This is a genomic window from Thiococcus pfennigii (assembly GCF_016583835.1).
Lineage (GTDB): Bacteria > Pseudomonadota > Gammaproteobacteria > Chromatiales > Chromatiaceae > Thiococcus > Thiococcus pfennigii.
In genome coordinates this window covers 1-105,731 of the sequence record NZ_NRRW01000006.1, presented here as the reverse complement: position 1 = coordinate 105,731, position 105,731 = coordinate 1, and the positions used below count along the sequence as shown (strand labels likewise).

Below are 105,731 nucleotides of genomic sequence, written 5' to 3'. Positions count from 1 at the left end.
GCCGGGGCGGCCCTCGGGCCGCCCCGGCCGTCGCCGCGTGCGGCGGCCGTCCCTCACCGCCCCCGTCAGCAGGCCGGCCCCCCGGACGACGCCGCACGCAGCCGTCGCGCACGGGCATCGGCACCCGCAACGACGGCCCGCCTTCGCCTTCCCAACGGCACGCGCTCGACCGCACGATCGTCGTCGGTCCCGAGGACCGAATCCGGCCGAATACATAAGGGATGATTATGAACATAATAAAATATTAAGATTGTATTTATATAATAATTCCTTCTAAACTGCCTGGAAATCGATGGCGCCACGGCCCGCCCCCGGGCCGACATCGCCGGCTCTACCAAATCCGGGGGCCTACCGCCCCAGCAACCTTCGAGGAAAATCGGATGGCTCTCGACCAGTCTGCACGTTACGCCGACCTGACCCTGAAAGAGATCGACCTGATCGACGGAGGCAAGCACATCCTGTGCGCCTACCGGATGAAGCCCAAGGCCGGCTACGGCTATCTGGAGGCCGCCGCCCACTTCGCCGCCGAGTCCTCGACCGGCACCAACGTCGAGGTCTGCACCACCGACGACTTCACGAAGGGCGTCGACGCGCTCGTCTACTACGTCGACGAGGCGCGCGAGGAGATGCGCATCGCCTACCCGCTGGATCTCTTCGATCGCAACATGATCGATGGGCGGATGATGATGGTGTCCTTCCTGACCCTGACCATCGGCAACAACCAGGGCATGGGCGACATCGAATATGCCAAGATGGTCGACTTCTGGGTGCCGCCGCGCGCGATCCAGCTCTTCGACGGCCCGTCGAAAGGCATCGCCGACCTGTGGCGCATCCTCGGCCGCCCGGTCCAGGACGGCGGCTACATCGCCGGCACCATCATCAAGCCGAAGCTCGGCCTGCGCCCCGAGCCCTTCGCCGAGGCCGCCTACCAGTTCTGGCTGGGTGGCGACTTCATCAAGAACGACGAACCGCAGGGCAACCAGGTCTTCGCCCCGGTGAAGCAGGTCATGCCGCTGGTCTACGACGCGATGAAGCGCGCGATGGACGAGACCGGCGAGGCCAAGCTCTTCTCGATGAACATCACCGCCGACGACCACTTCGAGATGTGCGCGCGCGCCGACTTCGCGCTGGAGACCTTCGGTCCCGATGCCGACAAGCTCGCGTTCCTCGTCGACGGCTATGTCGGCGGCCCGGGCATGGTCACGACCGCCCGCCGCCAGTATCCGGATCAGTACCTGCACTACCACCGCGCCGGTCACGGCGCCGTGACCTCGCCGAGCTCCAAGCGCGGCTACACGGCCTTCGTGCTGGCCAAGATGGCCCGGCTCCAGGGCGCCTCGGGCATCCACGTCGGCACCATGGGCTACGGCAAGATGGAGGGCGACGCCGACGACCGCGTCATCGCCTACATGATGGAGCGCGACGCCTGCGAAGGCCCGATCTACTATCAGGAGTGGTACGGCATGAAGCCGACGACGCCGATCATCTCGGGTGGTATGAACGCGTTGCGCCTGCCGGGCTTCTTCAAGAACCTCGGCCACGGCAACGTGATCAACACCGCCGGCGGCGGCTCCTACGGCCACTTGGACTCGCCAGCGGCCGGCGCCCGGTCGCTGCGTCAGGCCTACGAGTGCTGGAAGAGCGGCGCCGACCCGATCGAGTTCGCCAAGGAGCACAAGGAGTTCGCCCGCGCCTTCGCCTCCTTCCCGAACGATGCCGATCAGCTCTTCCCGGGCTGGCGCGAGCGCCTGGGCAAGTTCGCCCTGGAGGCGTAAGGCGGCAGGCAAGAGTGGGGCACCGACAGTGCCCCCGCGGTTTGCACGAGGAGGACAACGTCGGCCGACCCAGGCGACGGATCGTCGCGGCGGATCGACGCTCGTGCTTTCGTATCTGACCCGTCCTCAGATCGAAAGCCCCCAGCCATCGCAGAATGGCCCGATTGGGGCCGCCGCGCGCAGGCGCGGCGGCCATCCCGCGAGCAGGGACGCTCCGCCCTTTCTCCCGTTTCTCCAATCCCTTCCTCGACCGCCGCCCGTGCCTCGCCAGACGGCCCCGAACGGCGTCCCGGTCGCCGACGGCACGGCCCCCACACTGACACCTTGACCTTCAGGTCACCCGGATGTCGATCGACTCGCCGGTGTGCGGATCGCTCAGGTGGACGGCGCAGGCGATGCAGGGGTCGAACGAGTGGATCGTGCGCAGGATCTCCAGCGGCTGCTGCGCATCGACGAGCTGCGTGTTGTCCTGCAAGGCCGCCTCGTACGCACCGGGCACCCCGTCAGGATCGCGCGGCCCGGCGTTCCAGGTCGAGGGGACCACGGCCTGGTAGTTGGCGATGCGCCCATCCTCGATGACGATCCAGTGACCGAGCGCCCCGCGCGGCGCCTCCATGAAGCCGGCCCCGCGGGCCTCGCGTGGCCAGGTCGCCGGCTCCCAGAGCCGGTCGTTGAAGGTCGCGAGTTCGCCGGCGCGGACGTTGCCGATCAGGGCGTCGTACCAGCCGTCCAGGGCATCGGCGATGACCTTGGTCTCCAGCGTGCGCGCCGCCGTGCGCCCAAGGGTCGAGAACAGGGCCTCGACCGGCAGGTCGAGCCGCGCGAGCGCCGAGTCCACCAACCCGCGCGTCTGCTCGTGGCCGCTCGCGTAGAGCATCAGGACGCGGGCCAGCGGCCCGACCTCGACCGAGCGGCCCTTCCAGCGCGGCGACTTGAGCCATGAATACCCCTGCGCGACGTCGAGCTGACGATACGGGGGCGCGACGCCGCCACGGGCGTCGTAGCTCAGGTTGGTCTCGCCGTCGTAGGGGTGCAGCCCCTGGTCGTTGCCGGCGCTGTAGTCGTACCAGGAATGGGCGATGAACTCCTGGATCTCGTCGTCGGCGTGCAGATCGACGTCGTGAAGCCGCGACAGGTCCCGATCGAGGATGACGCCGCGCGGAAACAGGAAGGTCGCCGGGTCGAGCGCCGCCCCGGCGGGCAGGTCGCCGTAGCAGAGGAAGTTGCCGAGCCCCTCGCCGCGCTCGGCCCAGTCCTTGTAGAAGCCGGCGATCGCGAGCGTATCGGGCAGATAGACCTGGTCGACGAAGGTCTGCATCCCGTCGATGATGGTGCGCACCTGGGCGAGGCGCTTGGCGTTGAGCGCAGAGTCCGAGTCGAGGTCGATCGGCGAGGTCACGCCGCCGACGACGAAGTTCGGGTGCGGGTTCTTGCCGCCGAAGATGGTCAGCAGTCGCGCCGCGTCGCGCTGCCAGGCGAGCGCCTCCAGGTAGTGGGCGACCGCCATCAGGTTGGCCTCGGCCGGCAGCCGGTAGGCCGGATGGCCCCAATAGCCGTTGGCGAAGATCCCGAGCTGCCCGCCCTCGACGAAGCCCTTGAGGCGCCGCTGCACGTCGGCGAAATACCCGGGCGAGCTCTTCGGATAGTCGCTGATCGACTGGGCCAGCGCCGAGGTCTGCTTGGGGTCCGCCTGCAAGGCCGAGACGATGTCGACCCAGTCGAGGGCATGCAGGTGATAGAAGTGCATCACGTGATCGTGCACGAACTGGGCGCCGATCATCAGGTTGCGGATCAGCTGCGCGTTGGCCGGGATCTCGTAGCCGAGCGCATCCTCGACGGCGCGCACCGCCGCGATGCCGTGCACCAGCGTACAGACCCCACAGATGCGCTGCGTGAAGGCCCAGGCGTCGCGCGGGTCGCGCCCGCGCAGGATGGTCTCGATGCCGCGCACCATGGTGCCCGAGGAGTAGGCCCCGATGATGGTATCGCCCGAGAGCTCGGCCTCGATGCGCAGGTGGCCCTCGATGCGGGTGATGGGGTCGACGACGACGCGTTCGGTCATGGCGATGGCTCTCCGGCGCGGGACCGCGCCCGGCGGCGCGGCCCCCGGCTTTCTCTGGGGCTGTCTCTCGGGCTGTCGCTCGCGGCCGCGGCTACTTCTCGACCAGGTGCTCGGCCAGCATCTCGGTCAGGCCGACGACCGGGATGTCCATGTTGAACTCCTCCAGGCCCTCCTCGAGCTGGGTCCGGCAGGTCGCGCACATGGTCACCATCCGCTCCGGCTCGACGGCCTCGATCTGGGCCTTCTTGCGCTTGAAGGCGGCCCGCCGCAGCGCATCGGCGCGCTCGTTGGAACTGACCCCGCCGCCGGCGCCGCAGCACCATTGGTAGCGGCCGTGCTCCTCCAAGTCGACGAAGTTCTCGGCCACCAGGTCCATCAGGTTGCGCTGCTCCTGGATGACGCCGCTCTTGCGCGCCAGGTTGCAGGGGTCGTGCAGCGACAGGCGATCGGTCTCCTTGCCCTCGGTACGGAGGCGCCCGGCGGCGCGCAGCGCATCGAGCACCTCGATGATGTGATAGACGTGGAACGGATAGGGCCGCCCGATCAGGTTCGGCCCCTCCCAGCGCACCGCCGTGTAGGCATGGCCGCACTCGGGGCTGATGACGTTCTTCACGCGCAGCTTCACGGCGGCATCGACGATGCGTTGCACCAGGGTCGCGGCGATGTCCTTCGAGCCGATCTGGACGCCGGCATTGGTCGCCTCGAAGCAGTCGGTGCTCAGGGTCCAGCCGACCCCGGCGTGGTCGAAGATCCGCGCGATCGCCTCCAGGTACTCGGGGAAGTTGATGATCTCCATCGACGAGAGGAGCACCAGGTACTCGACATCGGGCACGTCGACCGGCACCGTGAGGCCGGTGCTCGACTCGACATGCCGGATCTGGACCTCGAGGGTCTTCCACTGGAGCCCCATCGGGCTACCCGTCTGCACGGCCCGCACCGCGGCGCCGATCAGACCCTCCGGGGCGTGGCCCGAGGCGACCATGCCCTCGCGCGCCTTGCGGATCATGTACTGGAGGTCGTTGCCGACCGGACAGACCAGCGAGCAGCGCCCGCACATGGTGCAGGAGTCGTAGAGGAGCTCCTCCCACTCGGCGAGCAGCGCATCCGTGACCTTCGGCGACAGCCCGAGCCCCGCCTTGATACGGCCCCACAGCGTGAACTCCCGCTCCCAGACGCGGCGCAACGGCTCGAGCTTCAGGACCGGTGTGTACTTCGGATCGCCGGTCTCCAGATAGAAGGGACAGGCCTGGGCGCAGAGGCCGCAGTGCACGCAGCTCGAGAAGAAGGCGGCGACCGGGGCGTCGATCTCGGCGCGCAATGCCTGGAGGCCGCGCTCGATGGACGGCTCGCTCATGACTGGACCCCCTTGCGACCGAAGATGGCGCCGTTGTACCAGCGGGCGATGAAGGCCGTGAAGATGTGCGTGAGCTTGGTGAAGGGCAGCACGATCAGAAAGATCTCGGCGGCGAGGATGTGCAGCCCGAGCGCCAGCGGATAGGGCCCGATCAGCCGGTGATAGGCGAGATAACCGGTGATCAGCGGCAGGAAGGTCACGGTCCAGATCAGGTAGTCCTCGGCCGTGCTCAGGTGCCGCTTGACCGGGTGGCGCAGCCGGTGGATCAGGGTCGCGACCAGCGCGACCAGGGTCACCGCCGTCGCCGCGTCGACGACCGGGTTCGGCAGCCCAGGCCAGCCGAGGCCGATCAGGGCCTGGATCAACTCGATGTGCGGGATGAACAGGAGCAGCGCGATCAGGAAGCCCACGTGCCAAATCCAGCCGACGAGGACGTCGAACGGCGCCCGTTGGAAGGTCCCCGGATCGGCCACCGAGCGGGTCAGGACCGTGCGCAGCCCCGGCCCCCACTCGCCACCGCGCGGCTCGGCGTAGTTCGGCCGACGCCCGAGCAGAAAGATCTCCAGGAGCCGCGCGAGGGTCCCGAGCGCGAAGATCGCCAGCGCCCAATTGAACATGGGTCCCTTCACCCACAGCAGGAATGCCATCGGATCGCTCATTGCCGCTGCTCCAGCTCGTCGACCGTGACCGGCTCGCGCGCCTGCTCCCCGGCGCGCACCCGCCGCCGCGTCAGGGCGACCGCGGCACCACCGACGACGGCACCGACCGCCCCGGCGGCCAGGATCCGCGCCCCGTCGATCTCGGCCGGCACCGAGAGCGCCCGGTAGAAGCCGCCGGCATCCCAGAAACTCGCCTCGGAACAGCCGAGGCAAGGGGCGCCGGCCTCGACCGGCCAGCTCGTACCGCCGTTCCAGCGCATGGTCGCGCAGGCGTTGTAGGTGCTCGGCCCCTTGCAGCCGAGCCGGTAGAGGCACCAGCCGGCGCGCGCGCCTTCGTCGTCGAAGGTCTCGGCGAAGAGCCCCTTGTCGTAGAACGGCCGGCGGTAGCAGCGGTCGTGGATCGCCTGGCCGTAGAAGGCCCGCGGGCGGCGGTACTCATCGAGCTCCGGCAACTGGCCGAAGACCAGGTACTGGGCGAGCACGCCCGTGATGACCATCGGCACCGGCGGGCAGCCGGGGACATTGATGACCGGCTTGTCGGTGACGATGTCGGAGACCGAGACGGCGCCGGTCGGGTTGGGCCGGGCCTGCGGCAGGCCACCGAAGGCGGCACAGGTGCCGATCGCGATCACGGCCGCGGCCCCGGCGAGGGCCTCCTCGAGCATCTGGAGATTGGAGATGCCGGCGATCGTCGAGTAGCCCGGGTTGGCCCGCGGCCCCGGCAACGACCCGTCGACGACCAGCAGGTACTCGCCCCAGTGCGCGCGCATCGCCTCCTCGCGCGCCCGCTCGGCGGCCTCGCCCGAGGCGGCCTGGAGGGTGTGGTGGTAGTCGAGCGAGACGACGTCGAGGATCAGATCCTCGATCGTCGGCGAGAAGCTGCGCGTCAGCGATTCGGTGCAGCCGGTGCACTCCTGGAACGACAGCCAGATCACCGACGGGCGCCGCGCCCGCTCCAGCGCCGCGGCGATGGCCGGCGCCATGCTCGGCGGCAGGGCCATCAGCGAGGCCGTCGCCGCACAGTACTTCAGGAAGCCGCGGCGCGACACGCCCCGCTCGCGCAGCCTCTCGCCGAGGGTCTTCGATGCCGCCATGGTCCCTCCTCGCACTGGCTCTGTGAGGGTCAAGGGCCGCCGTCCGCCGCGGCACCCAGGCGGGCGTCGAGGATGGCGACGGCCTGTTCGATGTCCTGCGCCGGCGAGCGCAGGATCTCCGGAAACTCAGCGACCTCGATCTGCAGGGTCAACCGCTGGTCGTCGCCGTCACGGTGGTCGACGAGCCAAACGCCGGGGACCGCACTCTCCCAGACCCGCGTCGGCCCGAGGGCCTCGACGCGCGCCTCGACCTCGCCGCGCCCGAGCCAGGCGAGGAGCCGCTCCAGGTCGCCCGGGGCGAACGGTTGGGCGCGCAGGTCGATCAGGGTCGACTCGCCCGTCGCCACGAAGTGCCGCAGCGCGTGGCGCACCTCGTTCAGGATGGCCTTCGCGGCGTCCCAGTCGGGGCCGCCGGCCGCGGGCATGGTGGCTGGATCGGACACGGATCCCCCCGTCATCGATATATCGATTCTAGGCGATCTACTAATGTAGACCCTTGACGCAGCGCATTGAAGGTGAACGCGGCGCCGCCGACCGCGCGGGCGGTCAGTCGCGCGGCCGGCCGCAGCGCCAGCAGAGCTCGAAGCTGTCTTCGAGCCGTTCGCCGCAGCCGGGGCAGACCCAGTCCGGCCCCGGCGGGCGGTCCGCGGCGGCGAGAAACTGCGCGAGCAGGGCGCGGGCCCGCCCCAGGTCGGCCTCATCGAGGACCCAGACCGTCGGCCAAATGCCGGCCGGCAGCTCGCCGGCGGCCCCGGCCAGGTAGTCGCCGAAGATGGCGGCGCCGATGCGGTGGCGACCGAGGAGGTCGACGAGGAGCTGGGCCTCGATCCGGTCGCGGGCCTCGTAGAGACGCTGCACGGGGACCCCCGGGGCGAGCGCGCGCCCGCCGTCAGCCGAGGCCGCGCCCGACGGCAAAGCCGCCCTCGTCGGGCGACGGGCCGGCGCTGAAGCTGGCCTGTCGGCCGCACCAGGGACAGACGGCCTCGCCAGGACCGCCGACGCATAGGAGCCGACCGCAGCCGCAGAGGGCGAAGGCCGTCGCGTTGCCGCAGTGCGGACAGCCGGGCACGCCGAGGAGCTCGGAGGTGCTGACCTCCAGGCCGCCGGTGCGCGGATCCGACCAGTCGAAATAGGCCTCCTCGAGCGGGTAGCAGCCGGCCAGCCGGTAGAGCGAGACGTCGACGCGCAGCGCACCGGTCGCGACCTCGCGGCGCTCGCGTTCGTACTTGATGAGGTAGGCGCGGCGCGTGTTCTGGCAGCGCCCGACCAAGGTCACGCAGGCGGCATCGGGGCGCACCGGCGGAGACTCCTTGACGAGGCGCAGGACCGACGTATCGAGGACCGCCTCGGCGCGCCCGTCGCGCGCCGCGCCGAGCGGCTGGCTCCTGGCCAGGATCGAGGCGCTGACCCAGTCGACGAGCCGCGCGAAGTCGCCGGCCTCGCCCTCGTCGAAGAGGAGGACCTGATCGGTCAGCCGCTTGAGGACGGCGAAATCCACATCCGCGCCGATCCCGACTGCGATCAGCGCGGCCCCCTCGGCGTAACGCGCCCGCCAGCGCTCGATCGCCGGCCCCGGGTCGTCGGTCGGACGCCCGTCGGTGAAGAGGTAGACGACCGGGCGCCAGTCGCCCTTGCGCTCGGCCGTGGTGCGCTGCACCGAGGCGTCGATCTCGCCCATCAGCGCCTCGAGCGCACCGCCGAGGCTGGTGCCGCCGCCGAGCGGCAGCTTCGGGGGATAGAAGGAGAAGAGCTCGACCAGCGGGACGATGGTCTTCGCCAGGCCGGCGAAGGCGATCACCGAGATGTGCACCGTCTCGAGCGCGTGCGGATTGGCGCGCAGCGAACGGACAATCCCCTGGAGACCATCCTCCATCTTCCGCAGGCCCTCGCCCGCCATGGACTCCGAGCAGTCGAGGACGAAGAACACCGGCAACCTGCGCATCGGCTCACTCCAGGGTGCGCGCCCGGCTCGCGGCGGGCCGGGACGGTTCCTGATCAGTGTAGCGGATCGCTCGGGGCCGTATCGTCGTACTTCTTGGCGACGCCCAGCGCCGAGGGCGCAGGGTGCCCGCCTCGATCGGGCATCGGGCCACCTCCACGGCCTGGTCCCTGGGCTGGGGCTCGCTGAGGTTGACGAGGATCCGATCATGCCGGCCAGGCTCGGCGGCGGCCTTCGCCGCCAGTGCCCCGGCCTCTTGGGCCACCGGGAATCGATGGGGTTCGGCCTCGAAATGATGTCGAAACCCGTTGCGATGCGGCAAAAGAAGGCTCGCGCAGAAGGACAATAAGAAAAAGCTCGCGCAAAGACGCAGAGGCGCAAAGGAAGAAAGCGCATTGTTCGATGTCCCCAGTGCGCAACTCTTCTCCTTGTCTTCTTCTCTGCGCCTTTGCGTCTCTGCGCGAGATATCTTTTTCTTGTGTCGTCTGCGCGACATGGCACCATCTGATTCACATTATGTGGAGGTCGCACCCAATCGATGCGGAATGAAGCACGCATTGTCATGACAATGTCGGACAGATACCATGGGAACCTGTCAACCGGAGACGCGCATGCCAAACCCTCAAACCCGAAGCACGAAGCTCGATCTGCGGCTCACGCCCGAAGCGAAGGCGCGGCTCATTGCCGCGGCCCAGGAGCGCCACCAGTCGGTGAGCCAGTTCGTATTGAGCAGTGCACTGGAGCGCGCCGACGAAACCCTAGCCGATCGGCGACACTTTCGGCTCGATGCCGAGCGCTGGAGCGCCTTCATCGCAGCACTCGATAGGCCGCCCCGCGCACTGCCGCGCCTCGAGCGTCTCTTGCGTGAACCGACGCCCTTCGATCCGCCCGACTCGGCATGACGACCGGCTTCCGGATCGAGAAGCTGCGACGCGACCATCCGCTCGACGGGTTCTCCAGCGGCCATGAGGCGCTCGATCGCTTCCTCCTGCGCTATGCCTTCACCAATCAGCAGGCCAACGCCTCGCGGACCTATCTCGGTCTGCACGATGATGAGGTGATCGGCTTCTACACCCTCGTGGTGGGTGAGGCGGCGTATGACGATGCCCCACAGCGACTGACCAAGGGGCTCGCTCGCCATCCCGTGCCGATCATGCTGCTTGCCCGACTCGCCGTCGCGGTCCCCTGGCAGCGTCGCGGGATCGGCGCGGGTCTGCTCAAAGACGCCATGCGCCGCACGCTCCAGGCCGCCGAGATTGGCGGTATTCGCGCCTTCGCGGTCCACGCCAAGGACGACGCCGCCCGACGCTTCTACGCCCACTTCGGTCTCGTGCCCTCCCCGACCGATCCGCTTCATCTGTTCCTTCTCGTCAAAGACCTGCGCCCGCTACTCCCGATCGCGCGCCTTTGATGGCATCCGCGCCCGCGGGCAGCGCGGCGTCGGCGGATGCGCTGGCCGGAACAGCCCTGAATCGCGCTATCCCGGGTCCGTTTCGGAGCGTAGATCAATGAGCAGTCGCTCGGCTGCGGCGATGGACGATCGGCCGCATTGTGCAAAAAACGGGCTTGTGCTAGGTTCCAGAGAACCCACGCGAAGCACAAGGTCTTTGCCAGCCTCGGCTGGCCGCGCCGAGCACGGAGGACGAACTAGGCAGAATCTGCCTATCTCAGTAGGCCGATGTTCTGGCTACTCAACTGTTCGATGACAACAGGAGGACAAAGTTGAACGACATTGCGAAATCGACAGGCACCGATCTTGTCGATCCACAAGCCCAGCGAATCGTTGACTTCCTCGAACACATTGGTCTGCCGAACGACAACATCATTGCAGAACAATCTGAGCGCCAGATTATTGGGCAAAATCTCCCTGCCTATATTGCCTCTCTGCCAGATGAAGTTAAGAGAGATGCCCGGTATCTTTCGAAATTTGTTGTGGGGGCAGGATTTGGGCTGTTCGATTACTCACTTAACGCTATTTGGAACGAAGTTGTTCTTGATCTGAGAAAGAAAGCTATCGGTTACGGGCTGGATATCTTCTTTGATTCAGCGGTGGGTGGAAAGGCGCGGGATTTTTATCAAACCGAAGATGACTTAGCATCGCTTAAAGATTCAGTCTTACTCGATACATGCAGAAAACTTGAGCTTATTTCAGATACAACTTATAAAAAGCTCAAGCACATTCTGGAAATGCGCAATGATATTGGCATCTCTCACCCAACGAATTATACGATTAATGCCTTTGAGTTGCTGGGTTGGCTTCAGACCTGCATCCAAGATGTGCTAAATGATAGACCGACTGAAGCCGCGCTTCAGGTGCAAGCTTTTATACAGAACCTTAAAACCTATACAGCACCAATTGATTCCACTACACGCCAGACGATCGAAGCGCGGATCGCAGAGCTTGCTACGCATCATGTGGCAAGCATCTTGAGAACAACTTTTGGTATCTATGTGGGAGTCGATACCGATCCGCAGGTGAGAAAGAACATTTCCCTGATCGCTCCGTCAATTTGGAGAAACTGTGCCGACGAACCAAAGTACAAGCTTGGAATAGTCTTAGAGGGTTACAATACAAACCTGCACAAGGAAAAGTATGAACTCGGGAGCCAGTTCTTCAGTGTTGTTGGTGGCAACCCGTTTCGGTCACCTAATGAACGGACCATCATTGTTGATGGCTTGATCGATCAGCTTCTGGAAAAACACAATGGCTGGGACAACTTTCATCACGAAGCCCCTGTAGCAGACAGTTTAGCATCATACATTCAAGAGCAAAAAGACATTATTCCAAACAATGTTGACAAGCTTGCGAAAGTCATATTGATGTGTCGCATTGGTCGAGGAGTTACTTACTGCCGAGGCGTCTCGCCACGAGGCAAGGGCTACTACGAACACATCCTAGGCAAGCTGGGGGATAAGTACGCACCTCATGCAATGGCGGCGCTCGCGCACTACGAAATCCAAAGGAAGCTAGAGATGCCCGTCTGTCGAGAGCAGGCCAAGCTAGCCCTAGAAACCATTAGGCAGGGTGTCGTAAATGCACGCCTGCTGGAATGTCTCAGTTACCTAATTGAGCGGATTGAAGCCACAGGGAAATGTGTTCTGGATACTCATTTTAAGAAACTCTCCAGTGAATACATTGCGTGGAAGTAACGAAATGTCATCGCAAAACGGGGTCACAAAACGGGGTCACAAAACGGGGTCAGGTCTTGCAATCCAGCACCGCCCGACTACACTTGCTTGGGCCATGGCCAGACCCCTTCGTATCGAGCTAGCCGGCGGGCTCTACCACGTTACCTCGCGCGGCGATCGGCGTGAGGCCATCTATCGTGACGATGCGGACCGCGGCGCTTGGCTGGAGCTCTTAGGCGATGTCTGTGAGCGGTTCAACTGGCGGTGCCACGCCTACTGCCAGATGACGAACCATTACCACGTCGTCGTCGAGACACCTGAGGCCAACCTGTCCAAGGGCATGCGCCAGCTGAACGGTGTCTACACCCAAAGGACCAACCGACGCCACGGGCTGGTCGGACACCTGTTCCAGGGACGCTTCAAAGCCATCTTGGTGGAACGCGATGCGTACCTGTTGGAACTCGCACGCTACGTCGTGCTGAATCCCGTGCGCGCGGGCATGGTCCCGGCGGCGGAAGGGTGGGCATGGAGCAGCTACCGGGCGATGGTCGGGCGGGCGTCGGCGCCGGCGTGGTTGGAGACGGATTGGCTGCTCGGGCAGTTCGGCGAGGAACGCGGCGTCGCGCAGGCAGGATATGCGGATTTCGTTCGCCAAGGGGTCGGCGGTGCGAGCATCTGGGAGGGTCTGCGTCATCCGGTCTTTCTCGGCAGTGAGGGTTTCGCCGAGCGCCATCGCGCGACGACCAAGCCCTTGGAAGGGCTGCGCGAGGTCCCGCGCGCGCAGCGCCGGCCGTTGGCGGAGCCGCTCGCCGGCTTCGCGCGCCGGTATCCCAACCGTGACGAGGCCATGGCTCGGGCCTTCGCCACCGGCGTCTACACGATGCAAGAGATTGCCGCGTTCTTCGGCGTGCATTACTCGACGGTGAGCCGCGCCGTACGACGCCTCACGGCCGCACCAGACTGCAACGCGCCGGCAACCTCGAGCAAGCAGGGTGCTTGAATGAAAGACCTGCCCCGTCGGACCCATCAGGTGCCAACTTTTGCTATAAGAGATTTTTGAAAAGGAATGATGATGAGCAATTTGCCATGCTGTCCGAAGTGCAATTCAGCCTACACATATGAAGATGGTGGCCAGTATGTTTGCCCGGAATGCAGCCACGAATGGAGTACTGCTTCAGAAGAGGCTGTTGAAGACCGGCGCGTGTGGAAAGACGCCTTCGGCAACGAACTCAAAGACGGAGATTCGGTAACCGTTATCAAAGACCTCCAAGTTAAGGGTTCATCTTCAGTTGTCAAAGTCGGAACGAAGGTCAAGAACATTCGCCTCGTTGATGGCGACCACGACATCGACTGCAAGATTGAAGGATTCGGATCCATGCAATTGAAGTCCCAGTACATCAAGAAAGTCTGATCGGCGCCGTTCTATCGCGCCGCTAACAATTATCCGGACATTTTCATGCTTGCGCGTATTGAGTATCCGGAAGCATGCGAGTGGACGGGGTCACCATTTAGCTGACCCCGTCGGGGCGCGTCGGGGCGTGGGCAAGGTCAGAAATGCCGCAGCCCCGTCGCCTCGGGCGGTGACCGCGGAATTCGACGGTTGCGCTAGGCGGCCTTGCTCATAACTGCGGCCACCAAGCAAGCCGCCTGCCGAGAGCCTGAGATAAGACGCTGCTCTTGCAAGACTGTAGCGCCAAACTCCTATCATGAAGATGAGCCTTGATCGGAATTATGAACAAGGCCCTCTAGGCTGCCGTCAGCGCAGCATGTAGCAGCATGTAAAATAAAGGTAATCTGGCTTTATAATCGCAGGAGGGACGATGAACGAGGAAAGGGCAATAAAATTGTTCGAGGATGCGAAACATTACTGCGAGGAAAATCACCCGGAAGAGATTGATTGGGCGAAATCAATCAGCCCAGAAAAATTCAAGCACATGAAATCAAAAAGTTTTTTGATGGAATACTGCTGGGTCGTATATGTGAGCGGCTTTAGGGTGGCGACTATTGAAGAACGCTTTTCAGATCTTCGTTCTGCGTTCAAGGAATTCGAACTCGTCGATCTAGCGAGAATGAGGTCCATCAAGCCGGTACTTGCGGTCTTCAACAACGAACGCAAGGCGAATTCTTTTCTCGAGGGCAGCAAGATGATTGCTAAAGAGGGGTTTTCGGCTTTCAAGAAGCGCCTAAAAGAACAGGGGATTGATGCGCTCGAGGGGCTGCCTGGAATCGGGCCAATAACCAAGTATCACCTCGCAAAGAACATCGGACTTGTAGATGAAGCCAAGCCTGATATTTGGCTTGCCCGTGCCGCACAAGAATGTTCATCAACGGTACAGGATCTTGCGGTACAGGATCTTGTGGCATTTCTCAGCGAAAAATATAGCATGTCGCGCCATGCTGTAGACGTAATTCTATGGCGCTACGGTGTTGATAAAAAGCTTGGGTTGTAAAAGTGGGTGCGCGGGCACGGTTAACGAGAAAGAGATGGGGACATCTCTCGCATGATGCGCATTTCTTGGGGTCGTGGTGTGCTAATGTGTCTGGAGACGTTGCGGGACCAGCCGAGGTCCATCTCGGACGAGGCAATTGGAGGGCACCCGCTCGGGGGCCGCGGTGGGGCGGCCGGGGTCCTGGCCTGCTTGGCAATCCGGACGAGCCTGATCCATGGGGCAGGCCCCTGAGGTCAATCAGGCGAAAGGGGGTCCGAGGTGCCGGTGTCGATCGCGTTCAGATACGACTCGATCGCGGATAGATCGAACCTGAGTATTTCATCGGTGTTCCGGCCGAAGTTGAAGTAGATCGCTGTCCCTTCAGGCTTCTCGTCTTCCCCCGCCAAATCGATCTCCATCAAATACTTGAAGATCAGATAGAACTCGCGCACGAGATCATCCTTGTTCACGAGCGCCTTTCGGTAGAGACCTGTCCCATCGAAGAGAAACCTGGCGTACTCGAATAGCAAGCCGTCCCTGGCCGTCGTCTTGGAGACAGCGAAGAAATGATCCCGGAACTCGTCATCCACCCACACCGGGTCAGGGTCCTGGTCTTCGGCGATCCTTGTTATCCAATCGACAAGGTCCAGGAACGGCGGATACACGTCCGAAAAGGTGATGGGAAACACATCTTGGCCAATGCGCAACCGGGCGTCGATCCAGCCAAATTCCGGGCAGCAGATCGTCCAGGAGAGGGGTTCGACCGTGGTCGGGTGAATCGTCGCGTCGGCCTCGGTCGCTTCGCAGGCGACGAGTCGTTCGCGGCACGCCTTGAATTTCAACTTCGTGTCGAGCATCTCGCCCACCTCGGGCCGCGGGCGAGCGCAGCCCCGGGTTCGACAAGTGAGGGTTGGTCCAACCGTAGCGGCGGGACAGCGAGCCACGTCCGCGACGCGGACGTAAGCCTTTGACGTGAAATGGTGCGCAGGGGGGGACTCGAACCCCCACGGGTTGCCCCACTGGAACCTAAATCCAGGGCGTCTACCAATTCCGCCACCTGCGCGGGGAGGCGAATTCTAGCCGGTTCTCGCCGCGCTGAGAATGGCCGTGCGCCGATCGGGCCGCGGCCGGCGCCGCGCGGCGATTGATTCCGGCCGGCCCCGCCACGCATACTCACGGGCCGGCCAGGTGGCGCGGCCCGAGGCCGCACGCGCCGGCGATCCCGAGCCCGACCGATGCAGACACACATCCGCTCCATCCTCACGACCCACCTCGAGGTGATCCGGCGCCTCGACGCCCTGGTGCCCGACATCGAGCGCTTCGCGCGCCGGGCCGCCGACTGCCTCGCCGCGGGCGGGCGCATCTTCTGGATCGGCAACGGCGGCAGCGCCGCCGATTGCCAGCACCTGGCCGCCGAGCTGGTCGGGCGCTATCAGCGCGCGCGCGACGGCCTGGCCTCGATCGCCCTGACGACGGACAGCTCGATCCTGACCTCGCTCGGCAATGACTTCGGTTTCGAGGCGATCTTCGCCCGCCAGGTCCAGGCGCTCTGCCGCCCCGGCGACCTGCTGGTCGCCCTCTCGACCTCCGGCAACAGCGCCAACGTGCTCGCCGCGCTCGGGCCGGCCGCGGCCCTCGGGGTCTACCGGGTCGGCCTGACCGGCGGCAGCGGCGGGCGCCTGAAGGACGAGACCGACCTGTGCCTGGTCGTGCCGAGCGACAACACCGCGCGCATCCAGGAGGCCCACATCCTGATCGGCCACCTGGTCTGCGATCTGGTCGAAACGACCTTGGCCGAGCGCGAGTCGACCGGAGAGGCGCGATGAGCCGGGCGACGGGCGCGCGGGGGCGGCGCTGATGTTCGCCGCGCCGGGCGAGGTCAGCGAGGTCGTGCGCCGCGGCTTCGACGGCCGGCGCGTGCTGGTCGTCGGCGACCTGATGCTCGATCGCTACATCTGGGGTCGGGTGCGGCGCATCTCGCCGGAGGCACCGGTGCCGATCGTCGCGCTCGCGCGCGAGACCGAGGTGCCGGGCGGCGCCGCCAACGTGGCCCGCAACCTCGCCGGGCTCGGGCTCGCCGTCGAGCTGGCCGGCGTGACCGGCGCCGATGCGGCACGCGACGCCCTGCTCGCGGCCCTCGCCGCCGAGGGCATCGAGGCCGGCGCGGTGCTCGTCGCGAGCGACCGCGGGACGACGACCAAGACCCGTATCGTTGGCGATCACCAGCAGATGCTGCGCATCGACAGCGAGCGCGCGGCGCCGCTCGCCGAGGCCGACGCCGCCCGGCTGCTCGCGGCGCTGAGCGAGCGCCTGCCGGGCCTCGGCGCCCTAGTCCTCTCCGACTACGCCAAGGGCGTGCTCGCCGGCCCGCTCTGCGCCGAGCTGATCGGGCGCGCCCGGGCGCTGGGCATCCCGGTCCTCGTCGACCCGAAGGGGCGCGACTTCGACCGCTATGCCGGCGCGACCCTGATCACCCCGAACCGCGCCGAGCTGGCGCTGGCGACCGATGTCCCGGGCGACGACCAGCCGGGGCTCCTTCGGGCCGGCGAGCGGCTGCGCGCCCGACTCGGCCTCGCGACCCTGGTCGTGACGCTGAGCGAACAGGGCCTGGCCCTGATCGACGCGACCGGCAGCGACCTGATCCCCGCCGTCGCCAAGGAGGTCTTCGACGTCTCCGGGGCCGGCGACACCGTCATCGCGACCTTCGCCGCCGGCCTCGCCGCCGGCCTCGGGGTGCGGGACACCGCCCATCTGGCCAACCTCGCCGCCGGGGTCGTCGTCGGCAAGGTCGGGACCGCCGCGATCGACCGTGCCGAGTTGCTCGCGGCGCTCGCCGACGAGGCGGCCCTCGGGCAGGCCGCCAAGGTCTGCACGCTGCCGGCCGCGATCGAGCAGGTCCACCGCTGGCAGGCGGCCGGCGAGCGGGTCGTCTTCACCAACGGCTGCTTCGACCTGCTCCACGTCGGCCATGTCACCTATCTAGAGCAGGCCCGCCGCTACGGCCGGCGCCTCGTCGTCGGTCTCAACACGGACCGCTCGGTGCGCGCGCTGAAGGGTCCCGAGCGGCCGCTGATCGGCGAGGCGGACCGCGCCCGAGTCCTCGCCGCGCTGGCCGCCGTCGATGCGGTCGTCCTCTTCGACGAGCCGACCCCGCTCGCGCTGATCGAGGCCCTGCGCCCAGACGTCCTCGCCAAGGGCGCCGACTACCGCGAGGAGGACGTCGTCGGCGCCCGCGAAGTGAAGACCTGGGGCGGGCAGGTGGTCCTGGTGCCGCTCGTCGCCGGGCGCAGCACGAGCGGCATCGTCGACCGCCTGCGAGGCGACGACACCGCCGGGGACTGAGCGCCCCGCCCCGTCCACCCATCAACGCAACCGGAGCACAGAAAGGCGATGGCGATCGATCCGCAACTCCTATGGGCCGCTGGCCTCGGCCTCTATGTCCTGGCCGTCCTGCTGCTGACCAAGCTGCCCTACGACTGGATGGTCGCCCGCGGCATGGAGCCGATCCGCGCGGTCTACTACAACCGCAAGATCGTCCACATGCTGGCCGGCGGGGTCGGCTCGCTGATGGTGCCGCTGGTCTTCACCGACCTCTGGTATCCGCTGATCGCCGGCGTCCTGCTGAGCCTGGTGACCTACGGCGCCCACGCCTCGGGGCTGCGGATGTTCTGGTTCCAGACCCCGGAGAACCGCAACGATGTGAAGTTCGCGCTGAGCTGGCTGGCCTCCGTGTCGCTCCTCTGGTGGCTCCTCGGCAATCCGTGGCTCGCGATCCTGCCGGGGCTCTTCATGGCCTTCGGCGACGGCGTCACCGGCATCGTGCGCAACGCCGTGATCCGCAAGCGCTCGAAGAGCCCGATCGGCAACCTCTTCATGCTCATCGTCTGTGCGCCGATGGGCTGGATCGTCGGCGGCCTGGCCGACCCGGCGATCCCCGAGTGGGGCCTGATCGCCGCCATCATCGCGACCGTCGTCGAGCGCTACGAGTTCGGCGTCATCGACGACAACATCCTGATCACGGCCGCCGCCTCCGCGACGCTATTGCTCGGCACGGCGATCGGGCCGCTGTTCTGACGGTCGCTCGACGCCCTCGCCACGCCCGGCCGGGGATGCGCCGACGCCGTCGACACAGGGCGGCAGCCGGCGCAGGACCAGGCCGGCGGCATCCGCCTTGGCCTGGTGCTTCATCTCGGCGATGATCCGCGCCAGGTCCTCGACACCGCCGCAACCGTGCCCGGGGTGGACCTCGAGCAGGGCCGCGCTGCAACGCATCAGCGGCATGTCCCGTTCCTGACCGTAGCGGTCGTGCGCGCGGATGTAACCGCGCTCGCGGTCCTGCGGGTCGTAGAGGCTCTGCACGTCGCAGCGAAACGTCTCCAGTAGGGCACCGAGCCGCTCGACGACGGCACCACGGGACAGATCGCAGATGCCGACGAAGAAGTCGTCGCCGCCGATGTGGCCGACGAACCAGGGGCCGCCGATCGGCAGGTGCTTGCGCAGCAGTTCGGCGAACATCAGGATCGCGCGGTCGCCGCGGCGGAAACCGTAGTGGTCGTTGAAGGCCTTGAAATTGTCGAAATCCAGATAGACCAGGCAACGGGTGCCGGCCTCCTCCTCGAGCGCCCGCGAGACGTACTCGTGGATCGGGTTGTTGCCGGGCAGCTTGGTCAGGGGGTTCTGATCACGCGCCGCGGCCAGGTTCTTCTGCTCGATCAGCTGGAGCAGCGACATCGCCGAGATGAAGCCGAGATAGCGGCCGTCGAGGGTGACGAGCAGGCCGGCCGGGTTGACGTTGGCCGAGTAGGCCTCGACCAGGCGCTCGGCCGAATCGTGGATGTCGACCACCGGACAGGAACGCACGAAGTCGCGCAGGCTGCGCGCATAGGCGCGATTGAGGATCAGGTCGCGCCCGTAGATCGAATAGATGAACTCCCGGATATCGGCCTCGAGGATCAGGCCGAGCGGCCGATCGGCCTGATCCAACACGGGCACGACATGGTGGCCCTGATCCTGGCGGAAGGCCTCGAACATCGCCTTGACGCCGTCGGCCTCGTGCAACGGCGCGATCTGCTGAAGGCAGGCCTCGATCAGCGCGCGGTCCCCCTGCGTCTCGCGCCTGTCCTGGTCGTTGATCTCGGCGATCCGCTGATAGCCCGACCGCAAGGCCTCGATCGCTAGCTGCGGTCGCGCGATCAGGTAGCCCTGGACCAGGTCGCAACCGGCCTCCTTGCAGGCCAAGAGTTCACGCTCGGTCTCGACCCCCTCGGCGATCACCGAGATCCCCATCACATGGGCGAGCTGCACCGTATTGGCGACAAACAACCGTTTCTTGTGGTCGTCCGCGATGCCCGAGATGAAGAAGCGGTCGATCTTGAGCAGATCCGGCGGGTGCTCGTAGAGCAGGCGCAACCCGGCATAGCCGGTACCGAAGTCGTCGATCGCGATCTGGAAGCGGTGCCGGCGGTAATCGGCGACGAGCCCGGCCATCTCCGGCGTCGCGGCCAGGTCGGCGCGCTCGGAGAGCTCGAAGCACAGGGCGTCGGCGGCGAGCCCCTGACTCGCCAGCAGCGCCCGCGTCTCCTCGGGCCGATCCTGGGTCAGGAGCCGCGGATCCAGGTTGAAGAAGAGCCGGTAGCGCGCAGCGTTCGGCAGCCGCGCGAACTGGGCGACCGCCAGCGCCCGCAGGTGCCGATCGAGGTCGCGGGTCAACCCGAGCTGCGCGGCCCGCACGAAGAGGGCGTCGATGTCGTCGAAGCCGAGCTCGGCGGCACCGCGCAGCAGCGCCTCGAAGCCGTAGACGCCGCCGGTGTGGATGTTGACGATCGGCTGGAGCGCATAGCGCAGCGTCTCCCGGGCCCGCTCGATGAGCGGCACCCGAGCGACCGGTTCCACACCCCGCTCGGCGACGGTGGGCACGGATCGGTGCGGCGATCGGTTCATGCCGAAACTGACCTTCTCGTCCAAGACTCAGGGCCTCGCGCGGACTGCGGCCGGTGCGGAGCACCGCCTAGGCGATTGTCGGAAACAAACCGACCGGATGACGCCGGACTTTCGTTTGTCTTCAAGGAGCGAGCGTAGGAGCATAGCCCAGCTATGTGAGTGCGCTCGCGACACAGAAGACGGGCGAAAAGACAAGTCAGACGGTAGGTTTGTTGACAGAAATCGCCTTACTTAACCACGCTTGCGAGTCAGTCGCATGACCGTTGCCTGGGCGTGCCCGGCCGGGCATGCTGATGACCCGTTCGCTTCCGCATACAACGACCCCATGTTGGCGGTGTTGCAGCCGTCGGCGGATGTCGCCGGCCTCGCGCCACTATCGACCACGGACCCGAAGCCCATGCTCCCGAACCTGCGGCGGCACCTCGCCATCGCCGTGCTCGCGATCTTCGTCGCCCTGGCACTGGCCGGCTGCACCCGCGTGCGGCTCGCCTACAACACCGCCGATCTCTTCATCACCCACTATGTCGAGAGCAACATCGGGCTGACGAGCGCCCAGCTCGCGAACTGGCGGCCGACCCTCGATGAGGCCCTGGCCCGCCATCGTCGCGACGAGCTGCCCTATCTCGCGGCCTTCTTCGACACCGCCTGGCGCGAGGCGCGCCGCGGCCTCGACGAGCGCGCGGTGGACTGCCTGCTCGGGCAGTTCCAGACCATCTACCGCCAGCACGCCACCCTGACCGCGGCCGTGCTGGCCCCGCTGCTGGCGGAGGCGGGGCCGCAGCAGATCGACCGACTGGAGCGGCAGTTCCGAGAAGACCTGGAAGAGGACGCGGCGCACCACGCGCGACCGCAGCGCACCGAGCGCTCCGCACGCAATCGCGCCAAGCGCTACGGGGAGTCGGCCGAGTGGTGGATCGGTCCGCTCAACGACGCGCAGCGCGCGATCATCGCCGAGATCACGGCCGAGATCCCCGACACGGCCGAGCGCTGGACCATCTACCGCTACAGAAAGCAGAGCGAGCTGATCGGGCTGCTGCGACGCGGCGCCGACGCGGCGACCATCGAGACCTTCCTGACCGATTGGATGGTCGAGCACCGCGACCTGCCGCCAGACCTGCGCCGCATCCGCGAGGAGGTCCGCACCGGGATCGGCGAGCTCCTGGTGCGCCTCGATGCGACCTTCAGCGCCGAGCAGCGAACGCACTTCACGCAGCGCCTGAAGGCGCTGCGCGATGATTTCATGACGCTCCAGCGGCAGCCGCGGCTGGCCCCGGTGCACTGCGCCGACGCCTGAACCTGGCCGTCGGGTCGGCTGTGCGGACGATCGACCGATCCGAACGGCCTCGGTTGCCCGAGCGCACGACGGTCGGCCCTCAGCGCAGCGGGGGCATCCCGCCGGGCGGGAAGCCCCCGGGGAGGCCGCCGGGCAGCTTCCCGCCCATCGCGCGCATCATCCGGCCCATGCCGCCGCCCTTCATCTTCTTCATCATCTTCTGCATCCCGGTGAACTGCTTGAGGAGGCGGTTGACATCCTGGACCTGGGTGCCGGAACCGGCGGCGATGCGCCGCCGCCGCGAGCCCTTGATGATGGCCGGGAAGGCCCGCTCCTGCGGGGTCATCGAGTCGATGATCGCGATCAGCCGAGTCACCTCCTTGTCGTTGATCTGATCCTTCATCTGCGGGGGCAGTTGGCCGGCGCCCGGCAGCTTCTCCATCAGGCCGGCGACGCCGCCGAGCTTGGTCATCTGCTCCAGCTGCTCCTTGAAGTCGGCCAGGTCGAAACCCTTGCCCTTGTTGAGCTTCTTGACCAGCTGCGCGGCCTTGTCCTGATCGACCTTGGCCTGCACCTCCTCGACCAGCGAGACCACATCGCCCATCCCGAGGATCCGCGAGGCGACCCGGTCGGGGAAGAAGGGCTCGAGCGCCGTATTCTTCTCGCCGGTGCCGAGGAACTTGATCGGCTTGCCGGTGACCTGGCGGATCGAGAGGGCCGCGCCGCCGCGGGCATCGCCGTCGGTCTTGGTCAGGATGACGCCGGTCAGCGGCAGGGCGTCACCGAAGGCCTTGGCGGTGTTGACGGCATCCTGGCCGGTCATCGAGTCGACGACGAACAGGGTCTCGGCCGGCTTGATGGCCGCGTGCAGGGCCTGGATCTCCTCCATCATGGCCGCATCGACATGCAGGCGACCGGCCGTGTCGACGATCAGCACGTCCTTGAAGCGCTTGCGCGCGGCCTCCAGCGCCTCGCGGGCGATCGCGACCGGCGCCTGGTCGGGGCGGCTCGGGTGGAAGTCGACGCCGACCTCGCCGGCCACGGTGCGCAACTGGTCGATCGCCGCCGGGCGGTAGACGTCGCAGCTCACGACCATCACCGACTTCTTCTGCCGCTCCTTGAGCCAGCGGGCGAGCTTGCCGACGCTGGTCGTCTTGCCCGAGCCCTGGAGGCCGGCCATCAGGACGACGGCCGGCGGCTGGGCGGCCAGGTCGAGTGCGGCATTGGCCTCGCCCATCAGCTTGACGAGTTCGTCGTTGACGATCTTGATCAGGACCTGACCAGGCGTGAGGCTCTTCGCGACCTCCTCGCCGAGGGCCTTCTCGCGGATGTCGTCGATGAACTGGCGCACGACCGGCAGCGCGACGTCGGCCTCCAGCAAGGCCATGCGGACCTCGCGCAGCGCGTCCTTGATGTTGTCCTCGGTCAGCCGGCCCTGGCCGCGCAGGTTCTGCAAGACCTTGCCGAAGCGCTCCTGGAGATTCTCGAACATGCGGTTACCTCGACGGTGGCGCGACGGTTGACGGGGACCAGGCCCGCCGCCGCGCGAAATGGACGCAGTATAAGCAAAGACCGGCCCCAGCCGAAGGGATCGCCAAGGCCGTTTTCTGCACGCCGCCTTTGTGCCATCATTCCCGGCCATGATGCAGAACTATTTCGCCGTCACGGTCGTCTTCTTCTACCTCGCCAGCGCGATCCTCATCGCGTTGCGGCTGTTCTGGCGCGAGCGGGACACGCTGCCGAGCCGCAACCTGGCCCTGGCGCTGGGCTTCGCCGGCCTGCTGCTGCACGCCTGGCTCCTGTTCGACCAGATCTTCCGCGGCCCCGGGCTCAACCTGGCCTTCTTCAACGCGCTGTCGCTGACCTCCTGGACGGTCGCGACCCTGCTGCTGGTCTCAAGCCTGACCAAGCCGGTCGAGAACCTCGGCATCGTCCTGCTGCCGGTCGCGGCCCTGACCCTGATCCTGGAGACCCTCTACCCCGGCCTGAACTTCATGCGCCAGGCGGCCAGCTGGTCGCTGAAGATCCATGTGCTCTTCTCGATGCTGGCCTACAGCCTGCTGACGCTCGCGAGCGTCCAGGCGATCCTCCTCGCGGTGCAGGACCACCACCTGCGCACCCGCCACCCGGGCGGCTTCGTGCGCGCCCTGCCACCGCTGCAGACGATGGAGAGCCTGCTCTTCGAGATGATCGGCGCCGGCTTCGCGCTGCTGACCCTCGCGCTGCTGAGCGGCTTCGCGTTCCTCGAGAACATGTTCGCTCAGCACCTGGTGCACAAGACGGTCCTGTCCTCGATCGCCTGGCTCATCTTCGGCGGGCTGCTGCTCGGGCGGATGCGCTACGGCTGGCGCGGCCGCACCGCGATCATCTGGACCCTGAGCGGCTTCGTCATGCTGATCCTCGCCTACTTCGGCAGCAAGGCCGTGCTGGAGCTGATCCTCCACCAGGGGCCTTGAGACCCCGCCCGCCGGACGGCGACCGCGTGGGCCACCCGCCGCGCTCCGCCACGCCAGGCCCGCGCGCCCGCGCCGCGGCGCCACCTCCCGAGCCCGAGGCGGCGGCGATCGCCAAGGGCTTCGCCCTCGCCGCCCCGCTCCTCGCCATCGAGCCCCTCGGCTCGGGTCTCATCAACCGCACCTATCTGGTCACGACGGCCGGCCCGGCCTATGTCTTGCAGCGGCTCAACGGCCAGGTCTTCCCCCAACCGGCAACGATCCTCGCGAACCTCGACCGCCTGACCCGGCATCTCGCCGGCCAGTCGGGGGAGGACACCGCCGGGCTGCGACTGCCAGCGCTGATCCCGACCCGCCGCGGGGAGCTCGGCCTGCGCGACGCGGCCGGCGACCTCTGGCGAATGCTCGAGCACGTCCCGGCCTCGCGAACCCTCCCGCACCTGGAGACGCCCGCGCAGGCCGGCGCGGTCGGCGCCATCCTGGCCCGCTTCCACCGGGTGTGCGCGGGCCTCGACCCGGCGCAGGTCGCGATGACGCTACCCGGTTTCCACGTCACGCCCGCGTACCGGCGACGCCTCGATGAGGTCCTCGGCGGCCCAGGACCGATCGAGCGATCGGCGGAGGTCGACGCCGCGCAGCGCTTCATCGACGCGCGCGCCGACCTGATCGAGGTCCTGGAGAGCGCCCGCGCCGCCGGCCGCCTGCCGTTGCGCGTCGTCCACGGCGACCCGAAGCTCGACAACATCCTCTTCGACGCGGCGGGCGAACGGGCGATCGCGCTGATCGACCTCGACACGGTCCAGCCCGGACTCGTCCACCACGACATCGGCGACTGCCTGCGCTCCTGCTGCAACCGCCGCGGCGAGGCCGGCAGCGGCGCCGCCTTCGACCTGGCCCTGTGCCAGGCGCTGCTCTCCGCCTACGCCGAGGAGGCGGCCGGCCTGCTCGCCGAGGCCGAGGTCGCGCTCCTCTACGATGCGCTGCGCCTGATCCCGCTCGAACTCGGCCTGCGCTTCCTGACCGACCACTTGGAGGGCGACCGTTACTTCCGCGTCCGCACGCGCGGCGAGAACCTGCGCAAGGCCCAGATCCAGCTCGCGCTGGTCGCCGACATCGAGCGCCAGGCCGGCGCGATCTGCCGGGGCATCGCCAAGGCGTTCGGCGGCGGCTGAGCCAGAGCGCATGCCGCCGCTCGTCCGCCCCCCGTCCCTCGTCCTCGCCGGTCTCGACCCGCTGGCCGGCGAACTCGCCGCGCACCTGCACCTGGGCGGCCGATCCTTCACCCGACTCGCGAGCGACGCGCCGGCGGCGCGCCGCGCGCTGAGTCGGGCCGAGACCGCGATCGTCGCGGCCGGGCCGGACACCCCCGCCGAGATCGACCGAATCGCCACCGCCTGCGCCCAGCGCCGGGCACGCCAGCCGCTCCGCCTGATCCTGGTCTCCGACCGCGAGCCGGCCTCGGCACCGCCTGCGCCTCCGGCCCAGGCCAGGCTGCGCATCGAGACCCATGGCATCGAAGAGGCCGCCGCGCGCGCCCTCCTCACCCGCTGGCCGCTACACGCGGGCCTGGACCCGCTGTTCGGCCAGGCCGCCCACCTGCTGGTCGCCGGCTGGGCGCCGCCGGCCCGGGCGCTGATCCTCCAGGCGCTGCGGCTGATGCACTACGGCGGCCCGACCCCGGTCCTGACCATCGCCAGCGACGCCCCCGAACGCGATCGGGCCAACTTCCTCGCCGCCCACCCGCAGGCCGAGGCGATCGCCCGGCTGCGCTTCGTCACCCCCGAGGACCCGGTCGCCGCCGACACCCCGCCGGTGACCACGGCCCACGTCTGCCTCGAGGACGCCGCGGCTGGGCTGGCCCTGGCCGAACGGCTCGCCGCCACGATCGCCGAGCGTCAGCGGGTCGCGCCGCCGATCCACCTGGAGGTCGGCGCCTTGGAGCCGCGCGGCGGGCTCGACGCATGGGATGGCCAGCTGCATCCGTACTCCTACCGCCGCGTGGCCTGCCACCCCGAGGTCCTGCTCGACGGGCGCGGCGACGAACTGGCACGGACGATCCACGCCCACTATCGCGACAGCATCGCCGCCCAGGGCCGCGACCCGGACCTGGCCCCGGCCGGGCGGACCTGGGAGGCGCTCGACGACGCCTACCGCCGGGCCTCGCGCCACCAGGCCGATCACCTCTGGGCCAAGCTGGCCCTGAGCGACTGCCGGGCGCTGCCCGAGGAGCTGGTCGAGACCTTCACCTTCTCGCCGCTGGAGGTCGAACGCCTCGCCGAGATCGAACACGACCGCTGGGCCGCCGACCGCCGACTGGCCGGCTGGACCCATGGCCCACAGCGCGACGATCGGCGCCGCCATCACCCCCAACTCGTCCCGTACGCCGAGCTGAGCGAGCCGATGAAGGACCTCGACCGCTTCGCCGTGCGCCTGGCGCCGGTCCTGCTCGCCCGCTACGGGCGCGGCCTGGTGCGGATGCTGATCGTCGGCCTCCCGGAGCCCGAGCCGCCGGTGCCGCCGACCCGCGCCCTCGCGCGGCTCGCCGAGGAGGTCCTCGAACGACTGGTCGCGCGCTACCCGGACCGCAGCCTGGTCCTCGCCACGACCCTCGCCGGGGCCGCGAGCCGCGCCATCGTGCGCCGGGGCATCGAGGCCTTCGGCGCCGGCCTGTTCCTGCTCGCCGAGCGGCCCCTGGGCGAGACGCTCGCGGCCCAACCGGACGCCGCGGCGCGGCGCGACCTCCTCGGGCTCGTCGCCCAGGCCGAGCGGCGCATCGCGCTGCCAGACCCCGACGCGCTCGCCGCCTGGTTCGCCGAGCGCGCCGAGATCGAACTGCGGATCGGCGCGCCCGCGCCCAACCCGGCCGCCAAGGGCGTGCGGATCGACCTCGCCCGCGGGTGCGTCGCCTGGGGCTTCGAGTACTGACCTGGCCCGCACCCCGAGGGCCTACCCCGTGAAGCCGGGCGGGCGACTGTTATATCCTCGCCGTCCGAGCACCCCTCGGACCCGGCCGCCCGACCGCGCGGACGGATCGTGGAGACACCGCCGATGCGCATCCTGATTGCCGACGACGCGAACGACCAACGCGAGCTCCTCGGACGCCTGCTCGAGCGCTGGGGCCACGAGGTCGTGGCGGCATGCGACGGCCGCGAGGCCTGGGAGATCCTGCGTCGCGAGCGGGTGCGGCTGGTGCTCAGCGATTGGATGATGCCGGGGCTCGATGGCCCCGAGCTGTGCCGGCGGATCCGCGCCGAGGCGGCCGAGCGCGGCGCCTACGTGATCCTTCTCACCGGTCGCGACAGCGAGCAGGACCTGATCGCCGGCCTCGAGGCCGGGGCCGACGACGTCCTGATCAAGCCGTACCGGATCGAGGAGCTCGAGGCACGCCTGGACACCGCGCAGCGCGTCCTGGCGCGCGTAGCGCCCGCGGCGCAGCCGGCGCACGGCGCACCGACCCCCGGCCCCGCCACGGCCGATCACTGAACGACGAGTAGCCACGCCATGACCGAGACAGACCGCATCCTCGAGGAGCGGACCCTCGCCGAGATCCGCGACCTGATGGCGGAGGACTTCCCGTCCTTCATCGAGCACTTCCTCGACGATGCCGCGGACCTGCTCGATGACGTCGGCCGCGCGCTGGCCGCCGACGAGGCACGGGGCATCGAGATCGCCGCCCACACGCTCAAGTCGAGCGCCGCGAGCCTCGGCGCGCGGGCGCTCTGCGAGGCGGCACGCGACCTCGAGGTCAAGGGGCGCGCCCGAGACCTGGCCGACGTCGATGCCCTGCTGGCGCGGGCGCGCACGGAGTTCCAGCGGCTCCAGGACGTCCTCGCTGCGATGAACGACCGCCCCCGCCCCAACTGAAGCGAAGCGGAGATCGCATTTTCGCTTCGCGTCGACGGCCGGAACCACTGGGGTCATCGACGCGACACGGGCGCACCTTGCGCTGGTATCATCGCGATGCCAATGGGCCGTCGCGCGACCCGATCCGATGAGGTCGCGGCCCAATCCCCTGCCCCTATCCGTGAGCAGCCGCCGATGCGCATCGTCGAAGTGGTCGCCGACGCCAAGCACGCGAAGACCCTCGCCGGGATGGCGCGCTTCTATGGCGCCGTGGACTACTGGTGGGGCAACACGAGCGCTGACGGGCGCTGCACCATCCGGATGCTGGTGCCGGACGAGAAGCGCCAGGCCCTGATCGATTCGCTCCAGGACCTGTTCATCGCCACCGACCGGGCGCGGATCGTCGTCCAACCCATCGACGCGACCCTCACCCACGAGGGCCCGGCCCAGCGCGACGCGAACGACAACAAGGAGAAGACGGTCTCCTCGACCCGCGAGGAGCTCTACACCCAGATCGCCAAGGGCGCCCAACTCGACAGCAACTACCTGATCCTGACGGTGCTCTCGACCCTCGTCGCGGCGATCGGGCTGATCGAGGACAATATCGCCGTCGTCGTCGGCGCCATGGTCATCGCCCCCCTGCTCGGGCCCAACATCGCGCTCGCCTTCGCCACCTCGCTCGGCGACCGCGACCTCACCTGGCGCGCGCTCCGGACCAACATCGTCGGCGTCTCGATCGCGGTGGCGATCTCGATCGCCATCGGCCTGTTCCTGCCCGTCGGCCTCGACAACGCGTCGATCGCGCTGCGCACCGACGTCGACCTGGCCAGCGTCGTCCTCGGCCTCGCCTCCGGCGCTGCGGCCGTCCTCTCGCTGACGACCGGCCTGTCCTCGACCCTCGTCGGGGTCATGGTCGCCGTCGCCCTGCTGCCCCCGGCCGCGACCATGGGGATGATGATCGGCGCCGAACGCTGGCCGGACGCCTTCGGCGCCTTCCTGCTGCTGACGACCAACATCGTCTGCGTGCTGCTCGCGGCCAAGCTCGTCTTCCTGCTCAAGGGGGTGCGCCCGCGCTCCTGGATCGAGCGCAACCGCGCCAAGCAGTCGATCCTCATCTACTTCTCGCTCTGGGTCGTCCTCTTCCTCATCCTGGTCGCCGTGATCCTGATCCGCACGACCGGCTGGGACATTCCCTGGTAGCCGGGCCGCTGCGGGGAGCCATTTCGGTCGCATTACGGCCGGCCCTTGCCGACCGGGTCTCGATAGCCAGGCGGCGCGTATTGGAATGGCCGACCCGAGGTGATCGCGAGCACGCCATCGAATCCCTGGTCACGACCCGCCCCATTGCCTTGATCGAATCGTGGGATTTCGATAGCCGACCCCTCGAAGGGCGGGCACCTCGAATTCTTCAACCTAAAAGCGGCAGTTGGACGGTGCCCGAGGTGCGCCGCGCGGGGGTTTCCGACAAGGCACAAGGAGGCGCAATAGCCCGGCTATTGCAACGACTTGTAACACCGCCGGGCGCCGCGTGCGACGTGCATCGGGTGCCGTAGCGGCCTTCACCGAGCGGGTGAGCAGGACTCACGTAGAGCCTCCGCGCGATTTCAACCACTTGAATCCATGATGAAGCGGTCAACTGCCGTTTTTAGGTTCAAGGTGCCCTGGAAAGGACACGTCTGCCCATGGCCCGAAACCCGAACACCCATGCCGAAAGGGGACGGGCATACCCGACCTCCGAAGAGGTCGTACTCCGGCCGTCACGCGGGCATGGCCGGAATTCTCCCTGAATGGCAAATTCCATACTTTCTTAGCTGGAACAGGGTCTTCCATGACCCAGCCCCATCTGACGCCCTGATCCGGACGATCCCTATTCGCCGCCGACATCGCCATTGCGCGATCGGTTTTCGCCGTCTATTGTTTAGGGGACCTTGGAACATTGCCATCCGGGCAGTTTTTCAAGACGCGAAGCGAAAATGCGATGTCCGCTTCGCTTCATTTCAGTCGCTTAGGCGACTGGAAATCGCGGGGTATCCTGGCCCCGCGCGGGCGCCTCGAATCTTTCAAGGTGGCCTTTATCGGCAGGCCGCCGCGAGGCGCCACCCGGTAGCCATTGGCTCCGCCGCCTGGCGACGAACCGACCGCCAGGTACCAGCCGTCGCATTGCGCAGAGGTCAACGGTGCTCGTCACGGCGAATCAACGTCTTGAGACCTGGATCAGAACGGTGCTCACGGGCCCCGCCGTATCCTTTGAGCCGCCCCGCGACACGGCCGACGAAGGGGCGATTTGGATCCACTTGCTCGATCTGCTCCCGTCCCCTGCCACCAGTCCTTCTCCGCGCCCCTCATTGTGCCTATCCGTCCGTTATCTACTGACGGCTTGGGGTCAGTCACCCGAGGCCGAGCACCAATTGCTCGGCGAGTTGGTCGTCGCCGCCATGCAGTGCACGGAGTTCGACGTCGAGTTCCAGCCTGTCGACATGGCCTTTTGGCAGGCCTTCGCACTCCCCCCGCGACCCGGCTTCACAGTCCGGTTACGCATCGAGATCGAACGTCCAAGACCGGCGATCCCCCTGATCCGCACGCGGGCCAGGGTTCGGGAGACCGGCGTTACCAGCCTGTCCGGCCAGGTCCTGGGAACCGGCTCGGTTCCGCTCAGCGGCGCCGAGGTCTCGGTGCCATCGCTGCGGCTCACGACCCGCACCGACCACCGGGGTGGGTTTCGGTTCACCTCCGTTCCCACTGGTCTCGCGTCGGGATCGCTCAGGGTCCGCGCCCGCGGGTTAGAGCGGACCGTGCCACTCGCAGGATCGGCAGGTCGCGCGGCACCGCTAGTCATCCACTTCGACATCAAGGAGGGCTGATATGGTCAACGTCCCCAGCACACCGGGCGTCTATGTCATCGAGGTGCCCGGAGGACCCCGGCCGATCGGGGGGGTCGGCACCAGCACCGCCGCCTTTCTCGGGGTGGCGAGCCGTACGCGGAATCTCAACGAACCCGTCGCCTGCAACAACTGGTTGCAATTCGTGCGGGCCTTCGTCGAGGAGGGAGACCGGGCGACCGACCTGGCCCGGGCCGTCTTCGGTTTCTTCGCGAATGGCGGCACGCGTTGCTATGTCGTCAATGTCGGCGAAGGCAATGGCATCGCCGGCGACGCCAAGCGCCGCACCGGCCTGGCCTGCCTGGAGCCGATCGACGAGATCTCGATCGTCGCGGCACCGGGCTATACCGACAGCGGTTCCTACGACCATCTGCTCAGCCACTGCGAGGCCCTCGGAGATCGCGTGGCCGTACTCGACGCGCCGCTGAAGGTCGACGACACGGATCGGCTCAAGGAGATGTCCCAGAACCAGGCCCCGGCCAGCACGGAGGCCGACGGCGAGCCATCGACCAGGTCACGCGCACGATCCGGACTGCGTCCGCGCGATTCGGACTCCGGCTACGGCGCCTTCTACTTCCCCTGGTTACGGATGCACGAACCGGCCGAGTTCGGCCGCGGCATCGTCGCGGTGCCACCCTCGGGCCATGTCGCCGGGATCTACGCCCGCGTCGACGCGACGCGGGGCGTGCACAAGGCGCCCGCCAACGAGGTGATCCGCGGGGCAATCGGCCTCGAATACGCGGTCACGCACGCTGAGCAGGCCGAGCTCAATCGCAAGGGGGTCAACTGCATTCGCACCATCACGAACGGGATCCGGGTTTGGGGTGCGCGCACCCTGGCCCCCGAGGCCAGCGAGTCGCGCTACATCAACGTCCGTCGGCTGTTGAACTTCATCAAGGAGTCGATCCGCGAAGGCACGAACTGGACCGTGTTCGAACCAAACGATGAGATGCTCCGCCAGTCGGTCGTTCGCGATGTCAGCAACTTCCTACGCATGCAATGGCGTACCGGGGCCCTGGTCGGCAGCCGCGCCGAAGAGGCCTTCTTCGTCAAGTGCGACGCCGAGAACAATCCGCCGGAGGCAGTGGACAACGGACAACTGATCATCGACATCGGGTTATGTCCGTCGAAACCGGCCGAGTTCGTCGTCTTCCAGGTGACCCAGTGGTCCGGCGGGGCCCAGGTCGAAGAGGCCTAAGCGAGAGGAGCTGAACCATGGCTGACGAACGCAATCTGTTGCGCGTCTACAACTTCGTCTTCGAGCTCCAGGGGGTGCGGGTCGCTTACTTCACGGAGATCAGCGCACTGGGCGTCGACATCGATGTGATCGAATACCGCGAGGGCGGCGATGCGGCGAGTGTCCGAACCCTCCCGGGCCTGGTCCGCTATCCTCGGATCACGCTGAGCTGGGGCGTCACGACGTCGGGCGAGATGTGGCAGTGGCTGATGACGGCGGTCAATGGCCGGGTCGAGAAGCGCAATGGCGCCGTGATCTCGCTGAGCCCCGACGGCAACCGCGAGGTGGTCCGTTACAACCTCACGCAGGTCTGGCCCTGCACCTGGAACAGCGCCCGTTTCGATGCACTGGGCAACGAGGCGGCGATCGAACGGGTGACGCTGGTCGCCGAAACGCTGGAGCGTGTCGCCAATGCTGGCGCAGCTTAAGCTCTGGGTCGTCGCGCTGTTGCAGGGCTGGGTCGAGCGGCTGTCCGATTCGACCAGGGAGCAAGGCGCATCGAACGCCCCGGTCATCGCCTGGTCGCAGCCCCCGACCAGCGGCGAAAGCGACGAGGATCCGGCGGATAGCGCCAGGCCCGCCGACGGCCCCCCGCGGCACTGGCTCGAGCTGGTGCAGCGCCGGGCACCGCAGTGGCTCGCCAGTCTGCCCGAGTCCCCGCCGAAACCGGCACCGCCGACCGCACCAGCCGCGCCGGAAACGCCGTCCAGGCCGGCTCCCGCTGCGACCCCATCGGCGGCTGCGAAGGAGCGAACTGGCGGCTCACCGAGCGTCGCACCGGCGCGGGCTCGACAGGGGATGCGACAACCGGGCGTGCGGGCCCGGACGGCGACACCGGCACGACCACCAGCCCCATCCGCCGGATCTCGGCCGTCATCGCGCTCGACGACCACACCGGTGGAACCACGGCGCGACGCCACCGCGCATCAGGCCCCGATCGCGACCGGGCCGACCCGGAGCCGTGATCGGCATCCGCCCATACCACCGCCAATCGCTTCCCGGCCGCCGGCGCCGGCCGACCCGAGCGACCACGCGACGAAGACCGGGGGCGTGCCGGCGCATCCGTACGCCACCCCCTCGTCCTCGCAGGCGAAGCGGCTCACCGCGGATGCGCCAGGAGACAGGCCCGTGCCACGGCCAGGGGACGAGAAGACCCGAACGTCCGGTGTCGCTTCCGCGGCTCATACGACACCGCGCGGCCGAGGCGCGGCTTCTTCGCGGGCCGAGTCAGGTCACCGGCGCAAAGACCGCGTCATGCCCGCCTCCGCGGCGCGTGCGGCCGACGCCCCGAACCCCTCTCAGCGCACGGCGAGGGACTCGCCACCCCCCTCGCTCGGGACGGTCGCGACCGCGACTCCAGTCGTCGACCGATCCGCTGGCACCGCCGCCCCGGATGTCGCGCCCGCTGCACCACGCGCGCCCACCTCGCCGCGCGGCCGAGGGCCGGCCCAGAGCTCCGTCGGCACCACGCGCCCGGTAGCCCCGGTAGCCCCGGTAGCCCCGGTAGCCGAAGCGGAGTCGACCAACGGGTCGCCGTCGCCAGATCGCCCCGGCCGCGGCCAGCCCGTGCGCCGAACTCCCGGTCCGCCCGGGTCGCGGCCGCTCGAGACCCGGCCCCAAGCCTTCACCAGGGTTCGCCCGGAGGCCAACCCCGAACCCAGCGGGTCGAGCCCGGTGCCCATCAACCGCTGGCCCAGACTCCCGGATGAGCGAGTGGACGACGATGCGGACTGGCCTGATCGCTGGCCGGCGCTGCCCATGGAGGAACGTCGCGAGAGACCAGATGCCAAGTCCCCATGGGGGCCGATCGACGCCTCGGCGGCGGATGTCGGCCGACACCAGGCGCACCTGGATCGCGAACAACGGGGGGAACGGTGGAACGCGTAGCCTTCGTCATCGAGCGGACCGCCGAGCGGATCGGCTGCATGCTCAATCCGGAAAGTCTCGAGCTTCGCCGGCGCGCGGGCTTGGTTCCGGCCGAGACGAGCGGTGGATTGCTCGACGGCCTGGACCTCGCCGATGACCCGCCATTGTTCACGGGCGGCGGAACCACCGAGTTGACCTTGAACCTGCTGTTCGATGTCTCGCTGGCTGGCTCGACACTGGTGTCGGAGGACGTCCGGGATCTGACCGGCCCCCTGTGGCAATTGGCCGAGAATAGCCACGGCCAGCCTGGGGGAAAACGCCCGCCTATCGTGCGCTTCGTCTGGGGCAAGGCATGGAATTGGCCGGCGGTCGTGACCGCGGTCGCCGAACGCCTGGAGGACTTCACTGCCGAGGGGATACCTCGCCGATCCTGGCTCCGCCTGCGCCTGTTACGCGTGGCCGAACCCCTGGTCGATGATGTTCACGAACCGGCGATCACCCCGCCGATCCCGCCCGCCGACTGGCTCGTCGACACGCCGCCGACCCTAGCGGACACGACGGCGATCCATGAAGTCCTGGGCTGGGACGGCACCGTCGACCAAATCACGACGGCGGGCGGAGAACGCGTAGACCAGCTCGCCTATCGCTACTATGGCGACCCATCCCAGTGGCGTTTGCTGGCCTGGGCGAACGGCCTGTTGGATCCACTCCGGTTGACCGGCGGCGAGGTGTTGTCGATCCCGGCGGCGCAGGACCTCGAGGACGGGTTGTGAGCGGGCTCCGAGGCATCCCGCGGCTGCGGCTGCTGGTCGATGATCAGCCGCTCCCGCATGGCGCGGCCGCGACCCTGGCCGAGGTACGGATCCAGCAACGCAGCTCGCTGCCGACGCTCTGCGAATTGATCTTCCACGATCCGCCGGCATCGCTCGCCGATGGTAGCCAGCTGATGCCGGGGGCTTGGCTGCGAATCGCCGTCGAGCAGCGACCGCAACCGGTCCTCTTCGCCGGCGAGGTCACGGCCGTCCAGTACGGATACGGACCCTCCCAAACGCGCGCGCTGACCGTGCGAGCCTACGACCAGCTGCATCGGCTACGCAAGCGTCAGCCGGTGCGAACCTATTCGAACGCCACGCCACTCGAGTTGGCCCGCGAGCTGACCGCCGACCTCGACCTCGCGGTCGAGGCCGAGACCGAGGATGACGGTCCAAGGACACCGCTACGTGTCCAGTGGCGCCAATCCAACCTGGAACTCCTGTCCGAGGCAACGGCCGCGGCCGGTCTCTATTTCGTCGTCTACGACCAGGTCTTGCACCTGTTCAGCTTGCAAGGATTCGGCGAGCCGATCGGGCTGACCTACGGCGAGGGGCTGATCGAGGCCGAGGTCGAGATCAACGCGGATCCCGCCTGCCGCGCGGTCCAGACGCTGGCCTGGGATCCCGCTCTGGCGGAGGCCCGCGACGGCAGCGCCGACACGCCGCGCAGTGGGCGTGAGGTCCCATTCGATTTGGATCTCGCGGCCCTGGGCGTCACCGCGCCGCGCGTCCTCGCCGATCGGGTCTTGCCAAGCCACGCCGACGCCGCCGCCCTGGCGCAAGCCGAGCTGGATCGACGCGTCTCCGGCGAGGTCGAGCTGCGTGCGACCGCGACCGGCGATCCGCGACTCAGGCCGGGCGCCAGGGTCCAGATCCAGGGACTCGCCCCCCATGTGTGCGGCCACTATGTGTTGACCGCCGTGACCCACACCCTCGATCGGCGACGGGGATTTCTCACGCGCATCGATACGGCGCCGCCGGTCGGCCGTCGGCCGGAATCGGGCACGCTGACGACGATCGGAGTCGTCACGACGGTCGAGGATCCGGATGGGCTCGGGCGCGTCCGCGTCACCCTACCAAGCTATGCCGGCATCGAGACCGGTTGGCTTCAGGTGCTCAGCCCGGGCGCGGGCAGCGCCAAGGGACTCGTGCTGCTACCGGATCGCGACGATCTGGTGCTGGTATTGCTCCCCGGAGCGGATCCTGCGCAGGGAATCGTCCTGGGTGGCCTCTTTGGCGCCGAAGGTCCACCGGACGCCGGGATCGCCGACGGGAAGCGTCGCCGCTTCACGTTGCTCACCCCGGACGGGCAGCGGATTCAGCTCGATGAGGAGAAACGGACCCTGCGACTGGAGTCGGGACGCGGCGACTTCCTGCAACTGTCACCGGGGCGGGCGCGACTCGGAAACAACAGCGGAAGCTACGTGGAACTGGGCCGCGATACGCTCAAGATCCAGGCAACGGGCGACCTCGACATCGCCGCACCGGGGCACGCCGTAACCATCCGGGGCGCCTCGATCGACTTCGAGCCAGCCTGATGGACAGGCAACCCCTCGTCGCCGAGAACGCGTTGATCACCTGCCCGCACCTGACCGGACGGGTCGGGCTCGTGACCTCGCAGGGTCTGGTACGCAGCGAGGGCTTGCGACTGCTGGTGCGGCCCGATCCGGAGGCCCGACCGATCGCCGGATGCAGCAATTTCAATCCGGTCCAGGGCATCAAGCCCTGCACCCTGACGCTCGCTGTCACGAGCGGTTACTCGGACTTGGTCCGCATCCAGGGTCGGCCCGTGTGTCTCGCCAACTTGACCGGCTACACCGATGGCACCCCGCCTGGGACGCACCGCTACGGGGTCCGGCAACCCGGCCAGCATCTGGTCTCGGTGAGCCGATGAGCGACACGCGGCCTTTTCGCGCACTGCGCTTCGGACACCCGGACTTCGCGATCCGGGGGGGACGACCAGGTCTTCAAGTCGGGCCGACCGGGGCACCGGCCATGATCGAGGGCGACGATTCGATTCGCCAGTCGATCCTGCTGCTGCTCACGACTCGCCCGGGCGAGCGCGTCATGCGGCCCGATTACGGCTGCGAGCTCTATCGCCTGGCCTTCAGTCCGAACGATGCGACGACCGCGGGTCTGGCGATCCACTACGTGCGCCGCGCCTTGACCCGCTGGGAGCCACGCATCGACCTGCTCCATCTCGATGCTGGCCCTGGTCACGACGGACCGGACCGGCTGGAGATCGACCTGACCTATCGCGTCCGCCGAACCGGCCGGGATGGACGACTGGTCTTTCCGGTGGATCTGAACGAGGCCTAGGCAGAAATGTCGCTTCCTCCCCTCAATCTCGACGATCGGACCTTCGACGACCTGATGGCCCAGGCCCTGGCGCACATCGAGCATGCCTGCCCGCACTGGACCGATCGAACGCCCGGCGACCCAGGTATCGTACTGATCGAGACCTTCGCCTTTCTGACCGAAACCCTGCTTTACCGGCTGAATCGACTGCCTGACAAGGTCTATATCGAATTGTTGCGACTCCTCGGCGTCAAGCTGGGACCACCAGCGGCGGCCGTTGCAACCCTGCGCTTTTCGTTGAAGGCGCCGAGAACGGATACGGTGGAGGTCCCGCGCGGCACCCGCGTCAGCGGCGAACCCGGCGCGCCGACCGACAGCGCCCCGGTATTCGCGACAGCCGAGAGCCTGCGCATTCCGGCCGGGCAGACGATGGGTGAGGTCCGCGCCTATCACTGCGACTGGGTCGACGGGGAAGGTCCGGATGTCGTCGCCGGGCGCCCCGGACGACCTGGTCTCGTATTGCGCACCCGCCGACACCCGATCGTCGCCACCGGCGATGATCTCGATCTGGTGGTCGGCATCGAAACGGACCCGGCGTCGCTCGACGTGGGCGCACCGATGCGCCGTCATCAGGGTCGAACCTATCGGCTGTGGCGCGAGGTCGAGAGTTTCGCCCATCCGGGCCCGGACGCGTTCGTATACACCGCCGACCGGGCCGCCGGGCTGATCTTCTTCGCGCCCGCGTTGCGCCCGGGGTCCGACCCATCCGGCGCCGGGGCACCCACCGCCCTGGCCGCGGTCCCGCCAAGCGAGCGCGACATCCGGATCTGGTACCGAAGTGGCGGCGGCCCTGCCGGCAATGTGAACCGGGGTGTGTTGACATCATTGAAGGATCCAATCGCCGGGGTCCACCTGGACGTCGTCAATCCGGAACCGGCGAGCGGTGGGCGCGCGGGCGAGACGCTGGACAACGCCTTGCTGCGGGGTCCCCAAGAGATCCATTCGTTGCATCGGGTGGTGACCGCCCGTGACTTCGAGGCCGTGGCGCTGAAGAGTCCCGGCAACCTGAACCGGGCCCATGCCTATGCGCAGGCGGAGTTCTGGACCTTCGCCCAACCCGGGACCGTCGAGGTCGTCTGCGTCCCGCAACTCCCGTCCGGGTCGAACCCGAGCCATCCGATCACCGCCGACCAGATCCACCAACACGAGACCGCAGAGGCCCTGGACCGGGTCCAGGCGGAACTCGAACAGCGTCGCCCGCTGGGGATCGGCTGCCGTGTCGTCTGGGCACACTACAAGGAGGTCAAGGTGCGAACCCGGGTCGTCGTCCATCGCGGAGAGGACCCCGGGGCCGTCAGACGGCGTCTGCTCGAGCGGCTCTACGCGACCATCACCCCCTTTGCCGGCTCCGAGGATCGGGCTGCGTGGCCGTTTGGGCAACCGCTCAGCACCTTTCATGTGAACCGCATGCTAGGGTCGGAGCCCGGCGTGAAGGACGTGGATCCCGTATGCCTGCTGGTCGCGGGCACGCCGAACCGCAACGTCCAGACGCTTGCCATCGACGCCTTCCAGCCGGCCACCTGGTATGCCGCGGCCGGCTCCACGCTCTACCGGTCACTGAACGATGGAGACGGGTGGGAACCGATCGCCGACTTTCCCGGCGAGACGATCGACTCGATCCGGCCCTATCCTCGCGAGATCGCGGTCGGCCCAGGGCGTCCCGGTCTGCTGGCCGCCGTCACGCGGGTCGACGATCAGAAGGGTTCGCGGATCCACATCTCGCATGATTGTGGTGAACACTGGTCGCCAGCCCACGGGACCCAGTTCCGCATCGAGGACATGGCCTGGCTCGAGCGCGACGGACACCTGCGCCTGATCCTCGCGACCGAGATCGGCCTGCTCGACCTGCGACTGAATGAAGGCGAGACGCCGACTCAGATCCTGGTGGATCCAGCGGAGCAGCAACTCGGTTTCTATGGGGTCGCCGCCTCGATCGACGCGCTCGGGCAGCGCACCAGCGTTGCCGTCGCGGCGCGCGGTCGCGGCGGCATCTACCTCTCGGAGGAAGACGGCCTGCCTGGGACCTACCGCTTCGTCGGTCTCAAGGATGAGAAGATCCGCCGCCTCCTCGTCCAGCATGCCGGTCCGCGACGGTACCTCTGGGCCTGTCATACCGCAGTCGGAGACGATCCCGGCGAGGGTTGCTCACGCCTCGACCTGTCCGGAAACACGGGCGGGTCGGGCGATTGGTTGAGGCTGCGGGATGGCTGGGCCGCGGGCGGCTGCGAGGACCTGGCCTTCGTCGACACGCGGGTGCTGGCCGCCTCGACGCGTCGCGGGGTCTTGACCATCGACCCGCAGGCCCCTCAGCCGCGCTGGCAGGAGCCGAATCTCGGTTGCGGCCTACCACTGCGTGCGAACGGCCCCCACCTGGAACGACTAGAGGCGGTCGCGGTCGAGCGCGTCAGACCCGACGCCGAGTCGACCATGTTGATGGCCGCTGGTCCCAAGGGGGTCTATCGCAGCCGCCTCGGTCAGGGTGACCCGGAGCTGAGCTTCGAACCATCCTCCCGCGATCGGTATCTCGACCGGGTCACGATCCCAATGACCTGGCTGTTCTGCTCCGGTGAGCACGAGATCGACGTCGAGCACGACGATGAATCGGATCGAAATTGAACAACTGCTCCCCGAGGTCTTCCGACGCGCCACGGTCCCCGGCGAACCACTGGCCGAGTTGCTGGAGATCATGGTCCAGTTCCAGGCCCCGGCCGAGGCCACCATCGAACGGATCGAGAGCTATTTCAATCCGCGGATCGCACCGGAGGCATTCCTGCCGATGCTCGCCGCCTGGGTGGACCTGTCTCGCCTCGTCGGCGGCGCCGCGACGCGAGACCCGGGACGTGACTGGCAACTCGATCCTGGGCGGTTGCGCGAACTGATCCTGGCCGCCGCCGAGCTCTCGCAATGGCGCGGCACTCGGTACGGCCTCAAGAGGTTCCTCGAGATCGCGACGGGCAGATCGGGCTTTTCATTCGACGAGTCCGGAGCCGGTGACGACGGGAGGCCACGGCCGTTCCATCTGCGGGTGCGGGCACCCGGTTCAGCGCGCGCCCAACGGCGCCTGATCGAGCGGATCCTCGTTCAGGAGAAGCCGGCCCATCTGACCTACGAGTTGGTCTTCATCGAAGAGGCGACGTCACCCGAAGGAGCACCGCCGGCCTGGATCGCCGGCGAACAGGCATCCGGTCGCCCGGACGTCGAACCGACGGCTGGCCTGAGTGACGACTCGAGAACAATCGGTACATCTTCTCGGAACTGAGAAACACGCGAAAGGGCTGAACATACACAGGGGGAACGGCTGGTTTCTCGCGCCTTGCGGCATTTCGTCGTTTCTTTTTCCTCCGCGCGCTTGTCTCGGTTGCGTCCGAGCCGTTCCTCAGACGACTGGCGAGCGTCCTGGACCCAAGAAGCGATGCCGAGCGAGCACGGCCTACCCACAACGAGAGGACATGACCATGGCCATTGCGACCCTCACCCATGTCGCCGGGACGGAGACGCTGACCGGCACGCCCGGGCAGACCGTCGACTATGGTTTTCTGTTGACCAACACGAGCGGCGGCCGCCTGCGAATGAGCATCGAGGCGCGCCCCCAGGCCCCGGCCGAGCCCGGCTGGTTCGCGATCCAGGGCGCCGTGGAACGGGATCTCGAGACGGGCCAGACCGAGAACCTGACGGTCAAGGTCACGATTCCACCGGCAACGCCGCCTGGGCGCTACGCGTTTCGGCTCCGCGGCTACCTGACGGATGACCGCGAACGCACGATCGAGAGTCCGGAACTCGTCCTTCAGGTCCCTGAGCCGAACGGCCCCCTGCCCAAGCCGAACGGCGATCGCAAGGTGCCCTGGTGGGCCATCGCCGGCGGCGTCGGTGCCATCCTGGTCATCGGCGGGCTCATCGCCGGGCTGCTGTTCATCGACGGCACGCCGACGATGCCGCAACTGGAGGGCAAATCGGTCAAGGAGGCCATCGCGCTGCTGAAGGAGGAGAAGATCGGCTTTCAAATCTACGAGGAATTCACCGGCGCGGTCGATAGCGGCCAGGTCATCCGCCAAGAACCCGCACCGGGCACCGAGATGGAGTCCGAGGACTTCGCGAGCCTGGTTGTCGAGACCCTCTCGGTCGCCACACCGAACCTCGTCGATCTCTCGATCGCCCAGGCCGAGGAGCGACTCGTCGCCGAAGGACTCGCGCTCGGCCCGGTCAGCGACGAAGAGAGCGCCACGGCCCAGGGCGGCGTCGTGTTGCGACAGACACCGGCGGCCAACGAGCGGGTCCTGCCCGGCACCTCGATCGCCGTCGTGGTCGCCAAGGAGATGGTCACCGTCAACAGCCTGGTCGGTCAAACGGTGTCCGAGGCCAGCCAGAGCCTCGTCGCCCAGGGTCTGCGGCAAGGCCGGATCACCCAGCGGCGCACCGGCGGCACCCCAGGGGTGGTCTTGAGTCACAACCCGGCAGCCGGGGCACGCGTCTCGGCCGGCACGGCCGTCGCGCTGGTCGTCGAAGATCAGATGGTACAGGTACCCAATGTCATCGGCACCCCGCACACCGATGCGTCGGCCACCTTGGCGCAGCTCGGGTTGAGGGTCGGCACCATCACCCACCTGTCGCAAGGAAAGCCAGCGGGCTCCGTCCTGGCCCAGCGGCCGGGGCCGCGGTCGCGGGTCGCGGTCGGTTCGAGCGTCGACCTCGACGTCGAACGACGGCGCGTCATCGGGCAGGTAGACCCCGTCATCATGCAGCCAAACAGCGTGCTGCTCCAACAGCTTCAGAATCCGCAAACTCAGGTCATCGGCAATACCTTGCGGGTGGTTCCGCCGGACGACGGCCAATGAAGAGGAGGCTGACGAGTCAGCCAGCGCAGGCACGCACTCGAAGCCAGGGCCAAGACCATGGATAGGCGCGCGGCCCTGGTCGTGTTCGGGTTGGCGGTCATCGCCGCCCTCTATCTGGTCGGCTTGGGACTCGGCCTGCGGGTCAATGCCAACGGTGGGTCGATCGACCTGAACGAGGCGACCGCCGGTTGGCTCGCGAAGGGGATGGGATGGCTCCAACGCCTGGCCCCGAGGCTCGACCTGGAGGGTCTCGTCTGTGACGACGAAGGGGCGCAGCAACCGGTGACCGATGGCGTTCGACTCGCGGTCACGGGTCCCGGCGCAGCGAGCTGCGACATCCGGATCCCGACCGGATTCGCCGATGAGATGCGCCGCGCCGAGCTCCGCGCGGAGGGGGGACAACCGACCCTCTACGTCCTGGCAAACCTGCCGAAGGAGCATTTCCCCTCCGATCCGCGCCGCGCCGCGTCCGGACAAGCCCCTTGCTACGCGCCGGAGGCCGGAGGCCACCCCGCACCGCCGGACCTGCTCCGGGTCGAGGTGCGTTTCCGGCCGGCCAGCGCCCCGAGCGGTGACACCTGGCCGCCTTGTCTGCGCCGGCTCGAGCCCGGCGAGGCCCTCCCCATCACGGTGCAGAGCAGCGAGAAACGAGACGACTACGCGACCCTCACGCTGAGGCTGCGCTGCCAACCCTGCCCGCCCAACGTCGCCTGTGCGTGCCGCGAGGGTCGGCGCAATGCGGCGCACCTGCGGATGGAGTGACGCGGCGCCGCAACGGCGCCTAGGCCAGGCGCACCTTCAGCGCCTTGACCACCGCCATCAGGCTGCCGAACAAGCCCAGCAAGGCCCAGATCGCCGCGACCAGACCCACCAGGATCGCCGCCGCCGCATCGAGGATCGAGACGAGTAGGCTGGGGACCAGGGCGTGCAGGAAGACCACGAGAAGGTTCAACAATAGCGAGATCGCGATGAGGATCACCAGACCCTTGTTCTCCAGGAAGCGTTGATGGGCGAGCAGCAGGCTCACGACCATCGCGAGTTTGAGCGTCATCAGGATACCGAGCGTCGCCCGTGCCACACCGACCGGGAAATCCGCGTAGGCCGCCAGATAGGCGATCGTCCCGAACGGCACCGCGAGGAACAACGAGACCATCAGTATCAACTTGGCCAACGCGACCAACACCAGGAGTACGCCAGCCACCAACAGCACGAGGAAGAAGACCAGGCTTACAATCCCCTGGAGCCGTCCCTGGAGTCGCGCCGGCGCGACCAAGGCCAAGGCCATGAGAACGAGCGAGTAGAGCAGGATCGCATCATAGAGGGCCAGGTACGGGATCCCGAGTCCGGGCGTATCGCGCGCCAGAAACGCCGGGAGCGCCGCGGCGCCGAGTTGGATCATCAAGATCGACGCAGCCAGCGCCAACGCGAGGATCAGAAAGGGGGTGCGGAGTTGCTCCATCAGCCGGGCCTCTCGAGCGCAGAGTGGCGGTCGGTGCGCACTAGAACCAACTCCGCAGCAGCTCCGGGGGTCTTTCGTCATCCGGGGCCAGACGCTGCTCAACGGGTGCGACCTCCTGGGTCTTCATCATGCCCACGGCGGTCTCGTTGATTCCGACCGCGACCGAGAAGATGGTGACCGAGTTGATCAGGTAGAGGACGACACGCTGCACGCGCGACAGACTGCGGTCGCCAAAGGCGAGGGTCCCGAACAGGAAGGCGAAGGCCAGGGCCGTCAGGGCCGGAGGCAGGCCGAACTGCACGACCAGCGTGCTGGTCATGGTCATCGTGGCCATGCCGGCGACGGCAGGTGTCACCATCGGTTTCGCGCGAAAATACTCTTCCATCGGCAACGGCCTCATGCGGACCATGGCAACGAGTGTAGCACCGCCAAGGAATTCGACATCGAAAAGACCTACCGTGGCGATCAACTAGACTAAAGGGTACCTTGAAAAATTCAAAATGCCCCCTTAAGAAGCCGCCCGCTCCTCCGTTCGGACGGCATGGATCGCGAACACCTGAACCTGGGCTGATAGCCCCAATCGCGCTTGGAGGTCTGGATGCGATCGCCGTACACCCAAGCCGGATGGCCGGCGGCCCTTCTCTCAGTGGTGGCCTTGGTGACCGGCTGCAATACGATGCCGACGACGCCAGTCCCCGATGGGGGAATCGCCGACGGCGACGAGAATACCGATCCGCGCTTCGTGCGCACCGACAAGCGCGCGACGATCGGCCGGGTCCGCATCGTCGGGCGGAACGTCTTCGTCGACGATCGGCGCGTGCAACAGGATCAGCGACTGGCGAACAATGCCGACGTTCGCACCGGGCCACGGAGTTGGGTGCGCGTCGAATTCGATCCGGCCCTGGAGGCAGGCTGCCGAACCCTGATCCAAGGGTTTCGTCGAGGCAACCTGTACGGCGAGAGCGAGGGCTGTCCCCACGAGGTCACGGCGGAGCCTGGCACGATTCGGGCCGAACCCGTACCGACCCGCTACCACCTGGGTGCGCGGGGGGGCTCGGTGGTGGTCACGGTGATCGAGGGCGCCGCGGTGGTCTGGGCGAAATGGAGTCCATCACAACCGATTCGGGTCGGCCCCATGCAAGAGGCAAGGGTCGCTCCTGGGAACGTCATCGGACCAACGCCCGTCACGCGACGCCAGGTGGAGGCGCGTACCGCTTGGCGGGCATCCCTCGAGAGGGGCCTCGAAAACCGGACGGGCATCGATCCGGCCCTGTGCGAGGGTTACGCCGCCGAAGCGGTCCGGCAATCTGGACAGAACCTACAGTACCGATGCGGCTTCGACGGGCCCCTTTGGGCGCCGGACTTCGAGACCCACCTGAATTGGTGTCTAGCCCAGGGCGAGCCAGCGTCGCTCGAACGCCAGACGGCCGCGCGCGCCCGGGCCTTGCGCGATTGCCAAGCGAAGAACCAGGGCTCCACGCAATCGCAGGGGACCGCAAGGCCGCTCCTTCTAGGGATCTTCTCGGACCTGCTGAGACGACGCGCCGAGCCTTCGCCCGACAACCAGTAGCCAGAGACGGACAGCGACGCCACGGGGCAAGGATGCCCGGCCATTTTCAGTCGCCTAAACGACTGAAAATGAAGCGAAGCGGAAATCGCATTTTCGCTTCCTGTCTTGAGAAATTGCCCGGATGGCAATTTCTCGAGGTCCCCGCAAGAGGGGGGACCAAGCCCAACCGCCCGTATCGCGGTTCCACAGACCCCGACGTCCCGGAGACCCAGGTGCCGTCGACGCAGGACCCCGAACCGGTCTTACGTTGAGCGAACCGACTACAGCCAATTACCCATCAGGAGGAAGGGCGCCCAGTAATACGGATGGGCATACCCGCTGGTTGTCGATGGACAGCGCTCATCCTGCACGTGGGCAACTCCGCGGGCCGCCGAGCTCAGCGCTCCGTGCTCGTCGGGTCTGATAAAGGCCAGTTGCGTTCGGCGCAAGGCCTCCGCCTTGGTCAAACCGGCGCGCCGATTCAGATGAAACCGTTCCATGAACGTGGCCGTGCTGCGGTCTGGCACCTTCCAGAGCGTCGCGATGACCGCCTTCGCGCCCTTGTCCTGCGCGATCGCCCCGAAACTCTCGATCTCGCGGCCGTCGCCGGCGGCTGCGCCCAACCCCGTCTCGCAAGCCGACAGCGCCAACAACTCCAGGCCCGTGAAGGGATAACGCCCGAGCTTCATGCGCTGCAGGTCCAATCGTTCCCCATCCCCGGTGAGCAGATAGGACTCCGCGGCGGTACCAGGCGCGAAATGGAAGTGGCTGGCCAGATGGACGACCTGGTAGTCGCCGTTCAGGACCCGTTGCAGCCGCTGCGCCGTGAAGGCCTGGTCCACGAAGACCACCCCCGGCCATACCCCGCGCAGGTCCGCCGGATCCAGCTTCACGATCGCATCGAGTTCATCGCGCACCGCTGGCAATGGCGAGAAGCCCCCGACGGCAGCGCTGGTGCCGAGACCGGCCACACGCCAGTCGGGCACAGGTGGAGCCAGCAAATTGACCTTTCCGGCCGCTGTATAGATCACGACCGCATAGTCATCGACGAGGAAGCCGTCACCATCCTGAAGCGCCGCCAGCGGCAGATAGCGCAGCGACTGATCGAGGTAGACCATCAGGGTCTTGGCCCCGTACGCGTGCAGATCCTCGGCAACGGGCTCGATCAGGTGGCGATGGAGCGCCCGTGCCTCGGGCGCCGGATCCTGGCACGGATCGACGAGCTTGGCACGGTAACTCCAAATCAGCTGGTTCAGTTCCGCACGGGCAACGGGACTCTCCCGGTGCAGGACGGGCGTATTGGGATCGGGTCCGGTCAAGAGCAGACGCAATCGATCGTCGGTCACGAAGTAATGCAGCAGAACGGCCCCGTGCCCCAGTTGGGCCAGCGTCCCGGAGAACCCCGGCAGGGCGCGCCATTCGGCGTCGCCGAATTCGCCGCGGCCTTCGGCAGCCAACGTGGCCCTGAGATCCTCGACGAGGGCGCGATAGCCCTGCTCCACCAGATCCAGATCCCTTTCGAGCCCCTCCAAGCGGACCTCTTCGGCTGGGGTCAGCGGTTCCTTGCGCACCAACTCGCTGTACTGAGCGCCGATCGCGACCGCCTGCGCCTGAATCTCCTGGTAACGCTCCCACCAGGGGGCCTCGACGCGGGTCAGACTGGCGCGCGTCGAACGCGGATCCGCGTCCGGTACACCGCGCAGGAACTCGAAGTACTCGTCCTCCTTGAGCATCGCCAACACCTGCTGGGCCTCCGCGAAGCGCCCCTCGTCGATCAGAAGCCCGGCCAGCCGACGGTAAACCCCCTCCTTGTCGGACAGGAACCCGCCCTGCAGAGAGGGATCGAGTGCGCGGAGGTCGCGGCGAATACCCTGCAGGCGATTCACGGCCAGCTTGCCGAAGAAGACCGCGGTCGGCACGGCACCGGTCGCGGCATGGACCTGGGCCAGGCCGTCGAAGGCGCGCCAGACCGCTTCGGCACGGCCATCGCTCCCGGCAAGGGTCAAGACACGCAGGAAATGGTCGCGGGCCTCATCGTAGTGCGCGAGTTGCAACGACAAGACCCCGAGATTCTGATGGCTGGTGATCTGCCCAGGGCGATCCGCGATCTCCTCTCTGATGAGCAGCGCGCGCTCGTGGGCCGCGAGGGCGCGTTCGGTTCGCCCGAGCCGCCGCTCGAGGTCGCCGATGTTGTTGAGGGTCCGAGCCGCACCCGCGGGATCGGGGAGACCCTCCTTGATGCGCAGCGAGCGACGGTAGGCGGCCAAGGCCCGCCGATACTCGCCGCGGGCCTGATAGATGATGCCGAGATTGTTATGGGCATTGGCCTCGACCGACCGGCTGCCGGCCGCACGCGCGAGGGCCAGGGAACGCTCGCAATGGCCGATCGCCGTCGTCCGATCCTGGAGATTCTGATACAGGAGACACAGGTTGCCGTGGACCAGCGCCTGGCCGGCCCGATCGCCGAGATCCTCGCGCCGTGCCAGCGACTCCCGATAACGCGTCAGCGCGTCGGCATACTCCGCACGCAGACGATGAAGCCCGCCGAGGGCATTGAGGGCGCGTGCCTCGCCCCACCGATCGCCTGCCTCGCGCGACAACGCGAGCGCCTCGATGTAGAGCCGTTCGGCCTCGGCGTCCTCACCGAGATCCTGATGAACGAGGGCCAGATAACGGACCGTTTCGCCTTCCTCGTCGAGGCGACCGAGCCGCTGTGCCAGCTGCCGCGATCGCCGCAGATAGTCCAAGGCGACCGATGGCTCGCCGAGGCGCCGCGCGACCAGGCCCAGGACGCGGAGAGCCGCCGCCTCCAGAACCGGATCCTCGATCACACGCGCCTGCTCCAGCGCCTTCGCCGCATGGCGGCGCGCCTCGCCATAGCGGCCCATGCCCTCGTCGACGCGCGCGAGTTTCACGAGCAGGCGCGTCTCGGGCCCCGCCTCGCCTCGCGCGAGATCCAGACCGGACCGCCAGAATCGCTCGGCCTCCCGGTAGCGGCCCGCGTCGAAGGCGATCTGGCCGGCCTCCTCGTCCTGCGCCCAGGAGTCCCCCGGCAACGACGCTGGACCATGGGCACAACCGGCCACCAACCAGACCAGGGAGACGATCATCGCCCAGCCGCGGGGCGACGACCGGGATGGCGCAAACCGGGTCGCGTCGCCATCCCGCCCCGCGATCCGGCTGCCCATCGGGACGACCGAGGACCTATGTATCAGGGCTTGGCTGCTGGGTCTCGGCCCCATGGATCCGGACCGCGACTCAGGGGTTTCCGCAGCGACGGTTCGGGTCGCACGCAGAGATCAGGGCGTCGCTGCCGGGCATCCCGCGTCCAGTACGGTGTTCCTCGGCAAAGGTCCGGTAACGCCAGCAGGCGGCGAGTTCCATGGTCGCACGATCCCAACGCCGCCAATCCGGCTTGTATTTGATCTTCTGGTACTCGACCCCGGTGTCCGGTTCGACCGGAAGGTCGCGCGGCGTCCCGTCCCAGCCGTGGGAGCCCCAGGCGATACGCTTGTCGGGATCGATGACCATGACCACGTGGCCATCGCCCCGCCCGGGGTCGCGGTAGACGAGGAGATCGCCGATACGAAGCGCCGGGTCCCCCAGGCAACTGTCGAAGCGGTCTGCCATCGGGCTGCCGTCCCCGACCATCTGGGCCGTCGTCAGATACCGGTCGTCGCGATTGTAGGGCCAACCGGCTCGGGTGAAGGCAAACCAGATCGCGCGGGAACAGTCGATCCCGAGTTGGAGGTTCTCGCGATCGCTGCCTTTGTTCCACGCATGCTGCTTGTAGGAAAAGCCGTCCTCGGCGGACGAGCGAGCGAGCCAGTCGGCCACCGCGAGGACTTGGTGAAGGGCACTGTCGCGCGCATCCGGCAGGTAGGGCCGCAAATCGAAGTCCGCAATCGTGTATTCGCGCCGATCGATCGCCGCGGCACCCCGGCTTTGCGATGCGAGGAAACGGTAGTTGGCCTCGACGCGCATCGCAACACTGCTGAGCGTCCAGGTCGTGTCTTCGATCGGCCCGTCCGCCAGCGGCGCCGCGCCGCGCGTGCCAGGCGTCAGATAACGATCGAGCGCCCGGTACAGGCCTGCCGACGCAACCCCCTGCCGCACCGCAGCCTCCTCGGCGAAGAGATGCCAAGGGACCGGGTTCGTCTCCTGCGTCCCGAAGACCAGGATTCGCTCCACCACATCGATCGGCGGCACACCCTGGAAGGTCTCGCCGCGCGCCGCGAACAGGTGACGCTCACCCGGTCCCAGACGGATGGTCTGGCGATCCACCGGCAGCGCGAACAGGCCGCCATCGCTCGACAGGACCAGCGCCCCGATCAACAGGGGCACCGGAGCCGACGCGTCCAGGGTCACCTCGAGGTTCCATGCGTGGCACAGCGGCACGACCTGCTCCTGATTGGGCTCGGCCTGAACCCAGACGCCCCGGGCACAGGCGACCTGCCGGGCGGCTGGGGCCGGCACCAGCCGCGCCTGGAGCGTTTCCTGATTGACGAAGTCCGCGCCGCCCTCGCCGCGCAGGTGGGTCAGGGCGCGAATGCGCGCGTGTTGCCACAGGTTGCGCGGGACGGCTTGGTCTCGCTCATAGCGGGTCCGGATCCGATTCTCGGGACCGCGCAACAGGAGCCGGCCGCTCGCATCCAGGCTGAGCTCGAAGTCGCCCGCCCCATCGGTCGGCTCGACCAGCAATCGCGCATCCGGATCGGCCTGGATCGAACGCCTCAAGGCATCTGCCCGTTCGGCCGGCAAGCCCCCGGGTTCGTCGGCCGGGCGCAATCGGACCCGCACTTGGGTGTAGCCGTCCTGCGGACGCACCAGCACCGCCAAGTCCCCGGGCGCCATGGGTCCACGCGCGGCATCCACCGCCGTGACCCGGGCCCAGGCATTCACGCCTTGCATCTCGACGACGACCGCTGTGCCCTTCGCCCGTCCTGGGTCGTGGGCCTCGGCCCCTGCAACCCCGCCGCCATAGATCCGAAATTCGGCACCGGGCCCGACCCCGGGGAGCGGCGGTCCAGCGAGTTCCAGCCGATCACCCACCGTGCGAACCTCCCAGCCGATCGGCCGCTCGCGCGTCGCCTTTCCGAACACGGCGCGCCGGAGATCGCCCTGGAAGTAGGGGATCTGCGGACTCTCCGCCGCCAGCAGTGGCGGCACCTGACGCGCGACCTGCGCATAGGTGAGCGGGCGGTCGCCGACCTGCGCGAGGACCTGCGCCAAGGCGGCCGTGAAGAGGCCCCGGCCATCCTTCTCCAAGGCCGGATTGCCGTCGCTCGCCGCCGTCAGGGCCACGAGTCCCGGTAACGAGGCCGGCACCCAGGACGGGCTGGCGTCTCCGCCTTCGGAGACCGCCCCGATCGGGCCGTCGGTCTCGTCCATGGGCGTGAAGAAGCGGGCCATCGTCGTGCCCGCCTCGGGCGCGCGCGTCACGGTCCCCGAATTGCAGGCATCGACGATCGCGGTCAGATTGCGCGTCTTCGCATGGAGCCTGGCCAGCATCGCATTGAGTTCGTCGTCGACCAGATCGCGAACTGTCCCGACCCTCGAATCGTGGAACAACAGGGTCTCATCCCACCCGTCCGGTTCATCGTCACCGAGGCTACGGGTCTGCGAACCATGCCCGGCGAAGAAGAGCACCGCGACGTCCTGCGCGCGCGCCCGTTCGACCAACAGTCGCTCGAAGGCCTCGCGGAAGGCATCGGTGGTCGCCGCCCCATCGATCAATACACAGACATTCTCCTTCGGGAAACCATAGCCGTTCGGGCCGGTGAGCAGGTCATAGATCAGACGAGCGTCGTTGGGCGGTCCCTTCAGATCCGGGATCAGTTCGTTGCGATACTGGCCGACGCCGACGAGCAGTGCGACGCGGCGCTGACCATCGGTCTCGACGAACCGATCGGGGTCGCAACCGATCGCCGGCAACGAAGACGCAGGCCCACCTTCATCCTGACAGCCGGCCGTTAGGAGCCAAAGCACACCGCACGCGATCGCCAGACCGTACCGAACGAATGACCGTGACATGATGGCCCCCTTCACGCAGAGAGACGAATTTCGGTGGCAGTATCGACGTCGACTGGCCCTGCGGACTTCTCATCTATCGAAAAACTAGCACAAAGGCGTATTGGCCGCACCCGGGCAGCCGGCCCATTTCTGTTGCAATTTGCATGGAATAACCGTTCGGCAAACGCATCGCGCGCCCGGGCTCGATGACCTGCATCGCGACCCTGCATCCAGCCTAGAGGATCGAGGAGATCAGGGCCGACCCAACGCCATCACGGGTCTTCATCCCGAGGCATCGAAAGCATTCTTGGGGAACCCTTGCACGCCTTCCAAACCGCCGCCCGGCTGCTATGCTTGCGGTACCCCTATTCACGAACGGGAGAGTGCGATGAGCTGGACGAAGATGCAGCGCTTGACCATCGCCGCGGTCCTGGCCGGCGGCCTGCTGGCCGGCTGCGACAGACCTGCGCAGGAGCGTTTTCCCACCACTGACCGCCTGACCCCGGGGATCTTCCTGGACGACGAAGCAGAACGGGCCGTGTTACCAGCCGGCGTCGAATTGCGGCCCGTCTACCAAAAAGGGATCGATTTAACCAAGCTATCCGAGGGTTTTCGCAGCCGCCTTTACAATGACGCGGCGGGCTATTGCACGATCGCCTATGGCCACTTGATCAAACTCGCCCGATGCGATGGAACCGAACCCGCCCACTTCCTTCGCGGCGTAACCGAGTCCGAGGGCGAACAGCTGCTGGTGGGCGACATGCGCACGGCGCAGATCGCCGTGATTATCGCTGTAAAACCGGAATTGACCGATGGTCAGTTCGCGGCCTTGTGCGATTTCGTCTTCAACGTCGGCAGCGGCAACTTCAACCGCTCGACGCTGCTCAAGGTCATCAATGCCGAGGAATTCGACAAGGTGCCCTTTCAGTTCCGCCGTTGGATCTATGCTGGAGGCCGGGAATTGGCCGGGCTGAAGACGCGGCGCGAACGGGAGATCGAGCTCTTCTTCGAAGGCCTGCCGATGCCGCGGTTGCCGCCTCCGGTGGATATGGATCTGACACCTATCGACATTCGCGCCGGCGAACCGATCTGAGGGGAGGCGGGTCGATCGGGCATCGGATCGGACGATCAGCACGGACCCCGACGATGTGGTTGCCGGGGTCCGTCTGAAACGCCGCTCATCGCTCTGACCTCTCGGGCGTGGCAGCCGCACGTTCCGGCGCGGGCGACCCGGGCTCGGGCGAGGACGCCAGCCGTTCCACGAGCACCTTGTCCACACGCTGCCGGTCCATGTCCATGACCTCGAGGCGCAGCCCGACCGCCTCGACGGCATCGCCGGTCCGCGGCACCCGACCGAGGGCGTGCATGACAAAGCCGCCGACGGTGTGGAAGGCCTTGGTCTCCTCGTCCGGCAGCGGCTGCCCCACTGCCAGCTCGGCCCTCAACCTCTCCAGGGACAGGCCACCGTCGACGAGCCAGGAGCCGGGGGCGCGCGCGACGATCTCTTCGCCGTCGCGGACCTCGACGCCAACGGGCTGGCCCACGATGGATGCGAGTACATCGGCGAGCGTGACCAGGCCCCGCAAGCTGCCATATTCATCGACGATCAGGGCCAGGTTCAGGCGACTGGACCTGAAGGTCTCCATCAACTGCGTCGTGGTCTGGCTGGCCGGGACGAAGAGCGGCGGATGCAAGGCCGCTTCGACCTCCGCGAGCCCCACGGCCTGACCGGCGAGACAGCGCGGCAGCAGCGCGCTGATCCGCAGCACGCCGAGGAGCGCCCCGTCCAACCCCCCGCGGCAGACCGGCACCTTGCCGTGCGACGCGCCGGCCAGGGCCGCGCGCAGCCCCTCGGACTCCATGTCCAGATCCAGGTAATCGATCTCGTTGCGCGGCGTCATGATGGCGCCGATCGGCTGCTCATCGAGACGCAGCACATTCGCGACGATCGCACCTTCGCTCGCGTGGAAGACGCCGGCTTCGGCCCCCTGCGCCATGAGCATCCGAATCTCCTCGTCGGTGACCGGCGGCTCGCCATTGCGACGCACGCCCAGCAGTCGCAGCACCAAGGCGCTCGAGGTCGACAACAGCCAAACCACCGGCAGCGCCGCGCGTGCCAGCCCGCCGAGAGGCCGGGCGACCCGCGCTGCGATCGCCTCCGGGAACAGGAGCGCGAGTTGCTTGGGCACCAACTCGCCGATGACCACCGACAAATAGGCAAGGGCAGCGACGACCAACCCCAGCGCGAGCGCGTCGATCCAGCCGGACGGCAAAGGCAGCCAGGCAAGCCCGTCGGCCACCGGACCGGCCAAGGCCGCCTCGCCGATCGCCCCGCTGAGGATACCCACCGAGGTGATGCCGACCTGGATCGTCGAGAGGAAGCCCCCGGGGCGCTCTTGCAGCGCAATGGCCGCCCCGGCGCCGAGGCTGCCCTCATCCGCGCGGGCCTGCAGCCGAGCGCGACGCGCCGACACCACCGCGATCTCCGACATCGCGAACACGCCGTTCACGAGGATCAGGCAAAGAATCAGCAGGATAACCACGACTGTCAGAGACCTCGCACAAGGGCCGATGCGGCGGGAGAATCGGACAGCCCCCTGGAGCCAGACGCATCGTGACGCGGATCCAAGCGAGCAACGACGGTCGACCGGCGCGCGACGAGGACACCCCGTGCCCCAGGGTCCGGCTCGCCGGTGATCGCCGACCCCGATCGCGCAAGCGGGCGTCCACCCGAGCGGGCGACGCCCGCGCAGGCCGCCAGGGTTCCATCATCCGAAAAGCGGCCGTTGGACGGCACCCGAGGTGCGCCGCGCGCGACGTGCAATCGGCGTCGTAGCGGCCTTCATCGAGCGGGTGAGCAGGGCTCCCGTAAAGCCACTTCGCGCGTTCCACGACGTCAGGGGACCTTGCATTTTGCGAGGCGCCCTTGAATCGATGATGAAGCGGTCAACTGCCGTTTTCGGATCGAGCCGGCGCCATCCCGTTCAGAAGGGTGGGCGCGCACCGCCGCCGGCGCGACGCTCGATTCGTGGTCTACCGCATGAGGTGAAGGGCTGGCCGCACATGCGGCCCGATCATGCGCTGTGGTCAGGGATCTTGCGCCACGACTCCGCCGCCGAACTGTGACAACAGTGTGGCACAACGAAAAACGGCTTAGGGACGAATCGCCTAAGCCGTTGTTTTATTGGTCGGGGCGAGAGGATTTGAACCTCCGACCACCTGAACCCCATTCAGGTGCGCTACCAGGCTGCGCTACGCCCCGCAAGACTGGGGAGGATAGTACCCGCCCAAGCCACTGTCAAATCACCGCCGTGCCCGTCAGGTCCCGCCCGGCGCCCTGGCGAGCCCGAGGCGTCGCTGGACGCGTTTGAGCCAATAGCTGTCGGAGAGCAGGATCGCGAAGACGACGGCCAGGATCAAGAGCTGGTACCAGAGGCTGCCGAGCCACGGCGGTGTCACGCCCCGCTGCAACCAGGTCTCGGCGAGCCGCTGGAGATTGAAGAAGCTGAAGTAGGTGAGGAAGGCGAGCAGGATTCGACCCGTGTTGCGCTGGCGCGGGGATCCCACGCCGAGCGGCACGGCGATGAGCGCCAGCGTGAAGATCGCGAGCGGAGGGGCGAGCCGGCTCTCGAGCTCGGCGCGGTCCTCGGGATCGTCCGAGCCGAGGAGCTCGCCGGTCGGCATCATCGAGCGCTTGCGCCCATACAGGGTGGCGGTGCGCGCCTCGATCCACACCCGATAGGTCTCGAACTCGCCGATGGCGTAGTCGGCGGCGCCCGGCCGCCCGTCGTAGCGCCGCCCCTGGAGCAGCGTGACCAGATGGTCACCGGTCGCCTCGTCCATCTGGTAGTGGCCGATATCGCTCATCACGAGTCGCTCCACCGAGCCACGCCGATCGTGGATGAAGACGTGCCGCAGGCGCCGCTTGTCGTCGATCTCGCCGATGTAGAGGGTGACGTCGCCGTTGAATTGCTGATAGAAGCGGCCGGCCTGGAGGCCAGCGATCTGATAACCCTGGTCCTTCTGCTGCACGCGGATCAGCTGGATCTCGCGCGCGGCCCAGGGTTTGACCTCAAGGGCGAGCCAGGCGGTCAGCACCGCAAGCGCCACCGCGCCATAGACGAGGGCAAGGTAGAGGCGCCCCGTGCCGATCCCACCGGCACTCAGGGCGATCAGCTCGCTGTCGCGCGACAGGCGGCCGTAGGCGATCAGGATGGCGAGGAAGAAGGCCGGCGGGACGAGGCTCGCGAGCTGCCGCGCGACCTCGAGGGACAGGAACCGCAGCACCAGGTCGGCGTTGAGCGCCCCGAGATTGGCCTCCTCCAGGACGCGCAGCAACAGCATGCTGACGACGACGAGCAGGAGGACCCCCGAGATGGCGGCGAAGGCCCTCAGGACCTCGAGAATGAGATAGCGATCGATGATCCGCGGCATGATATCGGCCTGCGTTGGGGCAGCGCGGCGCCCGTTCAGGAGGCCATTGTCCCAGGCCGAGCGGGCCGGGCAAAGACCAGCGCCCCACCGCCCGTCCGAGGAGGGCTCACTCGCGCGGGCCTTCCCGGCGCAGCAGATAGATGTCCATCAGCCAGCCCTTCTCGGCCTTGGCCCGCAGCGCCTGCTCGGCGAGGTCGGTGGCGAGGTCGGCGAGCCGCCCGGAGACCAGCATCTCGTCCTCGGTGCCGAGATAGGCGCCCCAGTAGATGGTCAGGTCGGTCCCGGCCAGCTCGCGGAAGGCGGCGTTGGAGTCCAACATCACCACGGTATTGGCGATCTGCTCGGGGTCGGTCGCCGCGAGTCGCCGGGCCGTGGTCACCTGGATGCCCTCGCCGATCCGGTTGAGCGGGATCTTGTGCCGCGCCGTCAGGGCCTGGATGCTCGTGATGCCCGGGATGACCTCGAGCGCGAAGGCCACGCGCGCCTCCTCGAGGAGGCCCTTCAGGATCGCCAGGGTGCCGTCGTAGAGGGATGGGTCGCCCCACAGGAGCAGCGCGCCGCACTCGCCGTCGGCCAACTCGTGCTCGATCAGCCCGGCGAAGAGGTCGGCCTTGGCACGGTACCAGGCCTCGACGCCGTCGCGGTAGGGGCCGCTCGCGTCGCGCGTCGGACTCTGGGCCGTGACGATGCGGTAGCCCCCGTCGGGGACGAAGCGCTCGAGGATCTCGCGACGGATGCGGATCAGCTCGCCCTTGCCCTCGCCGGCCTTTTCGAGGAAGAAGAAGACGTCGACGCGGCGCATCGCCTCGATCGCCTGGACCGTCAGGTAGTCCGGGTGACCCGGGCCGATGCCGATCAGAAGCAGCTCTTTCATCGTTGCAGCGGTTCCCCTTTCAAGACCTGCGGCAGCCCGGCGACGGTGAAGATGACGCGGTCGCAGCGGGCCGCGACGGCCTGGTGCAGATGGCCGATATCATCGCAGAAACGCCGCGTCAGCTCCCCCAGCGGGACGATCCCGAGACCGGTCTCGTTGCTGACCAGGATCAGACGCCCGGGCAGTCCCGGCAGGACCTCTAGGAAGGCGCGCTGGGCCGCGGCGCCGGCCGCCTCGTCGAGATCCCAGAGCAGGTGTGTCAGCCACAGCGTCAGGCAGTCGACCAACAGGCAGCGTTCCGGCGCGGCCGCGCATGCGAGCGTCGCGCCCAGGTCGGCGTCGGCCTCGATCAGCCCCCAGTGCGCCGGGCGCCGCTCGCGGTGCAGCGCGATGCGCCGCGCCATCTCCTCGTCATCGCCGATCTGGGCCGTCGCGACATAGGTCACCGCGAGCCCCGAGTCGGCGGCCAGTCGCTCGGCGAGGCGGCTCTTGCCGGAACGCACCCCGCCCAGAATCAATTCCTTCATCGTCGTCTCCCACGGCAGTCGACGGCCGTGCCCGGCACGCTCACCATCGTTCCAGGACGCCCAGCAGCCCGAGCGCGAGCACGCTCACGGCGAACGTCATCAACCAAAGCCGCAGCGCGCGCGCGAGCAGCCGCAGCGCCCGGCCGATATCCTCCCGAGTCGCCGCCGGGCCGGCACCCAGCGGCGGGCGCGCCTCGACGGCGCCCTCGTAGACCGCCGCCCCACCGAGCCCGATCCCCAAGGCCCCGGCACCGGCGGCCATGACGGGACCGGCATTGGGGCTCTTCCAGGCGCATCCCTGACGCCGCCAACAGCCCAGCGCGCGGCGGGTATCGCCCACGAGCGCATAGGCCAGGGCCGTGAGTCGGGCCGGCACCCAGTTCATCAGGTCGTCCAGGCGCGCCGCGGCCCAGCCGAACCGGCGATAGCGGGGCGAGCGGTAGCCCCACATGGCATCGAGGGTATTGACGAGCCGGTAGGCGACGACGCCGGGGGCGCCGGCGACCATGAACCAGAAGAGCGCCCCATACAGGGCGTCGTTGCCGTTCTCGAGGATGGATTCGACGGTCGCCTTGGCGACCCCCTCCTCGTCGAGCGCCGCGGTGTCGCGGCTGACCAGGAAGGCGACGCGCCGCCGCGCGAGCGGCAGATCGCCGGCCTCCAGGGCCGAGGCGACGGCCCGGCCGTGCTCGACCAGGCTGCGCCAGCCGATCGCCAGATAGAGGACCAACAGGTCGACGAGCCAGCTGTGGGGCAGCCGCGCGGCCAGTGCGGCGAGGACCACCCAGGGCAGCACCAGCGCGACGACCAGCAGGGCCCCGCGGCCGCGGCTGTCGGCATGGCCTCGCGCCTCGGCGGCCAGTGCCAAGCGGCCGAAGCCCTCCAGCGGGTGCCAGCGCCGTGGCTCACCGAGCAGGCGATCGAGCAGGACGCCCCCGACCAGGACCAAGGGCAGGGTCATCGGGCGGGTGCCTCGGGCAGGAAGAGCCGCGCCGCCGCCGGCGGGTTGGACGGGAAATAGAGGTGCACGTAGGAGGCGGTCAGGCGGCCGCGGCGATAGACGGCCTCGGCCGTGTCGCGGCCGTTGGGACAGCGTGCCAGGGTCAGCGGGGCGAGCGGGGTCTCCAGCCGCGAGTGGTGGAAGGTGTGGCCGCGCAGCACTCCCTCGGGCAGCACCACCTCCTGCGGCCCGAGCGCCGCCAGCCGATCCTGCATGCGCGCCTCTCCCGGGAGCAGGCCGGCCATCGCCGCCGCGTGGCCCCGGGTGTCGGCGAGCCGCTCGAGGAGATAGAGCATGCCGCCGCACTCGGCGAGCAACGGTGCCCCGGCCGCGACATGGGCGGCAAGGTCCTGCTTCAGCCCGCGGTTGGCGGCGAGGGCATCGAGATGGAGCTCCGGATAGCCGCCGGGGAGGTAGACGGCATCGGCCGCCGGCAGGCGCGCCCCGGCCAGCGGCGAGAAGAAGACCAGCTCGGCGCCCATCCGGGCGAGCAGCTCCAGGTTGGCCGGGTAGAGGAAGGCGAAGGCCGCGTCGCGGGCGATCGCGATGCGCCGCCCGCGCAGCAGCGGCGGCAGCGAAAGGTCCTCGGTCGGCGGGGCGAAGGCCACCGGCGGCGGCAGGGCGGGGGCCGTCCAGACCAGCCGGGCGGCGGCACCCTCAAGGCGCGCCTCCAGATCGGCGATCTCCTCGGCCTGGACCAGCCCCAGGTGGCGGCTCGGCAGCGCCGCCTCCTCGACCCGCGGCAGAAAGCCGAGTGCCGGCAGGCCGGGCGGCAGGGCCTCGGTCAGCAGGTCGTAGTGGCGCGCGCCGCTGACCCGGTTGGCGAAGACGCCGGCCAGCGGCAGGCCGGGGCGGAAGGTCGCCAGGCCGTGCGCGACGGCGGCGAAGGTCTGGGCCATCGCCTGACCGCTGATCGCCGCCAACACCGGGATGGCGAAGCGCTCGGCGATCTCGGCGCTGGAGGGGTGCCCGTCGAAGAGGCCCATGACCCCCTCGACGAGGATCAGGTCGGCCGCGCCGGCCGCGCGATGGAGCCGCTCGCGCGCGTCCGCCTCGCCGGTGACCCAGAGGTCCAGCGTCTCGACCGGGTAGCCCGAGGCGCGCCCCAGGATCATCGGATCGAGAAAGTCCGGCCCGGCCTTGAAGACCCGGACCCGCCGGCCCTGGTTGCGGTGATGGCGGGCCAGTGCCGCGGTGACCGTCGTCTTGCCCTGCCCCGAGCCGATACCCCCGATCAGCAGGGCGGGACAGCGGCGGGCATCCGGGTTGGATTCGGCAGTCGAGATCACAGGATGAAGGTGCGCATCGATCGGAATTCGGGCCGGCCGATCGGCGAGGGACCCGAGAACGAAAGTCGGCGAGGGTACCAGAACGGACGTCGGTTGGCCCCATCGTTATCGATGCGGTTCGTGCCTCACCGCATCCTACCAGGCCGTCGCCTCGCGCTGTGCCGCGTTGGCTACCGCCCGGTGCGGCGGTAGATCTCGTCCAGCGTGACAGACAGGTCGACCGAGCGCAGCGGCACGACGCCCTCGGTGTACCTGGTCGCCTGCCACTGCTCGGCGCGGCGGAAGACCTCCAGCTGGCGGTAGTCCTGCGCGACGAGGACGTATTCTTCGAGCGCATCGAGCTCGCGATAGAACAGGAACTTCTCGAAGCGGTCGAGCCGCTCGGTGTGCGGCGAGAGGACCTCGACGACCAGGCAGGGCCGCTCGCGATAGTAGCGCTCCCGGTCGCCCGGGTCGCAGGAGACGAGGACGTCCGGGTAGTAGAAGATCTCGCGCTCGGCGGCCTGGATGCGGACCTTCATGTCCGCCATGAAGACCTGGCAGCGATCCGGCAGCCGCAGATTCAGGGCGCTGTGCAGGTTGCCGGCGATCAGCCCGTGCCGGTCGCTCGCGCCGACCATCGCATAGACCTCGCCGTCGACGTACTCGTGGCGCACGTCGCTCGACAGCTCGCCTTCGAGGTAGTCGTCCACCGACAGGAAGGGCTCGATTCGCTTGGGCTGCATCGCTCAATATCCAACGGGTTGGCGGCATTGCGCTTCAAGCATAGCGACCGGGTAGCGGGGCGACAATGCGCCGCCCCGGGGCCGACGTCCCGCGGCCGATCAGTCCGGATCGTAGCCGAGGTTCGGCGCCAGCCAGCGCTCGGCCTCGGCCAGCGTCATCCCCTTGCGCCGGGCGTAGTCGGCGGCCTGGTCGCGGTTGATCTTGCCGACCGCGAAGTAGCGCGCTTGCGGGTGGGCGAAGTAGAGCCCCGAGACCGCGGCCGCCGGCGACATCGCGAAGCTGTCGGTCAGGCTGATGCCGACGTTGCCGAGTGGGTCGAGCAGCTCCCAGAGGGTGCCCTTCTCGGTGTGCTCGGGACAGGCCGGGTAGCCCGGCGCCGGGCGGATCCCGCGATAGCGCTCCTTGATCAGCTCCTCGTTCGACAGGGCCTCGTCCGGGCAGTAGCCCCAGAACTCGCGCCGCACCCGCTCGTGCAGGTGCTCGGCGAAGGCCTCGGCGAGGCGATCGGCGAGGGCCTTGAGCATGATGGCATCGTAGTCGTTGTGCGCCTCCTCGAAGCGACGCACGTGGGCGTCGATCCCGCTGCCGGCGGTCAGCGCGAAGGCCCCGACATAGTCGGTCAGGCCGCTCGCCTCCGGGGCGACGAAATCGGCCAGGCACAGGTTGGGCGTGCCAGGCGGACGACGCGTCTGCTGGCGCAGCTGGTGCAGGCGCATCAGCGGCTTGGTGCGCACCCCGTCGGCGTAGAGCTGGATGTCGTCCTCGCCGCTGCGGTTGGCCGGGAAGAAGCCGACGACGGCATGGGCCTGAATCCAGCCCTCGGCGACGATGCGCTCGAGCATCGCCTGGGCGTCGGCGAAGAGCTTACGCGCCTCCTCGCCGACCACCTCGTCGTCCAAGATCCGCGGATAGGCGGCATGCAGGTCCCAGGCGCGGAAGAATGGCGTCCAGTCGATGTAGGGGACGAGTTCGGCCAGCGGGTAGTCGGCGAGGCGCAGCAGGACGCTGCCCTCGGCCGGCGGCGCGAGCACCTGCGGGACAGGCCCGCCGCCGGTGCTCGGGGTGAGGTCGAGGGCCTTCGGCCGCGGCGGGGCATAGTCCGTCCAATCGATCGCGAGCCGGTTGGCGCGCGCCTGCTCCAACGTCAACCAATCCTGCTGCTGGGTGCGCGCGGCATGGCGCTCGCGGACCTCGGCGTACTCCTCGCGCACCTGCGCCGCGTACGGTCCGCGCAGCGCCGGGCTGATCAGGCTCTGGGCGACGCCGACGGCGCGCGAGGCATCCTTGACCCAGACGGTCGGCCCGGCATAGCTCGGCGCGATCTTGACGGCCGTGTGGGCCTTCGAGGTCGTCGCGCCCCCGAGCATCAGCGGGATCTCGATGCCGAGTCGCTGCATCTCGCTGGCGACATGGACCATCTCCTCGAGGGAGGGCGTGATCAGCCCCGACAGGCCGATGACGTCGACCTTGCGCTCGCGTGCCGTCTCGAGGATCTGCTGGGCCGGGACCATGACCCCGATGTCGATGACCTCGAAGTTGTTGCATTGCAGGACGACGCCGACGATGTTCTTGCCGATGTCGTGGACATCACCCTTGACGGTCGCCATCAGGATACGCCCGTTGTTGCCGGCCCCCTCGGCCTTCTCGGCCTCGATGAAGGGGATCAGGTGGGCGACGGCCTTCTTCATCACGCGCGCGGATTTGACGACCTGGGGCAGGAACATCTTGCCGGCGCCGAAGAGGTCGCCGACGCGGTTCATGCCGTCCATCAGCGGCCCCTCGATGACCTGGATCGGGCGCTCGAACTGCTGGCGCGCCTCCTCGGTATCCTCGACGACATAGGCGTCGATGCCCTTGACCAGCGCGTGCTCGAGGCGCTGCGCGACCGGCCAACCGCGCCACTCCAGATCCTCCTTCTTGGCCTCGGCGCCGGTGCCGCGGAAGCGCTCGGCGATCTCGAGCAGCCGCTCGGTCGCATCCGGGCGGCGGTTCAGGACCACGTCCTCGACCCGTTCCTTGAGCTCGGGATCGATCTCGTCGTAGACCGCGAGCTGACCGGCATTGACGATGCCCATGTCCATGCCGGCCTGGATCGCGTGGTAGAGGAAGACGGCGTGGATCGCCTCGCGCACCGGCTCGTTGCCGCGGAACGAGAAGGACACGTTCGAAACACCACCCGAGACGAGCGCGTGCGGCAGCTCGGCCTTGATCCGGCGGGTCGCCTCGATGAAGTCGACGCCGTAGTTGTCGTGTTCCTCGATGCCGGTCGCGACGGCGAAGATGTTCGGGTCGAAGATGATGTCCTCGGCCGGGAAGCCGACCTGCTCGGTCAGGATCCGGTAGGCCCGCTGGCAGATCTCGACCTTGCGCGCCTGGGTGTCGGCCTGGCCCTGCTCGTCGAAGGCCATGACGATGACGGCCGCGCCGTAGCGACGCACGAGGCGCGCCTGGCGGATGAACCTCTCCTCCCCTTCCTTCAGCGAGATGGAGTTGACGATCCCCTTGCCCTGGAGGCACTTGAGCCCGGTCTCGATGACCTCCCACTTCGAGGAGTCGATCATCACGGGCACCCGGGCGATGTCGGGCTCGGCGGCGGCGAGGAACAGGAACCGGCGCATCGCAGCGACGGCATCGAGCATGCCCTCGTCCATGTTGACGTCGATCACCTGGGCGCCGTTTTCGACCTGGCCGGCGGCGACCTCCAGCGCGGTCTCGTAGTCACCGTCTTTGATCAGCCGCTTGAAGCGCGCGCTGCCGGTCACGTTGGTGCGTTCGCCGACGTTGACGAAGAGGCTGTCCGCGCCGATGTTGAAGGGCTCCAGGCCCGAGAGGCGGCAGGCCGGCGGGATCTCGGGGACGGCACGCGGCCCGTGCGCCTCGACGGCGGCAGCGATCGCGCGGATGTGGTCGGGCGTCGTGCCGCAGCAGCCGCCGATGATGTTGAGGTGCCCGGCGGCGGCCCAGGCGCCGATCTCGGCGGCCATCTGCTCGGGGCTCTCGTCGTAGCCGCCGAAGGCGTTCGGCAGCCCGGCGTTGGGGTGGGCCGAGACGTGCGTGTCGGCGATGCGCGAGAGCTCCTCGACGTAGGGGCGCAGGTCCTTCGCCCCGAGGGCGCAGTTGAGCCCGATCGAGAAGGGCCGCGCGTGGCGCAGGCTGTTCCAGAAGGCCTCGGTCGTCTGCCCGGTCAGGGTGCGGCCCGAGGCGTCGGTGATGGTGCCGGAGATCATCACCGGCCAGCGCTCGCCCAGGTCCTCGAACAGGCCCTCGAGGGCGAAGATGGCGGCCTTGGCGTTCAGGGTATCGAAGACGGTCTCGATCAGCAGCAGGTCGGCACCACCCTCGATCAGTGCCTCGGCGGCCTCGCGATAGGCCGCGACCAGCTCGTCGAAGAAGATGTTGCGGTGACCCGGGTCGTTGACGTCCGGCGAGATGCTCGCGGTGCGGTTCGTCGGCCCCAAGAGCCCAGCGACGAAGCGCGGCCGCTCCGGGGTGCGCGCCGACCAGGCGTCGGCCGCGGCCCGAGCCAGGCGCGCCGCCTCGCGGTTGAGCTCGGGTACCAGCGACTCCATACCGTAATCGGCCATCGCGACGCGGGTCGCGTTGAAGCTGTTGGCCTCGATGATGTCGGCGCCCGCCTCGAGGTAGCGGTCATGGACCTCGGCGATGATCTGAGGTTGGGTCAGGACCAGCAGGTCGTTGTTGCCCTTGAGATCGCACGACCAATCGGCGAAGCGCTCGCCGCGATAGTCGGCCTCGGTCAGCTTGTAGCCCTGAATCATGGTGCCCATCGCGCCGTCGAGCAGCAGGATGCGGCGGCGGATCTGGTCCTCGAGTTGTCGCAGTCGGTCTGAGTCCATAACTCCCCACAAGATCGGTTGAATCGAGCACCTCGCGAGCGCAACATGTCGTGGCTCGGCGCCGCCTCGTGCCGACGCAGCCAAGGTACTGACGGTGAAAGAGATCGGCCCAGTCTAACACGGACCCGGCGATCGACCGACCGCCGCGGCCGATAACAACCAGAGAAAAAGCTTGGCAATCAGTCGCTCCCGATTCGCAAAGGCACCGTTTTCGGGGCCCCGTGAGGCAGCAGAGATCGATGCAGCCGAAAGACCAGACCAAGAACCGGGGCTACGAAGGCTTCACCAACACCGCCTGCCCCTTCCTGCCCTGCCACCAAGGCGTGCGCCGCGAATTCAATTGCCTCTTCTGCTACTGCCCGTTGATCGCCTACCTCTGCCCTGGACCCTATAAGGTATTTACCGACCGCAATGGGCTGCGCCGCAAGGATTGCACCGATTGCACCCTGCCCCACGACGGCTATCATGCCTCCTGGGAATTCATCCAGACCTGGCTGGAGCGGCCGCTCCCCTGGGACGGACGCCCTGCCGATCCGCGCCGGGCCAACGCCGCGCGGAGAGGGCGACGCCCACCGCCGGATCGAAATTGACAGCCCTCGAAGCTCGCCAGTAAGCTTGGCCGTCGACCCGGTGAGCATGGCTGCAAAGGCATGCCCAGCGTCCATCTCCTTCCCCGAGGCGTAGCGGGACGCCCGTTGCGCGGGAGTCCCTTGATGCGAATCCTCTTCATCCATCCCAACTACAGGTCCGGCGGCGCCGAGATCGCCGGCAACTGGTCCCCGTCCTGGGTCGCGTACGTCGCCGGCTACCTGAAGGCGGGTGGCTACGACAACTACCGTTTCGTCGACGCCATGGTCGACAACCTCGACGAAGAGCAACTGCGCGCGATCTTCCGCGAGGAACAGCCGGACATGGTCGGCACGACGGCGATGACGCCGGCCATCTACACGGCCCAGCGCCTGCTCCAGATCGCCAAGGAGGAGTGCCCCAACGCGCTGACCTTCCTCGGCGGCATCCATGCGACCTTCATGTTCCAGCAGGTCCTCGGCGAGGCGCCCTGGATCGATGCCATCGTGCGCGGCGAGGGCGAGGCCATCACGCTGAACCTGGCGCGCGCCGTCGACGAGGGACGCTGGCCGAGCGATCGGGAGAACATCAAGGGCATCGCCTTCATCGGCGAGGACGGCAAGGTGGTCGCGACACCGGCCGAACCCTCGATCAAGGACGTCGACTCGATCTGGCCCGACTGGAGCGTGCTGGAGTGGAAGAAGTACATTTACATCCCGATGGGCGTGCCGGTCGCGACACCGAACATGGCCCGCGGCTGCCCCTTCACCTGTAGCTTCTGCTCGCAGTGGAAGTTCTGGCGCGACTACCGCGTGCGCGACCCCAAGCGGGTCGTCGACGAGATCGAGATGCTGGTCAAGGACCACGGCGTCGGCTTCTTCATCCTCGCCGACGAGGAACCGACGATCAACCGCGCCAAGTTCATCGAGTTCTGTCAGGAACTGATCGACCGCGACCTCGGAATCCTGTGGGGCATCAACACCCGTGTCACCGACGTGATGCGCGACGAGGAGCTGCTGCCCTTCTACCGCAAGGCCGGACTCGTGCACATCTCGTTGGGCACCGAGGCAGCGGCGCAGCTGAACCTCGATCGCTTCGTCAAGGAGACGACGATCGCTGAGAACAAGCGCGCGATCCAGCTCCTTCAGCAGAACGGCATCGTCACCGAGGCCCAGTTCATCGTCGGCCTGGAGAACGAGACCCGCGAGACGCTGGAAGAGACCTATCAGATGGTCATGGACTGGGGCGCCGACATGGCCAATTGGTCGATGTTCACGCCCTGGCCCTTCTCGGACATGTTCACCGAGCTCGGCGACAAGGTCGAGGTCTACGACTACTCGAAGTACAACTTCGTCACGCCGATCATGAAGCCCGACAACATCGACCGGGCCGAACTGCTCGACGGCGTCATGAAGAACTACCGCCGCTTCTACATGAAGCGGATGTTCTTCCAGTACCCCTGGGCCAAGGACCCGGTGCGCCGCCGCTACCTGCTCGGCTGCATCAAGGCCTTCCTGCTGAGCGCGGTGCACCGGCGCTTCTACGACCTCGGCAAGCACAACTACTGGGGCCCGCAGGCGAAGAAGCTGATCCGCTTCGACTTCGACAAGACCAAGGCGAAGATCGTCGAGCCCGATCACAACGCCTGGAAGAAGGCCCCGCCGGCCAAGCGCCCGCAGGCGGCGATGAAGGCCTGCGGCGGCGGCGACGAGCAGATGGGCGAGGCGCCGATGGTCGGCCTCGAGGTGCCGCCGCCCACCGCGGCCAGACCGAAGGAAGAGGCGCTGCAACAGGACTGAGGCTGAACCGGCCGCCCACGCAGCACGCTACACCACCGAACGCCCCCGCCCCGCGGGGGCGTTCGCGTTTGCACGGCAGCAGGGGCAGACGCCGACCTGGCGGCGCCCGGGGGGCCGGCCAGGAGCCCGCGCTTGCGGGCGATCGGCACCGGCGACGGATCACGGCGACGCTCGGCTGATGACGGATTGGGCAGCGGCTAGGGCTGCGTCGGTGGACAGGGATAGAGGCGCGCCAGGATCTGCGCGACGACTGGTTCCACCGGTTCCGTCGGATCCGATGCGCGACGCAGTTCCGCGACGACCACGGCCTGCGTCTCGGCCACCCCCTCAGCCGACGGGACGCACCAGCGCGGCCCGGCCGAAGTCCCGTCGCCCGGCGCGTGGCAGCCGCAGGGGAGCAGGTACCAGTCGCAGATGGCCGCATCGAGCGCCCGACCGCCGGCGGCCGCGGCGCGCTCGCAGGCCGCGAGCACCTGGCCGACCGTCGCCTCCTCGCCGTCATCGGCCGGCACGGCCGCGGCCGCGAGGAGGAACGCGAGCAGGACGAGCGGCACCGTCAACCGACCGTCCCACCTCATGGCGTTCGACATGATCGAGGGCCGTCAGAAGCGAGGATGGGGCCGGGCGACCGTCAGCGCCGGGCGCCGATCAACTCGACCGGATAACCGTCCGGGTCTTCGACGAAGGCGATGATGGTCGTGCCGGCGTTCATCGGCCCGGCCTCGCGGAGGATCTTGCCGCCGCGCGCGCGGATGCGCTCGCAGGCCTGATAGACATCGTCGACCTCGATCGCGATGTGCCCGTAAGCGGTGCCCAACGCGTAGGCGCTCACCCCCCAGTTGTAGGTCAGCTCGATCACCGCCTGCTCGGACTCCTCGCCGTAGCCGACGAAGGCCAGCGTGAACTCGCCTTCCGGATAGTCCCGGCGGCGCAGCAGGCGCATATCCAAGACCTCGGTATAGAAGGCGATGGAGCGATCCAGATCGCCAGTGCGCAGCATCGTGTGGAGGATTCGCATCGTCGGGTCACCCTATCGTCAAGGGGCGATCCGGAAGGACCGCAGCTAGATCGTTCGCGCATCGGCCCCAAGCGACGGGTCCGATACCAGTTAGAGATGTTACGTGACCCTGTGGTCGGCCAAATCAAGTACCCCGACCGCCCAACGGAACGCAGTAACCTTGCCGCTTCGCCGGGGCGCCCCGGCGGGGCAAGCGGGCCATCGTTCGTAGACGAGTGGCATCGCAAGGAGACGAGTTCAAGCAACCCGCTGCAGGGCGGGCACGATAGAATCGTCCCCATAGCCAGCGTCAACGGCCACCTTGCCAGCCAGGCGCTGCCCGAACCCTGCGACGATCACCGGAACGAGCCCATGTCCGACCCCATCCCGAGCATCGCCATCGACCTGCCGGCACCACGCGAGCACGGCCCCCGGCACGCGCGCGCCCTGATGATCCAGGGGACGGCCTCCGACGTCGGCAAGAGCCTGCTCGTCGCGGGGCTGTGCCGCGCCTACACGCGTCGCGGCCTGAGGGTGCGCCCGTTCAAGGCCCAGAACATGAGCAACAACGCCGCCGTCGCGGCCGACGGCGACCCGGACCTGCCGCTCGCCGCGGACGGCACCCGCCCGCGCGGCGAGATCGGCCGCGCCCAGGCCCTGCAGGCACGCGCCTGCCGGGTAGCACCGTCGATCCACATGAATCCGGTCCTGCTCAAGCCCCAGACCCTGATCGGCTCGCAGGTCGTGCTGCGCGGCCGCGTGCTCGGCAACTGCCGGGCGCGCGAGTATCACAAGATGAAGCCGCGCCTGATGCCGGCGATCCTCGACAGCTTGCACCGCGTCACGGCCGAGGCCGATCTGGTCCTCGTCGAGGGCGCCGGCAGCGGCGCGGAGGTCTATCTGCGCGCCTCCGACATCACCAACATGCGCCTCGCGCGGGATGCCGACCTGCCGGTGGTCCTGTTGGGCGACATCGACCGCGGCGGCGCGCTGGCCGCCGTCGTCGGCACCCACGCCCTGCTCGAGGACGACGAGCGGGCGCGGGTCGTCGGCTACATCATCAACAAGTTCCGCGGCGACCTGTCGCTCTTCGAGCCGGCCTGCACCCTGATGACCGAGCGCACCGGGTGGCCCTGGCTCGGCGTGCTGCGCTGGTTCGAGGGGGCCGAGCGGTTGCCGGCCGAGGACTCGCTGGCGCTGGAGCGCCCGGCCCAGGCAGCCGGCCAGGGCTTGCGGATCGCGGTACCGCAGCTCTCGCGGGTCGCCAACTTCGACGACCTGGATCCCCTCGCCGCCGAACCGGGCGTCAGCCTGCGCTGGGTGCGGCCGGGCACCCCGATCCCGAGGGACACCGACGTCGTCATCCTGCCGGGCTCCAAGGCGACCCGTGCCGACCTCGAGGTGCTGCGCCGCGAGGGCTGGGGCATCGACATCCTCGCCCATGTCCGCCAGGGCGGCCGCGTCGTGGGCCTGTGCGCGGGCTTCCAGATGCTTGGGCGGGTCGTCCGCGACCCGCTTGGAATCGAGGGCGAGCCCGGCGAGACGCCCGGGCTCGGTCTCCTCGACGTCGAGACCGAGATCGGCGGCGACAAGCGCCTCGTCGAGATCGACGTCCTCGACCGCTCGAGCGGTTGCCGCGTGAGCGGCTACGAGATGCACATGGGCCGGACCACCGGTGCGGGGCTCGCGCGCCCCTGGCTGCACCTCGACGACGGGGGCGCGACGCCCCGCCCCGAGGGGGCCGTCTCCGCCGACGGGCGGGTGACCGGCGCCTACATCCACGGCCTCTTCGGCGCCGACGGCTTCCGCGCCCACTGGCTGGAGCGGGTCGGCGCCCAGGCGTCGACGCTCGACTTCGAGGCCCGTACCGAGGCGGCGCTGGAGGCCCTCGCCGACCATTGCGAGGCCAGCCTCGACCTCGATGCCCTGCTCGCGCTGGCGCGCTGAGGCCAGCGGCGCCGCCTCCAGCGAGCGGGCGCCCAAGAGGGCGATCCGCCCTCCGGCCACATCGACCCATCTGCGGATGACGAAGGCAATCTGAGGCACAGGCGAGATTGCGCGGATCGGACTGCCCAGTCTTTCGGGGCCACTCCTCTAGAGGGCGTTCGACGGGTCCGGACAGGTGCGGCGCGCCTCGCCGGCACCGAGCGCATCGATGGCCCGCATGTCTTCATCGCTGAGCGCGAAGTCGTAGATGTCGCGGTTCTCGGCCATGCGCTTCGCCTTGGAGGTCTTGGGCAGCGCGGCGCGGCCGCCCTGCACATGCCAGCGCAGCACGATCTGCCCGGTGGTCTTGCCGTGGCGCTCGGCGATGGCGACAAGCACCGGGTCTTGCAGCAGGCCGAAGGCGCCGCTCGCGAACGGGGCGTAGGCCGTCACCACGATACCCCGCTCGCGGCAGAAGGCCTCCAGCTCCAGGTCCCGACAGTAGGGGTGGACCTCGACCTGATTGATCACCGGCCGGCGCTCCGGTTCTGGCACATCGTCCATCAGCTGGCGCAAGTGACGGATCGTGAAGTTGGACACGCCGATCGCCCGCGCGGCACCCTTGTCGGCCAGTTCGCAGAAGGTTCGCCAGATGGTGGCGCGAGCCTGGCGCGGGAAATTCGGATCGCCGATGCGGTTCTCGCCGAAGCTGCCAGGCCAGTGCATCAGCAGGAGATCGACATAGCCGAGGCCCAGGTCATCCAGGGTGTCGACCATGTCATCGCGGACCCGCTGGGCGATGTCCGCGACCTTGTCGGCGTCCCAGGTGCGCTTGTGCGAGATGTTGATGTGGGGCGGGGCGGCCGGGTGCGCGAGCTTGGTGGTGATGAACAACTCCTCGCGGGTCAACTCACCGCTGGCGAGGCGCTGGCCCAGCAACGCGCCGAGGATGCGCTCGGTGCCGTAGACGCGGGCCCCGTCGAACGCCCGATAGCCATTGTCCAGCGCCAGCGTAACGGCGCGCCAGGCCTGCTCGGGGAGGAAGCCCTGGAAATCGGTGGCACCCACCCAGTCGCCGAAGGCGGTGCCGAACGCGATGCTCGGCATCGTGACGCCATTGTGCAGGGTGACGGTACGCAGGTCATCGGCGCTATCATGCATAAATCGCACTCCAGTGATCGGTTATTACGCGAAACGGCAACAGAGCCATGACCATAGACCAACTCACGGCGTTCCTCGGTTGGGCGGCCATCATCAACATCGGTCTGCTCACCCTGTCCACGACGGCGCTGCTCGCGATGCGCGGTCGCATCACCCGCATCCACGCCCGCCTGTTCGGGTTGGACGAGAAGGACCTCGGCCGGGCCTACTTCCAGTACCTGGCGCAGTTCAAGATCGCGACCATCGTCTTCACGATCGCGCCCTATCTGGCGCTGAGGATCGTCGCCTGAAACACGCGGGAAGCAGGCCAAGTGCGGCCGAAGGCGTGGGCCCGGTCAGCGAATGCGCAGCAAAAGCACAGACCGACATCAAGGGGACCTTGGAGGATTCGAGGTCCCCTCAAGTGACGGTCGAGTACGGCCTGAATATCGCCACGGTCGGAGACGCACCGAAATCCGCGAAAGTAAGCAGAAATTCAGGTCTATCTCGATGATGTTCGCGCCTTCCGTGCGTTTCGCAGTTCAGAGCGAATCTGATGTTTCTCGTTGAGCCGTATTCAAGTAGCCCGACGACCGACATCCGGTCGCCCCGCCGATCCCAACCTCAGCGCTTGCGCGCCAGGGTCAGCCCGTCGCCGATCGGCACCAGACTGATGGTAACGCGCTCATCGCGCAGCAGGCTGTCATTCAGGGCGCGGATGGTCTGAGTGTCGCCGTCCTGAGCTTGCGGATCGGCGACGGCGCCGTGCCAGAGGGTGTTGTCGATCAAGATCAGGCCGCCAGGCCGGACCAAGGCCAGGCAGCGCTCGAAATAGCATGCGTAGTTGCCCTTGTCGGCGTCGATGAAGGCCATGTCGAACCGCCCACCCTCACCCTCGGCGAGCAGGGCGTCGAGTGTCTCCAAGGCTGGCGCCAGGCGCAGGTCGATGCGCCCAACGACGCCCGACTCCCGCCAGAAGCGCCGGGCGATCCGGGTCCACTCGTCGCTGACATCGCAGCAGATCAGCCGGCCGTCGGAGGGCATCGCCTCGGCCATGCAGAGCGCACTGTAGCCGGTGAAGGTGCCGATCTCGATGATCCGCCGGGCGCCGGTGAGCTCCACCAGCAGCGCCATGAATTGGCCCTGCTCCGGGGCGATCTGCATGTGACGGCGCTCGAGTGCCGCCGTGGCCTCGCGCAGACGCCGTTGAACGTCGCTCTCGCGCACGGAGTGCGCGACGAGATAGTCGTGCAGCCGATCGTCGACTGGGGTCGTACGGTTGCTCAAGATTCGCCCTCACCTGTCATGACAGAAACGCTTGACCACGTCAGTCAAGGGCACCTCGAAAAACTCAAGGTGCCCGTGCGGGGCAAGGATGCCCCGCCATTTTCAGTCGCCTAAGCGACTGAAAATGAAGCGAAGTGCAAATCGCATTTTCGCTTCGCGTCCTGGGAGATTGCCCGGCTGGCAACTTTTCAAGGTCCCCTCAAGTCGCCTGAGATCCTGGTCGCCGAGGTGCATTGCCGGGGCGCCGGGGTGCGCGCAGGTCCAAGCTCGCACACTCGATCAGCTATTTCTAGCAATCTTCTGATCTATAAATCAGATTCTTGGGCGATCCTGGGTGGGGAGCCAAACGGTCGCACGACTTTTTCGGGGCTCGACACCTTCAAGGTCGGCTCCAACCGTGACCCTTGCGCCTCTCCTGCTCTCGTGCCTGCGCATCGACACGGCTGTTATCAGCCGCATCGCAAGGCTCGATGCTGGGCTCGCGGCTCACGACTACTACCCAGGCGGGACTCTCACCCGCTAGAACACGCGGCCTGGCCAGGCCGCACCGACCCCGAGCCCCGGACCCCGAGCCCCTGGGTGCTCGGGCCGCCCCTCGTCTGGCCGGGCCGTCCTCACACAGCGATGCAGCGCACGCAGTTCCTGCCGGCTTTCTTGGCCTCGTACATGGCCTGATCCGCCCTCGCCAGGGCCCTTTCCAGCGCGTTCGAGTCGCCGGGAACCACGTTGGTGATGCCAAAGCTGGCCGAGAGCCTATTACTTGGCTCCGGGCCAGCGATGTCGACGTCTTGAAGCCGCTCGCGCACGCGCTCCGCCAGGGCGATGGCCTCCGACAGACTCGTCTCCGGCAGCACCAGCAGGAACTCCTCGCCGCCATAACGCCCGGTCTGGTCCGGCTCTCGGACCGAGCGCCTGAGGACGTCGGCCACCCGGACCAAGACGCGATCCCCGGCCAGGTGGCCATGCTGATCATTGATGGCCTTGAAGTGGTCGATGTCCAGCACAACGATGGACAGGGTGCGGCCGTAGCGCTGGGTGCGTGCCAGCTCGTGAGCGAGGCGGGCGAGCAGTTCCCGCCGGTTGAGGAGGGCCGTCAGCGGGTCGTGGGTGGCGGCGACTTGCAGCTCGAGCTCCAGCTGTCTCTTCTCGGTCAGGTCCAGGGCATAGCCCGACCAGATCCGTCGGCCTTCCAGGGAGCGAGGGGTGGCGGTCATGGCCAGCTGCAGCCACATCGCGCCGTCGGTCGGGTGCCGATAGGGAACTCGATCTTCAGCACTCGGCCTTCGTCTTGGTGCTGCTTCTCCGGTAGGAAGTGCGCCAGGCGCTCCCGGTCCTCGGGCGAAAGCCGGTCCTTCAGCGGCACGATGCTCGTGACCAGCTCCTCGGCGGGAAAGCCCAGCACCTTCTTCGACGCTTCGCTGACATACAGCACCTTGAAGCCCTCGCCCTGCGCCATGAAACCCTCGAAAAGCACCAGTGGGGTGTAGGCGAGGATGTCGTGAAGATCTGCGTAATGCACATGGTCGAAGGCGTCTTTCGCTCCGGGGGCCGGGGGGCCGGCGACGGGCAGGAGGGCACCAAGCTCCTCGAGCATGTCGTCCCGCTCCAGCCAGCGCAGGGCGGCTGACAGCTCATCGAAATACCGCACGGTTTCCGCGGGCTGCTCCCGCTGCTGGACTGCGCTTTCGTAGATCTTCGCGTTGGTAAGGAGCTCTACGTGGTCGCCCACGACAGCCGTGCGGACGTGCACGGCGTGCCCGGGCGGACTGGTGCTTGCCCAATCCGCGATCTGCGCATAGGCGCTGAAGCTGATGAGCAGCTTCGTTCCCGGCGCGACGACCAGGATCTCATCCCGTGTCGCACGCAGCTCGGGGTGACGGGTGACGGCGCCATAGGCATCCAGCAAGGGCCCGTCGCGGATGACGCCGGAGAACACACCGAAGACCACCGATCCCTGGTGGAGCAGGCGAATGTCGATCATCATGCGGTCCTGTCACGCCCTACCATGGCCGCAAGCATAAGCCGTTTTTCCGGGCCCGGAGCAGTGGGCGGCCAATCCTCGTCGAGGATCTGCGCCAACCGATCGGGACAACGGACCCGGAACAGGTGTCGCTCGAGGCCGCCTCGATCACGGCATCGCGCACCGCCTTGCCGTACACCCGTTCGATGATCTCCTCGTCGAGCATCCGCCGCAGGCTCGGCGACGGCTCCAGCAGCCGCTCGATCGCGGTGCGCTGATGGTTGATCGTCAACAGCCAGCCCTTGCCGCGCCGTTCCGGCCGATATTGGTGCTTCAGCCGGTGGACGAGCAGCACCTGAAGCGAAGCGGAAATCGCATTTTCGCTTCGCGTCCCTCCCTCGCGGTGCGATCCCAGCCGGAATCCGACGTCCTTCCACATGGCGGCGATGCCGCCATCGGACGGCTGCCGTCCACCGCTCACGGGTCTTCTCGGCAGACGATGCTCAGCGCAATTGATCGAGCCCCCGCGGCCCCGGTGAGCGACGGCGCCCGCGTTGCGGATGACGGCGCCCATCAGGGAAACCCCTAGCCCAGGATAGTGCCGTCACCTACACCCGGCTGGGCGGGCCCCTCATTCCCCTAAGGGCCGGCGCTTTTCACAATGAAAGTGACCATGGGGGATCCTTGCAATAGGGAGGAAGGCCGGTTTTCGAGGCCCCTCGAGCCGCGCAAACGAACCCGCCGTCACATCCTTCAACGCGGGATCCTGGTACTTGCAGAGAGCCGTAGACCATGAACACAACCCCGCGCCCCCTGCTTTGTTTCGGGTCGCCGGAGATGACCGATGCGCTCCCGCTCGAGCTCGCCCGCCACGGGTGGGTCGTACACGACATTACGGCTTCCGACGACTGTGTGGCGCTTCCGAAACAGCAGGATTTTTCCGTCGGATTGGTCCACCTGGACGAGTCGCAGCTCGATCCGGCGACGCTGCGTCGCTACCTGGAGTCCCTCAACGAGCTCAACAGGGGTGGGAATCAGGTCAAGTGGGTGGCGCTGGTCTCGAATGCCGCGGTCGCCTCGCCGCCGATCGCCCGCATGATCACGACTTACTTCTACGACTACCACACCCTGCCGGTCGATGCGGAGCGCCTGTCGATCACCCTCGGCCACGCCTACGGCATGGCGCGCATCGGCTGCCATGGCCTGCGCCCGGCGGCCGATCGCGCGATGCAGTTCGGCATGGTCGGCCACAGCCCCGGCATGCGCCGGCTGTTCGGCGCGATCCAGAAGGTGGGCGCGATCGGCCTCAATGTCATGATCCGCGGCGAGAGCGGCACCGGCAAGGAGTTGACCGCCCAGGCGATACACAGGCTCTCCCCGCGGGCCGATGGCCCGTTCGTCGCGGTCAACTGCGCCGCCCTCCCGAAAGAGCTGATCCAGACCGAGCTGTTCGGCCATGAGAAGGGCTCGTTCACCGGCGCCGACCGGCGCCGCGTCGGGCGCATCGAGGCGGCCCAGAACGGGACCCTGTTCCTCGACGAGATCGGCGATCTGCCGCTCGACCTCCAGGTCAATCTGCTGCGGTTCCTGCAGGAGAAGACGATCGATCGCATCGGCGGCTCGGGCCCGATCGCCCTCGACGTGCGCGTCATCGCGGCCACCCATGTCGACCTGGAGAAGGCCGTCGAGGAGGGGGGCTTCCGCGAGGACCTCTACTACCGACTCAACGTCCTGCACCTGGAGATGCCGCCGTTGCGCGAGCGCGGCGAGGACATCGAGCTGCTCGCGACCCATTTCCTGCGCGAGACCGCCCGGGCCATCCGACCCAACGTCAAGGGCTTCTCCGAGCAGGCGCTGAACGCCATCCGCACCCACCCCTGGCCCGGCAACGTCCGCGAGATGATCAACCGCATCCAACGGGCCGTGGTCATGTGCGAGGGCGATCTGATCCGACCTCGCGACCTCGGCCTCGACAAGGACACCCCCAACCGCGCCCTGATGACGCTCGCCGAGGCACGCGCCAAGGCCGAGCGCGAGATCATCGAGACGACCCTGGGCACTGTCAGCAACAATGTCTCCAAGGCCGCGCGGCGCCTCGACATCTCGCGGGTGACCCTGTACCGGCTGCTCGAGCAGCACGCCATCGACTGGCAGAAGAAGGGGGCCGCCTGACGGCAGCTGGCTCGGCCGGCGCCGAGCGAAGATCGGCGATCATTGGCTGACGAGGGGCGGCCCGCCTCCGACGCGGGCATCGGGTTATCCTGAAGGTCCGCTGTGCAGGGTGCCGTGAGGAACGAACCGCTACCCTACCGGCTATGCGAGCGGCGCGGTTCGCCAGCTCACCGCACCCTAGTGCAACAGTGCAGATGTTCCGAGACCGTCTCAGATCGTTGTCGTTGTCGGCTTGCGAATCTCGACAACGACAACGAACAGCCTCGGGATTTCTGAAGTGCTGCGCTAGTGCCTCGCTCCGGAAATATACCGAGGCCGCTTTCATGTCGCCCTAGGATGCGAGCACCGATAGGTGCCCCCTTGCGGGCGACTACGACGCGCTCGTGGCGGCCAAGGAAGGGTTCAGAAACAAACGACACAAGCGCGAAGACGACAAGAAACCACGAAATACACGAAGGTCGCGAAAAGACGGCAGATTCTTGTGTGTCAGTTCGGCCCTTTCGCGTGTTTCGTAGTTCCCAGAAGATGGACCGGCTGTCCTTGAATCGTCGCTCAGATCGCCCGCAAGCGGGCTCCTACCACGCGCCACGCGGGGATTGCAGACAGCGACGCGCGGCCTCGGGCATTCCGCAGTCTTGCACTAGGTTTCCGACCGCCCTCCTCTCGGTCGCTTCCGCTGACTGAAGGGCGCCTTGGAAAACTCGAGGTGCCCGCGGCGGGTCGAGAGAAGGCCCGCCATGTCCGCCCGGCAAACCGGCGGGACACGAGACGGACCAGAAATCCCGTCCCTTGCCAGCACCATGAAAGATCGCCGTCAACGCGCTTCTTGGAGGGCTCGACGCGGCGCGCGACCGGGATGGGATCCCTGACCGCGGCACCTGGTCGTCGGGCTCAGGCTCGGCCTCGAGCCAATCGTCGAGTTCGTGGCCCGGCACGAATCCGCACGGCTTGTCCTTCGATTGGACGCGCTCGGCGATCAGCGCCACACTCGTGCCGTTTGCTATTATCAAGACAGGGGGCAGGGAGGTGAATGAGGGGATCGCCGCTCCTCTGGCTCGGGAACACTCACTAGGCATCAGCGGAGCAACGAAGGTCCATGGACGCTGGCCAGAGCGCGCAGTCCAGGGGCAGGCATCGCATCCTGATCGTCGACGACCATCCTCTGGTGCGGGCGGGGATCAAGGCCCTGATCGACGACGAGCCCGATCTCCTCGTGTGCGGGGAGACAGGGAGTATTCACGATACCTTGGGTCTCGTTCGCGACGACACGCCCGACATCGTCATCGTCGATCTATCGCTGCCGGACGGCAACGGTCTGGAGCTGGTGAAACGGCTGGCGGGGGCGCCAGGCCTCGTGGGCATCCTCGTCTGCTCGATGCACGAGGAATCCCTATTCGCGCAACGCGCACTCGCGGCCGGCGCCAAGGGCTACCTCGATAAGCACGCGGCCGCCACCCAGGTCGTCGGGGCGATCCGGGTGATCCTGTCCGGTCGGATCTACCTGAGCGAACGCATGACCGAGCTCATGTTGGAGCGGCTCTCCGCCAAACACCCGCCGCTGGCGGGAGCGGCCTCCGTCCATGATCTGAGCGACCGCGAGCTCGAGGTCTTCTGCCTGCTCGGCCAGTGTCTCAGCGCATCCCAGATCGCCGCGCGGCTGCACCTGAGCGTGAAGACCGTCGAGGCCCACCGGGCGAAGATCAAACGAAAACTCAACCTGGCATCCGGCGCCGAATTGACCCGCTGCGCGGTGCAGTGGGCGCTCGAGGCGGGCCAAGAGGACCGCCGGGAATGATCGACTCGCAAGACGGCGACACCCCAGGGGCCGACGCGGACGACCGCCCGAGCGGCCTCCCCGAACAAGGGGCGCGGCGCCCCTGCCGCGCGGTCGTCGGTGTCGGCGCATCGGCCGGGGGGCTCGCGGCCTTCAAGCGCCTGCTGCAGGCGACGCCGCCGAACACGGGCCTCGCCTTCGTGCTGGTGCCGCATCTGGATCCCCATCACGAAAGCCTCCTGGTCGAGCTGCTCGCCAAGCACAGCGCGATGCCGGTGACCGAGGCGCAGGATGGCCAGGCCATCGAGGCCGACCAGGTCTACGTGATCCCGCCCAACCGCTATCTGTCGATCGAACGGGGCACGCTGCGGTTGTCGACACCGCCCGCGTCCGTCGGCCAGTCCACAGTCATCGACTTCTTCCTGCGCTCGCTCGCGGATGCGTACCGGGAACGGGCGATCGGCGTCGTCCTGTCGGGGACGGGCACCCATGGCACCCTCGGCCTTCAGGCGATCAGGGGGCGAGGCGGCCTGGCCGTCGTCCAGCAGCCCGAGAGCGCCGAGTACGACCAGATGCCTCGCAACGCCATCGCCGACGGCTCGCCCGATTATGTGCTCAGTCCAGAGGCCATGGCCGAGACGCTGATCCAGTATGCCGCCCGCGGCAGCCGCGAGACGGACCGCCAGCACCGGCCGGAGGCGGCTGGCAAGCCCAACGAGCTCGACCGGATCCTGGCCTTCTTGCGGGTCCGCACCCGGTACGACTTACGCGGCTACCGCAGGCGGATGCTGATGCGCCGCGTGCAGCGCCGCATGCGCATCTGCCAGGCGGATCGGCTCGGCGACTATCTCGAACGGCTGCGCGCCGATGCCGCAGAGCCACAGCGGCTATTGCAGAGCCTGCTGATCGGCGTGACCGGTTTCTTCCGCGACGCGGACGCCTATGAACTCTTGGCGCAAGAGGTCATCGCGCCCCTGGTGGAGCAGGCAGACCCGGACATCCCCATCCGTGTCTGGATCCCGGGCTGCTCGAGCGGCGAGGAGGCCTACAGCATCGCCATCCTGCTGATGGAGGCCTTTCTGCGGCGCCAGCGTCCGCACAACCTCCAGATCTTCGCCACCGACATCGACGAGGAGGCGCTGGAGACGGCCCGCCAGGGCATCTATCCCGAGAGCTTCGCCGTCGACCTGAGTGCCGAGCGACTGGAACGCTTCTTCGTCCGTGTCGACGAACACCGCTACCAGGTGAGCAAGCGGCTGCGCGAGACGATCACCTTCGCGTCGCAGAATCTGATCAGCGACCCCCCGTTCTCGAGGCTCGACCTGATCAGCTGCCGCAACCTGCTGATCTATCTCGAACCGCCACTCCAACAGAAGGTCATCGCCCTCTTCCACTTCGCACTCAAGGAGGGCGGCCATCTGCTCCTGGGCCCGTCGGAATCGATCGGGCGGCAGGTCGATCTCTTCGAGACGGTCTCGAAGAAGTGGCGGCTCTTTCGACGCGTAGACGCGATGCGGCGCAACATCCCGGAGATTCCAAACGGCGGCGCGTCGCAAGGGCCAGGCACCCTGACGGCCCCGCCCGAGGAGGCGACCGTTCCGTCGACGCGCCTCGCGACCCTAGCCCAGCGGTTGCTGCTGGAGGACTGCGACCGGGCCGCCGTGCTCGTCGACCGCCACAACCAGATCCTCTATTTCCACGGTCCGACGATGCGTTTCCTGGACCAGCCCACGGGGGAGCCGAGTCGCGACCTCATGGCCATGGCCCGCGACGGCCTGCGCACCCGACTGCGCGAGGCCTGCCACAAGGCGCTGCGCGATCGTGTGACGGTCTCGCTCGAGGAGGCCGTCGTCAAGCGCGACGGCGGTTACGTTCCCGTCGACGTGCGGGTCCGACCGGTGCCGGATTCCCATGGCGACCAAGGGCTATTGCTGGTGATCTTCGCCGATCGGACCTCGGGTGCCGAGGCCTGCCCCGAGGTGGTCATGCAACGCGAGACCGCAGACGAGTCGTCCGTGGTGCGGCAGCTCGAACTGGAACTCAAGACGGTTCGCGAGGACCTGCAAGGCACGATCGAGGAATTGGAGATCTCCAATGAAGAACTCAAGGCATCGAATGAAGAAGTGATGTCGATGAACGAAGAGCTCCAGTCCGCCAACGAGGAGCTCGAGAGTTCGAAGGAAGAGCTCCAGTCGCTGAACGAGGAGCTTTCGACCGTGAACAGCCAGCTCGAGGAGAAACTCGCCGAGCTGGAACGCAGCAGCAACGATATCAACAACCTGCTGAGCAATACGAACATCTCGACCGTCTTTCTCGACAGCACCATGCGCATCAAACTGTTCACGCCCCCCGCCGCGCGACTGTTCAACCTGCGCGCCACGGACATCGACCGGCCGCTCGCCGATTTCTCGCCAAACTTCGATGACGCGCAAGTCTTGGAAGATGCCGAGTCGGTGCTGGAGCAGCTCGCGCCCCTGGAGAAGGAGGTAAGCTCCGACGACGGCCGTCATTTCCTGCGCCGCATTCAACCCTACCGCACCCAGGACAAGCGCATCGACGGGGTCGCGATCACCTTCATCGACATTACCAACCGCATTCAGGCCGAGCGGCTGCTGCGCGAGAGCGAGCACCGATTGCAGGAGATGAACCGGCTGCTCGAGCAGCGCGTCGCCGAACGTACGGCCGAACTCGCCCAGCGCGAAGGAGAACTGCGGACCCTGGCGGACAATGTGCCGGCCATGTTCGCCTATGTCGACACCGACGAGGTCTATCGCTACGTCAACCGGCTCTACGAACAGGCATTCGGCCTGCCCGCGGACGAGATCCTCGGGCACACCGTGAGCGCGGTGCTCGGGGCGGATAACTATGCGATCGCCAAGCCCCATATCGACAAGGCATTGGCCGGCGAGCGACAGCGCTACGAGGCGACCCTTGCGTTGCCCGATGGGACGCGCGCGATGGATGTCATCTATGTCCCGCAGCAAGGGGACGACGGCCGCATCGCGGGTTTCTTGGCCCTGGTGCACGACATCACCGAGCGCAAGGCGCTGGAGACCAGCCTCTACGAGCAAGAGCAGTCGCTGCGCGCCATCGTCGATAACGCGGCGGACGCCATCCTGACCTTCGACGACGAAGACCGGATCCGGAGCGGCAATCCGGCGGCCGAGCAGATATTCGGACAGCCCGCGACGGAGATGATCGGCCAAGACCTGCGCCTGCTCTTGCCGCCGAACTGCCGCGATTGTCCCGACTGCTCGACCTGCATCCGCCTCGCCCAGTGCCTGCGCCGATGCACTCGCGCCCACATCATGACCGGATGCCGCCACGACGGCACCCTCTTCCCGATGGAGATCAGGGTCAGCGCGATCGACGACCTCGACCTCCACGTGGCCCTCATCCGCGATGTCAGCGAGCGCGAGGCGCTCGAACAGCAGATCATCGCCGCGAGCACCGCCGAACAGGAACGGATCGGCTGCGAGATTCACGACGGGATCGGCCAGCAGTTGACCGGCATTGCCATGTTCGCGACCAGCGTCGAGCGCCGTCTCGTCGCGGCCCAGTGCCCGGAAGAGGCGAAGATCGCCGCCGAGCTGGTCAGCCACCTGCGGGATACCCTGGCACAGACACGCGCCCTGGCCAGGGGGCTCGCCCCGATCGAGATCGACCCCCAGAGCCTGGTCGAGGCCCTCACCGACCTCGCGGAGGGCGCCGAGCGGCGCTCGGAGAGCGTCTGCCGGTTCTCGACCGGACGCGCCGGCAGGGTCAGCGACAAGATGCAGGCCACCCACCTGTATCGGATCGCTCAAGAGGCCGTGCACAACGCCATCCGACACGCCGGGGCTCGGCACATCGAGATCCGGCTCGGCGCGGAGGGGCAGGATCTCGTCCTGTCCGTCTACGACGACGGCACCGGCATCCGCCCGGTCAAGGCCGAGGGTGCGGGCCTCGGCATCCCGATCATGCGTTACCGCGCCAACATCATCGGCGGCCAGCTGACGATCGAGCGGCCCGCCCAGGGCGGCACCCTGGTCCGCTGCGCCTGTCCCTTGGCGCCAAACCCTGGCGATGGGACGACGGGCCGCGACGGCACACCGCCGCGACCGGCCTGACACGACGCCGGCCGTCGCTCGACGCCTCCTCCGGCCCTGCCACCTCATCGCAAGACGAGACAGGACTGCGCAGGCGCGCGCGGCCCCCGGACACATGGGGCCTACCAACGCGGTTCGGACCCTCAGGCCTCGGGCAGCCAATCCTCGTCGAGGATCTGCGCCAACCGATAGGGACAACGGACCGGGAACAGGTGTCGCTCGAGGTCCGTATCGATCACGGCATCGCGCACCGCCTTGCCGTACACCCGTTCGATGATCTCCTCGTCCAGCATCCGCCGCAGGCTCGGCGACTGCTCCAGCAGCCGCTCGATCGCGGTGCGCTGATGGTTGATCGTCAACAGCCAGCTCTTGCCGCGCCGTTCCGGGTGGTATTGGTGCTTCAGCAGGTGGACGAGCAGCACCTGAAGGCGATTCAACAGCTCCCGACGCTCGCTTGCACCCATGGCCTCGAGTTCCTCGGCGATCTTCTCGACATCGAGCTCGGTGAAGGCGCCTTCTCGCAATAGCCGGGCATTCTGGATCGCCCAGGCATGGAAATCGGTATCGTGGCTCGCCCGCTCGTTCATCGATCGTCTCCACTGGACCCGCCCCGCTACGCCGTCGGGCGGTGATTCGACTCTCTCGGGGCGAGTATCGAGGACCGCAAGGGTTTGGACCAATCGGAAATCCGGCCCAAAGACCGGCGCGGCACATCCCGGCCATTGCATCGGCCCACCGACCGTTGTCCAATGCCGCCCATCGAGACCCGACTCCCGCCCGATGCCCTTCACTCCCGGATGCCAGACGAAGCCCCCACCCGACCGCCCCGCCGCGCCCGCCTGCTGATGGTCCAGGGCACCAGCGCCGACGTCGGCAAGAGCCTGCTCGTTGCGGGGCTGTGCCGCGCCTATACCCGCCGCGGCCTGAGGGTGCGCCCGTTCAAGGCCCAGAACATGAGCAACAATGCCGCCGTCACCGTCGACGGCGACGGCTCGCCGGGGCCCGACGGGGCCGCGCCGCGCGGCGAGATCGGCCGCGCCCAGGCGTTGCAGGCGCGCGCCTGCCGCGCGCCCTGCTCGGTGCACATGAACCCCGTGCTGCTCAAGCCCCAGAGCGACCTGGATTCCCAGGTCGTGCTGCGCGGCCGACCGCTCGGCACCTTCTCGGCGAGCGCCTACCAGGCGCTCAAACCCAGCCTGATGCCGACGGTGCTCGCGAGCCTGGAGCACCTCGCCGGGGAGGCCGACCTGGTCCTCGTCGAGGGGGCCGGCAGCGGCGCCGAGCGCTATCTGCGCGCCCAGGACATCACGAACATGGGCCTCGCCGAGGCCGCCGGCCTGCCGGTCGTCCTCCTCGGCGACGACTCGCGCGGCGGCGTCACGGCGGCCGTCCTCGGCAGTCACGCCCTGTGGTGCCCGAGCGAGCGAGCGCGCGTCGTCGGCGTTCTGGTCAACAAGTTCCGCGGCGACCCCGCCGTCTTCGCGCCGGCCTGCGACGACATGACCGGCGCGACCGGCTGGCCGTGTCTCGGCCTCGTCGGCTGGTTCACCGGTGCCCAGGGCCTGCCGCCGGAGGACTCGCTCGCCCTCGATCGGCCGACGACGGACGGCGACGCCGGGCTGATCGTCGCCGTGCCTCGGCTACCGCGGATCGCCAACTTCGACGACCTGACCCCGCTCGCCGCCGAACCCGGCATCGCCGTGCGCTGGGTGCCGCCGGGGCAACCGCTGCCGCGCGCGGCCGACCTGATCCTGCTGCCGGGCTCGAAGGCGACGCGCGCCGACCTCGAACGGCTGCGCGCCGAGGGCTGGGATCGCGACATCCGCTGCCATCTGCGCCACGGCGGGCGGGTCGTCGGGCTGTGCGCCGGCTTCCAGATGCTCGGGCGCAGGATCCGCGACCCGCTGGGCATCGAAGGGCCACCCGGCGAGAGCCGCGGCCTCGGGCTCCTCGACATCGAGACCGAGATCGGCCCCGACAAGCGACTGGTCGAGCTCGACGCCCTCGACCGGCGCAGCGGCCAACGAGTGACGGGCTACGAGATGCACATGGGCCGCACCGCCGGTCCGGGCCTGGAGAGGCCCTGGCTGCTGCTCGATGAGCAGGGCCAGGTCCGCCGCGAGGGGGCGGTATCGCCGGATGGCCGCGTCATGGGCGCCTACATCCACGGCCTATTCGGTGCCGATGGCTTTCGCCATCACTGGCTCGCTGGCCTCGGCCATGCCGGGCACCTCGCCGATCACGAGGGCCGCATCGAGGCGACCCTCGACGCCCTGGCCGAGCGGCTCGAGGCCGACATCGACCTGGACCGCCTGCTCGCGCTGGCACGGTGATCGGCACCGCCCCGAGGCCGGCGGCGCAACCGGGCCCGCCCGCCGCGGTCGAATCGGCCATGTCCGGATCCACGCGCCCCCCGCCGGCCCCCTGGCCCGTCGACGATGTCCTCGTCATCGGCGGGGGCATCGCGGCCTACTGCGCGGCCATCGCCGCGCGCGAGGCCGGGGCCGGCGTGCGCCTCGTCGACGCCGCACCGGCGCACTTGCGCGGTGGCAACGCGCGCCACGCGCGCAACCTGCGCATCGCCCACGCGACCCCGTCGCGGCTCTTCCCCGACCGTTACCCGAGCGACGAGTTCCTGGACGAGCTCTGCACGGCGAGCGGCGGGCACGGCGACGCGGCCCTCGCCCGGTGCCTGGCCGAGGGCTCCTTGGACCTGCCGGACTGGCTCGCGGCCCAGGGCGTGCACTTCGAGGAGCCGGCCCGCGGGACCCTGCCCTGGTCGCGCAAGACCGCCTTCTTACTCGGCGGCGGCACGGCGGCGATCAACGCCCTGGCCGCCCGCGCCGCGCGCCTCGGGGTGGCGATCCACCAGGACACCGAGGCGCTGCCGCTGGCGCTCGACGGCCCCTCGCCGCGTCGGGTCTCGTTGCGCCAGGACGGGCGGACGCTGGAGGCACGGGCACGGACCGTCTGCCTCTGCTGCGGCGGCTACCAGGCCAACCCGGACTGGCTCGCCGAGACCTGGGGCGAGGCCGCACCGGACCTGATCGTGCGCGGCACACCCTTCGCGAGCGGGGCGCCCCTGCGCGCGCTGCTCGCGCAGGGCGCCGCTTCGGCCGGCGAGCCTGGGGCCTGCCATCTGGTCGCCATCGACGCCCGCTCGCCGGCGGCCGACGGCGGCATCGTCACCCGCGTCGATGGCATGCCCTGGGGGCTGGTCGTCGATCGCAACGCCCGACGCTTCCACGACGAGGGGGCCGAGATCAGCCCGCGCCGCTACTCGACCTGGGGTCGCCTCGTCGCCCGCTGCCCGGGGCAGCGCGCCTTCCTGATCCTCGATGCCGAAGGCCGCACCCGCACGACGCCGTCGATCTACCCGGCGATCGAGGCCGAGACCATCGCCGACCTGGCCGCGGCCCTGGGCCTCGACCCGGCGGTGCTGACCGCGACGGTCGCCGACTACAACCGGGCCGTGCAGCAGGCCGGGGCCGGGGCCGAGCACACCCTGGGGCTTGCCCCGCCGAAGTCGCGGTTCGCGCAGCCGCTCGCCGCACCGCCGTTCGCCGCCTACCCGATGGCCCCGGGCATCACGGGCACCAGCCACGGCCTGCGCGTCGACCCGCAGGCGCGGGTCCTGCGCACCGACGGGCGCACCTGCCCGGACCTCTTCGCCGCCGGGGCCATCATGGCGCCGGCGATCCTCGGCACCGGCTATCTGGCCGGCACCGGGCTGACCATCGGCGCGGTCTTCGGCCGTATCGCCGGGACGCAGGCCGCCCGCCATGCCCGCACCGGCCACTGAGATGACGACACCCGCCAGCGACGCCGCCCTCGCCGAGGGCCATCGGGTCATGGCCCTGTGCCGCGTCTGCGGCTACTGCACCGGCCTCTGTCCGGTCTTCCCGGCGCTCGAGCGCTGCCCGTCGCTCGCGCGGGCCGACCTCGACTACCTGGCCAACCTCTGCCACAACTGCCGCGCCTGCTGGTATGCGTGCCAGTACGCCCCGCCCCACCCGTTCGCGATCAATGTCCCGGCGACGCTGGCCCGGGTGCGCACCGGCACCTACCGGCGCTACACCTGGCCGCGGACCCTCGGGCGCTGGACCGGCGAGGCCACTGCGACGGCCACGATCGCGCTCGCGATGACCCTGCTCCTGCCGGTGCTGACGCTCCTCTGGGTGCCCTGGGAACGGCTCTTCGCGGTCCACCGCGAGGCCGGGGCCTTCTACGCGGTGATCCCCTGGGGGGTGATGACGGCGGTCGCGACACTTACGCTCGGCTGGGCGCTGCTCGCCGCGACCATCGGCCTGGCCCGCTTCTGGCGCGACATCGCACCGCACGCGCCGGCCGTGACGCGGCGGCGGGCGCTGCTCACGGCCGCACGCGACCTGCTGACGCTGCGCCACCTCGACGGCGGCGGCCCCGGCTGCAACGACCGCGACGGGTCCTTCACGCAGGGCCGGCGGATCGCCCACCTGACCCTCTTCTACGGCCTCCTGCTCTGCCTGGCCGCGACCGCGACCGCCGCCCTCTTCCACCACCTGCTCGGCCGGCTGGCGCCCTACCCGCTCGCGAGCGCCCCGGTGCTGCTCGGCACGCTCGGCGGGGTCGCCATGCTCGTGGGGATCGGCGGGCTGCTGCGGGCCAAGCACCGCGCCGACCCGGCGCCGACGGCCGCCGAGACCCTGGCCGGGGACTATGTCCTCCTCGCCCAGCTCTTCGCCGTCGCCGCGAGCGGCCTGCTCCTTCTTGCGCTGCGCGAGACCGCGGGGATGGGCCTCCTGCTCGCGCTGCATCTCGGGAGCGTCCTCGGCCTCTTCGCGACCCTGCCCTACGGCAAGCTGATCCACGGCCCCTACCGAGCCGCAGCGCTGCTGCGCGCGGCCCTGGAGGGTCGCCGGCGGGATGACCGACGGCCAGCCACACCGCCCGAGCGGCCCGACACAGATTGACCCGACGGCGGCATTCCGATCGCCGACTCCAGACCGGCATGGTTGGCCACGTTGGCCAGCTTAGCTAGAATAGGGCGATCCAAACGGAGGATTCGTCGTGCAAGTCAATATGCTCGAAGCCAAGAATCAGCTCTCGAAGCTGGTGAAGGCCGCCGTCTCCGGTGAGGAAGTCATCATCGCCAACCATGGCGAGGCCCAAGTCCGATTGGTGCCGTGCGTGGCCGCTCCAGGCCTGCGCCATTGGGGGGTGCTGGCCGGGCGGTTCGACGATGTGGATGCGGCCTTCGGCGAACAGGCGGACGCTGAAGTCGCCGAGCTTTTCAAAAACTCATGAAGCTGCTGCTCGACACCCAGGTCATGCTGTGGTGGCTGCTGGGCGATGCGCGTTTGCGGCAGGATACGCGGGAGCAGATGGCGCACACCGCCTGCCTGGTCTCCGTGGCCAGCGTTTGGGAGGTGGCGATCAAGCATCGCCTGGGAAAGCTCTCGGTCGACCCCGTCACCTTCCGCGATCAAACCCTTGCCGCGGGCGCTTCGTTCCTGCCGATCGACGACACGCATGCCATCGAGACGGGGCGGCTTCCGGGCATACACGAAGATCCCTTCGACCGATTGATCATCGCTCAGGCCCGTAGCGAGGGCCTGGTGGCGGTCTCAGCCGATGCCGTCTGGAACGAGTACGAGGTCGCGCTCAGGCGGCCTTAGCCTTCGCTGTCGGGTTACGCTGCGCTAACCCGACGGCCTCGGCGAATACCGGCACGGCAAGGTCGGGGTAGGCGCGCCGTAACCCGACAGGCGGCGCCGAAATGTCAGGTTACGCCGCGCTAACGAGCATGCAGGACCGACAAAACCCGGAAAAATCAAAGTGCATCTTCCACGGTAACCCGGCAGTTCAACAGATCACAGCCGGCGCGGACGCAGTCTGCAAGGCGCCGACTTGCGCTTCATCGAGTGAGGCTCACGCGATTTTCCCCGGACGCGACCGGGGGAACGTCTTGCCCCCTAAGGCCGGCAACGCGTATTGCATCCCCGTCAAGCACCGCCACGGTAGAGCTGAGACGGCTGGCTCGCCACATAGGCGGCAATGATTTCCTCGATCGAGAGGTCACACTCGCCATTGCATTCACACTGCCGGTCCACCTGGTGGATGCCGCGCCCGGTGGCCAGTTGGCTCACCAGTGGCGCGACGCGACGACGACGCTGGTCGCCCGTAGGGCGCACCCGGCGGCGCCCGATCGAACCGAGCGACTCGAGGGAAGAGGAAGTGATCATCGGCCTGTGCTCCTGATATCGCGTGGAACGGGAACGGCCATCACCGGCCGCGACCTGGGGCACAAGCTAACGCACGACGACTGACCGAACCCTAGACGGTATTGTCAGCTTCGATATCGGCTGGAAGGATAACTGGGATCGTCCAAGGTGCCGGAGAAAGACACCATCCAGCTGCACCTCGGTTACCGTGAAACAGGCCGCCACCTCGCGGGCTACGCTACGCTGCCCCGACCTACGGCTCGAGCGCCGGCCGATCAGGGCCGCGGGGGCGGCGGGATGACGACGGCCAGGATCCGCGCGACCAGGTCCCGCAGCACTGCGTCGGCCGGCACGGCCTGCTGCATCAGCCAGTCGAGGATCACCTGGTCCGGAAAGCCGAGGAGCCGCTCGAACGCGCGGCGGCCGGCCTCGTCGAGGTCGCCCCAGCCGCGCTCGAGGAAGGCATCGAGCAGCAGGTCGAGCTCGAGCATCCCGCGCCGGCACTGCCAGCGCAGCCGCTGGAGTTCGCGGTCGTCGGCGGTTGCGGTGCTCACACGCCCTTCTCGAGCATCAGGTCCTTGATCCGCCCGATCGCCCGGGTCGGATTGAGGCCCTTCGGGCAGACCTCGACGCAGTTCATGATGCTATGACAGCGGAACAGCTTGTAGGGGCCTTCCAGGGCATCGAGCCGCGCATCGGTCGCCTGGTCGCGGCTGTCGGCGAGGAAGCGCCAGGCCTGGAGCAGGGCCGCCGGGCCGTGGAAACGCTCCGGATTCCACCAGAAGGACGGGCAGGCCGTCGAGCAGCAGCCGCAGAGGATGCACTCGTAGAGGCCATCGAGACGGTCACGCTCGGCCGGGGTCTGGCGGATCTCGGCCTCCGGGAGCGGGTCCTCGCGCACCAGATAGGGCTTGACGGCCTTGTACTGGTCGTAGAACTGGGTCATGTCGACGACCAGGTCGCGGATCACCGGCCGCCCGGGGAGCGGGCGCACGAGGATCGGCTCCTTGAGCTCGGCGAGCGGCGTGATGCAGGCGAGGCAGTTGCGCCCGTTGACGTTCATGCCATCCGAGCCGCAGACGCCCTCGCCGCAGGAGTGACGGAAGGCGAAGGTCTCGTCCTGCTTCTTGATCTCGAGCAGGGCCTCGCGCAGCATCATGCCCGGCGTGACCTCGACCTCGAAGTCCTGCATCGCGGGCCGCTGGTCCGTGTCGGGATTGAAGCGATAGACGCTCAGTTTCATATCCGATACCTGGAGAGTCGAGCCGCCGGACGGCCCGGCGGCGAGCCCGGCCCGGCGGCGATAAACGAGGGCACGGCCCGTCAATAGACCCGCGGCTTGGGCGGGAAGCTCTCGACCGTGAGCGGCTTGGTGCGCACGGGCTTGGAGTCCATCCGGTCGCCATCGCGGAAATAGAGGCTGTGGCGCAGCCAGTTCTGGTCGTCGCGCTCGGGGTAGTCGACCCGCGAGTGGGCGCCGCGGCTCTCCTGGCGGAACAGGGCGCTGCACAGGGTCGCCATGCCGACGTCGACCAGATTGTCGAGTTCCAGGGCCTCGATGCGGGCCGTGTTGAAGGTCTGGCTATGGTCGGTGAGCCGCACGCCCTCGACCCGCTCGCGCAGCGCCACGAGCTTCTCGACCCCCTCGGCCATGACCGCCTCGGTGCGGAAGACCCCGCAGTGGTCCTCCATCAGCTTGCGCAGATCCGCCTTGACGACATGGACCGGCTCGCCGTCGCCGCGCCGCTGCCAGCGCTCGAGGCGGGCCATCGCCGGGGCGATGACGCTGTCGGTCAGGGGCCGGTGGTTCGGGTTTTCCTTCAGGTAACGCAGGATGTCCTGACCGGCCGCGCGACCGAACACGAGGATGTCGAGCAGCGAATTGCCGCCGAGCCGGTTGGCACCGTGCACCGAGACGCAGGCGCACTCGCCGGCGGCGTAGAGGCCGGGGACGACCTCCTCGGGGCCGTGGCGCAGCGGCGCGACGACCCGGGCGCTGCGATCGGTCGGGATCCCGCCCATCGCGTAATGGGCGGTCGGGAAGACCGGGATCGGGTCCTTCGCCGGGTCGATGCCGACGAAGGTCCGGCAGATGTCGCTGATGCCGGGCAGGCGATGGTGGACCACGTCGGCGCCCAGGTGATCGAGCTTCAGCAGCACATGGTCGCGGTTCGGCCCGCAGCCGCGGCCCTCGCGGACCTCGGTCGCGATCGCGCGGCTGACCACGTCGCGGCTCGCGAGATCGAGCGCCCGCGGGGCGTAGCGCTCCATGAAGCGCTCGCCGTCGCCATTGAGCAGGTAGCCGCCCTCGCCGCGCGCCCCCTCGGTGATCAGCATGCCCTTGCCGGCCACCCCGGTCGGGTGGAACTGGTAGAACTCCATGTCCATCAGCGGCACGCCGACGCGCAGGGCCATCGCCATGCCGTCGCCGGTGTTGATGAAGGCGTTGGTCGAGGTGCGGAAGACCTGGCCGTAGCCGCCCGTCGCGATCAGCGTCGTCTTCGAGGCGATGATCAGCGGCTCGCCGGTCTCGATCTCCAGGACCAGGGCGCCGATCACATAGCCCTCGTCGTCGCGCAGCAGGTCGATCGCGAAGAATTCGTCGAAGAAGTGGGTGCGGGCGCGCAGGTTCTGCTGATACAGGGTGTGCAGGATCGCGTGCCCGGTGCGGTCGGCCGCCGCGCAGGTGCGCGCCGCCTGGTCGCCGCCGAAGTTCTGGCTCTGGCCGCCGAAGGGCCGCTGGTAGATGCGCCCGTCGTCGAGCCGCGAGAAGGGCACGCCGGCGTGCTCGAGCTCGTAGACGGTGGCGATCGCCTCGCGGCACATGTACTCGATCGCATCCTGGTCGCCGAGGAAGTCGGAGCCCTTGACGGTGTCGTACATGTGCCAGTGCCAGTTGTCTGGCATCACGTTTGCCAACGCCGCGTTGACGCCGCCCTGGGCGGCGACCGTGTGCGAGCGGGTCGGGAAGACCTTCGAGACCACGGCGACGCGGGCGTCGGCCCCGGCCAGGCGCAGCGCCGCATTGAGCCCGGCCCCGCCGGCACCGAGGATCAGGGCATCGAAATGGCGTGTTGGGATCGGCATCGTGACATTACCCCTGTAGGCCGACGAGGAGGATCGCCCGCAGCGCCCAGAGTCCGGCGGCGAGGAAGACGAAGGCGGCGGCCGACAACAGCCCGACCCGCAGCCCGAGGGGCTTGACGTAATCCATCAGGACATCGCGCAGACCGACCCAGGCGTGGGCCAGCAGGACCGGCACCGTAACGAGCAGCCCGAGGCTGACCAGCGGCTGGGCCACCCAGTCGCGCCAGGCGGCATAGTCGGCCGGTGGCGCGACGAGGAAGTGGACCAGCAGATAGACGAAGAAGACAGCGAGATAGAGGGCCGTGACGCGCTGCACGACCCAGGCCTTGAGGCCGGAGGCTTGGCGGCTCATAGCAGGATCACCCCCCCGCCGATCAGCACGGCGGCGACGGCTACGGTGATCGCCGCGCGGGCGCTGGTGCGCGCGACTGGCCGATCCAGGCCGATGCCGATGTCGAGGAACAGGTGGCGAATCCCGGCGAAGAGGTGGTGCGCCAACGACCAGGCCAGGACCACGAGGGCGACCTTCGCCAGCCAGTGTTCGAGGAGCGCGGCGACGGCCGCGAAGCCCTCGGGGCCGGCCAGCGACAGGGCCAACAGCGCGGCCGCGACGGGCACCGCAGCGATCATCAGCAGGCCGCTCACGCGGTGGAGGATGGAGACGATCCCGGTGGCCGGCAGCTTGATCCGCCACAGATCGAGGAATACGGGTCGCTTGGCGCTCATGACTCGCTCGCTTCGGATTGTGCAACGCAGCAGAATATCAGGCGATTCGGGGTCGATCAATCGATGCCCGGCCTCGCGACCCGGTCACGGCTCGGCCAACGCCTCGCGCAGAAAACGGAACAGCTTGCGCGCGGTATCCGGGCGCCCGCGCCCAAGGTCGCGTTGGGCGGCGCGCACCAACTGCCGCAGCGGTTGGCGCTCGATGCCCGGGTGCAGATCGAGGAGCTCGGCGAGGGCCGCGTCCCCCTCCTCGATCAGGCGCTCGCGCCAGCGCTCGATCTCGTGATGGCGGGCAGCCGCCAGACGCGCCTGCTCGTCCTTCTCCTCGACGAGCAGGCGCACCGCGGCCTGGTCCTCGCGCTCGAGCAGATTGGCGATGCGCTTCCAGTGCCGCTTGCGGGCGCGCAGGTCCTTGATGCGGGGGGTCTCATCGAGCGCCGCCCAGGTCGCCTCGCTGAGGCCGAGGCGCTCGAGCTCGGCACGCGGCATCCCCGCCAGCCGTTCGGCGAGCTGCTGGAGGGCGGCATGCTCGCGCTTGAGCTGGCTCTTGCTCGGCCCGGATGGGAGTCCGTCCAGGTCGTCTTCGTCCAGCGAGTCGTCGAACGACTCGTCCGGCAGATCGGTCAAGGGTTCGATGGCAGGTACTCCAGATCGGTTACCGTGAAGGTCCGCCGTGGGGGGTGCGCGAGGAACGAACCGCACCAATACCCGCTTTGCGATCGGGGCGGTTCGCACGCCCACCGCACGCTCCGGGTTTCAGGCCCCGCGGTGGCGCGAGTCGCCGTGGACGTCGGCATCGGTTCGAAAGGCCGGTGCATTCGTCGGTCGGCTCAGCGTAACCCGACACCGGAGGCCGAGTCGCAATGCTCATTTTTGAATCCTCCCCTATCGGGCGGACCACGCCATCCGAATGCCCTCCTGTTGGGACGCCAGGTGCAATGATAACGGATGCGGTGACGCCGGCGGGGCATGCGCAGGGGCTTTGGGGGGAACCCCCACGGGCTTGCCCACGCCCAAGGGCGCCTCTACAGTCCCTGTAACGGGGCGGAAGATCCACAGGGCGGAGCACCATGGAAGCAGAAATCCGGGAGATTCGCGATCACATCAGCCGTCATCCGCCCTTCGACGGGCTGACCGACGATCTCCTCGACGAGGTGGCCGGCGCGGTCGAGATCACCTATTTCAAGGCCGGCACCACCATCTCCGAACGGGATGGACCGGTGCAGGCGCTGTCCTATATCCGCAGCGGCGCGGTGGAGGTGTACCTCCACAACGGGCGGCTCCACAACCGCCTCGGTGAGGGCGATATCTTCGGCCAGCTCGACCTGCTGCGGGGCCGCCAGGTGCGTTTTCCGGTGCAGGCCATCGAGGACACCCTGCTCTATCGGATCCCGAAGCCCGTCTTCGACCGCCTCTGCGCCACGGACGACGATTTCGCCGATTTCGTGGAGCTGTCCGGCTCGCGGCTCAAGAGCACGGTGGAACAGAGCCTGCGCAACAACGACATGATCGCCACGCCGGTGCGCCGGCTCATCTCCCGCCTGCCGGTCATGATCGAGGAGTCCGCCACCGCGCAGGAGGCGGCACGCCTGATGACCGAGAACGATGTCTCCTCGGTGCTCTTGATCAAGCCTTGCGCGGACGAGGATACGGAGGGTGCGTTCACCGACGCCGAGGGACGGCCGTGGCTGCTCACGGGAATGATTACGGACAAGGATCTGCGCCAGCGCATCGTCGCCGAGGGCGCCTCGGCGCAGACCCCGCTCTCCAGTATCGGCCACGGCTGGGTCATCACCATCCAGTCCAACGAGTCGGTCAACGAGGCGATGTTGACCCTGTTGCGCAACAATATTCAGCGACTGCCGATCCTGCACCGCCGCCGCCCCGTCGGAGTCGTGTACCTGTCGGACATCGTGCGCTACGAGACCAACAACAGCGCCTATCTGGTCAACAACATCTTCAACCGCACATCGGTCAAGTCCCTCGCGCGCCTCACGCCCGAGGTCCGGGCCTCCTTCGTGCGGCTGGCGGATCAGGGTGCCACCTCACGGATGATCGGCGGGGCCATGTCGAGTGTCGGCCGCAGCCTGATGCGCCGCCTGGTGGAGCTGGCCGAGGCGGACCTGGGTCCGCCCCCCATCCCCTACTGCTTCATGGTGCACGGCTCCCTCGCGCGCAACGACCAGTCCATCACCACGGATCAGGACAATGCCATGGTGCTCCACGACGCCTTCGATCCGAAGCACCATGACGACTACTTCAGGGAGCTGGCCCAACGCGTCAGCGACGGGTTGAACGCCTGCGGCTACCCCTATTGCAAGGGGGACGTGATGGCCACCAACGATGCGTGGCGCCAGCCCCTCGCCCGCTGGAAGCGCTACTTCAGCGACTGGATCGCCAGTCCGGATCCGCAGCGACTGCTGCACAGCTCCATCTTCTTCGACCTGGACGCGGTCCACGGCGAGGAGCACTTCGTGGAGGAATTGCAGGACCTGATCGCCGCACGCGCCAAGGCCAGCCCCCGGTTCCTCGCCGCCCTGGCGCGCAATGCCCTCGGCCGCACGCCGCCCCTGGGCTTCTTCCGAACCTTCGTGCTGGAGCAGGACGGGCGGCATAACAACAGCATCAATATCAAACGCCGCGGTATCGCCCCCCTGAACGATGTCATCCGGGTCCATGCCCTGGGCGTGGGCTCCCGCGCTCAAAACGGCTTCGAGCGGCTCGACGAGATCACCGCGGCAGGGGCCTTGCCCGCCGGACAGACCGACAAGTTGAGCTACGCCCTGGAATTTCTGTCCATCGTGCGCATGCGTCATCAGGCCCAAGAGATCAAGGACGACCGTGAGCCGAGCAATGCCATCCAGCCGGAACGGGTCTCGGACAGTGAGCGCCACAATCTCAAGGAGGCCTTCCAGGTCGTGAACAACGCCCAGAACTTCCTCCGCTTCCGCTACCCCAGCCCGGGCCGCTGACGGCCGTGATCTTCAGCGCGCGCGAGCAGCAGCGCCTCCCCAGCTGGGCCGAGTATTTCGCCCGCCAGGCGGAGGTTTGCAAGACCCCGGCCCTCGAGCGCTTCTACGCGGCGGGGGTGCCGGCAGAAGGGCGCCCCATCGGGGACGTCCCGCTGGTGGCATTGGATTTCGAGACCACGGGCATGGATCCCCGGGAGCACGCCATCGTCAGCATCGGCCTGGTGCCCTTCGACCTGCGGGTCATCCGCCCGTCAGCGGGCCGTTACTGGGTCGTCAAGCCTCCCCAGTCGCTGACCGAGGAATCCATCGCCTTCCATCGCATCACCCACTCGGAGGTCGAGCACGCGCCGCCCATCGCCGCCATACTCGACGATCTGCTCTCCGAGCTCGCCGACCGCCTGGTGGTCGTCCACTACCGTCACATCGAACGGCCATTCCTCGATGCCGCCGTCATGGCCAACCACGGCGAGCATTGCCTGTTTCCCCTCATCGACACCATGGCGCTGGAGGCGCGCTGGGAACGCCAGGGCCGTCTGCGGGGCCTCAAGCGCCTGTTCGGCATCCAGCCCGCCTCCATCCGGCTGGCCGACAGCCGCGCCCGCTACGGCCTGCCCCATTACTCCTCCCATCACGCCAAGGTGGATGCCATGGCCACGGCGGAGCTCTTCCAGGCCCAGATGGCCCGGCATTTCACGCCCGAAACACCGGTTTCCGATCTCTGGATGTAGGCGCTGAGGCGTGAAGACCTGTCGCGGCAACAGGAAAGGCGGCCACTGGCCGCCCCCTTCAGCGGCTGACAGCAGGCCTCACGGTCTTGCCGGGTCGGGGCTCGCTCAGCAGCCCCATGACGATGGCATAGCAGCCCGCCAGGAGCAGCAGGGTGAAGGGCAGGCCGGCGGACACCGCCACCGCCTGCAAGGCGGCCAGCCCACCCCCCAGCAGGAGCGCGATGGCGACGGCGCCCTCGATGACGCCCCAGAACACGCGTTGGGGCTTGGGGGCATCGATCTTGCCGCCCGCCGCGATCGTATCGATCACCAGAGACCCGGAATCCGACGAGGTGATGAAGAACACGAGCACGAGCACGATGCCGATGAACGAGGTGATGTCCGCCAGCGGCAGCTCGCCCAGCATCATGAACAGCTGTAACGGCAGCTCCGCCGAGACCGCGCCCTCGAAGCCCTCTTGCACCTGCTCGATGGCCGTGGTGCCGAAGGCCGTGAACCAGAAGATCGACACGGTCGTGGGGATGAGCAGCACGGAGATCAGGAACTCCCGCACCGAGCGCCCCCGGCTCACCCGGGCGATGAACATGCCCACGAAGGGCGACCAACTGATCCACCAGCCCCAGTAGAAGGTGGTCCAGCCCTGGCTGTAGTTGACGTCCTCGCGTCCGAAGGGGTTGGACAGGAAGGGCAGCTCAGCCAGGTAGCCGACGATGTTCTTGCCGAAACCGGTAAAGATGAGGAGTGTCGGCCCCACGAAGACCACGAACATCAGCAGCATGAACGCCAGCAACATGTTGATCTCCGACAGGCGTTTGACGCCCTTGTCGACGCCGGCCACGATGGACCCCACGGCCACCGCCGTGATGCCGGCGATCAGCAGCACCAGCGTCACATCCCCATCCCCGATCCCGAACAGGTAGTGCAGCCCCGCGGCCGCCTGCTCGGCGCCGTACCCGAGGGACGTGGCCAGCCCGAACAGGGTCGCGAACACCGCCAGGATGTCGACGAGATGTCCCGGCCAGCCCCAGACCCGCTCACCCAGGATCGGGTAGAAGATGGACCGCACCGTCATGGGCAGGCCCTTGTTGTAGGAGAAGAGGGCCAAGGCCAAGGCCACGATGGCGTACATGGCCCAGGGATGCAGGCTCCAGTGGAGGAGGGTCGCGGCCATGCCCAGGCGGGCAGCGGCCTCCGGATCGCCGGCCGCCGCCCCGAGGGGGGCCCAGTCCGTGCGCACGCCGTCCTGACCCAGGGTCGTGCCGGCCAAGGACGTGCCGTAGTGGGTCAAGGGCTCGGCCACGCCATAGAACATGAGGCCGATCCCCATCCCCGCCGCGAAGAGCATGGAGAACCAGGAGATTCGCGAGAAGTCCGGCGTCGCTTCGGCGCCGCCGATGCGGATGCGTCCCAAGGGCGAGACGATCAGACCGAGGCACAGCAGCACGAAGACGTTCGCCGACAGCAGATAGAACCAGGTGGCATGGGCGTTGATCCAGCTCTTCGCCCCGTCGAAGGTGGCGGTGGCCTGCTCGGGCAGGGCCAGCGTCAGCACCACGAAGGCCAGGATCATCAGCGACGACACGGCGAACACGGCCCCATGGATGTCGATACTCACCCCGAGCGGACGGGCCTGATAGTTGTCCTGACCGATCTGGTAGTCGGTATCGATCAGATTGGCCGCCCCTTGCGGGGCCGGTACGCCGACCGACTCGAGCACTGCCTCCGGGGCTATTGCTGGTTTTTCTTCCACGAGATTCTCCCTTGGCTGCCTGATTCTAGTGAGGGGTCTTGTGCCGGGGTATCGAGGCGCGCTCAGTCGCCCGAGCTATCCCGACGCACGAGGAATACGGACGCCTCGGTATGCTTTGCGATCTTGGCCCCATTGGAGGGCATGATGGCATCGAGATGGGTGGGCAGATGGGTCGCCATGACCACCAGGTCGGCACCGACGTCATCGATGGCCTGGACGAGGATATCGTCCAGGTCGGCCGCTGGATCGTGACTCTTGTAGACGCGCGCCGTGGGCTCATGACCGCTGTCGGGGGCATGCTCGTGGGCGAACGCCCTGAGCTTGAGTTCGTATTCTTCAGGCGTGCGAGCCACCGCGCTGGGCTGGGAGGTGGTCACACCGACGTAGCACAGGGCCGCCCCGTAGTGGCGCGAGAGATCGGCCGCCACGGTCAGGGACTTCTCCAGCGCCGCCAGATGCGCAAGGTCCACCGGCACCATAATCTTGTTGAACATGAACGCGGGCCTCCTGTGGGTTACGCGAGCGCATGCCGCGGGGGATCATCTTGCAGACCGCGCCAGCCGGCTCGTCGGGTCGGTAGACGAACAGCCTAACAGGAAGGCAGTTCGCAGCGGCAGGGGTCAAGTAGCGGGGTCAAGGGCAAAAAAGACGGAACCCAGATCCCGTACAGGGCTGGGCGACCGGAAAGGAAAGGACAGACTGCTCAGTCAGTCGAGCACCGAGTCGATCACCCTGACGGATCCATCCTTTCGATGAACCAACGTAGCACAAGACGACTGAGCAAGGCGCGCGAAGGGTCCGCGAAGGTTCTGCTTGGACGCCAGCGGGCGCAACCGCTCCAGCCAGGCGGGACTGATCCCGGCGGCCGGGCATAGGACGAGGGTAGCAGACCCGTCTCCCGGAAGTCTCTCGCCTCAGGATCTTCGGAACAGCGTCTCCTCGGCGCGTCTCTTGCGCGTCGCTGGCTGTCTCGCCTTACGCACAGGGTCCGCAAGCACCCCCGGCTGGCTGCGTGTCAGGGCCTCCCACGACCGCGTGGCATCCGAGTCGTCATGGACGCACGACGACCGCTCGATGGGAACCTCCGTTGACGCCAGTCGCGACCCGATGATGGCGACCTCAACGCCCGTGTCCACGCCCACTCGATGATCGGGCACCTTGAAAAGTCCAAGGTGCCCGCGCGGGGCCAGGATGCCCCGTCTTGAAAGACTGCCCGGATGGCAATCTTTCAAGGCCCCCGATAGAGGCGATCGGGCCGCTCCAGGAAGCAGCCGTCACGCCCGCGCCCCCAGGGCCCGAGGTTTCGTCGACCGAGCTCGATGCCATCGAGGACGACTTCTACCGGCGTCGTGCCGGCTAGGCCCCAAGCGGCGAAGGAAGACGCCGCGGCCTCGACGTCCCGAGGCAACGAGGGGGCACGGCGGATCCGTTCTGATCCGCCGGCGTCGCCTGCGCCGATGGCACGGCCCGTAGGTCGGGTTAGGCGCGCAGGCACGGCGGTGCGGGTAAAACAAAGGATTGCGCGCGCCGTAACCCGACAGCGGTCTCGGAGCCGCGTTGCCGGCTGTCGGGTTACGCCCCGCGGGGCTAACCCGACCTACGGGCCGACGGGCCATGGCGCCGTGCGAGGGGGTGGGGTTGGGCGCGCGGGATGGGCCTCCGCGGCCGCCGTCTCGACCGCTGCGAGCGGCCAGCATTCGCCTGAGCACCACCCAGTCGAGGATCGACCGCCAACCCTTCACCCTCAGCGAAAAAGGCCGCAGAACGGATCCGTCCCGATCGAGGGGGCCTTGCGCTTGACAGCCGCCCTGATGTCCAAACGACCGCTCACAACCGGCCGTCTGGGCCTATCGTCGTCAGCCAACGTCGTGCCGGGCACCGTACCAGTGAGTTAGTGCGCCAACGCGAGCGCCGCCTCCTCCCGGGTATAGAAGCGGTCGGCACGCAAGAAGCCGGCGACAACCCCGGGGTTGGTCCTGGTGACGTGGCCGTGCCCGTCGCGCTCGGCGACCCAGGCTTGGGGCAGGCCATCGAGCACATGGATCGGCGCCGCGCTACCATCGGCGAAGCGCGACTCGACCGCTTCTCCCGACGCCTCGTTCAGGTACGCGGGTACGAAGCCTGCGGAGCGATTGCGTTGGCTGATGCCACGGGTCCCCTGATAGAGCCGATTCTCGTCACGAAGTGACGTTTGCGTCACCACGCCCCACCTGAGGTATCGTCGTTCCAGCTCGCGCCGGGACATCGGACGCTCAACGGTATCGATTCGCGGCATTAGATCTTTGGTGTCCACATTCCTCTCCCGATCCCGGTTTGGTGTCTACAGCCGAGCAGATTCCGCGCCAGGATCCGAGCCGAGCTGAGCGCGCCACCCCGTTTCGGCCTCCAAGGACTCGCCCGCCCGCAGGCACGGCGGATCCGTTCTGATCCGCCGGCGTCGCCTGCGCCGATGGCACGGCCCGTAGGTCGGGCTAGGCGCGCTGGCACGGCGGTCCGGGTAAGACAAAGGATTGCGCGCGCCGTAACCCGACAGGGGCCTCGGAGCCGCATTGCCGGCTGTCGGGTTACGCCCCGCGGGGCTAACCCGACCTACGGGCCGACGGGCCGCGGCGCCGTGCGAGGGGGCGGGGTTGGGCGCGCGGGCTAACCGGGCCGCGTGTGCCGCGCGGTCATTGGCACGGCCGTGCGGGATGGGCCTCCGCGGCCGCCGTCTCGACCGCTGCGAGAGGCGTGCATTCGCCTGCGCACCAACCCAGTCGAGGATCGACCGCCAACCCTTCACCCTCAACGAAAAAGGCCGCTGAACGGATCAGCCCTGCGCCCGCAGGGGTCGCCCATGGTGTCACCCGAGGGTCTCTGCTATAACAAGGGATCTTCGCTTCGCCGATCCCGTACCACGAAGGCGGGCCTTGGCCGGAACCATGAGCAAGGCCAGCCGTCCCGTTCGCGCGGCCACAGAGGCAAAAGGCAAACCCCCACAAAAACTTCCTCGAACTTGCCCAAGGTCGCCTAGCTCGTTTCACCCTCTAGCGGAAGCGCTGGTGCAAGACTGCGCAATTCCCGAGACCGCACGCTGCGGCCCGCCACCCTCGCGTGGTAGGAGCCCGCTTGCGGGCGATCTTCGCCGCCACGCGCGAGCTGCTCGCCCGCAAGCGGGCTCCTACGGTGCTCGGATTCTGAGGGTGACATGAAAGTGCAGCCTCGGTATTTCTGAGGCGAGGCACTAGAATGCGGACAAACCCTTGCCTGCCAGGAGCAATCCGATGCAAAGCGCCGCCCAGCGCATGACCCGTGAAGAATATCTGGCCTTTGAAGAGACCTCGGAGATCAAGCACGAATTCTTCAATGGCGAGATCTTTGCCATGACAGGCGGAACGTTCGAACACTCCGCCATAGCCGTGCAGATTGCATCGCTTCTGAATGCCCGCCCGAGCACCAAGGGCTGCCGCCCCATGAACAGCGATATGCGCGTCCGTACGCCGTCTGGACTGGATACCTATCCCGATATATCCGTGTATTGCGGTGAGCCTCACCTGACAGATAACCGACTGACCCTGCTCAACCCGGTTCTGATCATCGAAGTCCTCTCACCGAAAACCAGCAGCTATGATCGCGGCGACAAGTTCAAGCTCTATCGCAGCATCCCCACACTGACGGATTATCTCCTCGTCGACTCGCAGCAGATGTTGGTCGAGCACTTCCGCCGCACGGCCGACGAAGAATGGATTTTGCACGTCTATCAGCAACCGGAAGAGACGGTACCGCTGGGCTCGATCGACGGTTCTTTGGCGCTAGCCGACATCTATCACGGCATTCAGTTTGCTGTACCCGACCAATCCTAAGCCGGATTACGACACTCCCGAAACTTAGGCGATTGGGAAGCCCGCGGGGTCCGGAAGCCCGTAGGATCTCGGCACTCCTGGGCCGTCGATTTCTTCCCCTGCTCAGCACAAGAAAGATGCGGTGGTACGAGACCCGAACCCCCGTGACCCCAGCCTCCGGACTTGCAACTCCGTCGGCGCTGCATCGAGCTTCCTGGGAACCGGCGACCGAGGTCTTGAGCATGAACACGCCAACCATCACGATGCATTCACTGCGAGCCCAACGCGGCGACATTCTGCGCGTCGCAGACCGTTGGGGAGCCCGCAACGTGCGCGTCTTCGGGTCGGTCGCCCGTGGCGACACCCAGCAGCCTGGCGACGTGGATTTTCTCGTCGAGTTCGCGCCAGACCGCAGTCTGCTCGATCACGGTGGATTGCTGAACGATCTGGAGTTGCTGCTCGGCGTGCGGGTCGACGTCGTCAGCGAGCGCGGGTTGCGACCCCGTTTCCGGGCGCGGGTGCTACAGGAAGCGCAGCCCCTGTAGCCGCCTGCTCCCATGCGTCACGACAGCGATCGTGTTGCGGATATGCTCGATGCGATCGCCGCAATCCAGCGCCACAAGCCGGCGAGGAAGGACGAGTTCGACAGCGATGAATTGGTCCAAGTGTGGGTTCTCCGCCATATCCAGATCATCGGCGAGGCCGCGGCGGGAATCACCCAGGAGACCCGCATGTTGGCACCCGACGTTCCTTGGGGGCAAATCGTCGGCATGCAAAACGCGCTGGTGCATGCCTACTTCAACATCGACTGGGATGCCGTCTGGCTTGTGGTCGTCAGAGATCTGTCGCGGCTGGAACCAACATTGCGTGCACTGGCGCTGACACTGGAGCAGCGCTGGACCTCGTCGGGCACTCCACCGCCGAGCGAGTGAGTGAGCCCGCGCGTCGACTGCTTTGCCTCCAACGTGCACTCCCCAACGGCCGCACTGCGCCTCCCGGGTATGTCAATGCGAGGCCCTCGCGTCCCGCGCCTCTGCGGTGCGTCCATGCAAGACCCCAAGACCCTGCGACAAGGCCAGTCCTGAACCCCGAAGTCCTGGACCCCAGAGTCATGTGCGATCAGGCATCTTTCAGGGGCCAGCAATCGAAGGCCCCCGGGTATGCCGGGGGATTGTCACTCGGCGTACCCCCCACAGGACCGGGATGACAGGCAGGCCCGGCATCGTCTCGACGAAAAAAATGCCACAATGCGAGACCTGACCCCAGAGTCTCGCAGATGGGCCTCGATGACGCGCAGCAGGATGTGCAGCACGGCGCTGATCGCCCGCGGCTCGCGCTCCAGGTACCAGCGCAGGCGTTTGGGCACCGAGAGGACCCACTGGCGCACCGGCAGCGGCGGGAAGACGTGATCGACCAGGTGCGCCGGCACAGGCGCTTGATCGCTGATGGGCGGGCACGGTACTCAGGCGATGGACGTTGGCAGCAGCAGATCCTCCAGAAAATACGCCGACAACGCTGCGCGTCCGCTCAAGCGGCCCTTGCGAAAGATCGAATATGATTGTTGGCGCACGGTCTTCTCTGACACGTCCCTGAGTGCCGCGATCTCCTTATAGCTCATGCCCTTGAGGATCAGCAGGCCGACCTCGCGCTCTGCCGGTGTCATTCCCCATGCGTCGAACTGTTCGCTGATCCCCTGGCTCAATCCGAGCATCAGCTCGCGGCGCTTTTCGCGCCATTGCATGCCTTCGACACGCGCGGTCTCCAGGTCGCGGATCAGCAACTGCTGCTGTTGATACTGGTGTTTCATCTGATCGGTGAGGCGGACCATCCCGACCGCAATCGTAACAATGAGTGCCGGCTGAATAAGTTCGACCAGAATCTCGCCCAGCGTGAGGTCCGGATCCTCGATGATCTCGAGCCCGATCAACAGCGCACTGCCGAGGACGATCACCAGCACGCTGATCCAGCTCTTCCATTTCTGATTGTGTTCACGCATCTCGCTAGGTACCTCAGTTGATCGACCGGAATGGCCACCGTGCCGGCCGCCTGCTGGCGATCGACACGGTGGAACCCGGTGCCGTGGCGGACGTTGCCGTCCCTGACCCCGGTTCAGCTTATCTCAGCTATCGTCCGGATCGTCGCAGAAGGCGTCTGGCGACAGTTCGCAGAGCTTTTCGAGCAGGGCATCCGGGTCGTCGATGTCGCAGTCGGGATCATGCAGGACGTCGAGCGAGTCGCCGATACAAACCAGATCTGCACGCTCGCCGGTCGGCAGGCCGTCCTCGAGTGCCTCGCCCATCACGAAACCGACGCCTGGCAGATAGTACTTGTACTCCGCCACATCGGGTTCCAGCGGCGTGAAATCGTAAGTCTGCAGGCAGCCACCGGCGGCCGAGCATGGAAAGCGTGGGTTCTCTTCGGCGGGCACAGCCGCGAAATCGACGTACTCGACGACGTCCTCCGCTTCGCCGAGGGCATATTCCTGTCGATGCGCGATACCCAACTCAGGCGCAGCGAGGATCCATATGCCGCTCTTGGCTCCCTCGACGCCGGCCTTGAACGACCCGTCGAGATCGGTGAGTTCGCCGTCCTCGAAGTTGCGCGCCAGTTCGCCGCAATAGTAGACATCGCCGTTCGTATCCTGGGCGAGCCAGTCGTCGGTGACCTCGACCGGCTCATAGTCGACTTCGCCGGTTTCGTCGTCAGTGTCGGTTTCGACCACGGCATCGACGACGACACGGCATGTCACGCCATTGATCTCTTTGGTCTCGTCGGTCGCATGTACGATGATGGTCTCGTCCTCCTCGCGCAGCACATGGGTGTGACCGGCGACGATCGAGACATACGGGTTGGCCTGCGCGGGACCCACGTCGTCCGGGTCGACGAACTCGATTCCCGGATCCAGCAGCGGGTCGGGATCGTAGCGTTCCTCATCGAGCACCGCGCAGGTCTCGACCCGCGCCTCGCGTTGATCGAAGCACGCTTCGAATGCCTCGCGCAGCGTCGTCTTAGCCTCGCGGCGACAGGCGCGCCGTTCGCCGTCGTCGTTGAGGTTGAGGCAGTTCGCCTCGGACACGTTGTAGTCGTCAAAGATGTCCAGACGGCATGCGGCGTACAGGGTGCGTGCCGTCTGCGCGCACGGTGAAGCACCGCCGTGGTTGCCGCCGAACGAAGGCGCGGAGACACAGACCGCGACCAGCGCGCCGATTGCAGTCATTTTTGTCGGGTGGTTGTTCATCATCAGCTCCTTGCTGGATTGATCGGAAGTTCCCAGGACCCTGGCCGCGCGCGCGACCAAGTCGGGCCCATCGGACGACGCTGCCGTGTCCGGGGGACTTAGCCCTCGTGACTGCGGCGGCCTCGCCTTTCAATCAAGCAGGTGCTGGCTTGACCGGCCATCCAACTCATGTCCGATGGCTGCGCGGATGGCTCTAAGTGTCTGTTGAATAGATAATTTTGTCGTCCATGCCCGGGCTTTGGTGGGCACGGGCATGACCGAGCTCCGGCCCGCCGGGGCGGCGCTTTGAGGTGGCTTCGGGGCGATATACAACCTTTGTCCTATGCGCCCGGCGTCGAGGTCGATGGTAAAGTTGCGCGAATTTCTATTGCGCCAACTCGCGCTGGGTTGTTCCGTAGCGGGATTGCCGCGGGGAGTGCCACACCGTGTCGATCTCGGGCGCGGCAAATTCGGTTTTCAGCGCGGTGCTCCTCTCGTTGTTGGGGGCCATACCGGTTTGCGCCAATGCGTCGAGCAGTGGCGGCGCACAAGTGGCTGACGATCCTCGAATGCCGGCAGTGTCACAGACTGACGAAGAACCACTTTCGGCCCGTGTCTACCGGACCCTCGAGGAGCAGCAGGACGCCGGCGACCGGATCGAACTCACGCCCTGGCTGCACGTCAATGGCCTGATCGAACTGGAGGCGACGCGGGAGCGTCTTACGCGCCACTCCGACAACGGCCATGATCGGGTTCGGGACGAGCAGCTCACCGTCCAGCTCGGTGTACATGCGGATCTTGCCGAGCACCTCCATCTGGATGCGGTCTTCGAACACGACTCTGATATTGGCGGTGTCGAGACCGACGAGTTCATTCTGGCAGTCGAGCGTGACGCGTGGGAGATGTCGCTGGGCAGGCAGTACACGCCGCTCGGCATCTATTACAGCACCTTCGTGACCGGTCCCTCGCTCGAGTTTGGTGAAACGCGTGCCGATCGGGCAGTCGCCGTTGCGTACGAAGTTGATGAACGCCTGGAAGCGGTCCTCGCCGTGTATCGCGGCCCCGCGCAGTCCTCATCGGCGCGGTCGTCCGAGTGGAATTGGGCCGCGGCCGTCAATACAAGCATCGGCGATGCATGGTCGTTCGGTTGCAGCTATCAGTCCGACCTCGCGGATGCTGATTCGATGTTGCTTGCCGACGCCGACAATCGTTATGCACGACGGGTCGGCGCGGTCTCCGCCTACCTGCAATGGCAGGGCGAACAAAGCACCGCGACATTCGAGCTGGTCTCTGCCACGCGCGCATTCGAGGAACTCGATCGTGATCGCGACAGGCCGGTTGCGTGGAACCTGGAATGGGTACGCTTCTTCCCTGGGATGGCGTCCGAGGTGGCGTTACGCCTGGAAGGGAGCAAAGAACTGGAAGATGAGCCCCAAACGCGGGTCGGTATTGCGTTGACGCACCGGATCTCGCGGGGAGCCAGTGTTACCGTGGAGTACCTGCACGGCCGCTACGACGGTGTGCTGGCAGTCGACGACCAGGACGAACCGTACACGCGTATCAATCAGCTTGGGGCAATGCTGTCCGTGGCTTTTTGAGCGGACGGATCGAGTCAGCCAGTTCAGCGGTCGTGGACTCGGGTAATGTGACCGCTGCTGGCTTCGCGCTTTCGTCCTGGTCGCTTGGCTGCATCACTCTTTCATCGAACTGAGCTTAGCCACCGTTCGTCCCTCCTTGAGGCGCGCGTGCGACCACGAGATGGGGTCAAGTCTTGCAATCACGCAATGCGCGATTGCAAGACTTGACCCCATAGCCCCCACACATAGCCCCCACATAGCCCCCACATAGCCCCCACA

The 105,731-nt window shown here is 67.6% G+C and carries 91 protein-coding genes and 2 tRNA genes; 48 read left to right on the top strand and 45 right to left on the bottom strand.

Going from position 1 to position 105,731, the window contains the following annotated elements:
* Nucleotides 1-380 precede the first annotated feature (380 nt).
* Nucleotides 381-1,775 carry a ribulose-bisphosphate carboxylase gene (locus CKO41_RS03665; RefSeq protein ID WP_200253588.1) on the top strand — a complete coding sequence of 465 codons (1,395 nt, stop codon included), beginning with the start codon at nt 381-383 and terminating at the stop codon, nt 1,773-1,775.
* Between the two features lie 331 nt (nt 1,776-2,106).
* Here the strand turns inward: CKO41_RS03665 and CKO41_RS03660 are convergent, their stop codons facing one another.
* From CKO41_RS03660 to CKO41_RS03630, 7 genes are all read right to left on the bottom strand, one after another.
* The gene (locus CKO41_RS03660) at nt 2,107-3,837 is read right to left on the bottom strand and encodes a nickel-dependent hydrogenase large subunit (RefSeq protein WP_200381301.1); all 1,731 of its coding nucleotides are present in this window, start codon (nt 3,835-3,837) and stop codon (nt 2,107-2,109) included.
* 91 nt (nt 3,838-3,928) lie between these two features.
* A complete protein-coding gene (locus CKO41_RS03655; protein ID WP_200381300.1) occupies nt 3,929-5,191 on the bottom strand; it encodes a (Fe-S)-binding protein in 1,263 nt (420 codons plus the stop codon).
* On the bottom strand, nt 5,188-5,850 hold the full coding sequence (locus tag CKO41_RS03650; protein ID WP_200381299.1) for a hypothetical protein: 663 nt from the start codon (nt 5,848-5,850) through the stop codon (nt 5,188-5,190). Before CKO41_RS03650 ends, CKO41_RS03655 begins: the two co-directional genes overlap by 4 nt.
* Complete coding sequence (locus CKO41_RS03645) at nt 5,847-6,944, bottom strand: hydrogenase small subunit (RefSeq protein ID WP_200381298.1); 1,098 nt, start codon at nt 6,942-6,944, stop codon at nt 5,847-5,849. The genes CKO41_RS03650 and CKO41_RS03645 overlap by 4 nt, the downstream gene beginning before the upstream one ends.
* Nucleotides 6,945-6,973: 29 nt before the next feature.
* Nucleotides 6,974-7,387, bottom strand: coding sequence for a hydrogenase expression/formation protein (locus tag CKO41_RS03640; protein ID WP_338113794.1), 414 nt, complete (start codon nt 7,385-7,387; stop codon nt 6,974-6,976).
* Nucleotides 7,388-7,490: 103 nt separating this feature from the next.
* Complete coding sequence (locus CKO41_RS03635; RefSeq protein ID WP_200381297.1) at nt 7,491-7,802, bottom strand: putative signal transducing protein; 312 nt, start codon at nt 7,800-7,802, stop codon at nt 7,491-7,493.
* Nucleotides 7,803-7,833: 31 nt separating this feature from the next.
* Nucleotides 7,834-8,886: a TerY-C metal binding domain-containing protein gene (locus CKO41_RS03630; protein WP_200381296.1), complete on the bottom strand. Its 1,053-nt coding sequence runs from the start codon at nt 8,884-8,886 to the stop codon at nt 7,834-7,836.
* Between the two features lie 608 nt (nt 8,887-9,494).
* On the opposite strand from CKO41_RS03630, the gene CKO41_RS03625 reads away from it, so the two are divergent.
* The 6 genes from CKO41_RS03625 (at nt 9,495) to CKO41_RS03600 (ending at nt 14,462) form a co-directional block, all read left to right on the top strand.
* Complete coding sequence (locus tag CKO41_RS03625) at nt 9,495-9,785, top strand: type II toxin -antitoxin system TacA 1-like antitoxin (protein WP_242463919.1); 291 nt, start codon at nt 9,495-9,497, stop codon at nt 9,783-9,785.
* Nucleotides 9,782-10,294, top strand: a complete 513-nt coding sequence (locus CKO41_RS03620; RefSeq protein WP_200381294.1) for a GNAT family N-acetyltransferase — start codon at nt 9,782-9,784, stop codon at nt 10,292-10,294. Before CKO41_RS03625 ends, CKO41_RS03620 begins: the two co-directional genes overlap by 4 nt.
* A 311-nt stretch (nt 10,295-10,605) precedes the next feature.
* The gene (locus CKO41_RS03615) at nt 10,606-12,033 is read left to right on the top strand and encodes a hypothetical protein (protein WP_200381293.1); all 1,428 of its coding nucleotides are present in this window, start codon (nt 10,606-10,608) and stop codon (nt 12,031-12,033) included.
* 94 nt (nt 12,034-12,127) lie between these two features.
* Nucleotides 12,128-13,012, top strand: coding sequence for a transposase (locus tag CKO41_RS03610; protein WP_200381292.1), 885 nt, complete (start codon nt 12,128-12,130; stop codon nt 13,010-13,012).
* 66 nt (nt 13,013-13,078) lie between these two features.
* Nucleotides 13,079-13,423 (top strand): zinc ribbon domain-containing protein YjdM, encoded by a 345-nt coding sequence (locus CKO41_RS03605; protein WP_338115532.1) that lies wholly within the window; start codon nt 13,079-13,081, stop codon nt 13,421-13,423.
* A gap of 409 nt (nt 13,424-13,832) precedes the next feature.
* Nucleotides 13,833-14,462: a hypothetical protein gene (locus CKO41_RS03600; protein WP_200381291.1), complete on the top strand. Its 630-nt coding sequence runs from the start codon at nt 13,833-13,835 to the stop codon at nt 14,460-14,462.
* Nucleotides 14,463-14,695: 233 nt separating this feature from the next.
* Here CKO41_RS03600 and CKO41_RS03595 read toward each other — a convergent pair whose 3' ends face one another.
* Together CKO41_RS03595 and CKO41_RS03590 are read right to left on the bottom strand one after the other, a co-directional pair.
* On the bottom strand, nt 14,696-15,298 hold the full coding sequence (locus CKO41_RS03595) for a hypothetical protein (RefSeq protein ID WP_200381290.1): 603 nt from the start codon (nt 15,296-15,298) through the stop codon (nt 14,696-14,698).
* A gap of 121 nt (nt 15,299-15,419) precedes the next feature.
* Nucleotides 15,420-15,504, bottom strand: a tRNA-Leu gene (locus CKO41_RS03590).
* A gap of 172 nt (nt 15,505-15,676) precedes the next feature.
* Between CKO41_RS03590 and CKO41_RS03585 the strand changes: the two genes are divergently transcribed.
* From CKO41_RS03585 to CKO41_RS03575, 3 genes are read left to right on the top strand one after another with little or no spacing between them, the layout of a single operon-like run.
* Complete coding sequence (locus CKO41_RS03585) at nt 15,677-16,267, top strand: D-sedoheptulose-7-phosphate isomerase (protein WP_200381289.1); 591 nt, start codon at nt 15,677-15,679, stop codon at nt 16,265-16,267.
* A gap of 31 nt (nt 16,268-16,298) precedes the next feature.
* Nucleotides 16,299-17,783 (top strand): D-glycero-beta-D-manno-heptose-7-phosphate kinase, encoded by a 1,485-nt coding sequence (gene rfaE1 / locus CKO41_RS03580; RefSeq protein ID WP_200381288.1) that lies wholly within the window; start codon nt 16,299-16,301, stop codon nt 17,781-17,783.
* A 48-nt stretch (nt 17,784-17,831) separates the two neighbouring features.
* Nucleotides 17,832-18,515, top strand: coding sequence for a hypothetical protein (locus tag CKO41_RS03575; protein ID WP_200252840.1), 684 nt, complete (start codon nt 17,832-17,834; stop codon nt 18,513-18,515).
* Here the strand turns inward: CKO41_RS03575 and CKO41_RS03570 are convergent.
* Nucleotides 18,480-20,381, bottom strand: coding sequence for a GGDEF domain-containing protein (locus CKO41_RS03570; RefSeq protein WP_200381287.1), 1,902 nt, complete (start codon nt 20,379-20,381; stop codon nt 18,480-18,482). The two genes, CKO41_RS03575 and CKO41_RS03570, sit on opposite strands and share 36 nt — an antisense overlap.
* 397 nt (nt 20,382-20,778) lie before the next feature.
* Between CKO41_RS03570 and CKO41_RS03565 the strand changes: the two genes are divergently transcribed.
* Nucleotides 20,779-21,675, top strand: coding sequence for a DUF6279 family lipoprotein (locus CKO41_RS03565; RefSeq protein WP_200252836.1), 897 nt, complete (start codon nt 20,779-20,781; stop codon nt 21,673-21,675).
* 79 nt (nt 21,676-21,754) lie between these two features.
* On the opposite strand, the gene ffh is transcribed toward CKO41_RS03565, so the two are convergent.
* A complete protein-coding gene (ffh, locus tag CKO41_RS03560; RefSeq protein WP_200381286.1) occupies nt 21,755-23,146 on the bottom strand; it encodes a signal recognition particle protein in 1,392 nt (463 codons plus the stop codon).
* A 148-nt stretch (nt 23,147-23,294) separates the two neighbouring features.
* Here ffh and CKO41_RS03555 point away from each other — a divergent pair, with 148 nt between their 5' ends.
* From CKO41_RS03555 to CKO41_RS03475, 17 genes are all read left to right on the top strand, one after another.
* Nucleotides 23,295-24,110 carry a cytochrome C assembly family protein gene (locus CKO41_RS03555; protein ID WP_200252831.1) on the top strand — a complete coding sequence of 272 codons (816 nt, stop codon included), beginning with the start codon at nt 23,295-23,297 and terminating at the stop codon, nt 24,108-24,110.
* 26 nt (nt 24,111-24,136) lie between these two features.
* Nucleotides 24,137-25,279 (top strand): phosphotransferase, encoded by a 1,143-nt coding sequence (locus tag CKO41_RS03550; RefSeq protein ID WP_200381285.1) that lies wholly within the window; start codon nt 24,137-24,139, stop codon nt 25,277-25,279.
* A gap of 10 nt (nt 25,280-25,289) precedes the next feature.
* Nucleotides 25,290-27,032 carry a RyR domain-containing protein gene (locus CKO41_RS03545; RefSeq protein ID WP_200381284.1) on the top strand — a complete coding sequence of 581 codons (1,743 nt, stop codon included), beginning with the start codon at nt 25,290-25,292 and terminating at the stop codon, nt 27,030-27,032.
* Nucleotides 27,033-27,155: 123 nt separating this feature from the next.
* On the top strand, nt 27,156-27,590 hold the full coding sequence (locus CKO41_RS03540) for a response regulator (RefSeq protein ID WP_200381283.1): 435 nt from the start codon (nt 27,156-27,158) through the stop codon (nt 27,588-27,590).
* An 18-nt stretch (nt 27,591-27,608) separates the two neighbouring features.
* Nucleotides 27,609-27,971 (top strand): Hpt domain-containing protein, encoded by a 363-nt coding sequence (locus CKO41_RS03535; RefSeq protein WP_200381282.1) that lies wholly within the window; start codon nt 27,609-27,611, stop codon nt 27,969-27,971.
* A gap of 174 nt (nt 27,972-28,145) precedes the next feature.
* Entirely contained in the window at nt 28,146-29,150 is a 1,005-nt protein-coding gene (locus CKO41_RS03530) for a TIGR00341 family protein (RefSeq protein WP_200381281.1), read from the top strand.
* A gap of 1,208 nt (nt 29,151-30,358) precedes the next feature.
* Nucleotides 30,359-30,811, top strand: a complete 453-nt coding sequence (locus tag CKO41_RS03525) for a carboxypeptidase-like regulatory domain-containing protein (RefSeq protein WP_200381280.1) — start codon at nt 30,359-30,361, stop codon at nt 30,809-30,811.
* A 1-nt stretch (nt 30,812) separates the two neighbouring features.
* The gene (locus CKO41_RS03520; RefSeq protein WP_200249861.1) at nt 30,813-32,027 is read left to right on the top strand and encodes a phage tail sheath family protein; all 1,215 of its coding nucleotides are present in this window, start codon (nt 30,813-30,815) and stop codon (nt 32,025-32,027) included.
* Between the two features lie 17 nt (nt 32,028-32,044).
* Entirely contained in the window at nt 32,045-32,494 is a 450-nt protein-coding gene (locus CKO41_RS03515; protein ID WP_200249863.1) for a phage tail protein, read from the top strand.
* Between the two features lie 1,446 nt (nt 32,495-33,940).
* Nucleotides 33,941-34,705: a CIS tube protein gene (locus tag CKO41_RS03510; RefSeq protein WP_200381279.1), complete on the top strand. Its 765-nt coding sequence runs from the start codon at nt 33,941-33,943 to the stop codon at nt 34,703-34,705.
* A complete protein-coding gene (locus tag CKO41_RS03505; RefSeq protein WP_200381278.1) occupies nt 34,702-36,282 on the top strand; it encodes a phage baseplate assembly protein V in 1,581 nt (526 codons plus the stop codon). The genes CKO41_RS03510 and CKO41_RS03505 overlap by 4 nt, the downstream gene beginning before the upstream one ends.
* A complete protein-coding gene (locus CKO41_RS03500) occupies nt 36,282-36,638 on the top strand; it encodes a hypothetical protein (RefSeq protein ID WP_200381277.1) in 357 nt (118 codons plus the stop codon). Before CKO41_RS03505 ends, CKO41_RS03500 begins: the two co-directional genes overlap by 1 nt.
* A 101-nt stretch (nt 36,639-36,739) precedes the next feature.
* Entirely contained in the window at nt 36,740-37,063 is a 324-nt protein-coding gene (locus tag CKO41_RS03495; RefSeq protein WP_200381276.1) for a GPW/gp25 family protein, read from the top strand.
* A 6-nt stretch (nt 37,064-37,069) separates the two neighbouring features.
* On the top strand, nt 37,070-39,718 hold the full coding sequence (locus CKO41_RS03490; RefSeq protein WP_200381275.1) for a putative baseplate assembly protein: 2,649 nt from the start codon (nt 37,070-37,072) through the stop codon (nt 39,716-39,718).
* Nucleotides 39,699-40,361, top strand: coding sequence for a phage tail protein (locus tag CKO41_RS03485; protein ID WP_200249870.1), 663 nt, complete (start codon nt 39,699-39,701; stop codon nt 40,359-40,361). The genes CKO41_RS03490 and CKO41_RS03485 overlap by 20 nt, the downstream gene beginning before the upstream one ends.
* A 190-nt stretch (nt 40,362-40,551) precedes the next feature.
* Nucleotides 40,552-41,934, top strand: coding sequence for a Stk1 family PASTA domain-containing Ser/Thr kinase (locus CKO41_RS03480; RefSeq protein ID WP_200249871.1), 1,383 nt, complete (start codon nt 40,552-40,554; stop codon nt 41,932-41,934).
* Nucleotides 41,935-41,991: 57 nt separating this feature from the next.
* On the top strand, nt 41,992-42,696 hold the full coding sequence (locus CKO41_RS03475; RefSeq protein ID WP_200381274.1) for a hypothetical protein: 705 nt from the start codon (nt 41,992-41,994) through the stop codon (nt 42,694-42,696).
* 19 nt (nt 42,697-42,715) lie between these two features.
* On the opposite strand, the gene CKO41_RS03470 is transcribed toward CKO41_RS03475, so the two are convergent.
* On the bottom strand, nt 42,716-43,393 hold the full coding sequence (locus CKO41_RS03470) for a hypothetical protein (RefSeq protein ID WP_200249874.1): 678 nt from the start codon (nt 43,391-43,393) through the stop codon (nt 42,716-42,718).
* 40 nt (nt 43,394-43,433) lie between these two features.
* Nucleotides 43,434-43,778, bottom strand: coding sequence for a hypothetical protein (locus CKO41_RS03465; protein ID WP_207143681.1), 345 nt, complete (start codon nt 43,776-43,778; stop codon nt 43,434-43,436).
* A 201-nt stretch (nt 43,779-43,979) separates the two neighbouring features.
* Here CKO41_RS03465 and CKO41_RS03460 point away from each other — a divergent pair, with 201 nt between their 5' ends.
* Nucleotides 43,980-44,963, top strand: a complete 984-nt coding sequence (locus tag CKO41_RS03460; protein ID WP_200381272.1) for a FecR family protein — start codon at nt 43,980-43,982, stop codon at nt 44,961-44,963.
* Nucleotides 44,964-45,223: 260 nt separating this feature from the next.
* Here the strand turns inward: CKO41_RS03460 and CKO41_RS03455 are convergent, their stop codons facing one another.
* The gene (locus tag CKO41_RS03455) at nt 45,224-48,052 is read right to left on the bottom strand and encodes a CHAT domain-containing protein (protein WP_200381271.1); all 2,829 of its coding nucleotides are present in this window, start codon (nt 48,050-48,052) and stop codon (nt 45,224-45,226) included.
* Nucleotides 48,053-48,200: 148 nt separating this feature from the next.
* Nucleotides 48,201-50,975 carry a caspase family protein gene (locus CKO41_RS03450; RefSeq protein ID WP_200381270.1) on the bottom strand — a complete coding sequence of 925 codons (2,775 nt, stop codon included), beginning with the start codon at nt 50,973-50,975 and terminating at the stop codon, nt 48,201-48,203.
* 367 nt (nt 50,976-51,342) lie between these two features.
* On the opposite strand from CKO41_RS03450, the gene CKO41_RS03445 reads away from it, so the two are divergent.
* On the top strand, nt 51,343-52,047 hold the full coding sequence (locus CKO41_RS03445) for a lysozyme (RefSeq protein WP_200381269.1): 705 nt from the start codon (nt 51,343-51,345) through the stop codon (nt 52,045-52,047).
* A gap of 85 nt (nt 52,048-52,132) precedes the next feature.
* On the opposite strand, the gene CKO41_RS03440 is transcribed toward CKO41_RS03445, so the two are convergent.
* The 9 genes from CKO41_RS03440 to metH form a co-directional block, all read right to left on the bottom strand.
* Nucleotides 52,133-53,497 (bottom strand): hemolysin family protein, encoded by a 1,365-nt coding sequence (locus CKO41_RS03440; protein WP_338115531.1) that lies wholly within the window; start codon nt 53,495-53,497, stop codon nt 52,133-52,135.
* 642 nt (nt 53,498-54,139) lie between these two features.
* Nucleotides 54,140-54,216 (bottom strand) — tRNA-Pro (locus tag CKO41_RS03435).
* A 56-nt stretch (nt 54,217-54,272) separates the two neighbouring features.
* Complete coding sequence (lptF, locus tag CKO41_RS03430) at nt 54,273-55,388, bottom strand: LPS export ABC transporter permease LptF (RefSeq protein ID WP_200252739.1); 1,116 nt, start codon at nt 55,386-55,388, stop codon at nt 54,273-54,275.
* A gap of 106 nt (nt 55,389-55,494) precedes the next feature.
* Nucleotides 55,495-56,262 carry a precorrin-6A synthase (deacetylating) gene (gene cobF / locus CKO41_RS03425; protein WP_200252736.1) on the bottom strand — a complete coding sequence of 256 codons (768 nt, stop codon included), beginning with the start codon at nt 56,260-56,262 and terminating at the stop codon, nt 55,495-55,497.
* Entirely contained in the window at nt 56,259-56,789 is a 531-nt protein-coding gene (gene cobU, locus CKO41_RS03420; RefSeq protein ID WP_200252733.1) for a bifunctional adenosylcobinamide kinase/adenosylcobinamide-phosphate guanylyltransferase, read from the bottom strand. The genes cobF and cobU overlap by 4 nt, the downstream gene beginning before the upstream one ends.
* Before the next feature lie 40 nt (nt 56,790-56,829).
* Nucleotides 56,830-57,750, bottom strand: a complete 921-nt coding sequence (gene cbiB, locus CKO41_RS03415) for an adenosylcobinamide-phosphate synthase CbiB (RefSeq protein ID WP_200381267.1) — start codon at nt 57,748-57,750, stop codon at nt 56,830-56,832.
* Nucleotides 57,747-59,078: a cobyrinic acid a,c-diamide synthase CobB gene (locus tag CKO41_RS03410; protein ID WP_200381266.1), complete on the bottom strand. Its 1,332-nt coding sequence runs from the start codon at nt 59,076-59,078 to the stop codon at nt 57,747-57,749. Before CKO41_RS03410 ends, cbiB begins: the two co-directional genes overlap by 4 nt.
* Nucleotides 59,079-59,248: 170 nt before the next feature.
* Nucleotides 59,249-59,803 carry a Uma2 family endonuclease gene (locus CKO41_RS03405; RefSeq protein ID WP_200253752.1) on the bottom strand — a complete coding sequence of 185 codons (555 nt, stop codon included), beginning with the start codon at nt 59,801-59,803 and terminating at the stop codon, nt 59,249-59,251.
* A gap of 99 nt (nt 59,804-59,902) precedes the next feature.
* Nucleotides 59,903-63,661 carry a methionine synthase gene (metH, locus tag CKO41_RS03400; protein WP_200381265.1) on the bottom strand — a complete coding sequence of 1,253 codons (3,759 nt, stop codon included), beginning with the start codon at nt 63,659-63,661 and terminating at the stop codon, nt 59,903-59,905.
* 239 nt (nt 63,662-63,900) lie between these two features.
* On the opposite strand from metH, the gene CKO41_RS03395 reads away from it, so the two are divergent.
* Nucleotides 63,901-64,251: a cysteine-rich small domain-containing protein gene (locus CKO41_RS03395; RefSeq protein ID WP_200381264.1), complete on the top strand. Its 351-nt coding sequence runs from the start codon at nt 63,901-63,903 to the stop codon at nt 64,249-64,251.
* 123 nt (nt 64,252-64,374) lie between these two features.
* Nucleotides 64,375-66,027: a magnesium-protoporphyrin IX monomethyl ester anaerobic oxidative cyclase gene (gene bchE, locus CKO41_RS03390; RefSeq protein ID WP_200253748.1), complete on the top strand. Its 1,653-nt coding sequence runs from the start codon at nt 64,375-64,377 to the stop codon at nt 66,025-66,027.
* A gap of 197 nt (nt 66,028-66,224) precedes the next feature.
* Here the strand turns inward: bchE and CKO41_RS03385 are convergent, their stop codons facing one another.
* Together CKO41_RS03385 and gloA are read right to left on the bottom strand one after the other, a co-directional pair.
* Nucleotides 66,225-66,617 (bottom strand): Rap1a/Tai family immunity protein, encoded by a 393-nt coding sequence (locus CKO41_RS03385; protein WP_200381263.1) that lies wholly within the window; start codon nt 66,615-66,617, stop codon nt 66,225-66,227.
* Nucleotides 66,618-66,658: 41 nt separating this feature from the next.
* Complete coding sequence (gene gloA, locus CKO41_RS03380) at nt 66,659-67,045, bottom strand: lactoylglutathione lyase (RefSeq protein WP_200253744.1); 387 nt, start codon at nt 67,043-67,045, stop codon at nt 66,659-66,661.
* A gap of 351 nt (nt 67,046-67,396) precedes the next feature.
* Here gloA and CKO41_RS03375 point away from each other — a divergent pair, with 351 nt between their 5' ends.
* The gene (locus CKO41_RS03375) at nt 67,397-68,971 is read left to right on the top strand and encodes a cobyric acid synthase (protein ID WP_200381262.1); all 1,575 of its coding nucleotides are present in this window, start codon (nt 67,397-67,399) and stop codon (nt 68,969-68,971) included.
* Nucleotides 68,972-69,118: 147 nt separating this feature from the next.
* Here the strand turns inward: CKO41_RS03375 and CKO41_RS03370 are convergent, their stop codons facing one another.
* The gene (locus CKO41_RS03370; RefSeq protein WP_200381261.1) at nt 69,119-70,111 is read right to left on the bottom strand and encodes an aldo/keto reductase family protein; all 993 of its coding nucleotides are present in this window, start codon (nt 70,109-70,111) and stop codon (nt 69,119-69,121) included.
* Between the two features lie 47 nt (nt 70,112-70,158).
* Between CKO41_RS03370 and CKO41_RS03365 the strand changes: the two genes are divergently transcribed.
* A complete protein-coding gene (locus tag CKO41_RS03365; RefSeq protein ID WP_200381260.1) occupies nt 70,159-70,401 on the top strand; it encodes a DUF6868 family protein in 243 nt (80 codons plus the stop codon).
* Between the two features lie 313 nt (nt 70,402-70,714).
* On the opposite strand, the gene CKO41_RS03360 is transcribed toward CKO41_RS03365, so the two are convergent.
* The 4 genes from CKO41_RS03360 to CKO41_RS03345 form a co-directional block, all read right to left on the bottom strand.
* Nucleotides 70,715-71,377 (bottom strand): O-methyltransferase, encoded by a 663-nt coding sequence (locus CKO41_RS03360; protein WP_200253736.1) that lies wholly within the window; start codon nt 71,375-71,377, stop codon nt 70,715-70,717.
* 614 nt (nt 71,378-71,991) lie between these two features.
* Nucleotides 71,992-72,609: a GGDEF domain-containing protein gene (locus tag CKO41_RS03355; RefSeq protein WP_200381259.1), complete on the bottom strand. Its 618-nt coding sequence runs from the start codon at nt 72,607-72,609 to the stop codon at nt 71,992-71,994.
* The gene (locus CKO41_RS03350; RefSeq protein ID WP_200381258.1) at nt 72,588-73,361 is read right to left on the bottom strand and encodes a PAS domain-containing protein; all 774 of its coding nucleotides are present in this window, start codon (nt 73,359-73,361) and stop codon (nt 72,588-72,590) included. The genes CKO41_RS03355 and CKO41_RS03350 overlap by 22 nt, the downstream gene beginning before the upstream one ends.
* A gap of 16 nt (nt 73,362-73,377) precedes the next feature.
* Nucleotides 73,378-73,911, bottom strand: a complete 534-nt coding sequence (locus CKO41_RS03345) for a DUF29 domain-containing protein (protein ID WP_242463917.1) — start codon at nt 73,909-73,911, stop codon at nt 73,378-73,380.
* A 218-nt stretch (nt 73,912-74,129) separates the two neighbouring features.
* On the opposite strand from CKO41_RS03345, the gene CKO41_RS03340 reads away from it, so the two are divergent.
* From CKO41_RS03340 to CKO41_RS03330, 3 genes are all read left to right on the top strand, one after another.
* A complete protein-coding gene (locus tag CKO41_RS03340) occupies nt 74,130-75,509 on the top strand; it encodes a sigma-54 dependent transcriptional regulator (RefSeq protein ID WP_200381257.1) in 1,380 nt (459 codons plus the stop codon).
* 1,096 nt (nt 75,510-76,605) lie between these two features.
* Nucleotides 76,606-77,304: a response regulator gene (locus tag CKO41_RS03335; RefSeq protein WP_200381256.1), complete on the top strand. Its 699-nt coding sequence runs from the start codon at nt 76,606-76,608 to the stop codon at nt 77,302-77,304.
* Entirely contained in the window at nt 77,301-81,392 is a 4,092-nt protein-coding gene (locus CKO41_RS03330) for a CheR family methyltransferase (protein WP_200381255.1), read from the top strand. Before CKO41_RS03335 ends, CKO41_RS03330 begins: the two co-directional genes overlap by 4 nt.
* A 122-nt stretch (nt 81,393-81,514) precedes the next feature.
* On the opposite strand, the gene CKO41_RS03325 is transcribed toward CKO41_RS03330, so the two are convergent.
* A complete protein-coding gene (locus CKO41_RS03325) occupies nt 81,515-81,958 on the bottom strand; it encodes a DUF29 domain-containing protein (RefSeq protein WP_200381254.1) in 444 nt (147 codons plus the stop codon).
* Between the two features lie 210 nt (nt 81,959-82,168).
* On the opposite strand from CKO41_RS03325, the gene CKO41_RS03320 reads away from it, so the two are divergent.
* From CKO41_RS03320 to CKO41_RS03300, 5 genes are all read left to right on the top strand, one after another.
* On the top strand, nt 82,169-83,704 hold the full coding sequence (locus tag CKO41_RS03320) for a cobyric acid synthase (protein ID WP_242463913.1): 1,536 nt from the start codon (nt 82,169-82,171) through the stop codon (nt 83,702-83,704).
* Nucleotides 83,705-83,763: 59 nt separating this feature from the next.
* Nucleotides 83,764-85,173, top strand: a complete 1,410-nt coding sequence (gene tcuA, locus CKO41_RS03315; RefSeq protein ID WP_200381253.1) for an FAD-dependent tricarballylate dehydrogenase TcuA — start codon at nt 83,764-83,766, stop codon at nt 85,171-85,173.
* Between the two features lies 1 nt (nt 85,174).
* Entirely contained in the window at nt 85,175-86,323 is a 1,149-nt protein-coding gene (gene tcuB, locus CKO41_RS03310) for a tricarballylate utilization 4Fe-4S protein TcuB (protein WP_242463910.1), read from the top strand.
* A gap of 97 nt (nt 86,324-86,420) precedes the next feature.
* Entirely contained in the window at nt 86,421-86,657 is a 237-nt protein-coding gene (locus tag CKO41_RS03305) for a type II toxin-antitoxin system prevent-host-death family antitoxin (RefSeq protein WP_200252701.1), read from the top strand.
* The gene (locus CKO41_RS03300) at nt 86,654-87,028 is read left to right on the top strand and encodes a type II toxin-antitoxin system VapC family toxin (protein WP_200252703.1); all 375 of its coding nucleotides are present in this window, start codon (nt 86,654-86,656) and stop codon (nt 87,026-87,028) included. Before CKO41_RS03305 ends, CKO41_RS03300 begins: the two co-directional genes overlap by 4 nt.
* 327 nt (nt 87,029-87,355) lie before the next feature.
* On the opposite strand, the gene CKO41_RS03295 is transcribed toward CKO41_RS03300, so the two are convergent.
* The 7 genes from CKO41_RS03295 to yjgA form a co-directional block, all read right to left on the bottom strand.
* Nucleotides 87,356-87,595, bottom strand: a complete 240-nt coding sequence (locus tag CKO41_RS03295; RefSeq protein ID WP_200252705.1) for a hypothetical protein — start codon at nt 87,593-87,595, stop codon at nt 87,356-87,358.
* A gap of 254 nt (nt 87,596-87,849) precedes the next feature.
* A complete protein-coding gene (locus CKO41_RS03290) occupies nt 87,850-88,128 on the bottom strand; it encodes a succinate dehydrogenase assembly factor 2 (protein WP_200252707.1) in 279 nt (92 codons plus the stop codon).
* A complete protein-coding gene (locus CKO41_RS03285; RefSeq protein ID WP_200252710.1) occupies nt 88,125-88,817 on the bottom strand; it encodes a succinate dehydrogenase iron-sulfur subunit in 693 nt (230 codons plus the stop codon). Before CKO41_RS03285 ends, CKO41_RS03290 begins: the two co-directional genes overlap by 4 nt.
* Before the next feature lie 80 nt (nt 88,818-88,897).
* Nucleotides 88,898-90,661 (bottom strand): succinate dehydrogenase flavoprotein subunit, encoded by a 1,764-nt coding sequence (sdhA, locus tag CKO41_RS03280; protein WP_200381251.1) that lies wholly within the window; start codon nt 90,659-90,661, stop codon nt 88,898-88,900.
* A gap of 7 nt (nt 90,662-90,668) precedes the next feature.
* A complete protein-coding gene (gene sdhD, locus CKO41_RS03275) occupies nt 90,669-91,013 on the bottom strand; it encodes a succinate dehydrogenase, hydrophobic membrane anchor protein (RefSeq protein WP_200252715.1) in 345 nt (114 codons plus the stop codon).
* Nucleotides 91,010-91,387 (bottom strand): succinate dehydrogenase, cytochrome b556 subunit, encoded by a 378-nt coding sequence (gene sdhC, locus CKO41_RS03270; RefSeq protein ID WP_200252717.1) that lies wholly within the window; start codon nt 91,385-91,387, stop codon nt 91,010-91,012. Before sdhC ends, sdhD begins: the two co-directional genes overlap by 4 nt.
* An 84-nt stretch (nt 91,388-91,471) precedes the next feature.
* Nucleotides 91,472-92,014: a ribosome biogenesis factor YjgA gene (gene yjgA / locus CKO41_RS03265; RefSeq protein WP_420826456.1), complete on the bottom strand. Its 543-nt coding sequence runs from the start codon at nt 92,012-92,014 to the stop codon at nt 91,472-91,474.
* A gap of 443 nt (nt 92,015-92,457) precedes the next feature.
* Here yjgA and CKO41_RS03260 point away from each other — a divergent pair, with 443 nt between their 5' ends.
* Nucleotides 92,458-94,359, top strand: coding sequence for a DUF294 nucleotidyltransferase-like domain-containing protein (locus CKO41_RS03260; RefSeq protein ID WP_200252719.1), 1,902 nt, complete (start codon nt 92,458-92,460; stop codon nt 94,357-94,359).
* Nucleotides 94,360-94,364: 5 nt separating this feature from the next.
* Nucleotides 94,365-95,087 (top strand): 3'-5' exonuclease, encoded by a 723-nt coding sequence (locus CKO41_RS03255; protein WP_200381250.1) that lies wholly within the window; start codon nt 94,365-94,367, stop codon nt 95,085-95,087.
* A 58-nt stretch (nt 95,088-95,145) separates the two neighbouring features.
* Here CKO41_RS03255 and CKO41_RS03250 read toward each other — a convergent pair whose 3' ends face one another.
* The 3 genes from CKO41_RS03250 to CKO41_RS03240 form a co-directional block, all read right to left on the bottom strand.
* Nucleotides 95,146-96,837 carry a BCCT family transporter gene (locus CKO41_RS03250; RefSeq protein WP_200252723.1) on the bottom strand — a complete coding sequence of 564 codons (1,692 nt, stop codon included), beginning with the start codon at nt 96,835-96,837 and terminating at the stop codon, nt 95,146-95,148.
* Between the two features lie 62 nt (nt 96,838-96,899).
* The gene (locus tag CKO41_RS03245; RefSeq protein WP_200381249.1) at nt 96,900-97,331 is read right to left on the bottom strand and encodes a universal stress protein; all 432 of its coding nucleotides are present in this window, start codon (nt 97,329-97,331) and stop codon (nt 96,900-96,902) included.
* Between the two features lie 1,397 nt (nt 97,332-98,728).
* On the bottom strand, nt 98,729-99,130 hold the full coding sequence (locus CKO41_RS03240) for a hypothetical protein (protein WP_338113858.1): 402 nt from the start codon (nt 99,128-99,130) through the stop codon (nt 98,729-98,731).
* A 970-nt stretch (nt 99,131-100,100) separates the two neighbouring features.
* Between CKO41_RS03240 and CKO41_RS03235 the strand changes: the two genes are divergently transcribed.
* From CKO41_RS03235 to CKO41_RS03225, 3 genes are all read left to right on the top strand, one after another.
* Nucleotides 100,101-100,679 carry a Uma2 family endonuclease gene (locus CKO41_RS03235; RefSeq protein ID WP_200381248.1) on the top strand — a complete coding sequence of 193 codons (579 nt, stop codon included), beginning with the start codon at nt 100,101-100,103 and terminating at the stop codon, nt 100,677-100,679.
* Between the two features lie 221 nt (nt 100,680-100,900).
* Entirely contained in the window at nt 100,901-101,203 is a 303-nt protein-coding gene (locus tag CKO41_RS03230) for a nucleotidyltransferase family protein (protein WP_200381247.1), read from the top strand.
* A 42-nt stretch (nt 101,204-101,245) separates the two neighbouring features.
* The gene (locus CKO41_RS03225) at nt 101,246-101,590 is read left to right on the top strand and encodes a HepT-like ribonuclease domain-containing protein (protein ID WP_200381246.1); all 345 of its coding nucleotides are present in this window, start codon (nt 101,246-101,248) and stop codon (nt 101,588-101,590) included.
* Nucleotides 101,591-101,832: 242 nt separating this feature from the next.
* Here the strand turns inward: CKO41_RS03225 and CKO41_RS18550 are convergent, their stop codons facing one another.
* The 3 genes from CKO41_RS18550 to CKO41_RS03210 form a co-directional block, all read right to left on the bottom strand.
* Complete coding sequence (locus CKO41_RS18550; protein ID WP_242463929.1) at nt 101,833-102,087, bottom strand: hypothetical protein; 255 nt, start codon at nt 102,085-102,087, stop codon at nt 101,833-101,835.
* Nucleotides 102,088-102,120: 33 nt separating this feature from the next.
* Nucleotides 102,121-102,654 (bottom strand): helix-turn-helix transcriptional regulator, encoded by a 534-nt coding sequence (locus CKO41_RS03215; RefSeq protein WP_200381245.1) that lies wholly within the window; start codon nt 102,652-102,654, stop codon nt 102,121-102,123.
* A gap of 123 nt (nt 102,655-102,777) precedes the next feature.
* Nucleotides 102,778-103,899, bottom strand: coding sequence for a hypothetical protein (locus CKO41_RS03210; RefSeq protein WP_200381244.1), 1,122 nt, complete (start codon nt 103,897-103,899; stop codon nt 102,778-102,780).
* Nucleotides 103,900-104,321: 422 nt separating this feature from the next.
* On the opposite strand from CKO41_RS03210, the gene CKO41_RS03205 reads away from it, so the two are divergent.
* Entirely contained in the window at nt 104,322-105,473 is a 1,152-nt protein-coding gene (locus tag CKO41_RS03205; RefSeq protein ID WP_200381243.1) for an LbtU family siderophore porin, read from the top strand.
* Nucleotides 105,474-105,731 lie beyond the last annotated feature (258 nt).

Bases quoted from the DNA above. Each gene is read 5' to 3' on its own strand.
- CKO41_RS03630 (WP_200381296.1), bottom strand. From the start codon at position 8,886: ATGCGCAGGTTGCCGGTGTTCTTCGTCCTCGACTGCTCGGAGTCCATG.
- cobF (WP_200252736.1), bottom strand. From the start codon at position 56,262: ATGAAAGAGCTGCTTCTGATCGGCATCGGCCCGGGTCACCCGGACTAC.
- CKO41_RS03595 (WP_200381290.1), bottom strand. From the start codon at position 15,298: ATGCTCGACACGAAGTTGAAATTCAAGGCGTGCCGCGAACGACTCGTC.
- CKO41_RS03375 (WP_200381262.1), top strand. From the start codon at position 67,397: ATGTCCGACCCCATCCCGAGCATCGCCATCGACCTGCCGGCACCACGC.
- CKO41_RS03235 (WP_200381248.1), top strand. From the start codon at position 100,101: ATGCAAAGCGCCGCCCAGCGCATGACCCGTGAAGAATATCTGGCCTTT.
- CKO41_RS03450 (WP_200381270.1), bottom strand. From the start codon at position 50,975: ATGTCACGGTCATTCGTTCGGTACGGTCTGGCGATCGCGTGCGGTGTG.
- CKO41_RS03520 (WP_200249861.1), top strand. From the start codon at position 30,813: ATGGTCAACGTCCCCAGCACACCGGGCGTCTATGTCATCGAGGTGCCC.
- CKO41_RS03210 (WP_200381244.1), bottom strand. From the start codon at position 103,899: ATGATGAACAACCACCCGACAAAAATGACTGCAATCGGCGCGCTGGTC.
- CKO41_RS03555 (WP_200252831.1), top strand. From the start codon at position 23,295: ATGATGCAGAACTATTTCGCCGTCACGGTCGTCTTCTTCTACCTCGCC.
- CKO41_RS03345 (WP_242463917.1), bottom strand. From the start codon at position 73,911: ATGGGCGCCGTCATCCGCAACGCGGGCGCCGTCGCTCACCGGGGCCGC.
- CKO41_RS03225 (WP_200381246.1), top strand. From the start codon at position 101,246: ATGCTCGATGCGATCGCCGCAATCCAGCGCCACAAGCCGGCGAGGAAG.
- CKO41_RS03475 (WP_200381274.1), top strand. From the start codon at position 41,992: ATGGATAGGCGCGCGGCCCTGGTCGTGTTCGGGTTGGCGGTCATCGCC.
- sdhD (WP_200252715.1), bottom strand. From the start codon at position 91,013: ATGAGCCGCCAAGCCTCCGGCCTCAAGGCCTGGGTCGTGCAGCGCGTC.
- CKO41_RS03355 (WP_200381259.1), bottom strand. From the start codon at position 72,609: ATGTGGCTGCAGCTGGCCATGACCGCCACCCCTCGCTCCCTGGAAGGC.
- CKO41_RS03215 (WP_200381245.1), bottom strand. From the start codon at position 102,654: ATGCGTGAACACAATCAGAAATGGAAGAGCTGGATCAGCGTGCTGGTG.
- CKO41_RS03535 (WP_200381282.1), top strand. From the start codon at position 27,609: ATGACCGAGACAGACCGCATCCTCGAGGAGCGGACCCTCGCCGAGATC.
- CKO41_RS03530 (WP_200381281.1), top strand. From the start codon at position 28,146: ATGCGCATCGTCGAAGTGGTCGCCGACGCCAAGCACGCGAAGACCCTC.
- CKO41_RS03655 (WP_200381300.1), bottom strand. From the start codon at position 5,191: ATGAGCGAGCCGTCCATCGAGCGCGGCCTCCAGGCATTGCGCGCCGAG.
- CKO41_RS03605 (WP_338115532.1), top strand. From the start codon at position 13,079: ATGATGATGAGCAATTTGCCATGCTGTCCGAAGTGCAATTCAGCCTAC.
- CKO41_RS03335 (WP_200381256.1), top strand. From the start codon at position 76,606: ATGGACGCTGGCCAGAGCGCGCAGTCCAGGGGCAGGCATCGCATCCTG.
- metH (WP_200381265.1), bottom strand. From the start codon at position 63,661: ATGGACTCAGACCGACTGCGACAACTCGAGGACCAGATCCGCCGCCGC.
- CKO41_RS03385 (WP_200381263.1), bottom strand. From the start codon at position 66,617: ATGTCGAACGCCATGAGGTGGGACGGTCGGTTGACGGTGCCGCTCGTC.
- CKO41_RS03325 (WP_200381254.1), bottom strand. From the start codon at position 81,958: ATGAACGAGCGGGCGAGCCACGATACCGATTTCCATGCCTGGGCGATC.
- gloA (WP_200253744.1), bottom strand. From the start codon at position 67,045: ATGCGAATCCTCCACACGATGCTGCGCACTGGCGATCTGGATCGCTCC.
- rfaE1 (WP_200381288.1), top strand. From the start codon at position 16,299: ATGTTCGCCGCGCCGGGCGAGGTCAGCGAGGTCGTGCGCCGCGGCTTC.
- bchE (WP_200253748.1), top strand. From the start codon at position 64,375: ATGCGAATCCTCTTCATCCATCCCAACTACAGGTCCGGCGGCGCCGAG.
- CKO41_RS03570 (WP_200381287.1), bottom strand. From the start codon at position 20,381: ATGAACCGATCGCCGCACCGATCCGTGCCCACCGTCGCCGAGCGGGGT.
- CKO41_RS03600 (WP_200381291.1), top strand. From the start codon at position 13,833: ATGAACGAGGAAAGGGCAATAAAATTGTTCGAGGATGCGAAACATTAC.
- CKO41_RS03620 (WP_200381294.1), top strand. From the start codon at position 9,782: ATGACGACCGGCTTCCGGATCGAGAAGCTGCGACGCGACCATCCGCTC.
- CKO41_RS03610 (WP_200381292.1), top strand. From the start codon at position 12,128: ATGGCCAGACCCCTTCGTATCGAGCTAGCCGGCGGGCTCTACCACGTT.
- CKO41_RS03285 (WP_200252710.1), bottom strand. From the start codon at position 88,817: ATGAAACTGAGCGTCTATCGCTTCAATCCCGACACGGACCAGCGGCCC.
- sdhA (WP_200381251.1), bottom strand. From the start codon at position 90,661: ATGCCGATCCCAACACGCCATTTCGATGCCCTGATCCTCGGTGCCGGC.
- tcuA (WP_200381253.1), top strand. From the start codon at position 83,764: ATGTCCGGATCCACGCGCCCCCCGCCGGCCCCCTGGCCCGTCGACGAT.
- CKO41_RS03465 (WP_207143681.1), bottom strand. From the start codon at position 43,778: ATGGAAGAGTATTTTCGCGCGAAACCGATGGTGACACCTGCCGTCGCC.
- CKO41_RS03365 (WP_200381260.1), top strand. From the start codon at position 70,159: ATGACCATAGACCAACTCACGGCGTTCCTCGGTTGGGCGGCCATCATC.
- CKO41_RS03540 (WP_200381283.1), top strand. From the start codon at position 27,156: ATGCGCATCCTGATTGCCGACGACGCGAACGACCAACGCGAGCTCCTC.
- CKO41_RS03300 (WP_200252703.1), top strand. From the start codon at position 86,654: ATGAAGCTGCTGCTCGACACCCAGGTCATGCTGTGGTGGCTGCTGGGC.
- CKO41_RS03645 (WP_200381298.1), bottom strand. From the start codon at position 6,944: ATGGCGGCATCGAAGACCCTCGGCGAGAGGCTGCGCGAGCGGGGCGTG.
- CKO41_RS03575 (WP_200252840.1), top strand. From the start codon at position 17,832: ATGGCGATCGATCCGCAACTCCTATGGGCCGCTGGCCTCGGCCTCTAT.
- cbiB (WP_200381267.1), bottom strand. From the start codon at position 57,750: ATGACCCTGCCCTTGGTCCTGGTCGGGGGCGTCCTGCTCGATCGCCTG.
- CKO41_RS03625 (WP_242463919.1), top strand. From the start codon at position 9,495: ATGCCAAACCCTCAAACCCGAAGCACGAAGCTCGATCTGCGGCTCACG.
- CKO41_RS03495 (WP_200381276.1), top strand. From the start codon at position 36,740: ATGATCGAGGGCGACGATTCGATTCGCCAGTCGATCCTGCTGCTGCTC.
- CKO41_RS03370 (WP_200381261.1), bottom strand. From the start codon at position 70,111: ATGCATGATAGCGCCGATGACCTGCGTACCGTCACCCTGCACAATGGC.
- CKO41_RS03245 (WP_200381249.1), bottom strand. From the start codon at position 97,331: ATGTTCAACAAGATTATGGTGCCGGTGGACCTTGCGCATCTGGCGGCG.
- cobU (WP_200252733.1), bottom strand. From the start codon at position 56,789: ATGAAGGAATTGATTCTGGGCGGGGTGCGTTCCGGCAAGAGCCGCCTC.
- CKO41_RS03515 (WP_200249863.1), top strand. From the start codon at position 32,045: ATGGCTGACGAACGCAATCTGTTGCGCGTCTACAACTTCGTCTTCGAG.
- CKO41_RS03260 (WP_200252719.1), top strand. From the start codon at position 92,458: ATGGAAGCAGAAATCCGGGAGATTCGCGATCACATCAGCCGTCATCCG.
- CKO41_RS03665 (WP_200253588.1), top strand. From the start codon at position 381: ATGGCTCTCGACCAGTCTGCACGTTACGCCGACCTGACCCTGAAAGAG.
- CKO41_RS03395 (WP_200381264.1), top strand. From the start codon at position 63,901: ATGCAGCCGAAAGACCAGACCAAGAACCGGGGCTACGAAGGCTTCACC.
- CKO41_RS03480 (WP_200249871.1), top strand. From the start codon at position 40,552: ATGACCATGGCCATTGCGACCCTCACCCATGTCGCCGGGACGGAGACG.
- CKO41_RS03585 (WP_200381289.1), top strand. From the start codon at position 15,677: ATGCAGACACACATCCGCTCCATCCTCACGACCCACCTCGAGGTGATC.
- CKO41_RS03330 (WP_200381255.1), top strand. From the start codon at position 77,301: ATGATCGACTCGCAAGACGGCGACACCCCAGGGGCCGACGCGGACGAC.
- CKO41_RS03660 (WP_200381301.1), bottom strand. From the start codon at position 3,837: ATGACCGAACGCGTCGTCGTCGACCCCATCACCCGCATCGAGGGCCAC.
- CKO41_RS03230 (WP_200381247.1), top strand. From the start codon at position 100,901: ATGAACACGCCAACCATCACGATGCATTCACTGCGAGCCCAACGCGGC.
- CKO41_RS03565 (WP_200252836.1), top strand. From the start codon at position 20,779: ATGCTCCCGAACCTGCGGCGGCACCTCGCCATCGCCGTGCTCGCGATC.
- lptF (WP_200252739.1), bottom strand. From the start codon at position 55,388: ATGCCGCGGATCATCGATCGCTATCTCATTCTCGAGGTCCTGAGGGCC.
- CKO41_RS03405 (WP_200253752.1), bottom strand. From the start codon at position 59,803: ATGCAGCCCAAGCGAATCGAGCCCTTCCTGTCGGTGGACGACTACCTC.
- CKO41_RS03545 (WP_200381284.1), top strand. From the start codon at position 25,290: ATGCCGCCGCTCGTCCGCCCCCCGTCCCTCGTCCTCGCCGGTCTCGAC.
- tcuB (WP_242463910.1), top strand. From the start codon at position 85,175: ATGACGACACCCGCCAGCGACGCCGCCCTCGCCGAGGGCCATCGGGTC.
- CKO41_RS03445 (WP_200381269.1), top strand. From the start codon at position 51,343: ATGAGCTGGACGAAGATGCAGCGCTTGACCATCGCCGCGGTCCTGGCC.
- CKO41_RS03650 (WP_200381299.1), bottom strand. From the start codon at position 5,850: ATGAGCGATCCGATGGCATTCCTGCTGTGGGTGAAGGGACCCATGTTC.
- CKO41_RS03340 (WP_200381257.1), top strand. From the start codon at position 74,130: ATGAACACAACCCCGCGCCCCCTGCTTTGTTTCGGGTCGCCGGAGATG.
- CKO41_RS03470 (WP_200249874.1), bottom strand. From the start codon at position 43,393: ATGGAGCAACTCCGCACCCCCTTTCTGATCCTCGCGTTGGCGCTGGCT.
- ffh (WP_200381286.1), bottom strand. From the start codon at position 23,146: ATGTTCGAGAATCTCCAGGAGCGCTTCGGCAAGGTCTTGCAGAACCTG.
- CKO41_RS03490 (WP_200381275.1), top strand. From the start codon at position 37,070: ATGTCGCTTCCTCCCCTCAATCTCGACGATCGGACCTTCGACGACCTG.
- CKO41_RS03455 (WP_200381271.1), bottom strand. From the start codon at position 48,052: ATGATCGTCTCCCTGGTCTGGTTGGTGGCCGGTTGTGCCCATGGTCCA.
- CKO41_RS03295 (WP_200252705.1), bottom strand. From the start codon at position 87,595: ATGATCACTTCCTCTTCCCTCGAGTCGCTCGGTTCGATCGGGCGCCGC.
- CKO41_RS03350 (WP_200381258.1), bottom strand. From the start codon at position 73,361: ATGATGATCGACATTCGCCTGCTCCACCAGGGATCGGTGGTCTTCGGT.
- sdhC (WP_200252717.1), bottom strand. From the start codon at position 91,387: ATGAGCGCCAAGCGACCCGTATTCCTCGATCTGTGGCGGATCAAGCTG.
- CKO41_RS03500 (WP_200381277.1), top strand. From the start codon at position 36,282: ATGGACAGGCAACCCCTCGTCGCCGAGAACGCGTTGATCACCTGCCCG.
- CKO41_RS03485 (WP_200249870.1), top strand. From the start codon at position 39,699: ATGAATCGGATCGAAATTGAACAACTGCTCCCCGAGGTCTTCCGACGC.
- CKO41_RS03320 (WP_242463913.1), top strand. From the start codon at position 82,169: ATGCCAGACGAAGCCCCCACCCGACCGCCCCGCCGCGCCCGCCTGCTG.